The organism is Steroidobacter sp. (genome assembly GCF_036402275.1).
GTDB lineage: Bacteria > Pseudomonadota > Gammaproteobacteria > Steroidobacterales > Steroidobacteraceae > Steroidobacter.
Genome location: NZ_DASWTF010000030.1, coordinates 1 through 114723, shown reverse-complemented (window position 1 = coordinate 114723; position 114723 = coordinate 1). Strand labels below are relative to the sequence as shown.

The 114723-nt window shown below is 62.5% G+C and carries 110 protein-coding genes and 3 pseudogenes (1 of these 113 only partly in view); 22 read left to right on the top strand and 91 right to left on the bottom strand.

The window, feature by feature from the left end:
- From nagZ to VGD45_RS34115, 22 genes and pseudogenes are all read right to left on the bottom strand, one after another.
- On the bottom strand, positions 1-861 hold the 5' portion of the coding sequence (gene nagZ, locus VGD45_RS15160) for a beta-N-acetylhexosaminidase (RefSeq protein ID WP_414717582.1). The gene continues 183 nt to the left of window position 1, outside the view; the window shows 861 of its 1044 coding nt (coding positions 1-861); the start codon lies at positions 859-861; its stop codon lies off the left edge, out of view.
- Positions 862-879: 18 nt separating this feature from the next.
- Positions 880-2217, bottom strand: coding sequence for a 23S rRNA (uracil(1939)-C(5))-methyltransferase RlmD (gene rlmD, locus VGD45_RS15155; RefSeq protein ID WP_331156162.1), 1338 nt, complete (start codon positions 2215-2217; stop codon positions 880-882).
- The gene (locus VGD45_RS15150; protein WP_331156161.1) at positions 2199-2990 is read right to left on the bottom strand and encodes a 3'-5' exonuclease; all 792 of its coding nucleotides are present in this window, start codon (positions 2988-2990) and stop codon (positions 2199-2201) included. Before VGD45_RS15150 ends, rlmD begins: the two co-directional genes overlap by 19 nt.
- 10 nt (positions 2991-3000) lie before the next feature.
- Positions 3001-3387 carry a holo-ACP synthase gene (acpS, locus tag VGD45_RS15145; protein WP_331156160.1) on the bottom strand — a complete coding sequence of 129 codons (387 nt, stop codon included), beginning with the start codon at positions 3385-3387 and terminating at the stop codon, positions 3001-3003.
- Positions 3388-3412: 25 nt separating this feature from the next.
- Positions 3413-4141: a pyridoxine 5'-phosphate synthase gene (pdxJ, locus tag VGD45_RS15140; RefSeq protein ID WP_331156159.1), complete on the bottom strand. Its 729-nt coding sequence runs from the start codon at positions 4139-4141 to the stop codon at positions 3413-3415.
- 12 nt (positions 4142-4153) lie between these two features.
- Positions 4154-4885, bottom strand: coding sequence for a DNA repair protein RecO (gene recO, locus VGD45_RS15135; RefSeq protein WP_331156158.1), 732 nt, complete (start codon positions 4883-4885; stop codon positions 4154-4156).
- A 6-nt stretch (positions 4886-4891) separates the two neighbouring features.
- Positions 4892-5785, bottom strand: a complete 894-nt coding sequence (era, locus tag VGD45_RS15130) for a GTPase Era (protein WP_349263282.1) — start codon at positions 5783-5785, stop codon at positions 4892-4894.
- A 129-nt stretch (positions 5786-5914) separates the two neighbouring features.
- Positions 5915-6607: a ribonuclease III gene (gene rnc, locus VGD45_RS15125; RefSeq protein WP_331156156.1), complete on the bottom strand. Its 693-nt coding sequence runs from the start codon at positions 6605-6607 to the stop codon at positions 5915-5917.
- A gap of 6 nt (positions 6608-6613) precedes the next feature.
- Entirely contained in the window at positions 6614-6991 is a 378-nt protein-coding gene (locus VGD45_RS15120; RefSeq protein ID WP_331156155.1) for a DUF4845 domain-containing protein, read from the bottom strand.
- A 68-nt stretch (positions 6992-7059) separates the two neighbouring features.
- Positions 7060-7818: a signal peptidase I gene (lepB, locus tag VGD45_RS15115; RefSeq protein WP_331156154.1), complete on the bottom strand. Its 759-nt coding sequence runs from the start codon at positions 7816-7818 to the stop codon at positions 7060-7062.
- 50 nt (positions 7819-7868) lie between these two features.
- Positions 7869-9671 (bottom strand): translation elongation factor 4, encoded by a 1803-nt coding sequence (gene lepA / locus VGD45_RS15110; RefSeq protein WP_331156153.1) that lies wholly within the window; start codon positions 9669-9671, stop codon positions 7869-7871.
- Positions 9672-9794: 123 nt separating this feature from the next.
- Positions 9795-10040, bottom strand: a complete 246-nt coding sequence (locus tag VGD45_RS15105; RefSeq protein WP_331156152.1) for a glutaredoxin family protein — start codon at positions 10038-10040, stop codon at positions 9795-9797.
- A 25-nt stretch (positions 10041-10065) separates the two neighbouring features.
- Positions 10066-11094: a MucB/RseB C-terminal domain-containing protein gene (locus tag VGD45_RS15100; protein WP_331156151.1), complete on the bottom strand. Its 1029-nt coding sequence runs from the start codon at positions 11092-11094 to the stop codon at positions 10066-10068.
- Between the two features lie 35 nt (positions 11095-11129).
- Positions 11130-11828, bottom strand: coding sequence for a sigma-E factor negative regulatory protein (locus VGD45_RS15095; RefSeq protein ID WP_331156150.1), 699 nt, complete (start codon positions 11826-11828; stop codon positions 11130-11132).
- A 113-nt stretch (positions 11829-11941) separates the two neighbouring features.
- Complete coding sequence (rpoE, locus tag VGD45_RS15090; RefSeq protein WP_331156149.1) at positions 11942-12523, bottom strand: RNA polymerase sigma factor RpoE; 582 nt, start codon at positions 12521-12523, stop codon at positions 11942-11944.
- A gap of 152 nt (positions 12524-12675) precedes the next feature.
- Positions 12676-13098: a hypothetical protein gene (locus tag VGD45_RS15085; protein ID WP_331156148.1), complete on the bottom strand. Its 423-nt coding sequence runs from the start codon at positions 13096-13098 to the stop codon at positions 12676-12678.
- A gap of 34 nt (positions 13099-13132) precedes the next feature.
- Complete coding sequence (locus tag VGD45_RS15080) at positions 13133-13393, bottom strand: succinate dehydrogenase assembly factor 2 (RefSeq protein WP_331156147.1); 261 nt, start codon at positions 13391-13393, stop codon at positions 13133-13135.
- 28 nt (positions 13394-13421) lie between these two features.
- Positions 13422-14204, bottom strand: coding sequence for a succinate dehydrogenase iron-sulfur subunit (locus VGD45_RS15075; RefSeq protein ID WP_331156146.1), 783 nt, complete (start codon positions 14202-14204; stop codon positions 13422-13424).
- 2 nt (positions 14205-14206) lie between these two features.
- Positions 14207-15991, bottom strand: coding sequence for a succinate dehydrogenase flavoprotein subunit (gene sdhA / locus VGD45_RS15070; protein ID WP_331156145.1), 1785 nt, complete (start codon positions 15989-15991; stop codon positions 14207-14209).
- Positions 15988-16374 (bottom strand): succinate dehydrogenase, hydrophobic membrane anchor protein, encoded by a 387-nt coding sequence (gene sdhD, locus VGD45_RS15065; RefSeq protein ID WP_331156144.1) that lies wholly within the window; start codon positions 16372-16374, stop codon positions 15988-15990. Before sdhD ends, sdhA begins: the two co-directional genes overlap by 4 nt.
- A complete protein-coding gene (gene sdhC, locus VGD45_RS15060) occupies positions 16371-16766 on the bottom strand; it encodes a succinate dehydrogenase, cytochrome b556 subunit (RefSeq protein ID WP_331156143.1) in 396 nt (131 codons plus the stop codon). Before sdhC ends, sdhD begins: the two co-directional genes overlap by 4 nt.
- Positions 16767-16840: 74 nt before the next feature.
- Positions 16841-16921 (bottom strand): annotated as a pseudogene (locus VGD45_RS34115) (DUF1674 domain-containing protein); the annotation flags it as partial.
- Between the two features lie 253 nt (positions 16922-17174).
- Between VGD45_RS34115 and VGD45_RS15055 the strand changes: the two are divergent.
- Positions 17175-18098 (top strand): hypothetical protein, encoded by a 924-nt coding sequence (locus tag VGD45_RS15055; RefSeq protein WP_331156142.1) that lies wholly within the window; start codon positions 17175-17177, stop codon positions 18096-18098.
- 12 nt (positions 18099-18110) lie between these two features.
- On the opposite strand, the gene VGD45_RS15050 is transcribed toward VGD45_RS15055, so the two are convergent.
- From VGD45_RS15050 to VGD45_RS15005, 10 genes are all read right to left on the bottom strand, one after another.
- A complete protein-coding gene (locus tag VGD45_RS15050) occupies positions 18111-18542 on the bottom strand; it encodes a DUF4279 domain-containing protein (RefSeq protein ID WP_331156141.1) in 432 nt (143 codons plus the stop codon).
- A 615-nt stretch (positions 18543-19157) separates the two neighbouring features.
- The gene (locus tag VGD45_RS15045; RefSeq protein ID WP_331156140.1) at positions 19158-19703 is read right to left on the bottom strand and encodes a hypothetical protein; all 546 of its coding nucleotides are present in this window, start codon (positions 19701-19703) and stop codon (positions 19158-19160) included.
- Positions 19704-20944: 1241 nt separating this feature from the next.
- A complete protein-coding gene (locus VGD45_RS15040) occupies positions 20945-21409 on the bottom strand; it encodes a hypothetical protein (RefSeq protein ID WP_331156139.1) in 465 nt (154 codons plus the stop codon).
- Positions 21410-21484: 75 nt separating this feature from the next.
- Positions 21485-21970, bottom strand: a complete 486-nt coding sequence (locus tag VGD45_RS15035) for a hypothetical protein (protein ID WP_331156138.1) — start codon at positions 21968-21970, stop codon at positions 21485-21487.
- Positions 21971-22328: 358 nt separating this feature from the next.
- Positions 22329-22643 carry a hypothetical protein gene (locus VGD45_RS15030; protein WP_331156137.1) on the bottom strand — a complete coding sequence of 105 codons (315 nt, stop codon included), beginning with the start codon at positions 22641-22643 and terminating at the stop codon, positions 22329-22331.
- Between the two features lie 267 nt (positions 22644-22910).
- The gene (locus VGD45_RS15025; protein WP_331156136.1) at positions 22911-23252 is read right to left on the bottom strand and encodes a hypothetical protein; all 342 of its coding nucleotides are present in this window, start codon (positions 23250-23252) and stop codon (positions 22911-22913) included.
- A gap of 424 nt (positions 23253-23676) precedes the next feature.
- Positions 23677-25194: a lysine--tRNA ligase gene (lysS, locus tag VGD45_RS15020; RefSeq protein WP_331156135.1), complete on the bottom strand. Its 1518-nt coding sequence runs from the start codon at positions 25192-25194 to the stop codon at positions 23677-23679.
- 3 nt (positions 25195-25197) lie between these two features.
- Positions 25198-26293, bottom strand: a protein-coding gene (gene prfB, locus VGD45_RS15015; protein ID WP_333783775.1) for a peptide chain release factor 2 whose coding sequence is annotated in 2 segments (ribosomal slippage) — positions 25198-26229 and positions 26231-26293 — 1095 coding nt in all. Because the reading frame shifts where the segments join, the coding sequence is not laid out codon by codon here.
- A gap of 72 nt (positions 26294-26365) precedes the next feature.
- Positions 26366-28087 carry a single-stranded-DNA-specific exonuclease RecJ gene (gene recJ, locus VGD45_RS15010; protein ID WP_331156134.1) on the bottom strand — a complete coding sequence of 574 codons (1722 nt, stop codon included), beginning with the start codon at positions 28085-28087 and terminating at the stop codon, positions 26366-26368.
- Positions 28081-29067: a hypothetical protein gene (locus VGD45_RS15005; RefSeq protein ID WP_331156133.1), complete on the bottom strand. Its 987-nt coding sequence runs from the start codon at positions 29065-29067 to the stop codon at positions 28081-28083. Before VGD45_RS15005 ends, recJ begins: the two co-directional genes overlap by 7 nt.
- Before the next feature lie 39 nt (positions 29068-29106).
- Between VGD45_RS15005 and VGD45_RS15000 the strand changes: the two genes are divergently transcribed.
- Complete coding sequence (locus VGD45_RS15000; protein WP_331156132.1) at positions 29107-29487, top strand: Mth938-like domain-containing protein; 381 nt, start codon at positions 29107-29109, stop codon at positions 29485-29487.
- Positions 29488-29798: 311 nt separating this feature from the next.
- Here the strand turns inward: VGD45_RS15000 and VGD45_RS14995 are convergent, their stop codons facing one another.
- From VGD45_RS14995 to surE, 3 genes are read right to left on the bottom strand one after another with little or no spacing between them, the layout of a single operon-like run.
- On the bottom strand, positions 29799-30530 hold the full coding sequence (locus VGD45_RS14995; RefSeq protein ID WP_331156131.1) for a peptidoglycan DD-metalloendopeptidase family protein: 732 nt from the start codon (positions 30528-30530) through the stop codon (positions 29799-29801).
- A gap of 8 nt (positions 30531-30538) precedes the next feature.
- The gene (locus tag VGD45_RS14990) at positions 30539-31234 is read right to left on the bottom strand and encodes a protein-L-isoaspartate(D-aspartate) O-methyltransferase (RefSeq protein ID WP_349263279.1); all 696 of its coding nucleotides are present in this window, start codon (positions 31232-31234) and stop codon (positions 30539-30541) included.
- Positions 31231-31998 (bottom strand): 5'/3'-nucleotidase SurE, encoded by a 768-nt coding sequence (gene surE / locus VGD45_RS14985; protein WP_331156130.1) that lies wholly within the window; start codon positions 31996-31998, stop codon positions 31231-31233. Before surE ends, VGD45_RS14990 begins: the two co-directional genes overlap by 4 nt.
- Before the next feature lie 92 nt (positions 31999-32090).
- On the opposite strand from surE, the gene VGD45_RS14980 reads away from it, so the two are divergent.
- Entirely contained in the window at positions 32091-32627 is a 537-nt protein-coding gene (locus tag VGD45_RS14980; protein ID WP_331156129.1) for a Smr/MutS family protein, read from the top strand.
- Positions 32628-32631: 4 nt separating this feature from the next.
- Here VGD45_RS14980 and truD read toward each other — a convergent pair whose 3' ends face one another.
- From truD to VGD45_RS14935, 9 genes are all read right to left on the bottom strand, one after another.
- A complete protein-coding gene (gene truD / locus VGD45_RS14975; RefSeq protein ID WP_331156128.1) occupies positions 32632-33684 on the bottom strand; it encodes a tRNA pseudouridine(13) synthase TruD in 1053 nt (350 codons plus the stop codon).
- Positions 33681-34172 (bottom strand): 2-C-methyl-D-erythritol 2,4-cyclodiphosphate synthase, encoded by a 492-nt coding sequence (ispF, locus tag VGD45_RS14970; protein ID WP_331156127.1) that lies wholly within the window; start codon positions 34170-34172, stop codon positions 33681-33683. Before ispF ends, truD begins: the two co-directional genes overlap by 4 nt.
- Positions 34169-34870, bottom strand: coding sequence for a 2-C-methyl-D-erythritol 4-phosphate cytidylyltransferase (gene ispD / locus VGD45_RS14965; protein ID WP_331156126.1), 702 nt, complete (start codon positions 34868-34870; stop codon positions 34169-34171). The genes ispF and ispD overlap by 4 nt, the downstream gene beginning before the upstream one ends.
- Positions 34871-34911: 41 nt before the next feature.
- Positions 34912-35271, bottom strand: coding sequence for a cell division protein FtsB (ftsB, locus tag VGD45_RS14960; RefSeq protein WP_331156125.1), 360 nt, complete (start codon positions 35269-35271; stop codon positions 34912-34914).
- 10 nt (positions 35272-35281) lie between these two features.
- A complete protein-coding gene (gene eno / locus VGD45_RS14955) occupies positions 35282-36574 on the bottom strand; it encodes a phosphopyruvate hydratase (RefSeq protein WP_331156124.1) in 1293 nt (430 codons plus the stop codon).
- Entirely contained in the window at positions 36571-37404 is an 834-nt protein-coding gene (gene kdsA / locus VGD45_RS14950; RefSeq protein ID WP_331156123.1) for a 3-deoxy-8-phosphooctulonate synthase, read from the bottom strand. The genes eno and kdsA overlap by 4 nt, the downstream gene beginning before the upstream one ends.
- Positions 37405-37423: 19 nt before the next feature.
- Positions 37424-39085, bottom strand: coding sequence for a CTP synthase (locus tag VGD45_RS14945; protein WP_331156122.1), 1662 nt, complete (start codon positions 39083-39085; stop codon positions 37424-37426).
- 174 nt (positions 39086-39259) lie between these two features.
- On the bottom strand, positions 39260-40621 hold the full coding sequence (tilS, locus tag VGD45_RS14940) for a tRNA lysidine(34) synthetase TilS (protein WP_331156121.1): 1362 nt from the start codon (positions 40619-40621) through the stop codon (positions 39260-39262).
- A 14-nt stretch (positions 40622-40635) separates the two neighbouring features.
- Positions 40636-41595, bottom strand: a complete 960-nt coding sequence (locus VGD45_RS14935) for an acetyl-CoA carboxylase carboxyltransferase subunit alpha (protein ID WP_331156120.1) — start codon at positions 41593-41595, stop codon at positions 40636-40638.
- 522 nt (positions 41596-42117) lie between these two features.
- Between VGD45_RS14935 and VGD45_RS14930 the strand changes: the two genes are divergently transcribed.
- Positions 42118-42912 (top strand): hypothetical protein, encoded by a 795-nt coding sequence (locus VGD45_RS14930; RefSeq protein WP_331156119.1) that lies wholly within the window; start codon positions 42118-42120, stop codon positions 42910-42912.
- 4 nt (positions 42913-42916) lie between these two features.
- On the opposite strand, the gene VGD45_RS14925 is transcribed toward VGD45_RS14930, so the two are convergent.
- On the bottom strand, positions 42917-43906 hold the full coding sequence (locus tag VGD45_RS14925; protein ID WP_331156118.1) for a ParB N-terminal domain-containing protein: 990 nt from the start codon (positions 43904-43906) through the stop codon (positions 42917-42919).
- Between the two features lie 201 nt (positions 43907-44107).
- Here VGD45_RS14925 and VGD45_RS14920 point away from each other — a divergent pair, with 201 nt between their 5' ends.
- On the top strand, positions 44108-44419 hold the full coding sequence (locus tag VGD45_RS14920; protein WP_331156117.1) for a DUF883 family protein: 312 nt from the start codon (positions 44108-44110) through the stop codon (positions 44417-44419).
- Between the two features lie 10 nt (positions 44420-44429).
- On the top strand, positions 44430-44696 hold the full coding sequence (locus VGD45_RS14915) for a hypothetical protein (RefSeq protein ID WP_331156116.1): 267 nt from the start codon (positions 44430-44432) through the stop codon (positions 44694-44696).
- 15 nt (positions 44697-44711) lie between these two features.
- Here the strand turns inward: VGD45_RS14915 and VGD45_RS14910 are convergent, their stop codons facing one another.
- Genes VGD45_RS14910 through VGD45_RS14900 form a run of 3 tightly spaced genes read right to left on the bottom strand, consistent with a single transcriptional unit; the run spans position 44712 to position 46831 of the window.
- Positions 44712-45611: a fused MFS/spermidine synthase gene (locus tag VGD45_RS14910; RefSeq protein WP_331156115.1), complete on the bottom strand. Its 900-nt coding sequence runs from the start codon at positions 45609-45611 to the stop codon at positions 44712-44714.
- A complete protein-coding gene (locus VGD45_RS14905) occupies positions 45601-46203 on the bottom strand; it encodes a fused MFS/spermidine synthase (RefSeq protein WP_331156114.1) in 603 nt (200 codons plus the stop codon). Before VGD45_RS14905 ends, VGD45_RS14910 begins: the two co-directional genes overlap by 11 nt.
- Positions 46204-46222: 19 nt before the next feature.
- Positions 46223-46831, bottom strand: coding sequence for a hypothetical protein (locus VGD45_RS14900; RefSeq protein ID WP_331156113.1), 609 nt, complete (start codon positions 46829-46831; stop codon positions 46223-46225).
- Between the two features lie 70 nt (positions 46832-46901).
- Here VGD45_RS14900 and VGD45_RS14895 point away from each other — a divergent pair, with 70 nt between their 5' ends.
- From VGD45_RS14895 to VGD45_RS14880, 4 genes are all read left to right on the top strand, one after another.
- The gene (locus VGD45_RS14895; protein ID WP_331156112.1) at positions 46902-47189 is read left to right on the top strand and encodes a hypothetical protein; all 288 of its coding nucleotides are present in this window, start codon (positions 46902-46904) and stop codon (positions 47187-47189) included.
- A gap of 147 nt (positions 47190-47336) precedes the next feature.
- Entirely contained in the window at positions 47337-48632 is a 1296-nt protein-coding gene (locus VGD45_RS14890; RefSeq protein WP_349263278.1) for an MFS transporter, read from the top strand.
- Positions 48633-48634: 2 nt separating this feature from the next.
- Entirely contained in the window at positions 48635-49846 is a 1212-nt protein-coding gene (locus VGD45_RS14885; RefSeq protein ID WP_331156110.1) for a serine hydrolase domain-containing protein, read from the top strand.
- A 76-nt stretch (positions 49847-49922) separates the two neighbouring features.
- Complete coding sequence (locus VGD45_RS14880; protein WP_331156109.1) at positions 49923-51533, top strand: amidohydrolase family protein; 1611 nt, start codon at positions 49923-49925, stop codon at positions 51531-51533.
- Between the two features lies 1 nt (position 51534).
- Here the strand turns inward: VGD45_RS14880 and VGD45_RS14875 are convergent, their stop codons facing one another.
- On the bottom strand, positions 51535-51831 hold the full coding sequence (locus tag VGD45_RS14875; protein ID WP_331156108.1) for a putative quinol monooxygenase: 297 nt from the start codon (positions 51829-51831) through the stop codon (positions 51535-51537).
- Between the two features lie 144 nt (positions 51832-51975).
- On the opposite strand from VGD45_RS14875, the gene VGD45_RS14870 reads away from it, so the two are divergent.
- Together VGD45_RS14870 and VGD45_RS14865 are read left to right on the top strand one after the other, a co-directional pair.
- Entirely contained in the window at positions 51976-52353 is a 378-nt protein-coding gene (locus VGD45_RS14870; protein ID WP_331156107.1) for a translation initiation factor Sui1, read from the top strand.
- A 68-nt stretch (positions 52354-52421) separates the two neighbouring features.
- Positions 52422-53003, top strand: coding sequence for a YceI family protein (locus tag VGD45_RS14865; protein WP_331156106.1), 582 nt, complete (start codon positions 52422-52424; stop codon positions 53001-53003).
- A gap of 200 nt (positions 53004-53203) precedes the next feature.
- On the opposite strand, the gene VGD45_RS14860 is transcribed toward VGD45_RS14865, so the two are convergent.
- From VGD45_RS14860 to rpsB, 19 genes are all read right to left on the bottom strand, one after another.
- A complete protein-coding gene (locus VGD45_RS14860) occupies positions 53204-53704 on the bottom strand; it encodes a hypothetical protein (RefSeq protein WP_331156105.1) in 501 nt (166 codons plus the stop codon).
- 53 nt (positions 53705-53757) lie between these two features.
- Entirely contained in the window at positions 53758-54180 is a 423-nt protein-coding gene (locus tag VGD45_RS14855; RefSeq protein ID WP_331156104.1) for a GFA family protein, read from the bottom strand.
- A gap of 197 nt (positions 54181-54377) precedes the next feature.
- A complete protein-coding gene (locus VGD45_RS14850; RefSeq protein ID WP_331156103.1) occupies positions 54378-55541 on the bottom strand; it encodes an MFS transporter in 1164 nt (387 codons plus the stop codon).
- Between the two features lie 70 nt (positions 55542-55611).
- Positions 55612-59157: a DNA polymerase III subunit alpha gene (gene dnaE, locus VGD45_RS14845; protein WP_331156102.1), complete on the bottom strand. Its 3546-nt coding sequence runs from the start codon at positions 59155-59157 to the stop codon at positions 55612-55614.
- Between the two features lie 3 nt (positions 59158-59160).
- Entirely contained in the window at positions 59161-59787 is a 627-nt protein-coding gene (gene rnhB / locus VGD45_RS14840) for a ribonuclease HII (RefSeq protein WP_331156101.1), read from the bottom strand.
- Between the two features lie 65 nt (positions 59788-59852).
- Positions 59853-61049 carry a lipid-A-disaccharide synthase gene (gene lpxB / locus VGD45_RS14835; RefSeq protein WP_331156100.1) on the bottom strand — a complete coding sequence of 399 codons (1197 nt, stop codon included), beginning with the start codon at positions 61047-61049 and terminating at the stop codon, positions 59853-59855.
- Between the two features lie 72 nt (positions 61050-61121).
- The gene (gene lpxA / locus VGD45_RS14830; protein WP_331156099.1) at positions 61122-61910 is read right to left on the bottom strand and encodes an acyl-ACP--UDP-N-acetylglucosamine O-acyltransferase; all 789 of its coding nucleotides are present in this window, start codon (positions 61908-61910) and stop codon (positions 61122-61124) included.
- A gap of 16 nt (positions 61911-61926) precedes the next feature.
- Positions 61927-62367 carry a 3-hydroxyacyl-ACP dehydratase FabZ gene (fabZ, locus tag VGD45_RS14825; protein ID WP_331156166.1) on the bottom strand — a complete coding sequence of 147 codons (441 nt, stop codon included), beginning with the start codon at positions 62365-62367 and terminating at the stop codon, positions 61927-61929.
- 62 nt (positions 62368-62429) lie between these two features.
- Positions 62430-63494, bottom strand: coding sequence for a UDP-3-O-(3-hydroxymyristoyl)glucosamine N-acyltransferase (lpxD, locus tag VGD45_RS14820; RefSeq protein WP_331156098.1), 1065 nt, complete (start codon positions 63492-63494; stop codon positions 62430-62432).
- A gap of 49 nt (positions 63495-63543) precedes the next feature.
- Entirely contained in the window at positions 63544-64134 is a 591-nt protein-coding gene (locus VGD45_RS14815) for an OmpH family outer membrane protein (RefSeq protein WP_331156097.1), read from the bottom strand.
- 62 nt (positions 64135-64196) lie between these two features.
- Complete coding sequence (bamA, locus tag VGD45_RS14810) at positions 64197-66677, bottom strand: outer membrane protein assembly factor BamA (protein ID WP_331156096.1); 2481 nt, start codon at positions 66675-66677, stop codon at positions 64197-64199.
- A 39-nt stretch (positions 66678-66716) separates the two neighbouring features.
- Positions 66717-68114, bottom strand: coding sequence for an RIP metalloprotease RseP (gene rseP / locus VGD45_RS14805; RefSeq protein WP_331156095.1), 1398 nt, complete (start codon positions 68112-68114; stop codon positions 66717-66719).
- Positions 68111-69319 carry a 1-deoxy-D-xylulose-5-phosphate reductoisomerase gene (gene ispC, locus VGD45_RS14800; protein WP_331156094.1) on the bottom strand — a complete coding sequence of 403 codons (1209 nt, stop codon included), beginning with the start codon at positions 69317-69319 and terminating at the stop codon, positions 68111-68113. Before ispC ends, rseP begins: the two co-directional genes overlap by 4 nt.
- Positions 69316-70110, bottom strand: coding sequence for a phosphatidate cytidylyltransferase (locus VGD45_RS14795; protein ID WP_331156093.1), 795 nt, complete (start codon positions 70108-70110; stop codon positions 69316-69318). The genes ispC and VGD45_RS14795 overlap by 4 nt, the downstream gene beginning before the upstream one ends.
- The gene (uppS, locus tag VGD45_RS14790) at positions 70110-70862 is read right to left on the bottom strand and encodes a polyprenyl diphosphate synthase (protein WP_331156092.1); all 753 of its coding nucleotides are present in this window, start codon (positions 70860-70862) and stop codon (positions 70110-70112) included. Before uppS ends, VGD45_RS14795 begins: the two co-directional genes overlap by 1 nt.
- Positions 70863-70882: 20 nt before the next feature.
- Entirely contained in the window at positions 70883-71440 is a 558-nt protein-coding gene (gene frr, locus VGD45_RS14785) for a ribosome recycling factor (RefSeq protein ID WP_331156091.1), read from the bottom strand.
- A gap of 28 nt (positions 71441-71468) precedes the next feature.
- A complete protein-coding gene (gene pyrH, locus VGD45_RS14780) occupies positions 71469-72206 on the bottom strand; it encodes a UMP kinase (RefSeq protein WP_331156090.1) in 738 nt (245 codons plus the stop codon).
- Positions 72207-72296: 90 nt separating this feature from the next.
- Positions 72297-73196 (bottom strand): translation elongation factor Ts, encoded by a 900-nt coding sequence (tsf, locus tag VGD45_RS14775; protein ID WP_331156089.1) that lies wholly within the window; start codon positions 73194-73196, stop codon positions 72297-72299.
- A 7-nt stretch (positions 73197-73203) separates the two neighbouring features.
- Positions 73204-74205, bottom strand: a complete 1002-nt coding sequence (gene rpsB / locus VGD45_RS14770; protein WP_349263277.1) for a 30S ribosomal protein S2 — start codon at positions 74203-74205, stop codon at positions 73204-73206.
- 287 nt (positions 74206-74492) lie between these two features.
- On the opposite strand from rpsB, the gene map reads away from it, so the two are divergent.
- From map to dapD, 4 genes are read left to right on the top strand one after another with little or no spacing between them, the layout of a single operon-like run.
- Positions 74493-75260 (top strand): type I methionyl aminopeptidase, encoded by a 768-nt coding sequence (gene map, locus VGD45_RS14765; protein WP_349263281.1) that lies wholly within the window; start codon positions 74493-74495, stop codon positions 75258-75260.
- A 37-nt stretch (positions 75261-75297) separates the two neighbouring features.
- Positions 75298-78000, top strand: coding sequence for a [protein-PII] uridylyltransferase (gene glnD, locus VGD45_RS14760; protein WP_331156087.1), 2703 nt, complete (start codon positions 75298-75300; stop codon positions 77998-78000).
- Positions 77997-79193 carry a succinyldiaminopimelate transaminase gene (gene dapC / locus VGD45_RS14755; RefSeq protein WP_331156086.1) on the top strand — a complete coding sequence of 399 codons (1197 nt, stop codon included), beginning with the start codon at positions 77997-77999 and terminating at the stop codon, positions 79191-79193. The genes glnD and dapC overlap by 4 nt, the downstream gene beginning before the upstream one ends.
- 49 nt (positions 79194-79242) lie before the next feature.
- On the top strand, positions 79243-80061 hold the full coding sequence (gene dapD, locus VGD45_RS14750) for a 2,3,4,5-tetrahydropyridine-2,6-dicarboxylate N-succinyltransferase (protein ID WP_331156085.1): 819 nt from the start codon (positions 79243-79245) through the stop codon (positions 80059-80061).
- Between the two features lie 20 nt (positions 80062-80081).
- Here dapD and phoU (VGD45_RS14745) read toward each other — a convergent pair whose 3' ends face one another.
- The 5 genes from phoU (VGD45_RS14745) to VGD45_RS14725 form a co-directional block, all read right to left on the bottom strand.
- Positions 80082-80810, bottom strand: coding sequence for a phosphate signaling complex protein PhoU (gene phoU / locus VGD45_RS14745; protein ID WP_331156084.1), 729 nt, complete (start codon positions 80808-80810; stop codon positions 80082-80084).
- A 9-nt stretch (positions 80811-80819) separates the two neighbouring features.
- The gene (gene pstB, locus VGD45_RS14740; protein WP_331156083.1) at positions 80820-81734 is read right to left on the bottom strand and encodes a phosphate ABC transporter ATP-binding protein PstB; all 915 of its coding nucleotides are present in this window, start codon (positions 81732-81734) and stop codon (positions 80820-80822) included.
- A 5-nt stretch (positions 81735-81739) separates the two neighbouring features.
- Positions 81740-82690 carry a phosphate ABC transporter permease PstA gene (gene pstA / locus VGD45_RS14735; protein ID WP_331156082.1) on the bottom strand — a complete coding sequence of 317 codons (951 nt, stop codon included), beginning with the start codon at positions 82688-82690 and terminating at the stop codon, positions 81740-81742.
- Positions 82690-83613: a phosphate ABC transporter permease subunit PstC gene (gene pstC / locus VGD45_RS14730; RefSeq protein ID WP_331156081.1), complete on the bottom strand. Its 924-nt coding sequence runs from the start codon at positions 83611-83613 to the stop codon at positions 82690-82692. The genes pstA and pstC overlap by 1 nt, the downstream gene beginning before the upstream one ends.
- Before the next feature lie 104 nt (positions 83614-83717).
- Entirely contained in the window at positions 83718-84722 is a 1005-nt protein-coding gene (locus tag VGD45_RS14725) for a PstS family phosphate ABC transporter substrate-binding protein (protein WP_331156080.1), read from the bottom strand.
- Between the two features lie 270 nt (positions 84723-84992).
- Here VGD45_RS14725 and dapE point away from each other — a divergent pair, with 270 nt between their 5' ends.
- Complete coding sequence (dapE, locus tag VGD45_RS14720; RefSeq protein ID WP_331156079.1) at positions 84993-86138, top strand: succinyl-diaminopimelate desuccinylase; 1146 nt, start codon at positions 84993-84995, stop codon at positions 86136-86138.
- Here dapE and VGD45_RS14715 read toward each other — a convergent pair whose 3' ends face one another.
- From VGD45_RS14715 to VGD45_RS14680, 8 genes are all read right to left on the bottom strand, one after another.
- The gene (locus tag VGD45_RS14715; RefSeq protein WP_331156078.1) at positions 86139-86639 is read right to left on the bottom strand and encodes a disulfide bond formation protein B; all 501 of its coding nucleotides are present in this window, start codon (positions 86637-86639) and stop codon (positions 86139-86141) included.
- A gap of 3 nt (positions 86640-86642) precedes the next feature.
- The gene (gene phoU, locus VGD45_RS14710) at positions 86643-87392 is read right to left on the bottom strand and encodes a phosphate signaling complex protein PhoU (RefSeq protein WP_331156077.1); all 750 of its coding nucleotides are present in this window, start codon (positions 87390-87392) and stop codon (positions 86643-86645) included.
- Between the two features lie 110 nt (positions 87393-87502).
- Positions 87503-88864, bottom strand: a complete 1362-nt coding sequence (locus tag VGD45_RS14705; protein ID WP_331156076.1) for a putative porin — start codon at positions 88862-88864, stop codon at positions 87503-87505.
- Positions 88865-89087: 223 nt separating this feature from the next.
- Positions 89088-90422 (bottom strand): phosphate regulon sensor histidine kinase PhoR, encoded by a 1335-nt coding sequence (phoR, locus tag VGD45_RS14700; protein ID WP_331156075.1) that lies wholly within the window; start codon positions 90420-90422, stop codon positions 89088-89090.
- 3 nt (positions 90423-90425) lie between these two features.
- Complete coding sequence (gene phoB, locus VGD45_RS14695) at positions 90426-91121, bottom strand: phosphate regulon transcriptional regulator PhoB (RefSeq protein ID WP_331156074.1); 696 nt, start codon at positions 91119-91121, stop codon at positions 90426-90428.
- Positions 91122-91542: 421 nt separating this feature from the next.
- Positions 91543-92214, bottom strand: coding sequence for a tRNA (adenosine(37)-N6)-threonylcarbamoyltransferase complex dimerization subunit type 1 TsaB (tsaB, locus tag VGD45_RS14690; protein WP_331156073.1), 672 nt, complete (start codon positions 92212-92214; stop codon positions 91543-91545).
- 8 nt (positions 92215-92222) lie between these two features.
- Positions 92223-94229 (bottom strand): ATP-dependent DNA helicase, encoded by a 2007-nt coding sequence (locus tag VGD45_RS14685; protein WP_331156072.1) that lies wholly within the window; start codon positions 94227-94229, stop codon positions 92223-92225.
- Entirely contained in the window at positions 94229-94702 is a 474-nt protein-coding gene (locus tag VGD45_RS14680) for a hypothetical protein (RefSeq protein WP_331156071.1), read from the bottom strand. Before VGD45_RS14680 ends, VGD45_RS14685 begins: the two co-directional genes overlap by 1 nt.
- A 159-nt stretch (positions 94703-94861) precedes the next feature.
- On the opposite strand from VGD45_RS14680, the pseudogene VGD45_RS14675 reads away from it, so the two are divergent.
- A pseudogene (locus tag VGD45_RS14675) lies at positions 94862-96631 on the top strand (phosphoenolpyruvate carboxykinase (GTP)); the annotation flags it as partial.
- Between the two features lie 85 nt (positions 96632-96716).
- A complete protein-coding gene (locus VGD45_RS14670) occupies positions 96717-98249 on the top strand; it encodes a hypothetical protein (RefSeq protein WP_331156070.1) in 1533 nt (510 codons plus the stop codon).
- Between the two features lie 79 nt (positions 98250-98328).
- Here VGD45_RS14670 and VGD45_RS14665 read toward each other — a convergent pair whose 3' ends face one another.
- The 5 genes from VGD45_RS14665 to VGD45_RS14645 form a co-directional block, all read right to left on the bottom strand.
- A complete protein-coding gene (locus tag VGD45_RS14665; protein ID WP_331156069.1) occupies positions 98329-101001 on the bottom strand; it encodes a TonB-dependent receptor domain-containing protein in 2673 nt (890 codons plus the stop codon).
- Positions 101002-101093: 92 nt separating this feature from the next.
- A complete protein-coding gene (locus VGD45_RS14660) occupies positions 101094-102665 on the bottom strand; it encodes a hypothetical protein (protein WP_331156068.1) in 1572 nt (523 codons plus the stop codon).
- Between the two features lie 180 nt (positions 102666-102845).
- The gene (locus VGD45_RS14655) at positions 102846-103145 is read right to left on the bottom strand and encodes a hypothetical protein (protein WP_331156067.1); all 300 of its coding nucleotides are present in this window, start codon (positions 103143-103145) and stop codon (positions 102846-102848) included.
- Positions 103146-103225: 80 nt separating this feature from the next.
- The gene (locus tag VGD45_RS14650) at positions 103226-103990 is read right to left on the bottom strand and encodes a helix-turn-helix transcriptional regulator (protein WP_331156066.1); all 765 of its coding nucleotides are present in this window, start codon (positions 103988-103990) and stop codon (positions 103226-103228) included.
- Positions 103990-104904, bottom strand: a complete 915-nt coding sequence (locus tag VGD45_RS14645) for an adenylate/guanylate cyclase domain-containing protein (RefSeq protein WP_331156065.1) — start codon at positions 104902-104904, stop codon at positions 103990-103992. The genes VGD45_RS14650 and VGD45_RS14645 overlap by 1 nt, the downstream gene beginning before the upstream one ends.
- 175 nt (positions 104905-105079) lie before the next feature.
- On the opposite strand from VGD45_RS14645, the gene VGD45_RS14640 reads away from it, so the two are divergent.
- Entirely contained in the window at positions 105080-106555 is a 1476-nt protein-coding gene (locus tag VGD45_RS14640; protein WP_331156064.1) for a M20/M25/M40 family metallo-hydrolase, read from the top strand.
- Between the two features lie 69 nt (positions 106556-106624).
- Here VGD45_RS14640 and dusA read toward each other — a convergent pair whose 3' ends face one another.
- The 4 genes and pseudogenes from dusA to VGD45_RS14620 form a co-directional block, all read right to left on the bottom strand.
- The gene (gene dusA, locus VGD45_RS14635; RefSeq protein ID WP_331156063.1) at positions 106625-107626 is read right to left on the bottom strand and encodes a tRNA dihydrouridine(20/20a) synthase DusA; all 1002 of its coding nucleotides are present in this window, start codon (positions 107624-107626) and stop codon (positions 106625-106627) included.
- An 18-nt stretch (positions 107627-107644) separates the two neighbouring features.
- A complete protein-coding gene (locus VGD45_RS14630) occupies positions 107645-108064 on the bottom strand; it encodes a type II toxin-antitoxin system VapC family toxin (RefSeq protein ID WP_331156062.1) in 420 nt (139 codons plus the stop codon).
- Complete coding sequence (locus VGD45_RS14625) at positions 108061-108294, bottom strand: hypothetical protein (protein WP_331156061.1); 234 nt, start codon at positions 108292-108294, stop codon at positions 108061-108063. Before VGD45_RS14625 ends, VGD45_RS14630 begins: the two co-directional genes overlap by 4 nt.
- A gap of 1282 nt (positions 108295-109576) precedes the next feature.
- Positions 109577-110616, bottom strand: a pseudogene (locus VGD45_RS14620) (IS110 family transposase).
- A 395-nt stretch (positions 110617-111011) separates the two neighbouring features.
- Here VGD45_RS14620 and VGD45_RS14615 point away from each other — a divergent pair.
- Together VGD45_RS14615 and VGD45_RS14610 are read left to right on the top strand one after the other, a co-directional pair.
- Positions 111012-112472 (top strand): ATP-dependent nuclease, encoded by a 1461-nt coding sequence (locus tag VGD45_RS14615; protein ID WP_331156060.1) that lies wholly within the window; start codon positions 111012-111014, stop codon positions 112470-112472.
- Positions 112473-112758: 286 nt separating this feature from the next.
- Positions 112759-113565, top strand: coding sequence for a hypothetical protein (locus VGD45_RS14610; protein ID WP_331156059.1), 807 nt, complete (start codon positions 112759-112761; stop codon positions 113563-113565).
- A 421-nt stretch (positions 113566-113986) separates the two neighbouring features.
- Here the strand turns inward: VGD45_RS14610 and VGD45_RS34490 are convergent, their stop codons facing one another.
- Positions 113987-114232, bottom strand: coding sequence for a hypothetical protein (locus VGD45_RS34490; RefSeq protein WP_422664273.1), 246 nt, complete (start codon positions 114230-114232; stop codon positions 113987-113989).
- Between the last annotated feature and the right edge of the window lie 491 nt (positions 114233-114723).

The window sequence follows — 114723 nt, the reverse complement described above, 5'->3', positions numbered from 1 at the left end:
ACCTTGACGATCGTTACATAGCGAAAGCACGTCACAACCGGCCGCGAGGGCCGCTTTGGCCCGGGCCGGCATGTCGCCGATGACCTTGGCACCGGCCATGGAAAGATCGTCGGTGAAAATCGCCCCGTCGAAATTCAGCCGGCCGCGCAGCTCGTTTTGCAGCCAGCGGCGCGAGAAACCGGCCGGTTTGTCGTCCACGTCGGTGAACACGACATGGGCCGCCATGATGGAGGCCAGGCCGTTATCGATCAGCCGACGATACGGTGTCACGTCCTCGTCGATATCGGCCAGCGGCCGCCGGTCCACCGGCATGGCCACGTGCGAATCGGGCACCACGAATCCGTGCCCAGGATAATGTTTGGCGGTGGCGGCCATGCCGGCCTCCCGCATGCCGCCCATGAAGGCGATGGCCAGCTCCGAGACCACGCGCGGATCGCGGTGAAAAGCCCGATCGCCGATGACCGTGCTGGCGCCGTAGTCCAGGTCCACGCAGGGCGCGAAACTCATATCGATGCCCACGGCCCGCAGCTCGGCCGCCATCAGCCAGCCGCACTGGCGGGACAGCAGCTTGCCGGCCGCCGGATCGAGGTCATATTCGCGGCCGATCATCCGCATCGACGGCAGCACGGTGAATCCCTTGCGGAACCGCTGCACCCGGCCGCCTTCGTGATCCACCGTCACCAGCAATGGCGGCGAACGGACGGCGCGAATGTCGGCGACCAGCCGGGTCAGCTGCTCGACGCTCTCGAAATTGCGTGTGAACAGGATCACGGCGCCGACCAGCGGATGGGCCAGCAACTCCCGATCCTCCTGGGTCAGGGTCGTGCCCTGCACGTCGATCATCAGTGGCCCAAGGGTCATATCTGTTTGCTTGCCGGGTTATTTCTTGACGAACAATGCAGCCGATTCCACATGCGCGGTATGCGGGAACATATCCATCACCCCCGCGGCCTGCAGCTTATAACCATGCTCGTGCACGAGAATACCCGCGTCTCGCGCGAGGCTGCCGGGATGACATGAGATGTACAACACGGTGTCGGCACCAGACTTAGCGACCAGCGGTAGCACTTCTTTAGCGCCGGCGCGCGGCGGATCGAGCAAAACCTTGTCGAACTTGCCGGCCCATGAGGCCGACAAAATGCCCTCGTCGGCGAGATTGGCCGTATGAAACCGGGCGTTCGTGAGCCCGTTGCGAGCGGCATTCGCGCGGGCGCGCTCGACCAGAGCGGCCTCGCCTTCCACGCCGACCACCTGCCCCGCCCGGCGGGCCAGCGGCAGGGAAAAATTGCCGAGCCCACAGAACAGATCGAGCACGCGGTCCTCGGCCGTCGGCGCGAGCATCGCGATGGCCCGATCGATCATTTGCAGATTGAGCGGACCGTTCACCTGAACGAAGTCGGTGGGCAGGAACTGCAGCGTGAGATCGAACGACGGCAACCGATATTCCAGCGGCGCCACGTCGTCCATGGGCGCGACCGTCTCGTAGCCGCCGGGCTGCAGAAACATTTGCACCGAGTGCTCGCGACCGAACCTGCGCAGCAGCTCCGTGTCCGCCTCGGTCAACGGTTCGAGCACGCGCACGACCAGGGCAACCGCGTTGTCCGCCACCGCCACTTCGATCTGCGGCACGCGATTCCGGATGCTCAACGCAGTGACTAGTTCGGAGAGCGGAACCAGCAGTTGATCCATGGGCGCTTGCAACACTTCGCAGCGCTGCAGGTCCGTGATGTATGGAGTGCTGCGCTCACGAAAGCCAACGACCGTGCGATTCTTCTTCGGCACCCAACGCGCCGCCAGTCGCGCGCGCCGGCGATAATTCCAAGTGCCCGCTTGCAACGGCGGCAGTGTCTCCTCGGGAGTGACTTTGCCGATCCGGGTCAGCGAGTCCATCAACTGCTTTTGTTTGAATTGCAGCTGCTGATCGACGGACAGGTGTTGCAACACGCAGCCGCCACACATGCCGAAATGGATACAACGCGGCTCGACGCGATCCGGCGAGGGCTCGATCACCCGTAACAGCTGGCCTTCGTCGAAGTTGCGGCCGCGCTTGAGACGCCGCCATTCGACCAGCTCGCCCGGCAGCGCGTCGTCGATGAACACGGTCTTGCCGTCGACGTGCGCGACGCCGCGGCCTTCGTGCGATAAATCGGTGATCTTCGCCGTCTCGGGCTGAGCGGACGGACGACGCGCCCGCGCGTTCAACGCGGCGTCTCCCAAGATGTCATCTCCCAGGCCGACAGGAATTCCTGGAAGTGAGGCTTGCCCTGTGTCGCCAGTACCTCGCGCACTCGCGCAACTTCGGCGTGATATTCCTCTCGTGTGAGATGGCCGCGCATCATTTCGAAGCGCAGATAGATCAAGAAAGTATTCAGCACGTCGGTTTCACAGTAATTGCGGATGACGTCGAGCTTGCCATCCAGATATGCATCCCAGACTTTGTCGCCGCTCATGCCGAGCTTGCCCGGCAGGCCGACCAGCGTGGCCGCGGCTTGCAAGCTCACGCGGGCGCGTCCCTGATAGCTCGACAGCACGTCCATCAGATCGAGATGCCGGCAGTGATAGCGGTTCAGATAATTGTTCCAACGGAACGCCTGGTCCTCGTCGCCGTTCTCCCAATAACGGGGCGCGACGATGCCGTGACGAAGCGCGCGATAGTGCAGCACCGGCAGGTCGAAGCCGCCGCCGTTCCAGCTCACGAGATCGGGCGTGTATTTGTCGATGCCGTCGTAGAAACGTTGGATGATCTCGGCTTCCGACGCCGACGGATCGCCCAGCGACCACACCTTGAACGTATCGCGCGAACGCAGCGCCACCGAGATGGCGACCACGCGCTGCTGCTCATAGGAAAGAAACTCGCTGCCCGACTCTTCGCGGCGCTTGGCCTGCATGACGTAGCCGACCTTTTGATCGCTCAGGTCGCCGAGGTCGTAAATGCGCCGGCCCAACTCGACGTCGGGAATGGTTTCTATGTCGAATACGAAAACAGGCATGGGTTTCCAACTAACTCTGTCGACGCATCAGTATCGCCACCGCCACCACCAGCCCCGCCTCGTCGGTCAACGTGATGTGACCTTCGCCGATACCGAGCCGCTCTCGCATTTCCTGGCCGCGCTCGGACCAGATGATGTCGGGCCGGCCAAACTCGTTCGCGGCCACACCCACGTCGCGGATCCAGAGCCCGTGTCTGAAACCCGTGCCCATGGCTTTGACGATCGCTTCCTTGGCCGCGAAGCGCATGGCGAGAAACCGGGCGGGACGCGACTGCGCGCGATACGCGTCAGCCTCGGCGGGCATCAGCAGTCGTTCGACGAAACGCTCGCCAAATTTCTCATGCAGCCGCTGAATGCGCTCGATCTGCACGACATCGGTGCCAATGCCAAAGATCATTGCCGTAGCGACTCAAACGTCGCGATCAACGTCCCGCTCGAGCCTGCAGCATCAGGCGCTTCATCTCGGAAACGGCCGTCGCCAGGCCATGAATCACGGCGTGCGCCACGATGGCGTGTCCGATGTTCAATTCGACGATCTCTTGAATGCAGGCGATGGGCTGCACGTTGTGATAGTGCAGACCATGGCCGGCGTGCACCGTCAGCCCGAGCTGGGCCGCGTGACGGGCCGCAAGTTCGATACGCTTGAGCTCCTTGGCGCGATGCTGGCCGATGGCCTCGGCATAAGCGCCAGTGTGCAATTCGACGACCGGGGCGCCGACACGCACCGCTGCTTCCAGCTGCTCGGGCTCGGGATCGATGAACAACGAAACGCGGATCCCCGCCTCGCCGAGCCGCGCGCAGATCCGTTTCAACGAATCCTGCTGTCCGATCACGTCGAGGCCGCCCTCGGTGGTGACTTCGGTGCGCTTCTCCGGCACCAGACAAACATCCGGAGGCCGCACGTCGAGGGCGATGCGCACCATTTCGTCGGTGGCGGCCATTTCCAGGTTCAGCCGGGTCTGCAGCGCGTCCTTGCACATGCGCACGTCGCGGTCCTGAATATGCCGACGATCTTCGCGCAGATGAATGGTGATGCTGTCCGCGCCCGCCTGCTCGGCGATCAGCGCCGCGAACAGGGGATCAGGATAGGTAGTGCGCCGCGCCTGACGCAGCGTGGCCACGTGATCGACATTGACACCGAGGTGAAGCATTTGAGAATGCTGTCATTTTCCCTTTCGCAACGCCAGCATGACTTGCCGGCTGCGGAGCTCGCGGCCGTCCAGGCAGCGGTCCAGGGCGGCGCGCAGCAGGCGGCGGGCATCGGCGCACACCTCCGCGTCGGCCAACTCCTCGCGGCCCAACGACAGCAGTGTTGCGCCGGAATAAACCATGGTGCTTTCGGCAACCCCTTCGGCACGCACCGGACCCTGTTCCATCCGGTAGAAATACGAAGCGTCGGGATCGAGCTGCGCGCCGTCGTGCGCGTCGCGATCCAGCGCGAGGCCGTAGCCGATGGCTTCGAGCAAGCGTTTTTCGAACAATCGCAGGGGGCGAATCGCGTCCTGGCGCTTGAGGTCGTCGAGGGTCCGCGCATACAGCGCGAACACGTCGGGATGACTGTCGTGCCGGGCGAACAGCTTCAGTAACAGCTCGTTCAAATAGAAGCCGTGCACCAGCCGATCCGGCGGCAGCGGCGTCATCGCGCCGTCGAACTCGGCCCCGGTCAGCTGCCCTGCCTCACCGCGACCGCTCCAGGACACCAGCAGCCGGTTGAAGGGCTGCAAAATGGACAGCAACGAGGAGTTGGATTTACCGCCGCCGCGCGCGCCGCGTGCAAACACCGAGACGCGGCCGTGATCGCGCGTGAACAGCTCCAGAATCCGGCTCGTGTCCCGATACGGCCGGTGATGCAGCACGTACGCCGGTTGTAATTGAATGCGGCGAGCGTCGCTCACGCCACCTCACATCTCGTAGCCCAGCTGCTTCAGCGCCATTTCGTTGTCCGACCAGTTCTCCTTGACCTTCACCCACAGCTCCAGATGCACGGGCTGGCCGAACAGGTTGGACATTTCGATGCGCGCCGAGCGCCCCACTTCCTTCAGCTGCTCGCCGCCCTGGCCGATGACGATGGCCTTCTGCCCGGTGCGTTCGACCCAGATCACGGCGTTGACCAGCAGCCGGCCGTCTTCTTCCTTGAATTGCTCGATGGCCACGGTCAAGCCGTACGGCAGCTCTTGCCGCAGACGCAATGTGAGTTTCTCGCGCACGATCTCGGCGGCCTGGAATTCCGGGCTGCGATCGGTGACCTGATCCGCCGGGAAATGCGGCGGCGACAGCGGCAGATGGCGCGCGATGATCGACGGCAGCTGTTCGAGATTGCTGTTCTTCAGCGCCGACAGCGGCACGATTTCCACGAACTCGGCCTTCCGGCTCAGCTCCTGGATGAAAGGCAGCAGGCGCTCGCGCGGGGTGACCTTATCGACCTTGCTGAGCGCCACGATGATGGGCCGCTTCTGCTGTTTGAGCGTGTCGAGCACGCGCTGGTCTTCGTCCGTCCAGATCAAAGATTCGACCACGAAGACGTTCACATCCGCGTCCTGCAAGGACGCGAGCGCGGCGCGATTCATGTGACGGTTCATCGCGCGGCGGGCGCCGGAATGTATGCCCGGCGTGTCGACGAAAATGATCTGCTCTTCGGGCCGCGTGAGAATGCCGAGGATGCGATGACGCGTGGTCTGCGGCTTGGGACTGACGATGCTCACCTTGCGCCGGAGCATGGCGTTGAGCAGCGTCGACTTGCCGACGTTGGGCCGGCCGACGATGGCCGCGAAACCGCAGCGATACGTCTCGGGCACGCTGGCGTCGTGGCCTTCGGCGGTCGCTTCCGACTCGTCGGCGTCGAACTCGGGGGATTCTGGGGGCTGCTCGTTCACTCGTTTATCCGGGGCTCGAAAACAATCGCAAATTCATCAGCTGGCCTTTCATCAACTGGACAGTCCCTGGCTCTCGCGGAACGCATTCAGCAGCAGTTGGGCGGCCGCCTGCTCGGCCCGGCGGCGGCTCGCGCCGCTCGCCGAAACCTTCAGGCCCAGCGAGCTCACCGAACAGCGCACCTGGAAGACCTGATTGTGCGCCTCGCCGGAAATGGATTCGACTGCATATGATGGCAACGGCAATCCCCGCGCCTGAAGCGCCTCCTGGAGGCGCGTCTTGGGATCCTTGAGCTCGTCGGCGCTCGGCAACTGGTCCAGCCGCGGGGCCACCAGGCGTTCGATGACGCCGGCCGCGGCTTCGAAGCCGCCGTCCAGATACACCGCGCCGAACAGCGCTTCCAAGGCGTCGGCCAGAATGGATTTGCGTCGGAAACCGCCTGACTTCAACTCGCCCGAGCCCAGCCGCAGCTGGCTGCCAAGATCGATCTCGGCGGCGATCACCGCCAGGGCCTCGCCGCTCACCAGGCTGGCGCGGAAGCGTGACAGGTCGCCTTCGTTGGCGGTGGCGAATTCGTGAAAAACGAGCTTGGCGACCACGCAGTTGAGCACCGCGTCGCCCAGGAATTCCAGCCGCTCGTTATGCGAGCCGCCGGCGCTGCGATGCGTGAGCGCGGACTCGAGCAGAGCCGGGTCGCGGCACTCGTATCCAAGCTTGTCTCGCAGCCATTCGCGCGCGGTCTTCAATGCGGACTAGGTCCCCGATATGGTGCTGGCGCCGACCGGCACGCTCTTATCGAAGTCGGCCACCAGGGAAACGTTCGAAATAAAAGGCACCTCGGCTCGATACCAGGCGCGCATGACGAAGCCGTTGCCGGCCCGTGTGATCTCGATGTCCTTGGGCTCGATGCTCTTGATGTCCTCGATGGTCCAGCGGCGGATCAGCGACGTCCGCAGGGTCTGCTGGTTGGCGCCCGGGTTTTCCTTGGCGGTCTGCTCCATGGCGCGCACCACCGCCATGTATTCCAGGTACATGGGCACCAGGCGGATCACGCCGTAGAGGCCGAAGCCCAGGACGGCGACGATGGTCAACATGCCGAGGAACGTGGCGCCACGCTGACGGGAACGCATATTGGCAACTCCGCTAACGGCCCCGCTGGGCCCCAGTGTTGGAACAGTGCGCGCGAAAGATACTCCAATCACCGGATCGGATCGCCGATCCGGTCCCAGATTGGCGCCGAGGGCAGGTCCCAGTTGAGCCAGATCCGGACCGCCTTGCCCACCAGGTTGCGCTCCGGCACGAAGCCCACTTCGAAAAAGCGGCTGTCCCGGCTGTTGTCACGGTTGTCGCCCATGAAGAAGTAATGCCCCGCCGGAACGATTTCGTCGTAGTCGCGGGCCTCACCGGCGCGCGCCGGCAGGTACAGCACATGGTGATCGACGTTGCCGAGGTGTTCGGTGGCGAGCTGCGCGCCGTCATGGCCGTGCCCGCGATAGGTGCCGTCCATGTCGACTTTGACGCGCTCGCCGTTGATGTACAGGTTCTGGCCGCGCACCACGATGTGATCGCCCGGCAGCCCGACCAGCCGCTTGATGTAGTTGGTGGCCGGATCGCGCGGCAGACGGAACACGATCACGTCGCCCCGCTGCGGCTCGCCGATCGAGACGACCTTGGCGTTGAGCACCGGCAGTCGCAGGCCGTAGGAGAACTTGTTGACGAAAATGAAATCGCCGTCGAGCAAGGTCGGCATCATCGAATCGGACGGAATGCGGAACGGCTCGAACAGGAACGAGCGGATCAGCAGCACGATCAGGATCACCGGAAAAAACGAGCGGGCGTACTCCACGAGCAGCGGCTCGCGGATGTTGTCCGGCGCGACTCCCCTGGCGTTCGCGGCGGCGACCCGTTGCGGCTTGAAGGCCACCGAGTCGATACCCCAGATCAGGCCGGTCAGCAACGTCGCTGCGACCAGGATGAACGAGAAGTCGAAAATCATGCTGTTCCCACTTATTCTTTCTTGGCCTTGCCCACCTGCAGCACGGCCAGAAAGGCCTCCTGCGGGATTTCGACCGAGCCCACCTGCTTCATGCGCTTCTTGCCTTCCTTCTGCTTCTCCAGCAGTTTGCGCTTACGCGAGATGTCGCCACCGTAGCACTTGGCCAAGACATTCTTACGCAGCGCCTTCACGGTCGCGCGGGCGACCACGTGACTGCCGATGGCGGCTTGAATCGCGATCTCGAACTGCTGCCGGGGAATCAGCTCCTGCATCTTATCCACCAGCTCCCGACCGCGGTGGTACGCATTATCACGATGCACGATCAATGACAGCGCATCGACGCGATCGCTGTTGATCAGCACGTCCAGCTTCACCAGCGGCGCGGTCTCGAAGCGATTGAACTCGTAATCGAACGAAGCGTAGCCGCGGCTCACCGACTTCAGGCGGTCGAAGAAGTCGAGCACCACTTCGGCCATGGGCATTTCGTATTGCAGCGAAACCTGGTTGCCGACGTACAGCATCTTGGTCTGCTTGCCGCGCTTCTCGGTACACAGCGTGATCACCGCGCCGACGTACTCCGGCGGCAGCAGAATGTTTGCTGTGATGATGGGCTCGCGCAGGTCTTCGATCTCATTGCTCGGCGGCAGCTTCGAAGGATTGTCGACATTGATGGTCGTGCCGTCGGTTTTCAGAATCTCGTACACCACCGTGGGCGCGCTGGTGATCAGGTCCAGGTTGTATTCGCGCTCCAATCGCTCCTGCACGATGTCCATGTGCAACAGGCCCAGGAAGCCGATACGGAAGCCGAAGCCCAGCGCGGTCGAGACTTCCGGCTCGTAGTGCAGGGCCGAGTCATTGAGCTTGAGCTTGGCGAGCGCGTCTCTGAAGTTTTCGTAATCGTCGGACTGCACCGGGAACAGACCGGCGAACACGCGCGGCTGCACCTGCTTGAAGCCGGGCAACGGCTCGCTCGCGGGACGATTGTCGAGCGTGATGGTGTCGCCCACCGGCGCGCCGTTGATCTCTTTGATGCCGGCGATGACGAAGCCGACTTCGCCGGCCTCGAGCGTCTCGCTCGGTTTCGATTTCGGCGTGAAGCGGCCGAGCTTGTCGACCTGGTGCGCGCGGCCCGTCGACCACATGCGAATCTTCTGGCCCGTGCGCAGCGAGCCGTTCATCACGCGCACCAGCGACACGACGCCGACGTAATTGTCGAACCACGAATCGATGATCAACGCTTGCAGCGGCCCCTCCGGATCGCCCTTGGGAGGCGGGATGCGCGCGATCAGCTGTTCGAGCAGTTCGGGCACGTTCTCGCCGGTCTTGGCGCTGACGCGGACCGCGTCCTCGGCCTCGATGCCGATGATTTCCTCGATCTCCTTGATGACCCGGTCCGGCTCGGCCGAGGGCAGATCGATCTTGTTCAGCACCGGCACCACTTCCAGGCCCTGCTCGATGGCCGTGTAGCAGTTCGCGACGCTCTGCGCCTCGACGCCCTGCGCCGCGTCCACGACCAGCAGCGCGCCTTCGCAGGCGGCCAGCGACCGGGACACCTCGTAGGAAAAGTCCACGTGGCCCGGCGTGTCGATCATGTTGAGCTGATAGGTCTGCCCGTCGCGCGCCTTGTATCGGAGCGACACGCTCTGCGCCTTGATGGTGATGCCGCGCTCGCGCTCCAGATCCATGGAGTCGAGCACCTGCGCCTCCATCTCGCGCTGTTCCAGACCGCCGCACAACTGGATGAAGCGGTCGGCGAGCGTCGACTTGCCGTGATCGATATGGGCGATGATCGAAAAGTTGCGGATCAGCTTCATCAGAAGACTTGTATTTTCTGGCCGGGGAGACTGGGCTGGCCGGAGGTCTGACCGGCGGCGGCGGATTATAGCGGGGTTGAAGCCGCCCGGTGGGCGTATAGCACCGGGGCCCCCCGGCGGCGGTTACGCCCCTTGCGGCCGATGGAGCCGGACGCGCTCCCGATCCAGCCGGTAATCGCAAACGAATTCGCCGTCGGCCAGCAGCACCGGGATCCGGTGACCGTACTTGCGCGCCAGGTCCGGCTCCTGGTCGACATCGACCACCCTCACCTGCGCGGCCTCGGCCGGGCTCAGCTCCTCGGCCAGCTCGACCAGCAGCTGCTCGCAAAGGCTGCACTCGGAGCGGCCGAGCACGGTCCACTGAGTCATAAGCTGCTGGAATACTGCCGCGGAGTTACTGCTGAGGCGGTGGCGGGCCCGGCTGATGGGCCTGCGCCGGCGGCGGCACAGCCTTGGTGTCTTCCTTGGTGACGCCCGCAGCGATGGCTTCGAGAGTCACGGGCGGAACTTCGCCTACAGCGGTGACCTGGTGGTCATCGACCGCGCGCGAGAAAGCAAAGGCGGCGCCGACCTTGGCCAGCCCCTTGATGGGCTCGGCCTGAGGGTTGCGGGGTTCGATGAACACCGACACCGACGCCAGGCCATCCGAATACACCAGGTGCTGCACCGGGACGCTGGAGCCGGCGATCAACTGGATGCGCCACGCCGTCAGCCGGAACCCCGCGGGCAGGCGTATCACGCCCCACCCTCCGACCTGACCCGCGGCCAGCTGCGGCTGCGCGTCCTGACGGATCCAGCGAAAACCTTCGCCCGTGATCGAAGCCTTGAGACTGTCGGCGGGAATGCGATCCCGGAAATTCAGTTCCGCGAACAGGATCTGCTCGATGACCCTGCCTTCGCGATCGCACAGCTGCGACTTGAGCGGCATCGCCGTCTCGTCATCCAGCCAGAGGCGGTAGCCGTAGCGGAACTGGTCGCGCGGCGTCACATTGATCACTTGCGTGCGACGACCCAGCGCCTTGGTGAACGGGCCGCGCTCGATGTTGTAGTGAGCTTCGAGCTCTTCGTTGTAAGCCGGCACGGCGGCCAACAGCGTGCTGTCGTCGGTGCGCTTCTCCACCAGCACCGTGCGACGGTCCGGCAGATAGCAAATCACTTCGGTCTGATTGCGAACGATCTCGCGGCCGCTGCCGTCGAGCGATACGAGGCGCTCGGTCACCTTGCCCTTGTCGACACGGTGATAGATGCGCATCGCTTCGGAGCGGGAATCGCGCAGATGGAAAAAACGACCTTCGTAATTGCGGGTGGCCAGCGCCTCGGACATGCGCTCCAACCACTGGCGGGCTTCGCGATCTCCGGCGTGAGCCGTGGAGACCAGCATCGCTGCGAGAAGGCTGACGGGCCAACGGATGGCGCGTTTCATGAGGGCGGGCGGTTCAGTGGCGCGCAAGGATGCCATCAACGTACCGGAGCACCGTCGTCGCTGATGGAAATTTTGACTTCGGCTTCGCCGTCTTCCAGCGCCTGCGCCTCCGCCTCCTCGTCATCGGCCAGCACGCCGCTCCACACCGAGCGACGGCCCAGCGGCGAAGAATATTCGCCGTGCGCGACCACGTAATTGGTCAGACGCGTGGCCGGAATGAATGCGTTGTTGGAAGTCGAGGTCGGCACCACGTAGCTCGAGTCCTCCGTCGGCGCGACAGTGGGCTCGTTAGCGGCAGGCTGGTTGGCCGCGACCAGCGGCGTATTCAGAGTGCCCACATCCGGCTGACCGACGGGCTGCATGCTGAGCACGGCGACGGCGGCGACACCGGCGGCGATGGCCATGCCGGCGGCGGGCCGCAAGTAACGGATTGCCGCGGGAGAAATTCGGGGAGCGCGCACGGCGGGAGCCGGCGTCTGAACGCTCTTCGAGGGGTTGATCGATTGCTCCGGCGCCGGCTCGGCGGCCACCGCTGCCATGACTTTGCTCGCGAAGCCGCGGGATGCGATGGCGGGACGCTCGGCCCGCATCGCCTCGCCGATGAGCGAATAACGCCCGATGGCGGCGCGCAGCTCAGCCTCCCGCTCCACCCGCTTCAACAGCAGGTCGAGCTCCGCCGGCGGCAACTCGCCGTCCAGACAGGTAGAAAGCTGTTCGTTCAGAGCGTCCGTCATGCTGTCACCGTGATCATCGACAGGCTCACCACATCGGCCAACATTGCCAGTAATCCACAACTCGTTTCAACGCGCCCCCGTTTCCATTCAAAACGGGGCCGGTTCCGTGCAGCTCAATCCAGCAGCGGCTTGAGCTTCTTATCGATGGCCTCGCGCGCCCGGAATATCCGGGACCGCACCGTGCCCACCGGGCAATCCATAGCTTCGGCGATCTCCTCGTACGACAACCCTTCCAACTCGCGCAGCACGATGGCTGTGCGCAAGTCCTCGGGCAACTGTTCCATGGCTTCCTCGACCACCGCGCGGATCTCGTCCGTCAGCAGCACGCCCTCGGGCGTATCGGCTTCCTTCAGTTTCGCCTGCCGGTCGTACTGATCCGGATCCTGCAGATCCAGGTCGAAATCCACCGGCCGCCGCCGCTGCGACACCAGCGCGTTCTTGGCCGTATTGATCGCGATCCGATACAGCCATGTATAAAACGCGCTATCGCCGCGGAACGAGGCCAACGCCCGGTAAGCCTTGAGGAACGCCTCCTGGGCGACATCCTCGGCTTCGGCCGCGTCGTTCACGAAGCGGCCGACCAGCTTCAGCACCCGATGCTGATACTTCAGCACCAGCAGGTTGAACGCGGTCTGGTCCCCCGCCTGTACGCGCCGGACCAGTTCCTGGTCGGTGTCATCCGTTGTCGTGTTCAAACTCCCGCTCCCTGCCTGACAGGCGGAAGCGCACTCAACGGCAACTCCTCGACTGCTTCCATAGACTGACGGGCCGCGCGAAAGTTCGCCGCGACATAAGGTTCCCTGAACATTCGCTGAGCGAATGCGTGACGGCCGTCAACTTTCATCGTTCATGCACCGGCGAATCGCGCATCCGCCCCGCTCGGCTGAGGGGAAACGGATTCCAGGCGCAGGCGTACGCCGAGTCGGCGCAAATCGAGCGCGGGCAGATCGCCCTGGAGAATCAACATCGAGCGGTTCCGCGGGCCGCGAGCCGAGCCGTCGGTGTGCCACCGGAGCCACAGCCAACGACTACCAACGCGTGAGTCGGCGCTCAAGGTGGCGGGAATATTTTCGTGACGGCCGTCGCTCAGAAACCAGCGTCCGTCCGCCAGCCAGCGGAGGTTCGTGACGCGCCGGGCGCGGCCCAGCCATCCTTGCGACCAAAGGCCGGCGACCACGACCAAGCCGGTAAAGACGACAACGGAGATGGCGGCCACGGACGGCACGGGCAACAACGCGCCGACGGCCGGCAGCGACAGCAACGCGAGCACGCCAAGCCGACGCTCGGAGCGTCGACCCCGGACGTCAATCGTTAGAGCTCTGTTCAGCGTTGCGGAGTCGGTCAATGACATGCGCCCATTCCGGATCGTCCGGCACCTCGCGTTGCACTACATAGGCGAACAGCTGCGGGTCTGGCGCTTCCAGCAATGCTGCAAAGGCCTGTTGTTCGGCAGCCGGGGCGGAAGGATACCGTTCCTGGAGATACCGTTCGAGCAGCACGTCCAATTCGCGCATGCCCCGCCGGCAACGCCACTTCAATTGGCCGGCTGACGGCGGAGCATTCATTGCACGAAACCTCTTCAACGAGACCGGCTCAGTGCCGGCGCTCAGCCATCTTCTTCTTGATCTCGGCGATGGCCTTGGCCGGATTCAGGTCCTTCGGACACGCTTCCGTGCAGTTCATGATGGTGTGGCACCGATACAGCTTGAACGGATCTTCCAGCTCGTCCAGACGCTCGCCGGTCGCCTCGTCGCGGGTGTCGACGATCCAGCGATACGCGGCCAGCAGCGCCGCCGGGCCGAGATAACGATCGCCGTTCCACCAGTAGCTCGGGCACGAGGTCGAGCAACATGCGCACAGGATGCATGCCGCCGGACGGTCGATCTTCTCCTGATCTTCCTTCGACTGCAGCCGCTCGCGATCCGGCGGCGCCGGCGTGCGGGTCTGCAGCCACGGCTTCACCGAAGCGTACTGCGCGTAGAAATTGGTGAGATCCGGCACGAGGTCCTTGATCACCGGCATGTGCGGCAACGGGAAGATTTTCACCGTGCCCTTCACGTCCTCGGTGGCGCGCGTGCAGGCCAGCGTGTTCACGCCGTCGATGTTCATTGCGCACGAGCCGCAGATGCCCTCGCGGCAGGAACGACGGAAGGTCAGCGTCGGATCGATCTCGTTTTTGATCTTGATCAGCGCGTCCAGCACCATCGGACCGCACGTGGCCATGTCGACCTCGTACGTGTCGTAGCGCGGGTTCTGACCCGACTCCGGATCGAAGCGGTAGATGCGGAAGGACCGCACGTCCTTCGCGCCCGCCGGCGCCGGATAAGTCTTGCCGACGCCGACAACGGAGTTCTTGGGAAGACGGAATTGCGCCATGGTCAGTACACCCTCGCCTTGGGCGGAACGGGCTCTACGTCGTTGGTCAGTGTGTTCAAGTGCACGGGGCGATAATCCAGCGACACCGCGCCCTGCGGATCCACCCACGAGAGGGTGTGTTTCATCCAGTTCACGTCGTCGCGATTCGGGAAGTCCTCGTGGGCGTGCGCGCCACGGCTTTCCTTGCGATTCTCGGCGGACACGATGGTCGCGACGGCCTGGCTGCGCAGGTTGTCGAGCTCCAGCGTTTCGATCAGGTCGGTGTTCCACACCATGCCTCGATCGCTCACGTTCACCTGCTCGAACGACTGGAAGACTTCCTGCATCTTCACCACGCCTTCCTTGAGCGATTCGGAGGTGCGGAACACGGCGGCGTGGTTCTGCATCACGCGCTGCATGTTCAAACGGATCTCGGCGGTCTTCAGCTCGCCCTTGGCATGGCGGAACTTGTCGATGCGGCTGAGCGCGAAATCGCCCGCGTCCTTCGGCAGCGGCCGATGTTTGGTATTCGGCTTGACGATCTCGGCGGCGTGACGCGCGGCCTCACGGCCGAACACCACCAGATCGAGCAGCGAGTTCGAGCCCAGGCGATTCGCGCCGTGCACCGACACGCAGGCCGCCTCGCCCACCGCCATGAGGCCCGGCACCACCGCGTCGGGGTTGCCGTTCTTCAGCGTCACCACCTCGCCGTGATAGTTCGCCGGGACGCCACCCATGTTGTAGTGAACGGTCGGCAGCACCGGAATCGGCTGCTTGGTCACGTCGACGCCGGCGAAGATCTTCGCGGTCTCGGCGATGCCAGGCAGACGCTCGTGAATCACTTCCGCGCCGAGGTGCTCGAGGTGCAGATAGATGTGATCTTTATGAGGACCGACGCCGCGGCCTTCACGAATTTCCATGGTCATGGAACGGCTGACCACGTCGCGCGACGCGAGGTCTTTCGCATTCGGCGCGTAACGCTCCATGAAGCGCTCGCCTTGCGAGTTACGCAGGATGCCGCCTTCGCCGCGTACGCCTTCGGTGATCAAACATCCGGCGCCGTAGATGCCCGTGGGATGGAACTGCACGAACTCCATGTCCTGCATCGGCAGGCCGGCGCGCAATACCATGCCGCCGCCGTCGCCCGTGCACGTGTGAGCGGACGTACAAGAGAAGTACGCGCGGCCGTAGCCGCCGGTCGCGAGAATCGTTTGATGACCGAGGAAACGATGCACCGTGCCGTCGGCCATGTTGATGGCGACGACGCCGCGGCACTCGCCGTTTTCCATGATCAGGTCGACGGCGAAATATTCGATGAAGAACTGCGCTTCGTGGCGCAGCGCCTGCTGATACAACGTATGCAGCATCGCGTGACCCGTGCGGTCGGCGGCTGCGCAAGTACGCTGCGCGGTGCCCTTGCCGTAATGCGTGGTCATGCCGCCGAACGGACGCTGGTAGATGCGACCGTCATCGGTGCGCGAGAACGGCACACCGTAGTGTTCCAGTTCGATCACCGCACCGGGCGCTTCTTTGCACATGAACTCGATGGCGTCCTGATCGCCCAGCCAGTCCGAGCCTTTGACGGTGTCGTACATGTGCCAGCGCCAATCGTCCTCGCCCATGTTGCCGAGCGCAGCGCTGATGCCACCCTGCGCGGCCACTGTGTGACTGCGCGTCGGGAAGACTTTGGTCAAACACGCCACCGACAGACCGGAGTGCGCGAGGCCGAACGTCGCGCGCAGGCCAGCGCCGCCGGCGCCGACGACGACCACGTCGTACTGATGATCGATGAATTGATAGGCGCTCATGCGGCGCTCCCGAAGGCAATGCGCAGCACGGAGAAAATGCCGAGAGCGCCCAGAATGACATGGATGAACTGCAGCGCGAGCATGGTGACGATCTTGGCTCCGTGATCGCTCACGTAGTCTTCCACCACCTCCTGCACGCCGAGCAGCGAGTGGTAAATCGTCGTGCCCACCAGCAACGACAACATCACGGCGTTGAACGGTTCACGGATCCACGCGGTGACCGTCTCATAGCTGCGATCGGGCAGCGCGATCAGCGCGAACACAAACCAGAGGCCGAGCAGGACCAGCGCCACCGAAGTGACTCGCAGCGTCCACCAGTGAGCGACACCCTCGCCCGCCGAGCCCAATCCCAGGACTCGTCCGACCGGACTACGCAGACTCATACCGCACCTCCGCGCACCAGCAGAAACCAAAGGAACGCGGTGAGCACGATCGCGCCCAGGAACACCAGCCAGCCGCTGGCGCGCGCCTTGGACTTTTCGAAGCCATGACCCGTGTCCCACACCAGGTGCCGGACGCCGTTGAGCAGGTGATAGAAAAACGCGAACGAGAAACCGACCAGCAGAACGCGGGTCAGCGGATGCGCGAACACAGTTTGCGCTTCGGCGTATGCCTCGGGTCCGTTGGCGGCGGCGACCAGCCAGTAAACAAACAGCAGCAGCCCGACGGTGAGCGCACACCCCGTGATCCGGTGCAGGATCGACAGCGTGTTGGAGTACTGCCATCGATACATCATGAACGGCGATAGCGGCCGCTCGAACTTTGGGTTGCTCATGCGAGTAGTGCCTGGCGAGTCATGCCTGCGAAAGTGGCCTTCAAGGGTGCCAAGAGTGACAACGGTCGTGAGAATCAGAAATCGATGCAGCGGCCGGCTTTTTCCCAATCGCCGAAGCGCGTCGGCTCCGGGCCTTCGCGACCGCCGATTTCTTTCACGGCGTGGCTGTCACGGGCCGACGGGGAACCTGCGGCGCCGGCGTCGGTCCCTGTGGGGGTAGCGCTCGAAATATCGGCGGCCGGGCCGACGGCCTCGGGTCGAGAATCTGGCCGCGAATTTGTATCTGCCATTGAACCGGACGATGATGTCGGGTGACCGTTTCGAACGGCCGGTAGTGTGCCAGAAGCACCCCCACGCCGGAACGGTGCGCTTTTCGTTTGTGGCGAGGCTTGATTTCGGATTCCACGAATGTCTGCCCCTATCTTTGTCCCGGCCGGAGCCGGGGTCGATTCTCCCGGCGGAGACGTTGCGCCGCCGGTCCCCGCTGCGATTCAGCTGCCCCGGCTCGCCGCCATTATGGTGAGCGGCGCGGACGCCCGCGCGTATTTGCAAGGTCAGCTGACGGCCGATCTGGACACGCTCAGCTCGAATCGAGTGCAGCTGGCCTGCTGTAATTCCCCGCAGGGGCGCGTGCAGGCGGTCTTCTGGCTATTGGAGCGAAGCGATGGCATCGCCCTCGTCCTCCCCTCCTCGATGGTCGATGGCGCTGTGGTGCGCCTGAGGAAATACGTACTGCGCGCCAAAGCGAAGATCGAGCCGGCCAAACAACTGCAGCTCGGTGTTCTGCCCCGCTCTGCTCTGCCCGCCGATGTGACTTTGCCGGACGCTGGCTCGCATCGTGAGATCGCCGGTGTGAGTTACTTCACGTTGCCCGGTGTCGATGACGCGATGGTCCTCGGTTCTCTGTCCGGTGGTGCTGATGCTGCGCGCGAACATCAGTGGCATTTGTCACAAGTGCGCGCCGGCTTGCCCCAGGTTTATCCGGAAACCCACGAAGCGTTCGTCGCGCAGATGCTGAACATCGATCTGCTCGGCGGCATCAGCTTCGAGAAGGGCTGCTACACCGGCCAGGAAATCATCGCCCGCGCTCATTTCCGCGGCACGGTCAAACGGCGAATGTTTCTTTTTCACAGCACGGGTGCTGTTCCCGCGCCGGGCACTCGCGTGCTGGCTGGCGAGCAGCATGCCGGTGACGTCGTCGACGCCGTCGCCACGGAGGATGGTTGTGACATCCTCGCGGTCATCAGCCTCGCGCAGATCAATGCACCGCTGCACGTCGATGGTCAGACGGCGCTCCTTACTCGGGTGCCGATGCCCTACGCTGTGGAGTAAGCGGTTCGGCTGTCAGCCACTCTCCATCTGCTCTCCATCGCCGGAATAGATGTCGAGCCCGATCTCAATTCCTCGTTCCCCCAAGAGGAGCAGAGACCTCGGTGACATACTCAAGCCCTCGATTTCCTTGTCCATGAACAGGCCGCAAAAGAGGTCCACCTGGAACCGGGAGGCGATGTGCTTCCAGACGGTGAGATCGTCGGTCAGCTTCCCCAGAATGTGACTCACCTGGGCATCCAGATCGCCAGGTTCTGCATCGGGAGCACGCAGTCGCCACATTCCGAATCTGGCGATTCGCACAGTTCCTGTGTTTCGACCGACGATCTCATCGCCCTTTCTTTGAGCCTTGTCAGGCGGATGCCCCAGCAAAGCTGACACCTCTTCGGGGTCAAGCTCCTCACCCGAGATGCGTAGTGTCGCGACCGTCCTGCTAATCACTGCCATTTGGATACCTGACGACGCTAACGTTCAGAGGCGCGTTGCTTCGACGCGTCCTTTGCAGCGTTTTGTTGGGCGCCCGGAGCAATGCACCGCTGTGCTCGATAGGCACCTGATGTCCATCAACATCGCCTTGCGACTTGACGTTTGGTGATAGCTGCCGCCTATGTCATATGTGCATTCCGAACCGAGCACGACATCCGGCCTGAGCTTGCGAATACCATCCAGCAATACAGAGTCAGCAATCCTTTCCGTCCACGGATAAGCATGGCACGAATTCGGCAGGCACGTGCGCAAGCTCTCGCCTGAAGACAACATCCGCAAGTTCGGATGGTGTGCTGCGCGCACAACCGGAAGCAAAGTACATGGGCACCCCGATAGCAAGCATCAATGCTGCTATCAGAACGGCAAAGCCCCTCGGCGCTTCCATTGCTGACCTCTAACGCCGCGCATGAGTGACCTCGGTTAGCAGAACATCACGGCCAGATTACGGAGAAAGCGCGACATCGGCGCTCAAACCGGGTTGGGAGCGGTCGGGTCGCCCTCGGCGATCGCTCACCGAGAACACCCACGGATGCGGACGTGCAGATTTACCGCATCTGGCGCTTGCTGTTTGGGCCGTTACTCCCCGACCGGCCCCGGGTATGCAACATACTGTCGCAGGATCTCAGCCGACAGGAACGGTCGATAGCTCATTGGCGGCGGCTCGGGCCGTCGAAGGTTCTGGTAGCTCATTGCGTAGTCCGCGAAGTACGCGGCCTGCTTGAGCAATTCACGCGGTTCGGCCTCATCAGCTGCGCTTGGCGGATGGAGCATGGCGCGCAGTTCTTGGGCAGGCAGCGCCTTGACCTCCGCGACCCAGCGTGCAACATCCATATCATCGTCAGCGTCGGCATAATCGATGCGGAACGCCGCTGCCTCTGTGTGCCAGTTGTACTCGCTCAGTTGTTCGGCGGTCGCCTTCCCTGCCAGGAACTGCTCCGAGAGTTCGACACCCTTGCGGCTAGCCTCCTGCGGCAAGAGCGGCCAGATGCCGCGGCAGGATGCCAAATAGAATCGATGGAGCGAGCGTGTGAGTCCTTCGCCCGCACCGTTGTACGAGTTACGTCGCTGATGAAACAGGTATTCGAGCATCGCACCGGCATCGTCGCTGCTCAGCCATTCCACTTCGTTCATGCCTCTTGCCTACACCGCTACCACAGCCGAAAGGTTGGCATGAGAGGATGCAGAACGATGTATGCGACTGGCGCAATCAGCCCTGCCGCGAGCACGCAAAACGAGCGAGGTTGTGCTGCAAGCAATGCGACGCCCACCAGAACACATACCGAACTGATGGCGATGATGAAGCACCCTATAAGAAATTCCAGCATATCTGAGGGGCCGTACGGATCGCCTGGGTAAGGAATCCAGCTCGCCCAAACGATAGAACGAAAGGCTAGCGCAACGACTGTCGCTGCAAGCGCGGACCACGCTGCTACTGCTCCTACTCTCTGCAAAGTCTTTCGAGTATCCATTTCAAGCAACCCAACGTCCCGCGTGAGCCGCGAGCAAGGCGCCTCGCCTTTGCGAGTCGGGCGCGCAAGGCGCGCAAACTCGACGCGATCGTTAGAGCTCAGTTCCACAGTCCGTTCCTCCGATAAACAGACACACACGCGATCTCCAGGCCAGTGAATGCAGCCAACCCTAGAGCGTGCGCCAATACAGCCAAAAAGGGCGAATTGAAGACAAGCCAGGTGACCATGGGAACGGCAACGATCAATGGCAAGACCAAACACCAACAGGTCAGCTTGTAGCGAAGCGGAAGCACGGCATATCTATGCGCCTTCGCCGGATCCCGTGCGAACTCGCGCCTCTGCATCAATGCATGCACCGCCGCCGCGACCACATATACAACCAACGCCGGAAGCCACTCCATAGTGAGCCCTAATGCCTGCGCTCAGACGCGTGCGTTGCATCCGTCGCTTGTTCGAGAGGCCAAACCTCGACGACGCCATATGCCACAGCGCAGGGAACTTTCGACACCATCTTTATCGCCTCCTCCATGGTTGGCGCTCGATCGCAGCGTAAGCTCCCCAAATTTATTGGGCAGCACGCTCACGGCCCTGCCCTCCGACCAATGACCTGAGAAAACAACACAACAAAGCTGCTTTCTCCCAAAGTGCTCTCAATCCCGTGAGGCTCCTCGGTATCGATGCGAACCAGCAACCGGCCAGCCGAATCGCGAAACTCACCATTCAGACGACATGCGATGGCGCCCGTGCATGGATACTTAGGGTCTGTCCATAAGCTCTCATCCGTCACGACCGGCACTTTCTCTATAAACGTATGCAATGCGCCTGAAGCGTCGGTGAGCCGGCACTCCACGAAGCCGGGTTGGTGCTCGTCCACGAACCGCACGATCTCCACTTTCACTGCGGGCATGACGTTCGTAATGCCGCGGCCCGATGCGACCACCACAGCAACAGCGCATTCGCGAGCGGAATCGAGAGAAGAACGAGCGATGAGGGAACGATAGCCCAGTGTCTTCCTCCCCCGAGATACACGAGGATTCCCTGCGCAGCCATTATCGCCGCCGCGAGCACCAAAGCGCCATAGCCGAGTGCGAGCAACGCGTATCGGCGTCCAAGCAAGAAACGACTCATTGGAATCAGAAGAATAACTCCGCCCACCATCACCGGGAGGGATGATGTGAGGCGCGATGTCCATGCAGGCATCTGGTTCGAATAAGGAACAAATCCCATGATATCCATCAGCCCGCTGAGTACAGCGAACGAGCCCATGAGCCACGCCGCGAGCCGTACGAGAGTCTGTATCACAAACATCGCGCGCCCCGCCGAACGCCGGGCATCAGACGCGACCGCCAAGTATTTCATTCGCACCCCTGCATTGCGCCCAACGCCGCGAATGATCCGCGCGGCGAGTGGATGTTGGATGAAGCTCCGAGACTGTCACCGCGCCGCCTCCATAGTTTTGTCAGAGGCCGACGCATCCTCGACCAGTCGCGCAATTTTGAAAGCATAGAAATTACTGAGTGGCTCGCCGACATCGAAGCGCTTGGCTTCATCGACCTCTTCTGGAGGAACCAGCCTTGCCTCTCCTCCCAGCACAATTCGCTCCAGGCGTCGCAAATGGCCCTGCATCATTCCCGCTTCGCGAGAGGCGTCAAGCTCGATTCCGCCGTCTACCTCGCGCCACGTCCCTTCGGAGCGACCGTACTCGCCGAGACACCCGACCCACCGTGCGATGTACTTTCCATCCTTACCCAGATTCAACGAGACGTTGTAACCGAGACCGTCACCGCGCTCCCACACTTCTCCAGGGAGACGTTCGGGTGGCAGACCTTGATGAGTCTGCGCGGAAACGATGTACATGGGCACCCCGATCGCAAGCATCAATGCTGCTATCAGAACGGCGAAGTTTCTTGGCGCTTCCATTGCTGACCCCTAACGCCTTGCATGAGTTACCTCGGTTAGTGGAAACATCACGCCTAGATTATAGAACGGAGGAAGCGCGACTTCGGCGCTCGAGCCGGCGCCCCCTCCAGCTGGAGTGCGAACTGTTAAATTCCAGCGCTAGCAAGTAAAGGCGAGATGGGAACGTCACGTTTCTGCGGAAACGCCGAATGTAAAATTCCGTCGAGCCGACCTCTCGCCTACATCGCTACCACAGCCGAAAAGTCCGCATGAGAAGATGCAGGACGATGTTGCGACTGGGGCAATCAGCCCTGCCGCGAGCAAAAGCGCCTCGCTTTTGCGAGTCAGGCGCGCGCAGCGCGCGGACTCCATTCCCTTGTCAGACGCTACGACTGCCACGTATGGCGGATGGTTCTTGCACCGCCTTGGCGTGCTTGTCGCCCTGGGCCGCACCGAGTGCGATGCCGATGCCAGCGCCAATGGAGAGGCCGATGCCAATACCCCATGCTAAGTTGCCTAAGGCGGCCCCGAAACCGGCGCCAATAGCCAGGCCTAGTCCAGAGCCCAATGCCACCCCATTGCCAAGGGAGTGTTCACGGATCTCTCGTTGCTTATCTTCCATGTCGTGGTAGTTCATGCGCGCTCGCCATGCGGCGAGGAAGCGTTCACGGGTCTCAGTTTGATTGTCGCCCACATGCTTCTCCTTGATGCCTAACGTTCAGCTCCGCTTGACCGGGAGAATCTACAGATTCTGACCACCGGGCTATCCTGAACTTTACTTCGAACCCTTGCAATGATTGCAGGGGCTCTTTCCCGCACTATCGCGGCAAGGTCGCGTCGGCTCCATTGTTTGGTTTCGATGTCATTGGCCGGAGTCACTCACGTTTCCTCAGCGCATTTCGCTTGCACGAATACGAGAGATCCCCGCGCGTTGGCTCTTGAAACACGTTGTCAGAGCTCTTTACTTACTGGGAAGCTTTTCCCATTTATCCAGAATGGCCGCGAATCGTCTTTGCAGTTGCTCTTGCTCCGCATACAGTCGTTCTTGTCTATCAAGCAGATTTGCCGTGCGTTCCTGCTGCTGCGCGCTGCGTTCCAATTGCTCCTGGGCCTCTTTTACTTGCCTGTCATACGCATCCATTTGCTGTGTCATTCTGTCCCTCTCCTCGGATGAGGACGAACTGCCGCGATGGCGAGTCGAAAAGCTTGCGATAAAGATCAGGATCAAGCCCCAGACAAGCCCCGAGATCAGTGCAAATGCTATCGACTTGCCAACGAATACCAAGGCGCCTCTGCCGCTCATTGATTACCACACTCCCTTTCATGACTCATGTTGCTTGCTCTAGACAGCACGACTTTCCGCGAGCAACGCGCGCGAACTCCAGCCGGATGTTAGGCACTCGCCACCTGCGCGAGCAAGGCAAGACATCCGCCGGCGCCAAACGCTGGGGCGCATGGAACGCCGACAGCGCCCGCTAGTCTCTAAGCGGCGCAGCCGCGTTGACCCGAGGCCAGAAGAAGAGCACCCTCCAGCTGGAACGTAAGCTGTTAAATTGCAGCGGCTGGCAAAATGATGGGGTCGGGAACATGACGTTTCTGTGGAAACGCCGAATGTTAAATTCCGTCGAGCCGCAAGCTGAGGAGTTCGGCTCCGGACGGTCGGGTCGCCCTCGGCGGTCGTTGACCGAGGGCTCCCACGCTAAGCGCGGACTGGAACGGTCGCGCGCTTACGCCTCGGGCCGCATATAGGGGAACAACAGAACGTCGCGGATCGACGGTGAGTTGGTGAACAACATCACCAAGCGATCGATACCCACGCCCAACCCCGCAGTCGGCGGCAGGCCATACTCCAGAGCGCGGATGTAATCGGCGTCGTACTGCATAGCCTCTTCATCGCCCGCGGTCTTGCGCGCGAGCTGATCTTTGAATCGCTGTGCCTGGTCTTCGGGATCGTTCAACTCGGAGAAGCCGTTGGCGATTTCGCGGCCGCCGACGAAGAACTCGAAGCGATCGGTGATGAAGGGATCCGAGTCGTTGCGGCGGGACAGCGGCGACACTTCCGTGGGGTAGCCGTAAACGAACGTAGGCGCCAGCAAGCGATGCTCGGCGGTCTTCTCGAAGATCTCGATCTGCAGCTTGCCCGGCCCGTCGCCCTGCGAATACGGAACGCCCAACTTATCGCAGTGAGCCCGCAGGTATTCGATGTCACGCAGCTTGGAACGCTCGATGCCCGGATTGAAATGCACGACCAGATCCTCGACCGTGACACGACGGAACGGTTGACCGAAGTCGTACACCTCGTCCTGATACTTGATCTGTCGCGTGCCCAGAATGGTGTCGCACAACCCCTGGCACATCCGCTCCACCAGATTCATCAAATCCGTGTAGTCCGCGTACGCCTGATACAACTCCAGCATCGTGAACTCGGGATTGTGCCGCGTCGACACACCCTCGTTGCGGAAGTTGCGATTGATCTCGTACACGCGCTCGAATCCGCCGACCACCAGACGCTTCAGATAAAGCTCCGGCGCGATGCGCAGATATAAATCGATGTCGAGCTGGTTGTGATGCGTGACGAACGGCCGCGCCACCGCGCCGCCCGCGATTGCCTGCATCATCGGCGTCTCGACTTCCAAGAAATCGAGCGCGTCCAGAAAATCACGCAGGTACTTCACGATCCGCGTGCGCGTCCGGAACGTCTGCCGGCTCTCCGGGCTGACGATGAGATCGACGTAACGCTGGCGATAACGCGTTTCCTGATCCGACAGACCGTGCCACTTGTCCGGCAGCGGCCGCAGCGACTTGGTTAGCAGCCGCAGCTTCTCGACCTTGACTGACAGCTCGCCCGTCTTGGTGATGAACAGCGTGCCTTCGGCGCCGAGAACATCGCCCACGTCCCAGGTCTTGAAGTCGTCATACACCGGGCCGATTGCCGCGCTCTGCACGAACAGCTGAATCTCACCGGTGCGATCCGCGATCTTGGCAAAGCTCGCCTTGCCCATGACGCGCTTGACCATCATGCGGCCGCCGACCTTCACACGCACCGTGTTCTGATCGAACCACTCCGGCGCGCGATCGGCATAAGCCGTCAGCAACTGATCCGCCAGCGCATCGCGACGGAAATCGTTCGGGAACGCGACGCCGCCCCGCAGTTTCTCCAGCTTGGCGCGCCGCTCGGCGATCAGCTTGTTCTCATCGACCGCCTCGGTAGCCGGCGGAGTCGTGTTCTTCGATTGTTCGGACATGTTTTACAGTCCCTGCTTCAGGCTCGCTTCGAGGAACGGATCGAGATCGCCGTCGAGCACTTTGTCGGTCGCGCCGACTTCGACGTTGGTGCGCAGATCCTTGATGCGCGACTGGTCGAGGACGTAGGAACGGATCTGGTTGCCCCAGCTCACGTCGGACTTGGAGTCCTCGAGCACTTTGGCGGCAGCATTGCGCTTGTTGACTTCCAGCTCGTACAGCTTGGCCTTCAACATCTTCATCGCCTTGTCGCGATTTTTGTGCTGGCTGCGCTCGGCCTGGCAGGCCACCACGATGCCGGTGGGCATGTGCGTGATACGCACGGCGGATTCGGTTTTGTTGACGTGCTGACCGCCGGCGCCGCTCGATCGGTACACGTCCGTCTTCAGGTCAGCCGGGTTGATGGCGATCTGGATGTCGTCGTCGATTTCCGGCGAGACGAACACGGACGCGAACGACGTGTGCCGCCGCGCGTTCGAATCGAACGGCGACTTGCGGACCAGGCGATGCACGCCGGTCTCGGTGCGCAGCCAGCCGTAGGCATACTCGCCGCTGAAGTTGATGGTGCAGCTCTTGATGCCCGCGACTTCGCCGTCGCTGACTTCCTCGACCTCGGTCTTGAAGCCATGCTGGTCGCCCCAGCGCAGGTACATGCGCATGAGCATCTGCGCCCAGTCCTGAGCCTCGGTGCCGCCGGCGCCGGCCTGGATGTCGAGGAAGCAGCTGTGCGGATCCATCTCGCCCGGGAACATGCGCTGGAACTCCAGCTTCTTGAGTTGCGCGTCGATGGCGGCGAGATCGCGCTCCACATCGGCCACGGCCGACGGCTCGTTCTCGGCGGCGGCCATTTCGAGCAGCTCGGCGGCGTCCTTCAGGCCGTTGCCGACCTTATCGAGCGTGCCGACGATCTGATCCAGGCGCGCGCGCTCCTTACCGAGCTCCTGGGCGCGGTCGGGCGTGTTCCAGATTGCGGGATCTTCCAGCTCGCGGCTTACTTCCGCGAGGCGTTCGCTCTTGTTGTCGTAGTCAAAGAAACCTCCTCAGCGCCCCGCTGCGCTCGGTGAGGTCTTCGATGAAACGGCGGATGGGATTGATTTCCATGGAATGCGTGCGAATGGGCTGGAAAAAGCGGGACGGCGATGCTAGCACATGAAACGCTGCCCGCGAGGGGGCTCAGAGCACACGCAGATATTCAACGACCAGCTGCAGCCGTTCCGAGCCGTTGTACCGGTTCACGTCCAGCCGGTAGGCCAGCTCCACCCGGGACTCCGGCTCCACGTGCGGCGCGTCGTCGTGATCGAAATGCCGGAACGCGATAGCCTCGCAGCTCGGGCCTACCCCACTCCGGACTTCCAGCTTCAGGTGCCGCTCGCCGAGAATTCGCACGTTGCGGACTTCGAAGCAGCCGTCGAACAGCGGCTCGGGAAACGACTGACCCCACGGGCCGGCCTGCTGCAGCAGGCGTGCGACGTCCAGCGTCAGCTCGTCCTGTTGCAGGCTGCCGTCGGAATGAACCACGCCGATGGTGTCTTCCACGCTCATCCACCGCCGCACCTCGGCATCGAACTCGGCGCGGAATTGTTCCAAGGTTGCCGCGGGCAGCGTCAGCCCGGCCGCCATCGCGTGACCGCCGAACTTCTCGATCAACCCCGGATGGCGAGTCGCGACCGCGTCGAGCACGTCGCGAATATGCACGCCGGACACGGAACGCGCCGATCCTTTCAACATATTCGCATCGGCCCGAGCCAGCGCGATCACCGGCCGGTTGACGCGCTCTTTCACACGCGACGCCACGAGTCCGACGACACCCTGGTGCCACGACTCGTCGAACAAACATAGCCCGAGCGGCAGCTGCGGATCTTCGGCGCGCATGTCCGCGATGGCCATCAGCGCTTCCTGCTGCATCTGCAGCTCGAGCTCCTTGCGATCGCTGTTCAACTGCGTCAAGCGCGCGGCCAGCAAACGGGCTGAGTTCGGATCGTCCGTCAGCAAACATTGAATGCCGATGGACATGTCGTCGAGGCGGCCGGCCGCGTTCAAGCGCGGCCCGATCTGATACCCCAGATGCGCCGCGACCACTTGCGATGGAACGCAGTTCGCCGCTTCGAGCAAGGCATGAATGCCCGCGACACAGCGACCCGCGCGGATCCGACGCAGGCCCTGGTGAACCAGCACGCGATTGTTTCTATCCAGCGGCACCAGATCCGCGACCGTGCCGAGCGCCACCAGGTCGAGCAAATCCGCAACCGGCGGCGGATTGGCGCACAGCTCCCGCTCCTGCATGGTTCGCGTCAGCGCCGCCATCAAATAAAACGCCACTCCCACGCCCGCCAATGCCTTGCTCGGAAACGTGTCGCCCGGCGCATTCGGATTGACGATGGCGTTGGCAGCCGGCACCGACGCGGGCGCCAGATGATGATCGGTGATCAGCGTCTCGATGCCGAGCGCGGTGGCCATAGCGACGCCCGCGTGACTTGAGATGCCGTTGTCGACTGTAACGATCAGCCCAGGCTGCGCCTCCGCCGCGAGCTGCACGATCTCTGGCGTGAGGCCGTAGCCATACTGGAATCGATTGGGCACGAGGAAGTCGACTTGCTTGAAGCCGAGACGCTTCAGCTGACGGACCACTAGAGCCGTGCTGGTCGCGCCGTCGGCGTCGAAGTCGCCCACGACCACGATGCGACTGCCGCGACGGAAATGTTCGCAGAGCAAATTCACTGCCGCATCGACGCCACCCAGACGGCTGACCGGAATCAGTTTCGCCAGGCCGAGATCGAGATCGTCAGCTTCGTTGACGCCGCGATTAGCATACAAACGTCGCAGCAGCGGATGCAGATCGGTGGGCAGAGCGAGCGACCCACCTGCCTCGCGACGACGAATCGTGCGGTTCAACATGCGGCCCATTTCGCCGGCGGCAATTCGCGGCGCCACAGCTTGAACATGGCGGCGCGATCAGTCGTCACTTGCCATTCCTCGAGGATCAAAGTGAGTCGGGCGATGGCGCCGCTCAACAGCGCGCGGCTCAGCGGAGCGAGCCAATCGGATTCGAAAGTTTCAAGATCGGGCGCATCGATGACAGCAAGCACCGGTCCTGCGACCTGCTTCAGCAGCGCAGCGGCATCGACAGGTTTGTCGCTCACGGACTGATCATGCAGGCGATAGACACCTCGCAAATAAACATCGTCGCCGCACGCCGCCGGCAACGACCTCGCCTTCACGTCACTCAACATTCCTTCCCCATGCACCCATATCGCATTCAGCGCCGGCAAGCCTCGGGCCTGTCGCTGCACGTTGACCGGATGCTCGTGTAACAACATCTGCATCTCCGTCATCAAGCGCCGTAGCCCGCCGGCATCGCGACCGCGCGGCAAAATCTGCTCCATCGGATTCGCGGCAGCGAACTCCGGGCTGACGGTCTGAACTTGCAAGGGCTCGCTGCGCAGGAGCCATTCGCCCTCCGCGCCGTCGTGCAATTCGAAACCGGTGGCCTGCAGATGCTCGACGAAGATCGGCGACAGCGCTGCCCGTTCAGCCGCGCTCATGCGAGCGGCGCCTCGCAGCGGCACCGTCGTCAGCCGATCCAAACCCGCCGCGAAGTGTATCGGCTCGGCGCGCAGCCAGAAACCACCAGCGCGCTCGCCACTCATGGCGGTGCGGATCACTGGGGCGCTCGGAAACTTATCGGCAGCATCGCGCAGTTGAAGTGCGTCGAGCACGGCCGCATGCAGGGCGTCGTGGGCCGGATTGCTCGGTCGCTTGCTGACCGAGCCTCGCCCGGCGAGCCGTGCGAGTTGGGGCCAATGAGTGGCACCTTCCTCCTCCCCCGCGCGTAAGGGATTCAGGCCAGGAATGATCAACGTCAACGTGTTCAACATCTTCAGCGCGGCGGCGACAACCTGCGCTATGGTAGCCGAATGAAACTGACCGACGAGAAAATTGGCGGCATCAATCTGATCCGCTCTTATGCCCCCGGCGAGATTCGCATCGGCGAGACTGTCGTTCGCGGCAGCTGCCTGGTGACCGCGGACCAGATCGTCAGCGACTGGCGTCCGCAAACCGTCGCCGATCTGACGCTGGACGATCTGCAGCAGGTGATAGGAATGAAGCCCGAAGTCGTGGTGATCGGCTCAGGTCCGCGCCAGCAGTTCCCCGCGCCCGAGATCATCGGCGCAGTGTTATCGCGCGGAATAGGTTGCGAGGTGATGGATACGGGAGCGGCCTGCCGGACCTATAACATCCTGGCAAGCGAGGGACGCACCGTGGTCGCGGCGCTATTGGCAGGAGAGAGTCACTGACTGATTCAAGAATCTCTCCCGGTCACCCTGATGCCAGGATGACCGGGAGAAGACGCGAGGGACTGAAGATCGTTCGACCCAACTCGCCCGGCCGCTCCACTGGAGTCGTCGCCTGACGGAATATTCTTTTTCTTTTGCTATTTTTCTTCTTCGCGCTGTTTCCTCGAATCCCCCTCCGCCCCCGCGTCTTCTCCAAGTCACCCCAGACGGGTGTGTGTAAGAGCCGACATGTTGGGGGCGGATTTAGACACACGATCGCGCATAGCGCAACTGTTGTTCGCATCGCGAAAGTCCCAGGGGGCCATCGGCCGTCATGACCGTGGCGGGAGCAACGACAGCGGATTGCCCGGCGTGCCGTTGATCCGGATCTCGAAATACAGCAGCGGCGAGCCCTGCGGTCCGTTTCCCATGGTGGCGATGCGCTGCCCCGCCGACACCGCGTCGCCCTCTTTGATCAGGACTGACTGCAAATGACCGTACGCGCTCAGATAGCTTTCGTTGTGCTTAACGATGACTAATTGGCCATAACCCAGCAGGCCCGAACCGGTATACACCACGCGCCCGCTGCCGGCTGCGCGAATGTCTTCACCGAGCCGTCCGACGATCATCAGCCCATGCCCTCCATTGGGGCGAGATGTGAGCGTGGCCTTGCCATCGCTCACTGGCCACAGCCATTTCACGGGCGGGCCTGCGGGAATCGCTGGCTGCCGCGGTGCTGAAGATTTCGGTTTTGGCTTCGGTTTAGCGTTGGCTTTTGGGGGTGCGGCCGGTCTGCTCGCGGTCTTCGGTCCTGGAGTCGAGGCGCGCGCACTGCCGCCGGTCGGCGGATACAAACGCAGGGTCTGCCCCGCATGAATCACATAATCCCGGCCGATGCGATTCCAGCGCGCCAGGTCTTTGTAATCGAGCTTGTGACGAAACGCGATCGAATACAGCGTGTCGCCGCGCTTCACCAGATAAGTCGCAGGACGTTCGGGATTGGAAGCACAGCCGGCGAGCAACGCCAGACCGAGCAGCAGCGGCGCGAGCCATCTGCATCTCACGGCCGGCCTCAGTTCAGGCCCTTCAGCAACGGAACGAAGCTGACCAACCCCAGCGTCTCCTTGTGAAATTCGTCGCCACGACGAGTGATGCGCACCAGCTGCTGACGACCTTCGGGGCCCACGGGCGCGATCAGACGACCGCCCGGCGCCAGCTGCCCGAACAACACTTCGGGAATCGCCAGCGGCGCGGCCGCCATCAGGATTGCGTCATAAGGTGCGTGCCCGCTCCAGCCCTGGAAGCCGTCCCCGTGACGTAAATGGACATTGGAGATATTCAGTTCCCGCAACCGCTGGCGCGCGCGCTCCTGCAAGGCGCCGATGCGCTCGATGCTGTATATGAAACGCACCAGCGGCGACATCACCGCTGTTTGATAACCGCAGCCCGTGCCGATCTCCAGCACTTTGCCCGGCGTGCCCGCCTCGATCATCGCTTCGGTCATGCGCGCGACGACGAACGGTTGTGAGATGGTTTGACCGTGCCCGATCGGCAGCGCCGTGTCCTCGTATGCGCGAGTGGCGAGCGCTTCGTCGACAAACAAATGTCGCGGCACGTTACGAATCTGATCCAGCACCGCCGGATTCATGATGCCCTGATCGCGCAGACGCTGAACCAGACGTTCGCGCGTGCGAGCGGACGTCATGCCGATGCCTGCGCGATCGCCACCGCGACTGGGTGGTTTCTGGGGTGGTGCAGGCGGCTTCATTCAGGACGCCCCTGCAGCCAGTTGTGCATGTCCTCGAGCATCGAATGGCGAGTCAGATCGATCTGCAGCGGCGTGACCGACACATAGTTATTGGCCACGGCATGAAAATCAGTGCCCGGCCCCGCATCCTGACTGCCGCCTGCCGGACCGACCCAGTACACGGGCCGACCGCGCGGATCCGCCATGCGAACGATGGGCTCGGAGCGATGACGAAATCCCAGGCGCGTCGCCTGATAGCCCTGCAGCTGCTCGTAAGGAACATCGGGCACATTCACGTTCAGGATGGTGGCCTGATGCAGCGGCGTGCGCTGAATGCGCATCACCAGCTCGGCGGCAACGCGCGCGGCCGTTTCGAAGTGATTGCCGGAGTTCGGCTGAATGACCAGCGACACCGCCATGGCCGGCAAGCCGAGAAAGCGGCCTTCGATGGCCGCGGCGACGGTGCCGGAGTACAGCACATCGTCGCCGAGATTGGCGCCGTCGTTCACGCCCGAAACGACCATGTCGTGATCGGTCTCGCCCTCGAACAGGCCAGAGATCGCGAGATGCACGCAGTCGGTGGGCGTGCCGTTGACGACCAGGAATTTGCGCTCCTCGAACGGCAGGACCCGAAGCGGCACATCGAGCGTCAGTGAGTTACTGGCCCCACTGCGGTTGCGGTCTGGCGCGACCACGGTAATGTCCGCCAGAGGCGCGAGCGCATGGCCCAGGGCGCGCAAGCCCTCGGCGCGATAGCCGTCATCATTGCTGAGAAGGATCTTCACGAGTTGGCAGGGTCGATGGACGCTGGCGGCGCGGAACTATACTGGAAACCGAGCCTCAACTTCATGACGTGGCTCGATTTATGGAGTAATGGGTGAACGACGATCGGGATCACGACCGGCAGACCTTTCGTGAGGCGATGCGCGACGTGCGCCGCCTGCGGAATACCGACAAGCTTCCGCCTTCCGGGCCGAAGCCGGAGCCGCGTGCCCGCTTTACCAGGGCTGACCAGGCCGAAGTCCTGAAGGAAAGTCTGCTGCCGCCCACCGACGAAGCCGCGCTCGAGAGCGGCGACGAGCTGAGTTTTCGCCGGCCTCACATCCCGGAAGGTGTGCTGACCAAGCTGCGTCGTGGGCACTATACCGTCGATGCCGAAATCGACTTGCACGGCATGACCGGCGCCGAGGCCAAGGCGGCCTTGCGCGAATTCATCACGGAGGCCGTGGTTAGACGCATGAGCTGCGTCCGCATCGTTCACGGCAAGGGCCGTCGCTCCGGACCTCGCGGCCCGGTGCTCAAGAACGTGGTGAATCAGTGGCTGCAACGAATCGACGCCATCCAGGCCTTCGGCTCGGCCCGACAGGTCGACGGCGGCAGCGGCGCCGTGTACGTGCTGCTGCGTGTGAGATAACAGCTCAGACATCTGCTTCCGGCGTCTCCGCCTGAAAAGCGTTGCCGATCAGCTCGTGTAACACCGCGGTGGCGAACGAGCCCCGCTGCAAACGAAACTGCAGATGCAGATCGGCGCCGTCGATGCGCCACTGCAGCTCTCTCACCGGCACGCGCAGCGGTCGACGCTCCGGCTCCATGTTCGCTTTCGCCAGACCATCCGCGAGCACTGCGTAACGCCGGCCGATCTGTGTTTCCAACTCCGCGACCGCGCCCTTCGACAGCAATGAATCGCCGTGCCACATCGGCCCGGTGGGATGCACATCGAGTTGCTCGCATCGCTCACGCAAAGTGTCGTCGATGGCTTCGGGCTGAAAAATGCTGCCGCTGCCGTTGAGATTCACCACGTCGCCATCGAGCAGCTGATTCCAATTGCCCGCCGTCACGCGCTCCGCCAGCACTGCGTTGAAAATTACCGAGCGAGCGGCGGACAAGGCGAAGCCGCGATCGGCGCGCTCGGGCGCGGGACCACCTTCGAACCATGCGACAGCGGTTCCGATGTTGTTGCCGTTGTGACCGAAGCGCTGCGGCCCGAAATAATTCGGCACACCCGCGGATGCGAGCTTTTGCAGACGCTCTTCGAGCACCGCCGCGTCACCATCGAAGTCGCGTAGCACGACCTCGAAGTCGTTACCCTTCAACGCGCCCCGCTTCAGCTTGCGACGAGTGCGCTCGGCGCCGATCACTTCGAAGCCATCGCCAGTGAGCCCGAGCCAGTTCGGCACAGCGGATCGCGCCGGCACGGTGAACGATTGTTCGGCAACGGCATCGCGATCTTTCAAACCCGCGAAGCCCACATCGCGCGGATGGATCTTGCCCATCTTCGCCAGCTGCTTCGCGACCCACATCGTGTTCGCGCCGCGCTTGCGGACCTTCAGTAACAAATGATCGCCATCGCCATCCGCGTCGAAGCCGAGCCACTCGCGCACGACGAAATCTTCGGGCGTGACCCGCAAACGTGCATTACCTGCCGGTCCGCCGTGCGCGCACGGCAGATTCATGAGCTCGACGTAATTCATCCCGAAATGTGCTCGATCAGCGCAATGGCCTGACACGCCAGGCCTTCGGCGCGGCCGATGAAACCCATCTTCTCGCTGGTGGTGGCCTTGATATTGACGCGAGTGATGTTGATGCCGAGGTCCGCCGCGATGTTCGCTCGCATGGCTTCGCGATATTTGCCGAGCCGCGGCGCTTCGCAGATCACGGTCGAATCGACGTTGACGACGACGTAGTCGCGCTCCTTGAGCAGATCGCGAACGTGACGCACGAAGGCGCGACTGTCGGCGCCTTTCCAGCGCGGATCGGTGTCCGGGAAGTGCATGCCGATGTCACCGAGCCCGGCCGCGCCGAGCAGCGCATCGCAGATCGCATGCAGCAGCACGTCGCCGTCGGAGTGCGCGAGAATGCCGTGAGTGTGTGGAATCTTTTCACCGCCGAGCGTCACATGAGCGCCAGCGGTGAACGCGTGAACGTCATAGCCCTGGCCGATGCGCAAATGGGAAGTCATGCAGCGCTCCGTGATTTCAAGATGCGCTCGGCGCGCAGCAGGTCTTCGGGCAAAGTGATCTTGATGTTGTCGGCGTCGCCCGCGACCAGCTTGGGCTGCAATCCCAACGCTTCGACGGCTTGTGCCTCATCGGTGACAGCGACGCCTCGCGAGAGCGCGCCTTCGAGAGCCCGTTGCAGGATGTCACGTCGAAACATTTGTGGTGTCAGTGCACGCCAGAGCTTGTCTCTGGGCACCGTCTCCGCGACCCGGTCACCGCCGTCGGCCCTTTTGAGTGTGTCCACGACGGGCGCCGCGAGCAATCCGCCCACTGCGTCTTGACTCAGCTCGGTCAGCAAATGATTGAGATCTGCCGACGACAAGCAGGGCCTGGCAGCGTCGTGCACGAGCACCCAGTCATCAGCCGCCACACGATCCTGCAACGCTCTGAGGCCGGCGAGCACCGAGTCCATGCGTTCGGCCCCGCCGATAGTCGTCGCGATCCTCGCATCGCCTGCGAGCGCCGTTTGCGACCAACGTTGATCCTGATTCGCCAAGGCGACGACGATGCCAGCCGCGCGCTCATGCGCCAGGAACGGCCCGAGCGACCACTCGATCACGGTCCGGCCGGCCAGCGGCAGGTATTGCTTGGGCACCGCACCGCCCATACGACGGGCACTCCCCGCCGCGGGCACGACGACCCAGAACTTTCTCTCCACTCCCGGGATCCTCGAGCGCCTGAACCAGCCGGCGCTAGTCTTTAATTCGCGGCGCGCGCCTGCATGACGCGGGCCGGTTCGTCTTTGTCCGGCTCGCGTGGCGGGCTCGGCGCAGGCTGGACGGCTGCCTTGGGCTCGACCACCTGATAAAACGTCTCGCCTCTGCCGACCATGCCGAGATCGGTGCGCGCACGCTCTTCGATGGCGACGGTGCCCTTCTTCAGGTCCTGCACTTCCGCCGCCAGCGTGCGGTTACGTTCCTTCAGTCCGCTGTTCTGCTCGCGCTGAACTTCGATCTCGGCGCGCAGCCGATAAACCTCACGCATGCCGCCGTCGCCCAGCCACAGCCGGTACTGCAACAGTACAAGCAAGATGACCAGGGCGGCGGCGAGAAACTTCATGCGTAGTTTTCTAGCACGACATGCCGGGCAGCGGCACGGGCAACGCTTCGATGCCAGCGTACTTCGCCTCGCTGCCCAGCTCCTGCTCGATGCGCAGCAGCTGGTTGTACTTGGCGATGCGGTCCGAACGCGACATAGAGCCCGTCTTGATCTGCGTGGCGCGCGTAGCGACGGCGATATCGGCGATCGTCGCGTCCTCGGTCTCGCCCGAGCGATGCGACACCACCGCCGCGTAACCGGCGTCCGCGGCCATGTCGATGGCAGCCAGCGTCTCGGTCAGCGTGCCGATCTGATTCACCTTGATCAGGATGGCGTTGGCGATGTGCTTCTCGATGCCCTGCTTCAGGAACTTGGTGTTGGTGACGAACAGATCGTCGCCCACCAGCTGCACCTGCTTGCCAATACGATCGGTCAGCAGCTTCCAGCCGTCCCAGTCGTCCTCGCTCATGCCGTCTTCGATGGTGACGATGGGATAGCGGCCGACCAGACCCTGGAGATAGTCGGCGAACTGGGCCGAGTTGAACTTACGATTCTCGGATTCGAGGTGATACACGCCGTCCTTGAAGAACTCGGTGCTGGCCACGTCGAGACCGAGGAAGATCTGCTTGCCGGCCTTGTAACCGGCGCGATCGATGGCTTCCAGAATGGTCTCGAGCGCCGCTTCGTTCGACGGCAGGTCCGGCGCGAAGCCGCCCTCGTCGCCCACCGAAGTCGCGAGCTTGCGCTCGTGCAGGACTTTCTTGAGCGTGTGGAAGATTTCCGCGCCATAGCGCAGCGCTTCGGACAGCGAAGGCGCGCCGATGGGCAGGATCATGAATTCCTGGATGTCGACGCTGTTGTCGGCATGCGCGCCGCCGTTGATGATGTTCATCATCGGCACCGGCAGCGTCTTGGAGTTGCCGAGAAGGCGGAACAGCGATTGTTTGGTTTCCTTCGCCATCGCTTGCGCGTTGGCGAGCGACACCGCGAGCAACGCGTTCGCGCCGAGGCGCGACTTGGTCTCGGTGCCGTCGAGCTTGATCATGGCCTGATCGATCGCGGCCTGATCGCCGGCGTCGCGGCCCACCAGCAGCTTCTTGATCTCGCCGTTGACGTTGGCGACGGCCTTGAGCACACCCTTGCCGAGGTAACGAGCTTTATCGCCGTCGCGCAGCTCGATGGCTTCGCGAGCGCCGGTGGATGCGCCGGACGGGACCGCGGCTCGGCCCATGACGCCGGAATCCAGAAATACATCGGCCTCCACGGTCGGATTGCCGCGCGAATCGATGATCTCGCGGCCGCGGATGTCGACGATCTTGCTCATAACAGGCTTTCCTCATAGGGCCGTGACTTCACGGCTTGGTCCAGTTCCTTCAGCGTTGTCAGCAACGCTTCCATGCGCGCCAGCGGCCAGGCGTTCGGGCCGTCGGATAATGCTTTGTCCGGATCGGGGTGCGTCTCCATGAACACGCCGGAGACGCCAGCCGCCACCGCGGCGCGCGCCAGCACCGGCACGAACTCGCGCTGACCGCCGGACGCAGTCCCCTTCCCTCCGGGGAGCTGCACGGAATGCGTCGCGTCGAACACCACCGGCGCGCCGGTCTCGCGCATCACCGCCAGAGAGCGCATGTCCGAAACGAGATTGTTATAACCGAAGCTGAAGCCGCGCTCGCACGCCATGATCTGCTCGTTGCCGGTGGAACGCGCTTTGTCGATGACGTTCTTCATTTCCCAAGGCGATAGGAACTGCCCCTTCTTGATGTTCACCGGCCGCTTATGGGAGCAGACGTTGACGATGAAGTTGGTCTGGCGGCACAGGAACGCGGGCGTCTGCATAACGTCCACGACTTCGGCCACTTCGGCGAACGGCGTATCTTCATGCACGTCGGTGAGCACGGGCACGCCGATCTGACGCTTCACCTCGGACAGGATGCGCAGCCCCTCCTCCATGCCCGGGCCACGGAAGCTCTTGGCCGACGACCGGTTCGCCTTGTCGAACGACGACTTGAAAATGAACGGGATCTTGAGCCGCGCAGTCAGCTCCTTGAGCTTGCCGGCCGTGTCCAGGATCAATCCTTCGCTTTCGACGACACAGGGCCCGGCGATCAAAAACAGCGGCTTGTCCGGCCCGACGTCGAAATTCAGCAGTCGCATGGTGTTTCGCTGGTCCTAATCAGGCGCCGCCCACGGCGACGCGTTTCTCTTCAGGTTGCTGGCTCTGGTGATAAGCGCGCGCCGCCTTCACGAAGCCCGTGAACAACGGGTGCCCGTCGCGCGGCGTGGAGCGGAATTCCGGATGGAACTGGCTGGCCACGAAGAACGGATGTGTCGGCAGCTCGATCATTTCCACCAGGCCGTCGCGCGAGAAGCCCGAGAAGCGCAGACCCGCGTTCATCAGCTTCTGCAGATAACGGTTGTTGAACTCGTAACGATGACGATGGCGTTCCATCACCGTGTCCGAGCCATAGATCTGGTGCGCCTTCGAGCCGTGCGACAGGCGCGCTTCCTGAGCGCCGAGGCGCATGGTGCCGCCCATATCCGACTTCTCCGTGCGCTGCTCGACCTTGCCCTTCTCGTCCTGCCACTCGGTGATGAGCGCGACCACCGGATGCGGAGCCGCCCGGTTGAACTCGGTCGAATGCGCGCCTTGCAGGCCCGCGAGATTGCGTGCGAATTCGATGATCGCCAGCTGCATGCCCAGGCAGATGCCGAGGTAAGGAATCTGCCGCTCGCGAGCGAACTTGATTGCGGCGATCTTGCCTTCGATGCCGCGCTCGCCGAAGCCGCCCGGCACCAGGATGGCGTCGACGCCTTCGAGGCAGCCCGTGCCGTGCTTCTCCACGTCCGTCGCTTCGACGAACTGAATGTTGACGCGCGTCCGAGTCCGCAGGCCAGCATGCGTGAGTGCTTCGGACAGCGAGATGTAAGAGTCGCGCAGGTTGACGTACTTGCCGACCATCGCGATGGTGACCTTGGCGTCCGGATTCGCCTTGGCGTTCACCACCTGCTTCCACTCGCTCAAGTCGGCCGGCGGCACGTCGAGGCGCAGCTTGTCGACCACGATGTCGTCGAGGCCTTGCTCGTGCAGCAACTGCGGGATCTTGTAGAGGTCGTCAGCGTCCACGGCCGAGATGACAGCGCGCTCTTCCACGTTGGTGAACAATGCGATCTTGCGGCGATGCTCGGCCGGCAGCGCGTTCTGCGCGCGGCACACGAGGATGTCCGGCTGGATACCGATGGAGCGCAGCTCCTTCACCGAGTGCTGGGTCGGCTTGGTCTTGATCTCGCCCGAGCTCGGGATGTACGGAATCAAGGTCAGGTGCATGTAGAGCACGTTGTTACGGCCGAGCTCCACGCCCATCTGACGGATCGCCTCGAGGAACGGCAGCGACTCGATGTCGCCCACCGTGCCGCCGATCTCGACCATGCAGATGTCGGCGTCGCCCGCGCCCATGCGGATGCAGTGCTTGATCTCGTCGGTGATGTGCGGAATGACCTGCACCGTCGCGCCCAGGTAGTCGCCGCGACGCTCCTTGGCGATCACGCGCTCGTAGATGCGGCCGGTGGTGAAGTTCGAATTACGTGAAGTCGTGGTGCGCACGAAGCGCTCGTAGTGGCCGAGGTCGAGATCGCTCTCGTAGCCGTCGGTGGTCACGAACACTTCGCCGTGCTGGAACGGGCTCATGGTGCCCGGATCGACGTTGATGTACGGATCCAGCTTCACCATGCTGACCTTGAGCCCGCGCGATTCCAGAATGGCGCCCAGGGAAGCCGCGGCAATGCCTTTGCCCAGCGAGGAAACTACACCGCCGGTCACACAGATAAAACGCGTCATCGTAAAGCACCGTCGCAAAGAAGGAGGGGATCAGAGTCGGTGACCGCGGCCCGGTCCATATCAAGAATGGAAGCCGCATCACTAGGAATCACGACGGGAGCGCAGTGTATCTCAATGCGCGCTTCGGCGATAGACGAAGTCGTATAGAAATCGTCTATGTCGTTAGCAGGATTGCTAAGTGCGGGGTCGATCTCGGGCGACGATGGTCGGGCGCTCGTCCCACGCGACCGTCATGCCCGGCTCGCCGGGCTCGGTCACGAACTCCGCGGCAATCCACAAATCGCCGACAGCGACGAGCTGTTTGCCCGCGTAAATCAGCGGCAGTCGTTCGCGCCACCACGGCAGGATGTCCGCCGCTTGCAGGAGCTTCTTGAGCTTGTGGTGAAAAGCATGCCCGGCGGGCTGCAAGGTTTCGCCGCCCGCGCGAAAGCGCACTGTCAACTTCGCCGGCAGCTTGGCGGCGTCGAGGCGGCCCGATTCCGCCGGCGCGATGCGTAACGTACCTAGACTGGCCGGCAGGTTGAGAGGCGCATCGCTCGGCCAGTCGATCACCTGCTCCGCGTCGAGTGGCGGCAAATGCTGCTCGCAGTACAACCAACCACGATGGCGACGGATTTCCCATCCATCCCAAGCCACACAAGGCACGCGGTCCGCGCTCGCGGCGAGCATGTCGTGCTCGATGGCCGCCAATTTGCGCGTGGACGGCGGTCGAGCGCCGCGTCGACGGATCCAGTAGCGAAGCAGATTGCGACGACGCTCGGGGTTCAGCGCCCCCAGCCGGGCGACGTCGACGCACTCTTCAACGATGATGCCGTCGGCATCGAGCGCGGCCAGCTGATCCAATGTCCGCCAGGCTTCCTGTAAGTGTTGCGTGGAGCGTAGCGCCGTCTGCGCAGCAGCCGGCCATCGCTCACGAAGTGCGGCGACGATGCGATGGCGGACGAAATTGCGATCGAGCGCCAGATTGTCGTTGGAAGGATCGCTGAGCCAACGCAAGCCCTCTGCCCTCGCCCACGCTTCCAACTCGGCTCTGGTGAAATCCCACAGCGGTCGGACCAGCGCGCCGGCGGCGAACGGCTCGTAGACCTGCATGCCGCTCAGTCCCAGCACACCCGCGCCACGCATCAGCGCGAGCAGCAACGTTTCCAATTGATCATCGGCGTGATGGCCGACCAACAGATATTCGCCAGGACGCAGCTCGTTCGCGAACGCGTTGTAACGAGCGTCACGGGCCGCGGCTTCCAGACCGAGCTCATCGATACCTGTCACCGCGACACGCAAAGACGAAAACTCGACTTGCAGCGCTCGCGCCTCGCGTTCGCAGTGTTCGCGCCAGAGCGCGGAGTCGCTGTGGAGTCCGTGATCGATGTGCACGGCGCGCACTCGATAACAGCCGAGCCGAGCGAACGAATGCAACAACACCGTGGAATCGAGGCCGCCGCTGAACGCGATGCAGAGCGCGGCATCCGCCGGCAGCAGGGCTGTGCCACCGGCGCTTCTTTGCAGACGAGTTTGCAGCTCACGTGGCGAGAACATGAGCCACGGCACCTTTAGCTGACGCTATAAACTCCGTAGCCACGCAAGCGCTGCTCGCGGGCTTTCATCAATTGCTCGAGGGGCTTGGCCTGCAGCTCGTTGAGGTGACGCAGCACCGCGTCCTTCAACGTATCGGCCATGGCCTGCGGGTCGCGATGCGCGCCGCCGAGCGGTTCCTTGAGCACTTCATCCACCACGCCGAGCTTGGCGATGCGCTCGGCGCTCACGCCCATGGCCTCGGCCGCCAGATCTTTCTTATCCGCGCTACGCCACAGGATGCCGGCGCAGCCTTCCGGCGAAATCACGGAATAGATGCTGTATTGGAGCATCAGCAGGCGATCGCAGACGCCGATGGCGAGCGCGCCGCCGGAGCCGCCTTCACCGATGACCACGCTGATGATCGGGACCTGCAAGGTCGACATCTCGAACAGATTACGCGCGATGGCTTCGCTCTGACCGCGCTCCTCGGCGCCCACGCCGGGATAAGCGCCCGAGGTGTCGATGAAGGTGATCAACGGCATCTGGAAGCGCTCGGCCATGTGCATCAGGCGCAGCGCCTTGCGATAGCCCTCGGGCTTGGGCATGCCGTAGTTACGACGAACGCGTTCCTTGGTGTCGCGGCCCTTTTGCTGGCCGATCACCATCACCGGCCGGCCATCGAGACGGGCCACGCCGCCGACGATGGCGTGATCGTCCGCATACATGCGATCGCCATGCAGTTCCTGGAAATCGGTGAACACCGAGCTGATGTAGTCCAGCGTGTAGGGACGCTGCGGATGACGGGCCAGCTGTGCGATCTGCCACTGGCTGAGGTTGGAGAAAATGCTGGTCGTGAGCGCCCTGCTCTTGGCGCGCAGACGTGCGATCTCCTCGCCGATATTCACCTCGGCGTCGCTGGAGACGAACTTGAGCTCGTCGATCTTCGCCTCCAATTCGGCGATCGGCTGCTCGAAGTCCAGGAAATTCATTGCCATGCAAACAGTTGCCTCATCCTTCGGAGGCGCGAACATAGCGGGCGCGCCCGCCGAGGGCAAGCGCGCAGACCCTCAATTGAGAGGATCGACAGACCAGAGCGGTTCGGACGCCGCCGACGTGGGCACCGTACTGCCCAGAGCGCCTCGGTGGCTCGCACGCCGCCGAGGCGGGGGACCTCCTTCCGGCACCGTGCTCCCCCTTGCCCGCGCTATCGCGCGTGCCGCTGGGTCCCGTCCCTGGGCGCACTGTGACGAAAAGGTTCCCTCTTTTTCGACACTGCCGGAAGGAGGTCCCCCACCTCGCCGGCGTGCCGATGCGCTGGGTGGCAGATTCAAACTGAACAGCAGCGCGTCGATGCGTTCAGTGTGTCGTCGAACCGAAGGGCTCCCTCAGGGAGAAAAATAAAAAATTAAGTTCCCCCTCCCGTACACGGGAGGGGGTTAGGGGGTGGGTCTGCCGGCCTAACCCAAAACAACCGATGCACCCGTTTACAGCTGTCAGCCGCCTTGGATGGAGCTCATATGCGCCGTTTTTCGCTATTCATGGCCCTGCTCGCCGCCGCGCTGCCCTGGCAGGCGCATGCCGGGCGTGACTATGCCCCGCCCTATATGCACCGCTGGGCGAAGGTCGAAGTCTTCGATCGGACCGCTGGGCATGCCCTCCCCGTCTATGTGCATCGGGACCGGCTGTACGTGGCGGGCGAGCCGGGGCATCAATATGAGGTGCGGGTCAGTAATCGTTCCAACGAACGGTTGCTCGCCGTCACCAGCGTGGACGGGGTGAACGTCATCAGCGGCAAAACGGCGCATGAACAGCAGAGCGGCTACGTCCTCGATCCGTGGGATGGCGTGGACATCGAAGGTTGGCGCAAGAGCCTGGACGAAGTGGCGACGTTCTACTTCACTCGCTTGTCCAACTCGTACGCGGCCCGCACTGGCCGGCCGGAGAATGTCGGCGTCATCGGTGTCGCGGTGTTTCGCGAGCACCGGCCGTGTTGCCATCACCCTCGGTTCGAGGAGCGAACTACGGAAGCCGCGCCCGCTCCCTCCGCGCAAGCCGACGCGCGAAGCGAGGACAAATCGTTATCGAAACAGGAGCGCGAGCGACTCGGCACCGGCCATGGCCATCGAGAGGACTCACCTGCGCATTACGTCGACTTTCGTCGCGCCTCGACCATGCCGGAAGAAACCATCGTGATTTATTACGACTCACGAAAGAACTTGATGGCGCGGGGCGTGATCCGGGAGCCACGCCACTACGCGGATCAGTCTCGCCCGAACCCTTTCCCGGAGGGCAGCTTCGTACCCGATCCGTAAAACATCATTCGGTATCAGGCGCACCACCCGCCTTGGCGAGATCCTGCTGATTCACCTTGTCGACATTGAACTTCGCCAGCCGCTCTTTCATGGTCTTCAACACTTCCGGCAACGGCGGCGGCTCGTCCTTGATCCAGCGCAACGGATTGATCCGCGCGACCACGAAGGCTCGCAGATACGGACTCACCAGCCCGCGCTTCTTCAACTTGTCGATGACGTCCGCGACCTTCTCGTCCAACTCGAACAACTGATCCGCGTACTTCTGATGGACCTGCAGCGACTTCTGCAACGAGTCCGATGAAAACTCTTCGAGCCGACGCAGAATCGGGTGATACGCGCCGCCCGCAAAGTTGCCCTTGCGCTCGTAACACAAGCCGAGCGTCACCAGCGCCGCCTCTTCCAGATAGAACGAGAAATCGCTTTCCGGTCGCCGCGCATCTTCTTCAATGAGTCCCTTGTAGATACGAATCACCTCGAGCGCGCGCTCGCGCAAGTTGTGCGCCTTCTCGGTGTTGAGCGCGAGGATCTGCCAGGCGATCTCACGCTTGGGCACGACCAATGCGATGATGGATTTCGCGCCCAGCCTGCGCATCGCTTCGAGTCGATGACGGCCGTTGGGCGTCCAGAACCCTTCCTTCGGCGCGGTGATGGCGATCACCGGATCCAGAAACAAACCGGTCTTGTCGATGACGCCAGACAGCTTCTTGTAGTGGGCATCGGACAAATCGCGTTGAAACGGCGTCGGCTCCACCTGATCGATGGGCAGCGCCGCAAGCAACAACGGATTGCGGCCCAGCGGCTCGCAATAGCTGCCGATGACGAAACCGCCCTCCCGTTCGATACGCGAAGCCACATCGGCCGCCTCGGGCGGCAACTGCTCGATGCGACATTCGTTCGGCAGCACGCCACGCGTGCGCGGCGCTGCTTTTTTCGGGGTCTTCCGTCGGGCCGGAGCGCGTTTGCGCTTCGCCGTTGTTTTGCTTTTGGTGGCCATCACAACTCCGGTGAGCTCGGCGCATGCCGTGCAAAGTCTGCATACGGATCTGCCGCGAGCATCATATTGGCGCAGTTCTACTCGGGCAAATCCTATACATCCCAGGGGAACCTGCCCGCAATTCATGGCGTTGTTTTTGCGGACGGGGCGGACGTCTTGCCTGAAGTCCACCCCACGCAGAGAAGTTCCAGGAGGCTCCCCATGAGAAACGGCGCTTTTGATTCCCCTATCCGGCACCTGCGCAAGGATTTGCAGAGCGTTGCCCGGGATGCCGAGGAGTTGCTGCGAGCAACCGCCGATGTCACCAACGATCGTGTCCAGCAGGCCCGCGCGCGCACCGAGAAAACCGTGAAGCAGGCGTTCGATCACCTCTACGACCGCCGGATGCAACGCCGCGTCCGCAAATATGCCCGCGACGCGGATATGTATGTGCGCGATCACTCGTGGGGCATCATCGGCGCCGTGGCCGGCCTCGCGCTGGTGATCGGGCTGCTCGCGGGCCGCCGCGACTGAGGAAACATCCATGAGCCAGACACCCAGCACGCATGAAAGCAAGGTGTGCGACGTCATCAGCGATCCCACCAAAGCTTATGACCATCCCATGGACGTGGTGCGCGACGACCAGCTCGAAGCCGGCGAGAAACTGCGCATTCTCGAATCCTGGAAGAAGGACGCCGAGCTGTTGTCGCGCGCTCAGGATGAAAACATGGCCGGAGGCGAACGTCCGCAGCTGCAGGACGTCGTCCTCGCCATTCAGGAGCTGGAGCGCATCAGCGGCCGGATCAACTAGCTCGCGGGCGTGCGCTTACTTCTGCCCCAGATTGAGCAGGTTCGCCGGCGAATACTGATCGGTCAGGATGCGCGCGCCGCGCTCCCAATCCTGTTTGCGCGAAAACAGCGGCAACAGCTTGCGCGTACTGAAGCCGAAGGAATCGAACGCCTTCTCGAAGCGCTCGCTATTGGCGCGTAACTGCGCCTCGTTGGGCAGCGGCCCATTTGCGGCGATGATCACGCGGTTCTCGCGCTTCAAATTGAAGAACTCGGGAAACACCGACGCGTAGGTGGTCGATTCGTGGTCGTACAGGCGGCTCGATGAGAACGTGTTGGCGGCCAGCACGCCGCCGGGCGCGAGCAGCGCCTTCACTTCCTGCAGGAATTCCTGAGTCAGTAGATGCTCGGGGATGTACTCGTGATCGAAAGCATCCAGCATGATCAGGTCGTAGCGCTGCTGCTGACGAAGCGCCCGCTTCACCTGCACGCGGCCGTCCGCTTCGATCACGTTCACCGAGCTGCTGTCACCCAGATCGAAAAAGCGGCGCGCCACTTTGACGACCGCCGGATCGATCTCCACCACGTCGATGCGCGCCTGAGGTACGACTTCGCGCAACGCGCGTGGAATCGTGCCGCCGCCGAGCCCGACGATCAGCACGGACTTGGGCTCGGGCTTCACGAACAGCGCGCCGAGCATCATCTGCGGATAATTCATCACGATGCGATCGGGCTGCTTCACGTCCTGGCAGGTCTGCCGGCCGATGCGACAGAAGCGTGTAAAGCAGATACACCGCACGTCGCCCGCCTCGTACACCAGCACTTCGCGATACAGCGACCGCTCCGAATGCAATAACTTCATATCGTCCGCGGTCGCCCAGCCGTTTGCGAAAATACCAGCGGCGAACAATAGCAACGTTAACCCTCTATTGCGCATTCGCTTCTTCTCCGCGAGACAACACGGCGGCTGTGCCGAGGCAGCCTGAAATCGCCATCAGTGCGATCAGGATGTGATTCACTTCCAGGATCAGCACCAGATAAAACGACGTGAGCAACGTGCCGGCGGCGCTGCCGAACGTCGACACGAAATACAGCTGTCCGGCATGACGGCCCGAGCTCGAGCGATCCGGCACGATGAGGCGCACCGCGTACGGCGAGATCATCCCGGAGAACAGCGTGGGAATGAAGAACAGCGCGGTCGCGCCCACGAGCGAGCCCCAGCGCGGATCGGGAATGGCGGTGGCGATCACATCCAGCATGGGCACGGCGAACAGCAACAGCGGCAGCACCGTCAGCGCGGCCACCATCAGAATCGCACCAAGTTTGCGCACGCTCGGCTCGTTCATCGACAGACGCCCGCCGGCGAGATAGCCGATCGACAGCGCCAGCATGAACACGGTGATGATGGCGCCCCAGACATAGATGCTGCTGCCGAAGGTCGGCGCCAGCAGCCGGCCGCCGAGCAACTCCACCGCCATCACGAAAAATCCCGACCAGCCCGCAATCGAATAACTTAACACCAGCCGCATGCACCCGCCGTTTCTTGAGTTACCGATCGTTGTCCGCTTCGACCGACGGCGGCGGAATTTCACCCGACGCGGCCACCACCGCAAATGAGTCCTTGACCGTGCCGCGCACGGCAGGCGCCGCGCCTCGCATCCAGACCGAGCTGGAAAAATCGCGCGCCTGTCCGGGAGGAATGGCGAGCGAGATCCAGTGCCGATCCTGCCACAGCACCACGCAACCCGTGGGATCCAACGCGCCTTCGTAGCAGTCGCGACGCGTAACCAGCAGAGTGGTCGACTTCAGCAGCACGTTCGATTTGTTCTCGATGCGCCCGCGCAGTTCGAACGGCGCGCCGCCTCCCGTCATCTTCAAATCCTCGATGACGACCTGATCCGGCGCGATGACCTGCAGAATCGCCGCCGGCGACGTCGGTCGTCCGCGCTGCTGCACTTTGGTCGGCTCCACGTCGTCGTTCACACCCCGTAAGCGCTGTACCACCGCCCATGTCAGCATCGCACCGAGCAGCACGCAGCCGATGACGCCGACGGGACGGAGGCGCGGCACGGCGAGCGCCACGACGATGAAAATTGTAGCGAGTATCCAGTACACACTGAGAGCATACCTCGCCGGCCGCGCCGCTTGCTCAGACACGCGGCGGAACCTCGGTAGCAGGCGGGCGTTTTACCGGGCAGTGACGCTCGCGAATCGGAGGAGCTGACTCATGGGTACACCGCGTAACGAAGGCGAAGGCAACAAGACCGCCGATCGCAATTATCGCGAGGCGACGAAGGAGTTCGTCGAGTCCGAACGCGGCCAGCGCGAGATTCAGAACGCGGGCAACGTATCGCCCAGCGAGGAAAAGGACATTCGCCGCGCCGAAGAGCAAGCCAAGCAACGCGCCAAGGATCACGACCCCGCCGAAACGACTCGTGGCGAGAGCGGTCCGGAAGCCAGCGAGAGCAGGCCCGGCAAATCAGGTTCGTCTCGGGATTCACGATCTGCGCATTAAAGGTCCCGACGGATGGGTATGACTCCGTCGGCCTGACAGACGTGAATTTCGAAGCGGTGCGACGGCATGACTGCAAGCCGTCCACCGCTTCCTTTTATGGCCAGATTTCTTCACCATCCCCGCCGGGACCACTAACAACGCCATAATGTGAACGACAGCGCGGGGATCGCGGCTACTGCCACCACAGCCAGACAGCGATTGCGAGCCATCTTCGGCGGCTCGGTCGGCAACCTCATCGAATGGTATGACTGGTACACCTACGCCGCGTTCGCGATTTATTTCGCGCCGAGCTTCTTTCCCAAGAGCAACGACACCGTCCAGTTGCTGAACACCGCGGCGATTTTCGCCGTCGGCTTTCTGATGCGCCCGATCGGCGGCTGGGCCCTGGGCCGCTATGCAGACCGACATGGCCGCAAGGCTGCGCTCACCTTGTCGGTGACGCTCATGTGCCTGGGCTCGCTGATCATCGCGATCACGCCGACGTACGAGACCATCGGCATCGCCGCGCCTGCCCTGCTACTCCTCGCACGCCTGCTTCAGGGTTTCAGCGTCGGCGGTGAATACGGCACCAGCGCCACATACATGAGCGAAATCGCGACCAGTGGCAGCCGCGGTTTTTACTCCGGGATTCTGTACGTGACGCTGATCATGGGTCAGCTGCTGGCGCTCGCCGTGCTGATGGTGCTGCAGTTCTTCGTACTCGATGCCCAGCAACTCGAACAGTGGGGCTGGCGCATTCCGTTTGTCATCGGCGCGGTGGCGGCGCTCGCCGCGCTTTATCTGCGACGCAATCTGGTCGAGACCGACGCATTCAAGAATAAGAAAGACACGGCCGAAGCGGGTCAACTCACCCTGCTGCTGCGGCATCCGCGCGAAGTGCTGATCGTGATCGGGCTCACCATGGGCGGCACGCTGTTCTTCTACACGTTCACCACATACATGCAGAAGTTCCTGGTCAATACCGTCGGGCTCACCAAGGGCGAATCGACGCTGGTGTCGACCGCGAACCTGTTCATCTTCATGGTCATTCAGCCGTTGATGGGCGCGGTGTCCGATCGCGTCGGCCGGCGGCCCATGCTGATCGTGTTCGGCGTGCTGGCGCTGTTCGGCACGGTGCCGCTGCTGTCGGCCTTGTCACAGGCGCACGATGCCTGGACGGCATTCTTCCTGATATTCATCGCGCTCACGATTTCTTCGCTGTACAGTTCCATCAGCGCCGTGGTGAAGGCCGAATTGTTTCCAGTGGAGATCCGCGCGCTGGGCGTGGGCCTGCCCTATGCAATCACGGTCTCGCTGTTCGGCGGCTCGGCCGAAATGATCGCGCTGGCGTTCAAGAACGCCGGCCACGAATCGTTGTTCTACTGGTATGTGACCGGCTGCGTGTTCTGCTCGCTGCTCGTGTATATCTTCATGCGCGAGCCGCAGCGCGAGTCAAGGATCTAACAATGACGCCAGAAGCCGTGGGCCTTTCCAGCAGCCGCCTGCAACTGATCGACCGTCATCTGCAGCAGCGTTACATCGAGCCGGGGCGCTTGCCCGGCGCATTGACGCTGATCGAGCGTCGTGGCGAGCTCGCGCATCTGAGCCTGCAAGGGCACATGGACGTGGAGCGCCTGCGTCCGCTGCAGCAGGACACCCTCTTCCGGATTTATTCCATGACCAAGCCGATCACCAGCGTCGCGGTGATGATGCTGGTGGAAGAAGGTCTGATCGCGCTGGACGATCCGGTGCATCGTTATATTCCTCAGTGGCGCAACCTCGGCGTGTACGAAGCGGGCTTCATCGGCACGTTTCGTACGCGGCCCACTTCGACGCCCATGCGGATCGTCGATTTGCTTCGGCACACTTCGGGCCTGACCTACGGTTTGCAGCAGAGAACCAACGTCGATGCCGCCTATCGCAAGTTCGGCTTCGGCGATCCAGCCGGCAGCGGCACGCTGGAGGCGATGATCGAAGGCCTGGCGAAAATTCCGCTGGAAGCCTCGCCCGGCGATGTCTGGAATTATTCCGTCTCGACCGACGTGCTCGGCTATCTGGTGGGCAAGATCTCGGGGCTGCCGTTCGAGGAATTCCTGCGTCAACGTATCTTCGCGCCGCTCGGCATGGTCGATACGGATTTCCATGTGCCCGCCGCAAAAGCCGGTCGTTTCGCCGCTTGTTACATGCTCGGCCCCGATGGCCGCATGAAACTGCAGGACGATCCGCAGAGCAGCCCGTACTTGCGGCCACCGTCATTCGTCTCGGGCGGTGGCGGCCTAGTTTCCACCGCCGCGGACTATCTGCGCTTCTGCCGCATGCTATTGAACGGCGGCACGCTGGATGGCGCGCGTCTGCTCAGCCCCAAGACCGTCGAGCTGATGACCGCAAACCATTTGCCGGGCGGCAAGGAACTGCCCGAGATGTCGGTATCGCTGTTCAGCGAAGCGGGCTACTCGGGCGTCGGTTTCGGCCTGGGCTTCGCGGTCACCACCCATCCGGCGCGCACCCTGATTCCCGGCAGCGCCGGCGACTACTCGTGGGGCGGCATGGCGAGCACCTATTTCTGGGTCGATCCCCGCGAGCAGCTGATCGTCATCTTCATGACCCAGCTGATCCCCTCGACCATCTACAACTTGCGTCGCGAGTTGCGCACGCTGGTCTATTCCGCTTTCACCTGAACCGTTCAGAACGCGAAGATTTCCGGGCCCGCTTGCGGCATCATGCCGCCTTCGCGCCCCAGGAGACGAACCACGCATGCGATCCCGAGCGATGCCCTGGACCATGGGCCTGGCGACCCTTGCTTTGACTCTGACGCTGCAATCCGCGCTCAGCTTCGCGGCAGAAAGTGAGTTCCAGGTTCCGCCAGCGCCGGCCCGGAATACCGGCGAAGGTCCCTACTCCCAACTCATTCTGCGCAGCGCCACGGTCATCAACGGCACCGGCGCGCCCGCTTTCGGTCCCGCCGACATTGTCATCGAAGGCAACCGCATCGTCGAAGTGATGTCGGTGGGCGCACCCGGCGGCGTGAAGGAAGATCCGCGCCGGCCCAAGCTCAAGGCGGGTGGCCGTGAGATCGACATGCGCGGTCATTACGTCCTGCCCGGCCTCATCGACATGCACGGGCACATCGGCGGCAAGGAACAAGGCGTGTCGTCCGAGTACGTCTACAAGCTCTGGATGGGCCACGGCATCACGACCATTCGCGATCCGGGCTGCGGCAACGGTGTCGAATGGTGCGCGAGCGAGACGCGTCGAAGCGAACGCAACGAGATCGTCGCGCCCCGAATCTTTCCGTTTGCCTTCCTTCGACCAGACAAGCCGCTGACCACTCCAGAACAGGGCCGCCAGTGGGTGCGAGACATCAAGGCCAGAGGCGCCGTCGGCATGAAGTGCTTCGGTTATCGGCCCGACGTGCTGCAGGCCATGTTCGACGAACTGAAGAAACAAGGCATGCGCAGCGCTTGTCATCACTCGCAGCTCGACGTTCGCCGCGTGAATGTGCTGACCACCGCGCGTTGGGGCCTCACGACGATGGAACACTGGTATGGATTACCCGAAGCGTTGTTCGATGACCGAACGGTGCAGGACTATCCCCCGGCCTATAACTATAACAACGAGCAGGATCGGTTTGGCCAGGCCGGCCGGCTGTGGCGTCAGGCTGCGAAACCGGGGAGCGATAAATACGAGGCCGTGATCAAAGAGCTGCTCGCGCTGGATTTCACTCTCGATCCGACATTCACGATCTATCTCGCGTCACGCGACCTCATGCGCGCACGGCGCGCCGACTGGCATGAGCAGTACACGATGCCGCAGCTGTGGGATTTCTACACGCCGAATCGCGACAACCACGGCAGCTTCTTTTTCGATTGGGGCAGCGAGGACGAGATCGCCTGGCGCGAGAACTATCGCCTGTGGATGGCGTTCGTGAACGATTACAAAAATCGCGGCGGCCGCGTCACTGTCGGCTCCGATTCGGGCTTCATCTATCAGCTGTATGGTTTCGGCACGATCCAGGAGCTGGAGCTGTTGCGCGAAGCGGGCTTCCATCCGCTGGAAGTGATTCGCTCGGCGACTCTCAACGGCGCGCAGGCACTCGGTGCGGAAGATCGCCTCGGCTCCATCGAGCCGGGCAAGCTCGCTGACCTCGCGATCCTCGACGAGAACCCGGTGGCGAATTTCAAAGTGATGTATGGCACCGGGCACGTGCGCCTCGGTGAAGATGGACGCACGCATCGGGTGGGCGGCGTCAAGTACACCATCAAGGACGGAATTATCTATGACGCGAAACGTTTGTTGAACGACGTGCGTGACATGGTCGCCGAAGAGAAGCGCAAGCGCGGCGTCACGCAGCTCGCGCAACCCTGATTTATTTTGGCAGGCCGACACCGCCGATCGGTTCGGTGGTCACGCCATCGCTGAAGCCGGCGATCATGGGTCGCCCTTTGGCGATGGCCGCCTGCACCGCCGGCAGTTTCAGCGAGGCGGCGTGACTTTCCTTGCTGTCCCACACTTCAGTGATCCAGATCGCGTTTTCGTCTTTCACGTCGCGCGCTACGATATAACTCAGGCAGCCGGGCATGCCGCCGGTGCCTTCGAGGAGCACGGCGATCAAAGCTTCACGCTGGCCGGGAGCGGCCGTCATCTTGCCGATCAATCCAAACATGATTCTTTCCTCCGTGGCATAAGTCTTATGCGCGTGATGGCGGGCATCTTACACGCACGCGGCCACGCGCCGCAGTTGCGTCGGCTCACGAAAGCCGCAACACTTTCGCGCCATGAAAACCCAGCCGGAATCCGCCCGCTTCCCATGACGTCTCCCCGCAAGTCGCCGTCCGACGGCGGCGGCATCGTTTATTCCACCGACATCGGCGAGCGCTGCCCCAACTGCCTGCGCGCCGTGCGCGAATGTGTCTGCAAGAAAGGCACGCCCGGCAAGACCACCAGCGACGGCGTGGTGCGCGTCAGTCGCGAGACGCAGGGTCGCAAAGGCAAAGGCGTCACTGTGATCACCGGCCTCGGCCTGCCTGCCGACCAACTGGCGGCGCTCGCCACCGAGCTCAAGAAGAAATGCGGCTCGGGCGGCGCGGTCGACAACGGTCGCATTGAAATCCAGGGCGACCATCGCGACAAACTGGTCCAAGAGCTGACCCAGCGCGGCTTCAAAGCCAAGCGCGCGGGCGGCTAGCTTTTTTTGATACAACCTTTCTACTCAACCTTTCTGCCCTTGGGGGCAGCCCATCTGGAGACTCTTGCATGAAAGCTTCGTCCCTCCTGGTCATGGCGGCCGCTGCATTGACTGTCGGCGCGGTGAGCGCCGCTCCGGTCAAATACAACATCGATCCCAACCACACCTATCCGAGCTTCACCGCCGACCACATGGGCGGCCTGTCGAACTGGCGCGGCAAGATCAACAGCAGCTCCGGCACCGTGACCCTCGACGCCGCCGCGCAGACCGGCACGGTCGACGTGAAGATGGACATGGCGGCCATCGACTTCGGCCACGAGAAAATGAACGCCCACGCCAAGTCCAACGAAATCTTCGACGTGGAGAAGTTCCCCACCGCGACCTACACCGGCAAGCTGGTGAACTTCAAGAACGGCGCGCCCACCGAAGTGGACGGCACGCTGACCCTGCACGGCGTGACCAAGCCCGTGAAGCTCAAGATCAACAGCTTCCTGTGCAAGCCGAACCCCATGAACAAAAAAGAAACCTGCGGCGCCGACGTGGTCGGCAAGATCAACCGCGAGGAGTTCGGCGTGAGCTATGGCAAGCCGTACGGCTTCAAGCAGGAAGTCGAGCTGCAGATCCAGGTCGAGGCGGTGAAGGCGGACTGAGGTCGGCCTTCGTTCGCGTGCAGCGCCTCACCCGCGCTGCGCGCGAGCGACGCCAGTTACGAATTGTTGAGCGTCACGCACTCCAGCTGGAGTGCCGAATGTTAAATTCCCCACGCCGCCCGGCGCTCATCCTAACGACCCAACGAGCCAGGCGCCGGCCGCGAGAAAACTGAGAGCCAGCCACGCCGTGGTGGTCGGAACTATCTTTGCAGTCTCGGGGCTGCGGATTCGCGAGGCAGCGCTTTGACCATGTCGACCAACTCTACGCAGAGCGTACCGGAGTACTTGGCATGGGCGACCACGCGGCCTTTGTCGTCGATCGTGTGCAGGGAGCTGGCGTACTGGGCGGTATTCAGGCCGATGATTATCTCTTTGACTACAACTTTGCCGCCAGTCGTCTCAATGATCGTGGGATCGGCGAATGTTACTAGCAGATGGCGGCCGGAGACCGCCGCGCCGTATTCCAGGTTGGATGTTGCCTCGTCCCATTCCCAGCGGGGAGCCGCGGAATTGAAGTTGGACGACCGCAGGATCTCCAGGGCCTTGGCTTTGAGCTGTTGGGCATCGGCGGAACGCAGCGGCGCTGTGCCCGGATAGCGCAGAACGACCGCCGCTGAATGTTTCGGCAAAGCATCGGCGGCTGCGGCGGAGCCGATGAGCACCACGACAAGTGCAATCAGAGAAAAATTGACCGAGCGCATATGCGATCTCCTTCCGCGTTCTCACGGGCGCACTCCAGCTGGAGTGCCAACTGTTAAATTCCAAACCCTCGATGATCTGGCGCGCCTTGCGTGTTCTCACGCGAGAAGTGATCTAACGCCATGTCGACCGGCACCCACCCCACCCGCTCGGACATCCAGATCTCTCGTGTGGGCCGGACCAGACCGGGTTCATCGAGCGACAGCGTGGTGACTTCGATCTCCTGGGGCGAGTCAGTGTGATGATACGTGAGCTGCGTACCGCACCGGGCGCAAAAGCCGCGCTTCACGGGCGGTGACGATGCAAACAGGGTGGGCTGACCTTTCAGCCAGCGAAACTGAGTGAGCGGCAACACGAACCAACTGACCGTCGGCGCGCCGCTGGCCAGCCGGCAGCTGCGGCAATGGCAGATGCTCACCGAAACAAACGGCTCGTGAGCTTCATATCGAATCGCACCACAAAGACAACCACCGAGCATGGGGAGCGCCTCCTTCTCCCGTCTATGGGGGCGGCGTTCTGGACAACACAGTGCCATAGCCAATGATGTGTGGACCTTCGCGCACCGTAAAGGTTGCGCCTGGCGTCACGTCCTCATAAAGGACATTCGGCTCATGGTAGTACATGAGCCCCATCGTGACCTCCCCCCTGCCCCGGCTCGAAGGCCAGATCGACAGCTCAAGCAGACGCCCCCGCCTCCTTCTGCGCGGCGCGTTCGCCGAGGACGGAGCACGTGAGGGCGCCCAGGACGAAGACGAAGCCGACCCAGCTCATGAAGCGTGGCGGCACCAGTGTCCAGGCGGTCGCGCCGATGCTCGCGCCCACCGCGATGCCCAGGTAGGTCACGGATGAGTTCAGAGCGATGGTGGCGGCGGCCAGCATGGGTGCGACGGCGACGAGCCGAGCTTGTTGAACGGCGGGAAAGCCGGAGCTGCCGAGGCTCCACAGGAACTGGGCCACATAGATGGTGGCCACCCAGAGCGAGAACAGCGGCCAAAGCAGCAGCATGACCGCGGAAGAAATATTGCAGCGATACGCGACGACGGTCGCGCCATAGATCCGCACCATGCGCACGCTGAGCAGATTGCCGAGCAGCGAACCGACACCTGCGACGAAAAGCAATAACGCCAGCGCGGCCCCGGAAATACCTTGCACAGAGCCCACAATGGGCGCGATGTAACTCATCATGACGACACTGCCCACGTTGCTGAGCATCGTAGCGGCAGTGAGATAACGCAGCGCCGGCGAGCGCAGCACTTGAAACCAGCGGTGCCAGTTGAGGGGCGGCACCATCACGTTGGCCGGCAGCGAGCGCCAGATGAAGAACGCGATGACGGCGCTGGAAATGCCGATGAATGCAAACGACATCCGCCACGATGAGACGGATGCGATCAGCACCGACAAGGGATTGCCGAGCACCGCCCCCACGGACCAGCCGACCATCAATTTAGCCAGGGTCGGCGCCCGCTCCTTCTCCGGCATCAGCATGCTAAGCGTGGCAGCCACCTGCGGCGTGTAGACCGCGGAAGTCACAGCCGCGAGCACGCGGGCCAGCAACAAATGTTCGTAACTCTGGCTCAGCGCCGCGAGCAGGTTCGCGATTGCGCACACAGCCATGGAGCCCGTAAGTAACTTGCGGCGATCGATGCGAGACCCGAGAGTAGCCAACGTCGGAGCGCAAACGGCGGCGGCGATGCCGAAGGCGGCGATCAGCAGACCGGCCTGTTCGATGGGCACCTGCAGCGACGCAGAAATATCGCTGAGCAGACCGCCGACGCTCAGAAAGCTGGTGGCGACGAAAAAGTTACCGGCGATGAGGACGAATAGTCGCTGCGGGGGCACGGCAATGGGCGATCATGCATGTTTGACTACGCATCATCTCCGACTCCCGTCGAAGCCGCCAACAAGAATTCTAGTGGCTGCTCGTTGGCGTGCCGTAAATCAGCTTGAACCCGTCATGCCCGCACAGCTGCGACAGCCGTTCCGTGAGCTCGCGGGTCGGTTTGACTTGCCATTCCTGGGATAGCACCAGCTCGGCCCGCGCAGCGGAACCGGTGTAGTAAACCGCGACTGCACAGCGGCCGCCTCGGAACGGTCGCAAGGTTTGCTCGAGCTGTTTGAGAAAGCCACGCTGGCCTTGCGCATCCAGTCCCGGCGGCCAACGGATCGCCAGTCGTTTGGCGTGCAGCTCGCGGGCCTGGTCGATGTCGATGACCTTCTTGGCGTTGAGACGCCAGCCCTCGATGTACTCATCGAAGCGCAGCTGACCTTCGACGATCACGATCGCGCTCTTGGCGATCACCGTGCGGTACTGCTGCCACACATCTTCGAACATGGACGCTTCCATGCGGCCGCTGCGGTCGTCGAGCGTGAAGATCACGCGCTGGCCGCGCTTGCCCACGTCGAACACCATGCCGCCGACGGTCACCGGCTTGCCCTTGAACTGCTGGAAGCCGCCCTCTCCGCCGCTGGGCGCCGGACGATCGCTCGTCAGATCGACGATGCGGCCGCTGGTGATGGGCTTCACCTCGGCTTCGAATTCCTCGAACGGATGGCCGGTGAGATACAGGCCGAGCGTGTCACGCTCGCCATCGAGCCGCACGCGCCGGCTCCAATCCGGCAACACCTCTGTCACCAACGCCGGCGGCGCGGCGGCACTGGTGTCCATCAAGCCGAACATATCGTCCTGGCCCACCGCCCGTGCCCGAATCGTTTGATCGGCCAACTGCATCGCCGAGGGCAGCGAATGCATCAACGTCGCACGATTGGCGCCGAGCGAGTCGACCGCGCCAGAGCGAATCAACGCTTCCAGCACGCGACGGTTCATTCGATTCGCGTCACTGCGCCGGCACATGTCCGCCAGATCGCGATAGGGCTCGCTCTTGCGCGCTTCGACCAGCATCTCCACGACGTTCTGTCCGACGCCCTTGATGGCGCCGAGCCCGTAACGAATCGTCCGCTCATCGGACACGGTGAACATGAACTGCGACGAGTTCACATCCGGCGGCTCGACCTTCAGCTTCATGCGCCGCGCCTCGTCGATGAGGGTCACGACCTTGTCGGTCTTGTCCATATCGGACGACAGCACCGCGGACATGAACGCCGCCGGATAGTGCGCCTTCAACCACGCCGTTTGATACGTCAGCAGCGCGTAAGCGGCCGAGTGCGACTTGTTGAAGCCGTAACCCGCGAACTTTTCCATCAGGTCGAAAATGTGCTCGGCCTGATGCTGATCCACGCCGCGCGCGGTCGCGCCCGTCACGAAAATGGTCCGTTGCTTGGCCATTTCCTCGGGCTTCTTCTTACCCATCGCGCGACGGAGCAAGTCGGCGCCGCCTAGCGAATAGCCGGCGAGCACCTGCGCGATCTGCATCACCTGCTCTTGATACAAGATGACGCCGTACGTCGGCGCGAGCACTGGCTGCAGATCGGGGTGCAGATAATCGATGGGACCGGTCGTGGTGCCGCGCTTGCGCGCGATGAAGTCGTCCACCATGCCCGACTCCAGCGGGCCGGGACGGAACAGCGCCACGAGCGCGACGATGTCTTCGAAGCAGTCCGGCTGCAGGCGGCGGATCAGGTCCTTCATGCCGCGAGATTCCAGCTGGAACACGGCGGTGGTCTCGTAGCGCTTCAGCAGGTCGAACGTCGCCTGGTCATCCATGGGCAGCGCGTTGATATCCAGCGGCGGCTCGCCCTTTTCCGCGCGTTGCGCATTGATGACCTTCAGAGCCCAATCAATGATGGTGAGGGTGCGCAACCCCAGGAAGTCGAACTTCACCAGGCCCGCTTGCTCGACGTCGTCCTTGTCGAACTGCGTTACCACGCTCTGTCCGTTCTCGTCGCAGAACAGCGGCGAGAAATCGGTGAGCACGGACGGCGAGATAACGACGCCACCCGCGTGCATGCCCGCGTTACGCACCAGGCCTTCGAGCGACATCGCCATGTCGAGGATGGCGCGTGTTTCTTCTTCGGTCTGATAGCGACGCCGCAGCTCTTCTTCCTTGGCGAGCGCGTCCTTCAGCGTGATGCCGAGCTCGAACGGAATCAGCTTGGCGATGGAGTCGGCGAAGCCATAGCTCTGACCGAACACGCGCGCCACGTCGCGCACCACGGCCTTCGCCGCCATGGTGCCGTAAGTGATGATTTGCGAAACACGCTCGCGACCGTAGTGACGCGCGACATAATCGATCACGCGGTCGCGGCCGTCCATGCAGAAGTCGACGTCGAAGTCGGGCATGGAGACGCGTTCGGGATTCAAGAAACGTTCGAACAGCAGGTCGTAGCGCAGCGGATCGATATCGGTGATGCCGAGACAGAACGCCACCAGCGAGCCCGCGCCGGAACCGCGGCCCGGCCCGACCGGTACGCCGTTCGCCTTGGCCCACTTGATGAAGTCCGCGACGATCAGGAAGTAGCCGGGAAAGCCCATCTGGATGATGACGCCCAGCTCGATTTCCAGACGTTGCCTGTATTCCTCATCGGCAATGACGCGCCCCTGCACCGGCGTCGCCTTGAGCTGCACCAGACGTTCTTCCAGCCCCTTGCGCGACTGCTCACGCAGGTAGTCGTCGACCGGCATGTCGTTCGGCGTCGGGAACTTGGGCAGCACGCTCTTGCCGAGCTTCAGCTCCAGACTGCAACGACGCGCGATCTCGATCGTGTTCTCGATGGCCTCGGGCACATCCTTGAACAGGTCGGCCATTTCCTTGGGCGACTTGAGATATTGCTGTTCGCTGTAGCGACGCCGGCGCTTCGGATCTGCAAGCAAGGCGCCGTCGTGAATACAAACGCGCGCCTCGTGGGATTCGAAATCCTCACGACGAATGAAGCGCACGTCGTTGGTCGCGACCACCGGAATGCCGCGCTCGATGGCGAGATCCAACGCACCCTGCACGTGACGCTCGTCGCCCTCACGGCCGGTGCGTTGCAGCTCCAGATAGAAACGATCGCCGAACAAGCTGAGCCAGAAATCGAGCGCGCTGCGCGCTTCGTCATCGCGACCATTCAGAATGGCGCGACCGATATCGCCTTCACGCGCGCCGGACAGCGCGATCAACCCTTTCAGGTCCTCGGGATTGAGCCAGCTGCGATCGACGGTCGCGACGCCCTTCTTCTGGCCTTCCAGATACGACTTGCTGACCAGCTTGGACAGATTGTTGTAACCGACGGCGTTCTGACACAGCAGCACCAGCGCCGACGGCTCGACGCGGTCGCCGACTTCGTGGATGCGAAGATCGACGCCGATGATGGGCTTTACGCCGGCGGACTGCGCCGCCTTGTAGAACTTCACCATCGCGAACAGATTGCTCTGATCGGTGAGCGCGACCGACGGCATCTTGGCGGCCGCGACCGAATCCATCAGGCCGGGGATGCCCTCGCCTTCGCTGGTGATGCGCACCACGCTGTCGACCAGCGAATACTCGGTGTGCAGGTGTAGATGGACGAACGAGGACACCGGCTACAGCCCGACGACCATCGATAACTGCCGCTCGCAGGCGAGCCGCACCGGCTCGAAGCTGCGCCGATGAATGGGCGTGGGACCGAGCCGCTCCAGCGCTTCGTAGTGCTGGGGCGTGCTGTAGCCCTTGTGAGTGGCGAAGCCGTAGCCGGGGTAGATCGCATCCAGCTCGACCATCATGCGATCGCGCGTCACCTTGGCGAGAATCGACGCGGCGCCGATGCAGGTCTTGAGCGCGTCGCCGTCGATGATGGCTTCGTAGCTGCACTTCATCGGCAGCCCGAGGAACGACGGGCACAGATTGCCGTCGACCTGAACGTGGCCCGGATGAATATGCAGGCCGATCAGCGCCCGACGCATGGCCAGGTGAGTGGCCTGCAGGATGTTGTGGCAATCGATCTCTTCGACATCGGCCCAGGCGACCGACCACGCCAGCGCCGCGCCGCGGATCTTGATCGACAGCGCCTCGCGCTCCTCGGCCTCGAGCTGCTTGGAATCTTTGATGCCGCGAATCCGGCGACGCGGATCGAGGATGACCGCCGCCGCGACGACCGGACCGGCCAGCGGCCCGCGTCCCGCCTCGTCGACGCCCGCGACCAGGCCGGGCGCCTGCAACGGCAAAGCCATTGTCCGCTGAGATGCTCCCATCGCGTTTCTTCTATCGCCCTCTTATGCGCACGCCAGATAAGCGCCTATGGCGCTATGCTCGACAAACGCCGCTTCACCAACAGGTCCACGATCGCGTCCGCCGCGCGCGCGCTGGCGTCGCGCCGGAGGGTTTCGTGGATGGAGGCGAAAGTTTGCACGAGCTGATCGCGATCGGCACGCTCCAGTTGCCGAAGCACTGCAGGACCAAGCACTTCGGCGCGCACCTCGGCATTGAAGTACTCCGGCACCAGCTGCCGGCCCGCCAGCAGGTTGGGCTGGGCGAAGAACGGCGCCTTGAAGAGTTTCAAATGCTTGAGCAGAAAACTTGTCAGCCACCCTAAGCGATAGGCCACCACCATGGGCCGCTTCACCAGCGTCGCTTCGAGCGTTGCGGTGCCCGAGGCGAGCAGCACCGTGTCGCTGGCGGCCATCACCGCCTGCGCTAGACCGTTGACCAAGGTGACGCGCTCGCGCAGCGCCGGCTGTTCAGCAGCGACACGATCGAGCGCGGCTTCGAAAATCTTTCGGGTCGAGTCGCTGGCCAGCGCCGCGAGGAAGCGCAACTGCGGTCGCTCCTTCAGCAACCAGCCCATGGTCGCGGCGAAATCCGGACTGAGCCGCGACACCTCGCCGTGCCGGCTGCCTGGCAACACGGCGACGTATTGGCCGTCCGCCGGAACACCCAACTGCGCACGCGCGTCAGCGGCGTTCATCTGCATGGGCACTTGATCGGCCAGCGGATGGCCGACGAACTCGGCATGCACCGAGTGCGCGTCGTAGAACGGTTTTTCGAACGGCAACAGACACAGAATCAGATCCACTGCCCTGCCGATGGTGTTCACGCGCCCCTGCCGCCAAGCCCACACCTGCGGACTGACGTATTGCACGGTTGGAATGCCCGCCTCTTTGAAACGCGGCGCGATGCGCAGATTGAATTCTTTGGCGTCGACGCCGACGTACACGGCCGGACGTTCGGCGAGCACGCGCTCGATGAGGTTACGACGGATGCGCAGCAGGCGCGGCAGATGAGGAATGATCTCGAACAGCCCCATCACCGAGAGACTTTCGGCGCGCTCCCAGGGTTCGCAGCCGGCAGCCGCCATGCGCGGCCCGGCGATGCCGGCAAAACGTGCTTGCGGGATGCGCTGGCGGAGCGCGGTAATGAGTTGAGCACCGAGGTTGTCGCCGGAAGTTTCTCCGGCAACTAACACTATGAGCGGTGCTACCTCTGAATGGGCCACGTCGTGTCCAACTCTTCAAAGGGTGGGAGTCGCGGTGGTGCGACTGTAGTACACGCCGAAGGCACTTACTCGTTACCTAACAATACCCACGCGCTCACGCCGCGGCGTGGAGTCGTTGAGGAAGTCGAGCAGCGGCTGCAGTTCGGGCTGGTTCTTCGCGCGCTGTTCGATCTGCTCGGTGGCTTCGATGAGCTTCAGCTGCGAGCGGTACAGGATGCGATACGCATCGCGAATGTTCCGGATCTGCTCGGCCGAGTAGCCGCGACGCTTCAACCCTTCCGAGTTCACGCTGTGCGGTTCGGCGGGACGGCCCACCGCCATCACGAACGGCGGCACATCGCGAGTCACGGCCGTGTTGTTGGCGATGAACGCATGCGCGCCGACCTGGCAGAACTGATGAATGCCGGCGAAGCCGCCCATGTGCACCCAGTCGCCAATGATCACGTGTCCGCCGAGGGTTGCGTAGTTCGCCAGCACGCAATGCGAGCCGATCACGCAATCGTGGCCGACGTGCGAGCCGGTCATGAACAGGTTGTCGCTGCCGATTTTCGTGACCAGCTGATCCTTGGTGGTGCCGCGATTGATCGTGGTGTTCTCCCGGAACGTATTCCGGTCGCCCACTTCGAGCCGCGTCGGCTCGTTGTTGTATTTCAAATCCTGGGGCGCGGCGCCGATCGAGGCGAACTGAAAAATCTTGTTCTCGCGGCCGATGGTGGTCGGCCCGTCGACGACCACGTGCGGGCCGATCCAGGTGCCGGCGCCGATGACGACGTTCGCGCCGATGACCGTATAGGCGCCTACCTCCACATCGGGAGCAAGCTGCGCGCTGGGGTCGATCAGAGCTGTTGGATGTATTGCCATCGTGGCGATTTCCGCATCACTTCCTGGTTTCGCCCGGAGCCACCATCATCTCGGCGCTGCAGGCTTCCTCGCCATCGACTTCGGCCACGGTGGAAAACTTCCAGATGCCGCGGATCGAACGCTCCAGCGTCGCTTTCAAAATCAGCTGATCGCCCGGCTCCACCGGACGACGGAAGCGCGCCTTGTCGATGCCGACGAAATACAGCTGACGGTGCTCGTCCGGGTACACGCCGGCGGTGACGAACGCCAGGATGCCGGCGGTCTGCGCCAGCGCTTCCAGAATGATCACGCCGGGGAACACCGGCCGATGCGGAAAGTGACCGGGGAAGAACGGCTCGTTGATGGTGACGTTCTTGAGGGCGCGGATGGTCTTGCCGGAGGTGCACTCGAGCACGCGATCGACCAGCAGGAACGGATAGCGATGCGGCAGACGGCGCATCACTTCGTGAATATCCATGGTCAGCGAGGTGGGCGCGTCGCTGCCTTTGGTGTCGGTGCTCTCGGTCATCGGAAGCCTTGTTATTCCTCATTCGGGTCTTCGGCAGGCGCGTCGTCCCTTTCAGGACCGGCGCCCCGCTCGCGGCGGACCTCGCGAACGAACTCGTCCAGCCGCTGGAAGCGGGCGGCATTCTTGCGGAAACGCGTCGTTTCGTCGACCGGTATGCCGCTCGAATAGTAACCGGGCTTGCGGATGCTGCTGCTCACGAAAGATTTACCGGTGACCACCACGTCGTCGCAGATGGTCAGGTGGCCGGCCACGCCGACCATGCCGCCGATCATGCAACGCTTACCGATCACGGCGCTGCCGGAGATCCCGGCGCAGCCAGCGATGGCCGTATGGTCGCCGATGCGCACGTTGTGGCCGATCTGAATCTGGTTATCCAGCTTCACGCCGTCGCCGATGACGGTGTCGTCGATGGCGCCGCGGTCGATGGTCGTGCTCGCGCCGATCTCGACATCGTCGCCGACGCGCACCGTGCCGACCTGCGGCACCTTCAGCCATTCGCCCTGATCGGGCGCGAGGCCGAACCCGTCGGCGCCGATGACGACGCTGGGGTGCATGAGACAGCGGCTGCCGATGACGACGCCCTGGCACAGAGTCACATTCGCGGTGAGTCGCGAGTCATCGCCGACCGTCACCTCGTCCATCACCACGCAGCCTGGACCGATGACAGTACGAGCGCCGATGGTGACGCGCGCACCGATGACGGCGTGCGGACCGATTGACGCGCTCGGATCGATCTTCGCAGAAGGATCGACCACCGCAGTCGCGTGCCGCCCTGGAGGCGCAGCCGGCGGCGGATATAACAAAGCCGCGATGCGCGCGTAGGTTGCGTAAGGATTCTTGGCCAGCAGCGCGTTCACCGGGCAGGCATCGGCCAGCTTCGGATCGAGCACCACCACGCCCGCCTTGGTCTGCTGCAAATAACGGCGATAGCGGGGATTCGCGAGAAACGTGACGGACGCGGCGTCCGCGCTTTCCAGCGCGGACACCCGCGTCACGCGGTGATCGGGATCGCCTTTGAGAACAGAGCCAAAGCGGACGGCGAGCTCGCCCAGGCTGAGGCCGGGCTGCGCGGACATCGCCGTCGCCCGGCTCAGACGCGCAACCGTCGGTTGCGGATATTCATGATTACTGCTTCGCCGGCGGAGTGGCGGGCTTGGCGGGCGGAGTGGCCGGCTTCGGGCCGCCACCGCTCTTGGCGCGCGCCTGCAGGGCGCTCAGCACCTGCGGCGTGATGTCGAGCGACTCGTTGACGAACAGCACGCCGTCGCCGACCACCAGGTCGAAGCCGGAAGTCCGCGCGTAGGCCTGCACTTCCTGCAACAGCGAGCGCTGCAGCTTGCCCAGCTCCTCGTTACGACGCACGTTCAGATCTTCGACGTACTCGTTCTGCTTGCGCGCCAGGTCGCGCTGACCTTCGCGCAGGTCCTTCTCGGCGTTGCGCCGCTCGTTCTCGGCCATCACGGCGCCGTCACGCTGCAGCTTCTCTTCCTTGGCCTTCAGGTCTTTTTGCTGAGCGGCCATTTCGCGCTGACGCGGCGAGAACTCGTCTTGCAGGGCCTGCATGGCCGACTTGGCCTGGGGCGCCTCCTCGAGCAATCGGGGAACGTTGACCACGGCGATCTTCAATTGCGTCTGCGCGCCGGCAGCGGGCGCGAGCAGCGCCATCGACAGCGCCAGCGGAGCCAGCAGGAAAGCGGAAATGCTCAAACGTGCCATGTAGCCAACCTCGGAATATGTCCCATTATCTTTAGGATCGAATCGTTGCCCGGAAAGCGCTCTCAAAACGCTTGGCCGATCGAGAACTGGAAGCCCTCGGTCTCGTCGCCGTAATGGTCGACGGTGTCGCCACTGACTTCCTTGAGCGGCACCGCGTAGCTGAACCGGAACACACCCAGCGGCGCCAGCCATTGCACGGCGAGACCGGCCGAGTGTCGGAGCTCATCATAACTGAAGTTGTAGTCCACCGGCTTCGGCGCCACGTTCGGATCGATCTGCGGCCCGAAAAAGTCGATGTTCTGATTCGAGAACACGTTGCCGATGTCGTAGAACAGGCTGAAACGCGCGCTGTTACGCCATTTTTCCGGCATCGGCAGCAGGATTTCGGTCTGCGCGATGGTCTTGATGTTGCCGCCGTAAGGACGGCCGAAATTGTCCTTCGGGCCCAGGCGGCTTTCTCGGAAGCCGCGCACCGAGTCGGGACCGCCGCCGAAATATTGACGGTAGGGCGGCAGCGCCGTCGTGTCGCCGAGCGCTTCACCATAAGCCAGCTCGACGTTGAACATGAGCGTGAAGCTGCGCCAGATCGGGATGAACTGCAGGAAATCGTACGACGCGGTCCAGAATTCCACGTCACTGCCCGGCACTGTGTAACCGATATTGAAACGATGACGCGCGCCGCGATCCGCGAAGATCGCACGATTGCGCGAGTCGTAACGCCAGCCGAGGTTGAGCTCGAGCGTGTCGAACTCGCTGCTGTACAGGAAGTACTCGCCCAATGACGTGTCGCACACGCCATTGTTATTGATGTAATCCACGCAGCGCGTGCGGGCATTGCCGTTCGAACGCACCCAATCGGTCGCCTGCTCGGCGCTGCCGCCCTGGCTGGTGACCAACTCGGCGCGCTGCGCCGTGAGGCCCACGCCGAGATATTGATATTCGGTGATGGGCCAGTCGTAGTTGATGCCGAGCGTGATCGTCTCGGTGTCGAAATCCGACGTCGCCGAAGTGAACTGAGTCACGTCGCGATAGCCCGCCGAGATCGTTCGCTGCACTTCGTCGATCGTGGTGTAACGATCGGTATGCGAGAACGTGAAGGCCTTGGCGTAACGGCCGGAGTTGATTTCCATGGCCACGCGATTGCCCGTGCCCATGAAATTCGAGTGCACGAAGTTGCCGTTCAAGATCACCGACTGCGACTCGGAGTAACCGACGCCGCCGCCGAACTGGCCCGGCAGGCCCTCCTCGATCTCGAAATCCACGTCCACCAGGTCGGCCGCGCCCGGCACCTGGTTGGTTTCCACTTCGACTTTCTGGATGAACGGCAGACGCTGGATACGCTGCTTGGAGCGCTCCACCGCCGAGTTCGACAGATACGAGCCTTCGAACTGGCGCATTTCGCGACGGAACACTTCGTCGTTGACACCGGAAGTGCCGTTGAAATTCACGCGACGCACGTACACGCGATTCTTCGGATCGACCACGAACGTCAGCGAGATTTCCTTGGTCTCGGCGTTCGGCGTCGGCACCGGATCGACCGTGGCGAACGCATAACCGTCGACGCCGAGTCGCAGCTTCATCGCCTCCTGCGTCGCGGTGATCTGCCGCAGCGAGTAGGTGTCGCCGGGCTTGAAGAAAATCAGCCGTCGCAGCTCCGACTCGGGCACGACCATGTTGCCGGCCATTTTGATCTCGGAGATTTTGAAAACATCGCCTTCCTGGACGTTGACCGTGACGAAGATGTCGTCCTTCTCCGGCGCGATCGCCACCTGCGTGGAAGTCACGGCGAAGTTGGCGTAGCCGCGGTCCATGTAGTACGAGCGCAGCTTTTCCAGATCGCCCGATAACGATTCGCGCGAGTAACGGTCGTCCTGTTTGTACCAGGACAGCCAGTTCGGCGTGTTCAGCTCGAACTCTTCGCGCAGCTCTTCGTCGGTGAACGCGGTGTTGCCGGCGACGTTGATCTGGCGGATGCGCGCGCGCTTGCCTTCGTTCACGTCGATGGTCAGCTTGACCTTGTTGCCCGGCACTTCCTCGACCTTGGTGTCGACGCGCACCGCGTACTTGCCGCGCGAGAAATACTGGTCGGTGAGGTATTGCTTGACCTCGTCCAGCACCGACTGGTCGAAGGTCTTGCCGGTGGCGAGACCGACGTTGCGCAGGGACTTCTGCAGGTCCTCGGTCTTGATGTCCTTGTTGCCCTTGATCTCGAAGCTCTCGATCGAAGGCCGCTCCAGCACCGCGATCACCAGCGTGCCGCCTTCGCGACGGATCTCCACGTCGCGGAAAAAGCCGGTGTTGTACATGGCGCGCAGCGCTTCCTGGATACGGCGCTGATCGATCTGGTCGCCGATGTTCACGGGCAGGTAGTTGTACACCGTGCCTTCGGAAATACGCTGCAGGCCTTCGATACGGATATCGCCGACCGTGAAGCGGGACTCCGACGCGGCGACTTGCGCCACGGCCACGCCCTGCCAAACGCCTGGCAACGCGCCTGCCGCTGCGACCGCGAGCGTCGCGTGGATGATGGACTTCAACCGCATCAGCCCTATGCCCCTATGTTCTCGTTGGAAGTGCGCGAATTACTGCAGATGCCGCGCGATGTCGTTGTAGAAGGCCAGCGTCATCATCAGGATCAACATCGCGATGCCGATCTGCTGTCCGAGCAGCTGTGCTCGTTCTGAGACCGGCCGGCCCTTCACCAGTTCCGCCAGCTGATACACGATCTGCCCGCCGTCCAGAATCGGAATGGGCATCAGATTGAGCACGCCCAGGCTGATGCTGATCAGCGCCAGGGTGCTCAGGAAGATGCGCCAGCCCTGCCGGACCGCGAAACCGGTGGTCTCCGCGATGCTGATCGGTCCGGAAATCGCCTTCAGCGACACGTTACCGGTGACGATGCGGCCGACGATTCGCAAGGTGAACAACGAGGTGTCCCAGGTCTTGGTGGCGGCCTCGCCGACGGCGGCGAACACGCCGTATTTCTGCAGCGTGAACAGATCTTCGGTGGTCCGGCCGGTTGCGATCGGCTCGTTCACCGGCACTACGCCGATCATGCCGGTACGCCGGCCGCCCGTCGTGCTCTCTCCAATCGTGATCGGCAAGGTCATCACCTGCCCGTCGCGGCGAATCTCGATGAGCACGTTCTGGCCGGGCCTGGGTCCGACCTGCGCTTTCAACTCGCTGAAGTCCACGATGGCCTTGCCGTCGACTTTGAGAATCTCATCGCCCGTTTTGACGCCAGCGCGGAGCGCGGCAGAGTCGTCCATCACTTTGGCGACCTTGGCGGGCACCTTCGGCTGCCAGATATCGAAGCCCAGTCCCGGGAACAGCGCTTCGGGCTGCGTCAGCTCGCGGGTGCGGTCGCCGGCCACCAGCGCCAGGTCGCGCTCGCCGCCATCCACGCCGCGCACTCGCATCTGAATCGTGCCGTCGTCGGTCACGTCCTCGATGATGCCGAGCGTCGCCGCTTCCAGTGTCTCGGTGGGCTTGCCGGCGACGGCGATGATTTGATCCTCGTATCGCAGACCGGCGCGCGCGGCGATCGAATCCGGCGTCACTTCGCCGATCAGCGGGCGCAGCGCCGGCACGCCGGCGGTGAACAGGATCCAATACAAAAACACCGCGAAAATCAGGTTGAACAGCGGTCCGGCGAGCAGCACGGCGATGCGCTTCCACACCGGCTGACGATTGAAGGCGCGCGGCAGCTCCTCGGCGGGCACGTCGCCCTCGCGCTCATCGAGCAATTTCACATAGCCGCCCAGCGGAATGGCGGCGATCGCGTATTCGACGTTGTCCTTGCCGCCCGTGTGCTGCCACAGCGGCTTGCCGAAGCCGATGGAAAAACGCAGCACCTTGATGCCGAGCCGGCGCGCGACCCAGTAGTGCCCGAACTCGTGCACCGCCACCAGCACGCCGATGGCCACGATGAACGCCAGCGCCGAGATCAACCATTCCAGAGGACTGCTCGGAGAAATCATGCACACACTCCCGCGGCTGCCCGAAGGGCCGCATGCGCCTCGCGGCGCGCCCAGTCATCCGCGCTCAATACGTCATCGAGCGAGCTGGCCGGCAGCGTCGAGTGACGCGCCAGGACGCGCTCGATCACTTCCGGAATCTCTAGGAAAGACAACCGGCGCTGTAAAAATGCTTCAACAGCGACTTCGTTCGCGGCGTTCAGCACCGCGGGCATCGTGCCACCGGCCTCCGAGGCGGCCCGCGCCAGCCCCAGACACGGGAACCGGGCCGCATCCGGCGCTTCGAAATCCAGCCGCGCGGTCCGGACGATATCGAGCGATTCTACACCGGAGGCGATACGCTCCGGCCAGCCGAGCGCGTGCGCGATCGGCGTGCGCATGTCGGGATTGCCCAGTTGCGCGAGCATCGAGCCGTCGATGTATTCAACCAGCGAGTGCACGATGCTCTGGGGATGCACGACCACTTCCACCTGCGCCGGCGGCAACGCGAACAACAGACAAGCTTCGATCTGCTCCAGTCCCTTGTTCATCAGCGTGGCGGAATCCACCGAGATTTTTCGCCCCATGACCCAACGCGGATGCGCGCAGGCTTGTTCGGGCGTCACCGCCCGGAGCGCACTGGCCGGCGTGCGCAGGAAAGGACCGCCCGAGGCGGTCAGCAACACCCGCCGCACATCGGCGCGTGTGACGCCGGCCTGGGTCGCCCCCGGCCCACTCATACACTGAAAAACCGCGTTGTGCTCACTGTCGACGGGCAGCAACGTCGCCCCGCCCTCGCGCACGGCCTGCATGAACAAGGGACCGGACATCACCAGCGCTTCCTTGTTCGCAAGCATGATCCGCTTGCCCGCCCGGGCGGCGGCCAGGCTGGACCGCAGACCGGCGGCGCCGACGATGGCGGCCATTACCGCATCGACCTGCTCGTGGGCGGCGACCTCGCTCAACGCGGCCTCGCCCGTGAGAACGCGGGTTTTGCAGCCGGCGGCATGCAGGTCGGCGCTGAGCTTGGCGCCCGCCGATGCATCGACCACGACTGCGAATTGCGGACAGTGGGCAAGGCATTGCTCACGCAGCTTGGCCACATTGTTGTTGGCCGTGAGCGCGAACACTTCGAAACGATCGGGGTGACGGGCCAGCACGTCGAGCGTGCTCAGGCCGATGCTGCCGGTCGAACCCAGCACTGCGACACGAATACGGGCACTCGTCATCGCAACAACCCCAGCCGCTCCAGGCCGATCAGGAACACCGGCGCCGCGGCGGTCACGCTATCGACCCGGTCGAGCACGCCGCCGTGTCCCGGCAGCAGGCTGCCGCTGTCCTTCAGTCCCGCGTGACGCTTGAACAGACTCTCGGTCAGGTCGCCGACCACCGAGGCGATCGCCACGACCACGCACAACACCATGAACGGCACAGTGTCCATGCTGAACCACCATACGCCGACGGCGGCCATCAGCGCGGCCGCCAGTAAGCCGCCGCCCACGCCTTCCCAGGTTTTACCCGGGCTGACCCGGGGCGCGAGCTTGTGCTTGCCGAACGCCCGGCCGGCGAAATATGCGCCAATGTCCGCCGCCACCACCAGCATCAGCAGAAACAACAGCAGTTGCGGCCCTTGGGCGTGCAGGCGCACCAGCGCGAGCCACACGGGAACCAGCACGAACAGACCGGCGATCGCGGCGGTGGCGCGATTCACGTTGCCGGGAGCGAACGCAATCCACAGCAGCGCCAGCAACCACCACACCAACGAGGCGTACAGCAGCAGGTTCGATTCGACGCTATCGACGCCGATGTACCAGGCGGTGACCACACCGGCAGCGATGAATGCCACGTAGCCCAGTCGGGTCGACGCCTGCGTGAAGCCCGGAAAGGCCGACCATTCCCAGGCGCCGGCGGCCACCAGCAGCGCCAGCACCGAGGCGGTGACCAGATGGGGAACCCAGAGGATGACCAGAAAAACGAAGGGAGCCAGCACCAGCGCCGTGATCACCCGCTGGCGTAGCATCAGCGCGCCCCTGCCTGGCCCGGCGTCAGGCCGAAGCGTCGCTGCCGGCGCGAGAAGTGCTCGATGGCGGCGTCGAGCTCGCGCTCGCCGAAATCCGGCCAGAGCGTGTCGCAGAAGTACAGCTCGGTATAAGCGAGATTCCAGAGCAGGAAGTTGCTGATGCGCTGTTCCCCGCCGGTGCGGATGAGCAGATCGGGATCCGCCAGTCCCTCGGGAACATGGCGGGCCAACTCGAGCTGTGCGCCGAGTGCGGTCTCATCGATTGCGTCGCTCTGCATCTCGCCAGCAACACAGCGGCGCGCGAGCTCCCGAGCCGCGGCCGCGATGTCCCAACGGCCGCCGTACGCCACCGCGATCACCAGGCTCATGCCTGTGTTGTTCGCGGTGAGTTTCATGGCCGTTTCCATGCGCTCGCGCAGCGGTGTCGACAGCTGCGGCAGATTGCCGATGAAGCGCACCCGCAGGCCGTTCTTGTGCAGACCTTCGATCTCGTCGTCGAGCGCCTCGAGGAACCGGTTCATCAGCATCGAGACTTCTTCGCGCGGCCGCTGCCAGTTCTCGCTGGAGAACGCGAACAGGGTCAGCGCTTCGATGCCGCGATTGACGCACATCTCCACGACCTGCTTCACGGTGCGCACGCCCATGCCGTGGCCGGCCGAGCGCGGCAACGCGCGGTTCGCGGCCCATCGGCCGTTGCCATCCATGATCACCGCGATGTGGCGCGGGATGCCGCCGGAGCTTGGATTCTTCACGAGCTGCTGATGCCTTGACTTCAGATCTGCATCAGCTCTTTTTCTTTTTCCGCCAGCACCTGCTCGATATCGGCAATGTGCTTGTCGGTGAGCTTCTGCACTTCTTCGCCGGCGCGACGCTCGTCGTCCTGGGACAGCAGTTTTTCCTTGAGCATGTCCTTGATCTCGTTATTCACGTCGCGACGCACGTTGCGAACCGCGACGCGCGCGTTCTCCGCTTCGTGACGCACGACCTTGGTGAGATCCCTGCGGCGCTCTTCGGTGAGCGGCGGCATCGGCACGCGAATCACGGTGCCCGCGGTGTTCGGCATCAAGCCCAGGTCGGACTTCATGATGGCCTTCTCGATCACCCCCACCATGGTCTTTTCCCACGGGGTGACCGTGATGGTCCGTGCATCTTCCAATGCGATATTCGCGACCTGGTTCAACGGCACTTCGTTGCCGTAGTACTCGACGCGGATGTGCTCGAGCAGGCTCGGATGCGCGCGGCCGGTGCGCAGGCGCTTGAGCTCGTTGCGGAACGCGACAACGCATTTCTGCATGCGGTCGATGGCGTCCTTTTTTACGTCTTCCAGCATGGTCGTTCTCCAGGCTCGAGCTCGAAGCTCAGCCGTTTGTTACCAGCGTACCCACATCTTCGCCACGCACGATGCGCAGCAGCTCGCCGGGGGTGTTCAAATCGAATACGCGCAGCGGCAGGTTGTTGTCGCGGCACATGACGATGGCGGTGGCGTCCATCACGTTGAGGCGGTCCATCAGCACCTTGTCGAAGGTGAGGCGCGCATAGCGCGTGGCGTTCGGGTTCTTCATCGGATCGTCCGAATAGATGCCGTTGACCTTGGTGGCCTTGAGCAGCAGGTCGGCTTCGATCTCGATGGCGCGCAGCGAGGCCGCCGTGTCGGTGGTGAAGAACGGGTTACCGGTGCCGGCGGCGAGAATGCACACGCGGCCCTTTTCGAGGTGCCGCACGGCGCGCCGGCGGATGTATTCCTCACAGACTTCGTTGATGCGGATAGCGGACATCACCCGAGCGTGCAGGCCGAGCGCTTCGACCGCGTCCTGCATGGCGAGCGAGTTCATCACGGTGGCCAGCATGCCCATGTGATCGCCGGTGACGCGGTCCATGCCGGCGCGCGCCAGGCCGGCGCCACGGAAAATGTTGCCGCCGCCGATCACCACCGCCACCTGCATCCCTAAGCTCATCACCTCGCGGATCTCCATCGCCACCCGCTTGAGCATCTTCGGATCGATGCCGTAGTCCTCATCGCCCATCAGCGCTTCGCCGGAGAGCTTGAGCAGGATGCGGCGCAGGCCGTTGCCGGATGAGGAACTGCTAGCTGCCATAAAACCCTTCGTTCAGATAAAACTGCCGGCCATTATAAAGAACCCCGCCGGAGCGGGGTTCACTAAGTAACGTCTGATTCAGCCGACGGGTCACGCCTTCTTGGCGCTCTCCACCTGCTTGCGGACTTCCTCGGCGAAATCTTCCTGCTTCTTCTCGATGCCGGCGCCGACCTCGTAACGCACGATGGCCAGCACTTCGCCGCCCGCCTTCTTCAGGTACTGCTCGACCGTCTGCTTGTCGTCCTTGACGAACGGCTGGCCCAGCAGCGTGATCTCGTTCAGCCACTTGCGGACCTTGCCTTCGACGATCTTTTCCAGCAGATCGCGCGGCTTGCCGGCGTTCTTCGGATCCTGCGCCGCCTGCTCGACGAACACGCCCTTTTCCTTGGCGACCTGATCGGCCGGCACTTCGGCCGACGTGACGTGCGCCGGGTTGATGGCGGCGACGTGCATGGCGATGTCCTTGGCGACCGCGTCATCACCCGACTTCATCGCCACCAGGGCGCCGATGCGGGTGCCGTGCAGGTAGGCGCCGACCACGGCCGGGGCTTCCACCAGGGTGAAACGACGCACGCTGATGTTCTCGCCGATCTTGGCGATCAGGGCGCGGCGGGTCTCTTCGATGGACTGACCGCCCGGAATGGCCTGCTCGCCGAGAGCAGCCACGTCCGCCGGACGCTTCTCGAGCGCGACCTTGGCGACCGCGCTGGCGAAGTTCTGGAAGTCCTTCTCGCGCGCGACGAAGTCCGTCTCGCAGTTCACTTCGACGATGGCGGCGCGCTTGCCGTCGGCCGAGCGCTCCAGAACGATCACGCCTTCGGCGGCGACGCGCGAGGCCTTCTTGTCGGCCTTGGCCAGACCGGCCTTACGCATCGCTTCCGCGGCGGCGTCCAGGTCGCCATTGGCTTCGACCAGCGCCTTCTTACATTCCATCATGCCTGCGCCAGTTCTCTCGCGCAGGATCTTCACTGCTTCAGCTGTAACGGCCATGGATCAATTACTCCGTCGCCGTGCCAGTGGCCGGGGGCGTGCCCGTGCCAGTGGTCGGCTTGCGCTTGGCCAGCGCCGCCTGGCGGCGGGCCATGAACTCTTCGGGGGACACGTCGCCTTCGACGTCATCGACCTCGGCGGCGACCACTTCCTCGACCTGCCCTTCAGGCAGCTTCTCCGGAGCGCGACGGCGAGTCGGAGCTTTCTTCTTGACCGCGGCGGGCTTGCGCTCGCGGCGAGCGGGCGGCGCGCCGGCAGACTTCGGCTTCGGCTTGCCTTCCTCGTCCAGCTCCACGAACTCGTCCTCGCCCGCCGGCACTTCCGGCTGCGCCGAACGGCCGTCGAGCACGGCGTCGGCGACGCCTTCGACGTACAACTGGATGGCGCGCATGGCGTCGTCGTTGCCCGGCACGACGTAGTCCACGTCATCCGGGGTGCAATTGGTGTCGACGATGGCGACCACCGGGATACCCAGCTTCTTCGCCTCGTGAATGGCGATCTTCTCGTGGCCGACGTCGATCACGAACAGCACGTCCGGCAGCGACTCCATTTCCTTGATGCCGCCCAGGCTGCGCTCCAGCTTCTCGCGCTCGCGACGCAGGCCCTGGGCCTCGCGCTTGCTGTGCTGCTCGAGCGTGCCGTTGGTGGCCATCTCGTCGAGATTGCTCAGACGCTTGATGGACTGACGCACGGTCTTGAAATTGGTGAGCATGCCACCCAGCCAACGGTGGCTGACGTAAGGCATGCCGGCGCGTGACGCGGCCTGTTTCACTGCCTCGCGGGCCGAACGCTTGGTGCCGACGAACAGCACGCGGCCGCCGTCCGCCACGACCTGGCGGATGAAGCCCGCCGCCTCTTGATACATGGGCAGCGTCTTTTCGAGGTTGATGATGTGGATTCGGTTACGCTCGCCGAAGATAAAGGGAGCCATCTTCGGGTTCCAGAAGCGGGTTTGGTGTCCGAAATGAACGCCCGCTTCCAGCATCTGTCGCATGGACACGCTGGTCATCGCAAAACTCCTAAGGGGTTGAGCCTCCACCTGCCCCAGGCGACGACCCGTAAGTTCATTACAGGCACCCCGTCGACTGTGTCGGTCAGGTGTGAGAATTCAGTTAAAGAGAGAGATTCGTTGCCAAAAAAACGCGCGCTTTATACCATAAACTCCATGATCGTTCACAATTTTTTCCGGCGAGCCGCAACCCCATGATGCGTGGGCTGTTGCAATCCCTACACCGGCGCACCACCGGTGCTGAAACCGAGCCCGGCTCCGCCGCCCTGACCTCAGCCCCACATGCCATGCAGGTGACGATCAAAACCCCCGCCGAACAGGAACAGATGCGCGTCGCTGGCCGTCTGGCCGCGGACGTGCTGGACATGATCGGCCCGTACGTGGTGCCCGGCGTGACCACCGAGGAGCTCAATGCCCGCTGCCATGACTACATCGTCAATGTGCAGAACGCGATCCCGGCGCCGCTGAACTACCGCGGCTTCCCGAAGTCGATCTGCACCTCGGTGAACCATGTGGTCTGTCACGGCATCCCGAGCCCGGACAAGCGCCTCAAACAGGGCGACATCATCAATATCGACGTGACCGTCATCAAGGATGGCTGGCACGGCGACACCAGCCGCATGTATCCCGTGGGCAAGATCGCCCCGGCCGCGCAGCGGCTCATCGACATCACCCACGAGGCCATGTGGACCGGCATCCGCCAGATCCGTCCGGGCGCCCGCCTCGGCGACCTCGGCGCCGCCATCCAGGCGTTCGTCGAGCCCCAGCACCTGTCGATCGTGCGCGAGTATTGCGGACACGGTATCGGCCGGATCTTCCACGAAGATCCGCAGGTGCTGCATTATGGCGAGCGAGGCCGCGGCGTCGAGCTGGTCCCCGGCATGACCTTCACGGTCGAGCCGATGGTGAACGTGGGCAAGCGCCACGTGCGGCTGCTGCCCGACGGCTGGACCGTCATCACCAAGGATCACTCCTTGTCGGCCCAGTGGGAACACACGGTCTTGGTGACTGACACCGGCTACGAAGTGCTCACGCTCGGCGCGGCCCAGCGCTGAGTATCATTGCGGCCTTCTTTCGTTTGTAGTCGGTGCCATGCCCGTCGTCACGCCGGATGACCTGGAAGAACTCGCCTCCGCGCAGGCGGCGAGCGATCCCTCCTGGGACTATCTCAGCACGCTGCAATCGTCGCTGACCGCCCACCCCAAAGACGTCACTACCTTTCGCAACGCCCTGACCGAGGGCGACAACCGGCTCAAGCAACGCTTTCTGGATGACGAGCCGGTCGAGCGCCTGGTGCGCGACCGCGCACGCCTCGTCGACGCATTGTTGAAAACAGCGTGGTCGATGCACGTCGGCGAGCATGTCCGCGACGTGGCATTGATCGCCGTCGGCGGCTACGGCCGCGGCGAGCTCAACCTCTGCTCCGACATCGACGTCATGATCCTGCTGCCGAAGAGCGAAGCCGCTCCGTGGCAGGGCTCGCTGGAAAAGTTTCTCACCTTCATGTGGGACATCGGCCTGGAAGTGGGCCACAGCGTGCGCACCATCGACGACTGCCAGCGCGAGAGCGCCGCGGATGTGAGCGTCGCGACGACCATGATCGAAGCGCGCCTGCTGCAAGGTCCCGATCAACTGTTCGAAGCCATGCGTCGTGCGCTCGCCCCCGAGCGTGTGTGGCCGACTCGCGATTTCTTCGAGGCGAAGGTCAACGAGCAGACCGCGCGCCATCACCGTTATTACGACACCGCCTACAACCTCGAACCGAATGTGAAGTCGAGCCCGGGCGGACTGCGCGATATTCAGACGATCGGCTGGGTCGCCAAGCGTCACTTCGGCGCCGAGTCGCTGGATCAACTGGTCGAGCACGGCTTCCTCACCCGCAGCGAGCTGCGCAAGCTGAAAACCGCGCAGGCGTTTTTGTGGAAGGTCCGTTTCGCCCTGCACGTGCTGACTGCGCGGCGCGAGGACCGGCTGCTGTTCGATCACCAGATCCGGCTCGCGAAAATGTTCGGCTACGAGGACGCGACCTATACCCTCGCGGTCGAGCAGTTCATGCAGCGGTACTACCGCACGGCCATGGACGTGAGCCTGCTGAATGAAATGCTGTTGCAGCTGTTCCGCGAGGCCATTCTCACGGATCCGAATGTGCCGCCGGTGCCGGTGAACGCGCGTTTCCAGATCAGGAACGATTTCCTCGAAGTCACCAACGAGGACGTGTTCGATCGCTATCCCTCGGCCATGCTGGAGCTGTTCGTCATCATCGAGCAGAACTCCGAAAAGATCCGCGGTGTGCGCGCCGCCACCATCCGCCAGCTCACGCGGCATCTGTGGCTGATCGACGAAGAGTTTCGTCAGCATCCGCGCAACCATCGTTTGTTCTTCGAGATCCTGAGCGCGCCGGTCGGCGTGACGCACGAGCTGCGTCGCATGAACCTGTATGGCGTGCTCGGCCGCTACATTCCGGCGTTCGGCCGCATCGTCGGCCGCATGCAATACGATTTGTTTCATGCGTACACGGTGGATGCGCACACGCTGTTCGTCGTCAGCAATCTGCGTCGCTTCGCGATGCCGAAGTACGACCACGAGTTCCCGGCGTTGTCGCGCATCATGCAGTCGCTGCCCAAGCCGGAGCTCGCTTATCTCGCGGCCATCTTCCACGACATCGCCAAGGGCCGCGGCGGCGATCATTCCGAGCTGGGCTCGGTCGACGCCGAAGCGTTCTGTCTCGAACAGGGCTTGTCGCGTTACGACGCGCGCCTGGTCGCGTGGCTGGTGCGCAATCACCTGGTGCTGTCGGTCACGGCGCAGAAAAAAGATATTTCCGATCCGAAGGTCATCAACGAATTCGCCAAGCACGTCGGCGATCAGACGCACCTCGATTATCTGTACGTGCTGACGGTCGCGGACGTTCGCGGCACCAATCCGAAGCTCTGGAACAACTGGAAGTCGTCGCTGTTCGCCGAGTTCTACGAGCGCACGCGCCAGGCTTTGCGTCGCGGTCTGGAAAGCCCGCTCGACAAAGACGAACTGATCGCCGAGACGCAAGCGCGGGGCAAAGATCTCACGATGCGCGCCGGTGTCGGCGACGTGCTGCGGCAGTCGGTGTGGCAGCGATTCACCGTCGATTACTTCCTGCGCCACACGCCGGAAGAAATCGCGTGGCATACGAAGATGCTGGCGGAGCGAGACAACGACGATCAAACCTCGCTCGTGTCCGTGCAACAGCTCTCTGGACGCGGCGGCACCGGCATCTCGACATACACGCCGCAGACTCAGCACAGCTTCGCGCGCACCACTGCCCTGCTCGATCAGCTCGGCTTGAACATCGTCGACGCACGCATCACTCCGACCGCCGACGGCTTCAGCCTCGACGTGTATCACGTGCTAGAAGACACCGGCGCGGAGATCACCGATCCCGCGCGCATTCGTGACATCGAACAACAGCTCTCGCATGCGCTTTCGAAGCCCGACAACGTGGCCGTCACTGTGACCCGGCGCGCGCCTCGTCAGGTGCGGATGTTCACGACCGCCACGCAGGTGACGTTCAGCGAAGATCCAGTCAACGGTCGCACCATCGTCGAGATCATCGCCGGCGACCGGCCGGGCCTGCTGTCGCAAGTCGCCAAAGTGTTCATGGCCGAACAGGTGAAGATCTACACCTCCAAGATCATGACCGTCGGCGAGCGCGCCGAGGACGTGTTCTATATCACCGACGATGCCGGCGGCCCGCTGAACGAGCAGGCGAAACAGCAGCTGGCGCAAAGAATCACTGAAACACTCGACCGCCGCGTATGAATCCCGCTTTGAACAAGCTGCAGCCGTATCCCTTCGAACGGCTGCGGGCGCTGCTGGCCGGCGCACAGCCGCCCGCGCATCTGTCGCACATCGCGATGTACATCGGCGAGCCTCGTCATCCATCGCCGCCGCTGGTGGTCGACGCCCTGACGAAAAACATGGAAGGGCTCGGCAGCTATCCCCTCACCGCCGGCATTCCTCAACTGCGTGAGGCCATCGCGAACTGGCTGACGCATCGTTTCAAGTTGCCGGCCGGCTCGGTGTCGCCGGAGACCATGGTGTTGCCGGTCAACGGCACGCGCGAAGCGCTGTTCGCTTTCGTGCAGGCCGTGACGGATCCGAGCAAGCAGCCGCTGCTGGTCATGCCGAATCCGTTCTATCAGATCTACGAAGGCGCGGCGTTGCTCGCCGGCGCCGAGCCGTACTTCATGCCGAACGAGGCCGAGGATTCGGCGCTGCCCGATCTGGAGAGCGTGCCCGCCGACGTGTGGAAGCGTTGCCAAATCCTGTTCCTGTGCTCGCCCAGCAATCCGACTGGCGCGGTCGCGAGCATCGAATATCTGCAGCGCGCGCTGGAACTGGCCGAGCGATATGACTTCGTCATCGCATCCGACGAGTGTTACAGCGAAATCTATTTCGACGAAGCGAACCCGCCTGCCGGCCTGCTGCAAGCCGCGGCCGCCGCGGGCAATACGTCGTACGAGCGCTGCATCGTGTTTCACAGCCTCTCGAAGCGCTCCAGCGTGCCGGGACTGCGCTCGGGTTTCGTGGCCGGCGATGCGAAGTTGCTGAAGCCGTTCCTGCTCTATCGCACCTATCACGGCTCGGCCATGCCGCCGCCGGCGCAATTCGCGAGCATCGCTGCGTGGAACGATGAAGCGCACGTGCTGGAGAACCGCAATTTGTATCGGCAGAAGTTCGCCGCGGCGCTGCCCATTCTTCGCGAAGTCATGCCGGTCGAGATGCCCGAGGCGTCGTTCTATTTGTGGCCTAGAGTCGACAACGACGAACGCTTCACTCGCGAGCTCTTCGAGCAGCAGAACATCAAAGTGTTGCCGGGCAGCTACATTGCGCGACCGACCCCGAGCGGCAATCCCGGCAGCGACCGCGTGCGCATCTCACTGGTCGCCAATGTGCCGGAGTGCATCGAGGCGGCATCACGCATTCGCGAGTTCGTGAAGAACCGAAAGTGACCACTGACTTTAGTCAGTGTCATTTGTCTATTTCAGCTACACTTCGGCCATGACTGAGCTAGCTAACATCATCAACGACGCCTTCGAGCGTCGCGCCGAATTCAATCCCAAGAACGCGCCCACCGAAATCCGCGGAGCGGTCGAGCAGGCCCTGACGATGCTCGACACGGGCAAAGCGCGCGTCGCCGAAAAGCGCGACGGCAAGTGGGTCGTGAATCAGTGGCTGAAAAAAGCCGTGCTGCTCTCCTTCCGGCTTTATGACAACCGGCCGATGGAAGCGGGCTTCACTCAGTTCTTCGACAAGGTGCCGCTGAAGTACTCCGATTACGACGAAGCGCGCTTCCGCGCCGAAGGTGTGCGCGTCGTGCCGCATGCCATCGTTCGTCGCGGCGCTTTCGTGTCGCCGAATTCGATTCTGATGCCCTCCTATGTCAACGTCGGCGCATTCGTCGGCGAAGGCACCATGGTGGACACGTGGGCCACGGTCGGCTCGTGCGCGCAGATCGGCAAGAACGTGCACCTGTCCGGCGGCGCCGGCATCGGCGGCGTGCTCGAGCCGCTGCAGGCCAACCCGACCATCATCGAAGACAACTGCTTCATCGGCGCGCGCTCCGAGATCGTCGAAGGCGTGATCGTCGAGGAAGGCGCGGTGATTTCGATGGGCGTGTTCATCGGCGCCAGCACCAAGATCTACGATCGCGAGCGGGATGAAGTGACTTACGGCCGCGTGCCCGCGGGCGCCGTCGTCGTCGCCGGCTCGCTGCCCTCCGCCACCGGCAAATGCGGCCTGTATTGCGCCGTGATCGTGAAGCGCGTCGATGCGCAGACGCGCGCCAAGGTCAGTCTGAACGAGTTGCTGCGCGACTGAGAGTCAACGCGCGTACTTCGTCATTTTTCCGGAGTGCCTGCTTCGGCGTGTTTTTTCTTGTGGCGCACGTCTTCGCCGCTGGACACGAACTCGACCTGCTCGGCGATGTTCTTGGCGTGGTCGCCGATGCGTTCCAGGCCTTTCAGGGCGAACACGGTGTCGATGGTGGCGCCGAGGAAGCGGGCGTCCTGCATGGCGAGGGTCATGATCTGGCGCAAGGCGGCGGCGAATTCGTCGTCGAGCTCGGAATCGCGGGCGCGCACGGCGCGCGCCATGTCGGCGTTGGATTCGTCGAGCGAGCGCACGGCGTCTCGAAGCATACCCGTGGTCAGCTCGGCCATGTGGCGCAGGAAGCGTGCGACCGCAAGCACTGGGCCCTGAGGCTCGCCGGTAGCGACGCGAGCGGCGAACTTAGCGATCTTCTTCGCTTCGTCGCCAGCGCGCTCCAGTTCGATGGTGATGCGCGACGCTGCCTTGGCCATGCGCAGGTCGCTGGCCATCGGTTGATGAAGCGCGATCAGCTGGAAGGCTTCGCGATCCACGAAGCGCTCCAGCTCATTGACGGTCTCTTCGCGGGACAACACCAGATCCGCGATGGAAGCATCGCCGTCCAGCAAGGCTCGAACAGCCAAGGACACCTGATCGATCACCAGCCCGCCCATGCCGACGATCTGAAGCCGCAGATCGGAGAGCGCGGCGTCGAAGGCCTTCGCGGTGTGACCTTCGACCGGATCGGGCAGCTCCGTCATCGCATCATCTCAGCCGTAACGGCCCGTGATGTAATCTTCGGTCGCCTTCTTGCTCGGATTGGTGAAGATCTTGGCGGCCTCGTCGAACTCGATGAGCTCGCCGAGATACATGAAGGCGGTGTAGTCGGACACGCGCGCGGCCTGCTGCATGTTGTGAGTCACGATCAGCACCGTCACCTGGTCGCGCAGCGTCGAGATCAACTCCTCGATCTTGGCCGTGGCGATGGGATCGAGCGCCGAAGTCGGCTCGTCGAACAACAGGATCTCCGGCGTGGTCGCCAACGCGCGGGCGATACAAAGACGCTGCATCTGACCGCCGGACAACGCCAGCGCCGAATCCATCAAACGATCTTTCACTTCGTCCCACAGCGCGGCTCCGCGCAGCGCCTTCTCCACTTCTTCGGCGAGCGTCGCACGATTGCGAACCCCACGCAGACGCAGGCCGTACGCGACGTTCTCGAAAATGGTCTTCGGGAACGGGTTGGGCTTCTGGAACACCATGCCGATGCGCATGCGCACTTCGATCGGATCGATGCCCGGACCGACCAGATTGATGTTGTCCGGATGCAGCGTGATGCTGCCTTCGTAACGGGTGTCCGGCTGCAGATCGTGCATGCGGTTGAAGCAACGCAGGAACGTGCTCTTGCCGCAGCCCGACGGGCCGATCAACGCCGTGACCTGCTTGTCCGCGATGGGAATCGACAGGTTCTTCAGCGCGCGATTCTGGCCGTAGTAGAAGTTCAGGTTATCGACCTGCGCCTTCACGCTGGTGATGGCGCGCGCCTGACGAGTGTCGTCCACCGCGATCGATACCCGAGGCGTCGCCGCCCCCGCCGGAGGTTGACTCGAGCGCGCGGGTTCTTCGTTACGCAAGACAGTCTCCTGGACGATATCGCCGGTGCCCGGTTTGGTCGTGGTTGCCATACGGATCACCAATTAATCTTTTTACGGAAGCGGTAGCGGATCCAGATGGCGACCGCATTCATGATCAAGGTCATGCCGAGCAGGATCGCGCCGGCCGCGGCGGCATTGGCCTGGAAGGCCTGGTCGGGCCGCGACACCCAGTTGAACATCTGGATGGGCATGGCGGTGAACGGATCGTTCAGCCACTGGAACGAAATGAACGGGAAGTCGCTGGTGAACGGCGACGACGGCAGGAACGCGATGAAGCTCAGCGCGCCGATGGTGATGATGGGCGCCGTCTCGCCGATGGCGCGCGACAGGCCCAGGATCATGCCGGTGAGAATGCCGCCGGTCGAATACGGCAGCACGTGATCCTTGGTGACTTCCCAGCGCGTCGCGCCCAAACCGTACGCCGCCTCGCGGATCGACTTCGGCACAGCGCGAATCGACTCACGCGTGGCGACGATCACGATGGGCAGGATCAGCAGCGCCAGCGTGAGACCCGCCGCCGCGATGCTCTGCCCCAATCCAAACTGATACACGAACAGGCCCAGCGCCAGCAGGCCGTAAACGATGGACGGCACGCCCGCCAGGTTGGTCACGTTGATCTCGATGATCGCCGTGAACCAGTTCTTCGGCGCGTACTCTTCGAGATAGATCGCCGCGGCCACGCCGACCGGCACCGCGCAGAACGCCGTCACCAGCATGATCAGCGACGTGCCCACCCACGCGCCCAGGATGCCGGCGCGCTCGGCGCGACGGGACGGGAAGTTGGTGAAGAAGTCCCAGCCGAAACGCTGCGAACCGTCGATCACCAGATCGAGGAACAGCACGGCGAGAATGCCCAGACAGGCCAGCATCAGAATCAGGCCGACGACCACGAACACCTGATCCAGCATTTTCCGGCGCGACAGACCCTGCCGGATCAATTCCGGATTCAGGTACGCCGGCACATTGCCGTGAGGAATGCTAGCCATCAGTACGCCTCGCGGAACTTGCGGGTGAGCGAGAAGCCGATCACGTTGAACACCAGCGTGATCAACATCAGCACCAGGCCGGCGGCAAAGATACTTTGATAACCGATGCTGCCGTGGGGCAGATCGCCGAGGCTCACCTGCACGATGTACGCCGTGATCGTGGCGGCCTGCTCTCGCGGATCGAACGTGAAATTCGGCTGCATGCCGGCGGCGATGGCGACCACCATCGTCTCGCCGACGGCGCGCGAGATGCCGAGAATGAAAGCGGCGGCGAGACCGGAGAACGCGCCCGGCACGACGACGCGCAACGCCGTCTGTAACCGTGTCGCGCCCATGGCATAGGAACCTTCACGCATGTAGCGCGGCACCGCGCGCATCGCGTCTTCGCTCACCGAAGCGACATAAGGAACGATCATCAGACCGATGACCAGGCCGGCGCTCAACATATTGAAGCCCGGCAGCTCGGGGAAAATCTTTTGCAACAGTGGCGTCACGGCCATCAGCGCGAAGTAGCCGTACACGACGGTCGGCACCGCGCCCAGCAATTCCAGAATGGGTTTCACTGTTTCGCGCAGGCGATGTGACGCGAACTCGCTCAAGTAAATCGCGATGGCCGTGCCCACCGGGACCGCCACGCACAGCGCCACCATGGTCGTGGTGAGAGTGCCCGCGACCAGCGGCAGGATGCCGTAGTGCGCGTCCGCGAACAGCGGCGTCCACATCGTGTCCGTGAGGAAGTCTTTCAGCGAGACGTGCTCGAAGAACGCCGCCGACTCGATCAACAGAATGGCGACGATGGCCAGCGTGGTGAACACCGCGACCAGCCCCGACGCGAGCAGCAACGACTCGATGATGCGGTCACGGACCTTGCGATAACGCAAGCCGCTGCGCGAAATCAAGTCTTCGGATTTTGTACCCGCCATAATTACCGCTAATTCCGCGCCCGCGAAAAGGGCGCCATTGTAGTGGCATGGCGCCCCGTAGCCCAGACTTGGGCCCCATTTGGGGCCCATACCCGATTGATTTTTTAGAGCTTGCCTTCGCGCGCCAGCAGGGCGTCGATGGTCACGCCCACTTCCGGCACGCCGCCGAACACCGTGCCCATCTTGCGCTCGGTGAAGTGTTTCAACGCCACCTTGTAAGCCTCGGCCGGCAGCGGGACATAACCCACTTCCTTGGCCAGGTCGGCGCCCTCGGTCAGATAGAACTGGATGAACTCCTTGATCTCGGCGCGGGCAGCGGCCGTGTCACGCACGTAGATGAAGAGCGGGCGGGACAGCGGCTCGTAGGAGCCGTCGTTCACGGCCTCGATGCTCGGTAACACTTCCTTGCCCTTGCCATTCACGATCGGCACCGCGCGCATCTTGTCCTTGTGCGCGATGTAGTACGCGTAACCGAAGTAACCGATAGCGTTCTTGTTGTTCTCCACACCCTGCACCAGCACGTTGTCGTCTTCGCTGGCGGTATAGTCGCCCCGGCTGGCCTTGGCCTTGCCGTTCACGGCTTCGGTGAAGTAGTCGAACGTGCCCGAGTCGGCGCCGGGGCCGAACAGCATCAGCTGCTGCGCCGGATAATCCGAGCGCACCTGATTCCACTTGGTCACGCGCTGCTGGGCCGACGGCTCCCACATCTTCTTCAGATCCGCGGGCGTCAACGATTTGACCCAGGTGTTCTGCGGGTTCACCACGACGGTGAGCGCGTCAAACGCGACCGGCAGCTCGATGTACTTGATGCCAGCGGCGGCGCAGGCAGCCATTTCTTCCTTCAGGATGGGGCGCGAGGCGTTGGAGATGTCCGTCTCGCCACGGCAGAAGCGCTTGAAGCCGCCGCCCGTGCCGGCGATGCCGACGGTGACGCGGACCTTGCCCTTCTTGGAGATCTGGAATTCCTCGGCGACCGCCTCGGCGATCGGGAACACGGTGCTCGAGCCGTCGATCTTGATGACGCTCTGAGCGTGCGCGAACTGCGGCGCGGCCACCGCCGCGAAGCCCGTCAGGAACACTGACGCGCCCAACTTGTGCCACAACTTCATGGACTTGAACCTCGTTAAAGGAAACAGGACTAACACTGCAATTGCTGGTTGCCGCGCAGTGTGAAGACCTTCCATGACAGTCGTATTACAGCCAGCAACATTCCGACCGGAAGCCGTCATGAAGACGTAACACACGCTTCCGGGCGGTCGTAAATTGCTGACACCGTAATGACTTAGCGGACGCACTTGCGAGCCGGGGCAACCCTGGATATAAGACCGCGCCCGCCTTAGCCCTTGTGCTGTTGCCTCTCTGCCCTGGAGTTCACGCCCTTGCCGACGCCCGCCGACGACCCGACGCTGCTCCTGACCCAAGACCTGATCCGTCGTCCCTCCGTCAGCCCCGAAGACCAGGGTTGCCTGCAGCTGATCGCGCAGCGGCTCGAGGCCGTCGGCTTCCGCATCGAGCGCATGCCGTTCGGGCCGGTGGAGAATCTGTGGGCGCGACATGGCAACGAGCGTCCCCTGCTCTGCTTCGCCGGCCACACCGACGTGGTCCCGACCGGCCCTCGCGAAGAGTGGGCGACCGATCCGTTCGAGCCGGTCATCCGCGACGGCATCATGTACGGGCGCGGCGCGGCCGACATGAAGAGCGGCCTCGCCGCGATGATCACGGCCACCGAGCGCTTCGTCACCAAGCACCCCGACCACAAAGGCACCCTTGCCTTTCTGCTGACCAGCGACGAAGAAGGCCCGTCGGTCGACGGCACCCGCCGCGTCATGGAAGTGCTGGAAGCGCGCAATGAAAAAATCGATTACTGCGTGGTCGGCGAGCCCAGCAGCACCGAGCGGCTCGGCGATGTCATCAAGATCGGCCGCCGCGGCTCACTCTCCGGCAAGCTGACGGTTCACGGCGTCCAAGGTCACGTCGCCTACCCGCACCTCGCTGACAACCCGGTGCACGCCGTCGCTCCTGCGCTCGCGGAGCTTGCCGCGCGCACTTGGGATAAAGGCAACGAGTTCTTCCAGCCGACGACCTTCCAGATTTCGAACATCAGCGCCGGCACCGGCGCGCCGAACGTGATTCCCGGCGAGCTCAAGGCTCGCTTCAACATCCGCTTCTCCACCGAGCAGACCGTGGAGAAGCTGCAGTCGACCATCACCGAGATCTTCAACCGGCACAAGGTCAACTACACGCTGGAGTGGTTCGTGTCGGGCCTACCCTTCTTCACCGCACCGGGCGCATTGTCCAAGGCGGTGGTGCAGGCGATTCAGGAGAAGGTCAATCGCACGCCGGAGCTGTCGACCACCGGCGGCACGTCGGACGGTCGCTTTATCGCGCCGACCGGCGCGCAAGTCGTCGAGCTGGGCGTGCTCAACGCGAGCATTCACAAGGTCAATGAGAACGTTCGCGTCGATGATGTCGTCACGCTCTCCGGAATGTATGAGCGTGTGATGGAGCTGATGCTAGCGAAGTGATTATTTCGGCCGGGCGGCGATATTCACGATCGCCGCCGAGGTGCCGAGCACCACCAGCGAGATCAGCACCCACCAGGGCATGGACAGACCGAGCAAAGTCCAATCGACCTTGCCGCACTCGCCCGAGCCGGTGAGCACTTTGTTGATCACTTCGGTGACCGGCAGGATTTCCAGCAGATAATCCAGGTCCGCGCCGCAGGCAGCGACAGAACCCGGCGGCTGCGCCTGGATCCAGATGTGACGGGCGGAAATAGCGATGCCGACCAGCGCCGCCAGGTCGATCAGCACGCCGTACGCGATCGATCCTTTCCCTGACGACGGATTGTGAATCGCGGCGATCAGGAACAACACGCCCACCGCCATCACAGCGACGCGCTGGAAAATACACAACGGACACGGCGCCAGACCGAGCACGTGCTGCGCGTACAGCGCGTAGCCCATGAGAGCCACGCAAGCGAGGAAGCCCAGCGCGTTCGCCGCGCGACGATTGATGGTCAGCATGGATCAGCGGGCGGGCGGTGCGTCTTGGGGCCGCTGCGAACGCGACTGCAAGTGCTTCTCCACGTCTTCCATGGACAGATGGCGAATGTCCTTGCCGTGAACCATGTAGACCACATATTCGCAAACGTTCTTGGCGTGGTCGCCAATGCGCTCCAGCGCGCGCGCCACCCACAGCACGTCCAGCGCTCGGCGGATGGTGCGCGGATCTTCCATCATGAATGTGATGCACTGGCGCTGGATGGCTTCGTACTCCTCGTCGATGAGGCGATCTTTTTTCGCGATGGCCACGGCGCCATTCGGATCGAGCCTGGCGAAGGCGTCGAGCGATTCATGCAGCATGTCGCCGACCAGGCGGCCAAGATGTTTGATTTCGCGATAACGGTCCGCCGGACGCTCCACCGCCGCGAGGCGCGAGCCGATGTAGCCGATTTTTTCCGCCTCGTCGCCGATGCGCTCGAGGTCGGTGATGGTCTTGATGACGGCCACGATCAGGCGCAGGTCGGAGGCCGCCGGGCTGCGTGTCGCCAGGATGCGGCTGCAGTCGTCGTCGATGGCCACTTCCATGGCGTTCACTTTCTGATCGCCGCGCGCCACCTGCTCGCCCAGGCGGCTGTCGCCCTGGACCAGCGCCGCGACCGCCTGCTTGAGCTGCTCCTCGACGAAGCCGCCCATTTGCAGCACGTTGGTGCGCACGCGCTCGAGGTCGTCGTTGTAGCGACTCAGAATGTGGTGCGAAAGATCGGACTTTTCCATGCGGGTCTTGACCGAAATTCAGGCTCGTTTGAGGGCCCTGGCTGTATACCCGTCGCGGCAGCCGGCCGCAAGTTCGCCCGACTGCCGCTCGAGGTGGAGGAATACGCGGTTCAGAACTTCACGTTGAAATCGACCTGCAGACGGTCGTAGTCGATATCCAGCTGGCCCGCGCTCGTCGGTGCGTCGATGTTCCGCTTGTTGAGGAAATACGTCGCATTGATGAGCCAGTTACGCACGGGCGCATAGCCGGCGCGCACCACCCAACCTTCGGAGTCCGACACGCCGTTGGCGAAGTCGGAGTCGATCAGCTGCGCGAACAACGCGTCTTTCTCGATGACCTGATAGAAGGCGCCAAGTTCCCAGGTCCGATAATTGGACGCCTTGCCTAACAGCACGCCGGCCGACCAGGCGGTGTCCAGATCGTCCGCATCCTGGTTCTGCGCTACGTCCGCCCAGACCTGGAACGGCGTCTGGCCGAACATGGTGTTGAACTCGGCGCTGAGATTGACGACTTCGTAGTCATAGCGCAGCACCGCCGTCGACGTGCCGTTGAGCACGACGGTGTCCGTCGTGTTGCCGTTCGAGCCGTTGTAGAACGGCGCGCGCCCCTGCCCGGCGCTCAGATCGTAGTAATGAGCGGCGAGCATCAGACTGTTCTGGCCGATGGGCAGTCGCGTGCCGATCTGCAGACCGTGCAGCATGGTGTCCGCGGTGAGGTTGGTCTCCGGGCCGGAGGTTTCGGTGAGCCAGTAGTTATAGGCGGTGCCGAAGAACATGCCGCCCTGGAAATTCACCGCCAGACCTTCGGGATTGATGTCGTTGTCCCAGAACAGGCTCTGGCCGGGCTTCAGGAACGGCTGCTTCATCTTGCCGCCGATCAGGTTGCCCCAGGTCGCGAACTTCCAATCGAAATACGCGAGATCCAGATCGAGGCTCTTGCGTGAGAACACGCTGGTGAGCGACTGGTTCGACGAACGCGGATCGTTGCCTTCGGCAGTCGCGAAGCCGATGCCGACCGTGATGTCGTCCGTCGCCTTGACGGTCGCATTCAAGCGCGCACGGATGCGATCGCGATAGCGGTCGGCGGTCTGCACGCCGCTGCTGCTCAAGGTTTCGTCGCTGATCATTTCGTAGCGGTAACGCATGTCGCCGGTGATGGCGACCTTGCCGGCCCAGTCGGCGCCTTTGACCTTGCCAACTTCCACCGCCTGCTGCGCGGCTTCTTTCCGCAAGCCTCGTGCTTCCGACTTCAGGTAATCGTCGTTGGCCTGCAATTTCTCGTCGGCCGCCTTCAGGTTTTCATTCTCGGTCTTGAGCTCGGTGTTCTCCTTCTCGAGCTTGTCGACCCGCTGCATGAGCGCTTCGAGCTGCTCGCGAATCTGCGCCAGCTCGTTGGGGCTGGCCGCATGGGCGCCCATGGAGGCCATGGAAAGTGCAGTCGCGACGGCGGCTGCGACGACAAGGTTCTTCACGAGTGCTCTCTCCGTTCGTTGCTAGGGAAAAGGACCCTGCGGATAGGCAGGGATACCCCAGATGAGTTGTTCACGGGGGAGCGTTATACGGAGGAGTTATTACAGTTATGTTTCAGTCGGTGCTTTGCGACGACGAAAATGACAACTCGGTTACCGTGATATTGCAGCCGGAGGTTGGGCGAGCCGCAGGCGCGGCTGCCCGCTCATAAACGAAATTGAGTTTTTAGGCGGTGGCGAGAACGCCGGCGCTGCGTGGAATCACGCGTGAGCGCGGGAAATGACAGGTGAACGTACTGCCCACGCCTTCCTTGCTCTGGATCTGCAGCGTGGCGTCGTGCCGCTGCAAGGCGTGCTTGACGATGGCGAGGCCCAGCCCGGAGCCGCCCATGCTGCGCGCCCGGCCCGGATCGACGCGATAAAAACGTTCAGTCAAGCGCGGAATATGCTCTTCGGCGATGCCGACGCCGGTATCGCGGACCGACAGATGCGCGCCCGCCTCGTCCGTCCACCAGCGCAATTCGATCTCGCCCTCCGGTGGCGTGTATTTGACCGCGTTGGTGATGAGATTCGATGCGACCGAATGCAGCTCCGATTCCACGCCTTTCAGCAGCGCCTCGCTGTCCAGCTGCAACCGAACATTGCGTGGATGCTGATCGAGCGCCATCACTTCCTTGCGCAACAAGGCCAGCATGCCGGCCATGTCCACCGGGTGCTCTTCCTGCGCGTGCTCGCCCGATTCGAGCTTCGACAGCTCGAGCAGATCCTTGATGATGGTCCGCATGCGCTCGGCCTGACGACGCATCTCCAGCACCGGCGTGTTCCAGGTGGGATCGAGATGGTCGTCGTCCGCCAGCGCATCGAGGTAGCCGCTGATGACCGTGAGCGGCGAACGCAGCTCGTGCGAGGCATTGGCGACGAAGTCCTTGCGCATGGACTGCAACTGCTGCTCCTGACTCACGTCGCGAATCATCAGCAGCTGGCGCTCGGCGGTGCCGGTGCGCACGACGTTGAACGCGAGCCAGCGATCGGTTTCCAGATCCTGCACCAGGGCGCCGTCGCTGGGATGACCGGTCTTCAAGTACTCGACGAACACCGGATGCCGCACCAGGTTCTCGATGCGAATGCCCACATCGCGTTTCTTCCGCAGCCGCAGCCAGTCGGCCGCGCGACCGTTGAACCAGAGGATTTCATGATCCGGGCCCAGCAGCACCGCACCCTCGGGCATCGCAGTCGTCAGGCGGCGGAACTCACGCAGCAGCCCGGTCACCCGCGCGCGGTGAAACTGCTTGCGTCGATAAATGCGGCTGATGATGGTCACCACTTCTCCCCACACCCCGCTGATGTCGGGCGGCGATTCGACCCGGCGGTGGCGCAGCCAGAACTCCAGGCGCAGCACGTTCCACAGCTGCACCATCGAATAAATGCCGAAGGTGATCGCCAGCGCCAGGGCGACGCGGCCGGCCATGAGGCCGATCAGAAAGGCGACCGCCAGCGCGATGCCGAGCCGGGTGATCGATTGCCAGCCCGACGGCGAAAAGGCGCTGAGTTCCTTCTTCAACGGCTACTCCGCGCGCGTTGAGAACCTGTACCCCGAGCCTCGCACGGTCTGAATGAAACGGTCGTAGTTAAAAGCTTCGAGCGCCTTGCGCAAGCGACGGATGTGCACATCGACCGTTCGTTCTTCCACATAAACATTGCCGCCCCACACGCGATCGAGGAGCTGAGCGCGACTGTACACCCGCTCAGCATGCGTCATGAAGAAGGACAGCAACCTATATTCCGTCGGGCCCAGTTGCACCGTGCGCTCGCCCACCGTGACGCGATGGCCGGCGGCGTCCAGCACCAGCCCTTCGGCTTCGATGATCTCCTCGCCCGTACCGTTGGTCGACCGGCGCAATACGGCGTTGATGCGAGCCAGCAGCTCACGCGGCGAGAAGGGTTTGGTCACGTAATCGTCCGCGCCGCTGTCGAGGCCCATCACCTTGTCCTGCTCCTCGGCGCGCGCGGTGAGCATGATCACCGGGACTTCCTGAGTCTCCTTGTCCCGCTTCAGTGCACGCGTCAGCTCGAGGCCGCTCATGTCGGGCAACATCCAATCGATGAGCACCAGATCCGGCCGCTGGTCGGCGATGCTGGCGCGGGCCGCGCCTACGTCGGCAGCTTCGCGGACCTCGAAACCACTGCGTCGCAATCCGAACGCAATCATTTCGCGGATCGGCCGCTCATCCTCGACGATCAGAATCTGCTTGTTAGCCATGTAAATTAAGCAAAAATGACGACGGTCCCTGCAGATCCACGCCACAAATTCAAGGACATGGATGAACGGGGCACATTACAGCAACGAAGTATTACAGTCCCATGACGCGCTGGGCGAAAAATGCTCCGGACATGACAGAGCTGCGAACCAAGACCCCCCAGAAGGGGTTTGTTGCGAAGTCTTTACAGTGGCGCCGCCGCTGATTCGGCATGCCGGAAGACCCACCCCCTACCCCCTCCCGCGTACGGGAGGGAGAAATTATTTTTATTTTCTTCTTGAGGCGAGGAAGCGCCACCGCCCCAATAGCGTTCGAGCCCGGTCCCCTCTTTGAGAAAAAAATGAAAAACTATCTTCCCCCTCCCGGACACGGGAGGGGGTTAGGGGGTGGGTCTTCAGGCATGTCAAATCAACGGCGCGCCATTCAAGGGCTTTTGACGTGAGCGACCTGGTCGCGAACATAAACCGGCTCGGCTTCCGCCGCCGGCTTGCCGCGCCCGGCTCGGAACTCTGACTCCGCCAGCAAAGCGATGTCACTCGCCAGGGGTAAGGTCGCTTCATGAACGACACGCCCGGCCGTCGCCAACCGTGATTGCAACCGGCCATAAGCTTTGAAGCCCGTGCCCGCCAGCGTCGTGTAATCCCCTTCCGGTACTGTGTCGGGCGCATCGACCCGCTCCGGCGCGAGCGGCGTGACCAGCTCACTGCCCGCCTCACGAACGAAGCTCGACCAGTACACCTGCTCCATCCGCGCATCCATGCAAACGAGCACTCGATCGCCAGGTCGTGCGACCTGTTGCGCGACTGCCGCCAGATTGGAGATCCCAACAGTCTTCAGCCCCACTCCGAACGCGAGCCCCTGAACGACGCCGACCGCGATTCGCACGCCAGTGAAAGCCCCGGGTCCGCGCCCGTAGGCAATGCCATCCAACTCGCCCAGCTTCACACCACCTTCATTCAACACCGATTCCACCATCGGCAGAACGAGATCGGCATGCCCGCGCGGCTGCTCGCTGACGCGCTCGATGACCCGGCCGTCGAGGCGCAGAGCGACGGAGCAGCGTTCGGTGGCGGTATCGATCGCAAGGAGACGCATTTAGTGAATTACCAATCGATCACGGCGGAAGGATTCATAGCATCCGGATCGGGCGCCAGCCCGATGGCGCTCAGCCTCTCATATAAGAACTGCTGAACATCGACGAGGTTCTCGGTGCGCGGCATGGAAGGCAGGCTGTCGAGGAAGATCCGCCCATAGCCCTTGGTCCGCACGCGTTCGTCGCACAGCATGATCACGCCGAAATCGTTCGGATCGCGCATCAAGCGGCCGACGCCTTGTTTCAACGTGATCACCGCGTGTGGAATCTGCTCTTCGAAAAATGCGTTGCCGCCGCGACGCTCGATGGCTTCGAGACGCGCCTTGAGCACTGGATCGTCGGGCGCGGCAAACGGCAGTTTGTCTATGATGACCACCGACAGCGCGGCGCCTTTCACATCGACGCCTTCCCAGAAGCTGCTGGTGCCGAGTAGAACCGCATTGCCCCGCTCTCTGAACTTGGTCAACAAAACTTCCCGAGGCGCGTCGCCTTGAACCAGCACGGGAAACGGCAACGCCGGCCCCAGCCGCGCGAGTAACAAATCCGCGGCTTCGCGTAGCGCGCGATGACTGGTGAACAACATGAACGCGCGCCCGCCACTCGCTTTCAATACGGGGATCGCGGCGTCCACCACGCTGACGGTATGCCGCGGCGATGACGGTGGCGGCAGTCCCTTCGGCAGATACATGAGCGTTTGCGACTCATAATCGAACGGGCTGCCGAAACGCGCGGTGCGCGCATCCCGCATGCCGACACGCTGCATGAAATGATCGAAGCTCTCGCCGATCGCAAGCGTCGCGGACGTGCACACCCAGGCTGCCGAATTCGCCTGCACCAGATTCCCGAGTTGCTCGGCCACATCGAGCGGCACGAGATGAAACGACACGCCCTGCCCCGTCCCTCGGCCGGTACTTTGCGCCCAACGCACGCTCGGCACTTTGCTCTCGGCGTCGGCTTCGATCATCGAGCTGAGGCGGTTCGCCAGCTCGATACTGCGACGGCGTAGATTCGTGAGGCCAGTGCTGTCCTTGGCGGCCTCCGTGAGCGATTGAGTCAGATCGTCCAGCGTCTGACGCAAGTTGGCGAGCGCATCGAATGTGAGCGACGGCCAGTCCTTGAATTCGCAGCGCTCGCGCTTGGCGCCGAGCGAGTCCTGCAAATCGATGAGTTGCCTGTCGATGGTCTGCGAGAACGCCGCGGACACCGACTGCTGCGGCCCGCTCAACAGCAACTCGCTAGCGAGATCCTTCGCGAGCGATTGCAACTGGCGACTGGAAACGGTGAAACCGAGAAAGTTCGCCGCCACTTCCGGCAGCTGATGCGCTTCGTCGATGATGATGGCGTCCGCGCCGGGCAGCAGATCGCCGAACCCTTCTTCCTTCAGCACCAGGTCGGCCATCAACAGATGATGATTCACCACGACGATATCGGAGCCCTGCGCTTTACGACGCGCATTGACCACGTGGCAACGATCGAACACCGGGCAATCGGGACCCAGACAGTTGTCGCGCGTGGAAGTAACCCATGGCCACACCGGGTCGGACTCGCTGAGTTGCGCCAGCTCCGAGATGTCACCTTCTTTTGTGACATGCGCCCAAGCTCTGACACGGCCCAGCGCCGTCGCCACTTCCCGCCGCAGGCCGCGGTCGGCGGCTTGGTGTTCAGCGAGATCGAGCCGATGCAGGCAAAGGTAATTCGCGCGTCCCTTTAATAAGGCGACTTGTGCCGGCCGCCCGATCGCGGCGGACACCGTCGGCAGGTCGCGATGGAACAATTGATCCTGCAGGTTGCGCGTGCCGGTCGAAACGATCACTCGTCGCCCCGACAACAGCGCGGGCACCAGATAAGCAAAGGTCTTGCCCGTGCCGGTGCCGGCCTCGACGATCAAGCGACCGTTCGAACGCAGCGCCTGCCACACCTGCTCGGCCATCGCGATCTGCTCGTCGCGCGTCGCGAAGCCCGGGATCGCCGTCGCCAGCGGTCCGTCCGAGCCGAAAATTTCTTCGAAGTCCTGCATCAGTTGAAGGTAGCGCGAAAGCGAGCGAGGGCAGTGGCTCCCGGCGCGAGCGGGTTTCGCAGTCGCCATCGGATATGGGTGTAGCGCGCTGGCGGTGCTCGCGTGACGCCATCGGAGAGTTTCAGGTCCTCGGGCCGCGCGAAAGTCTGGCCGCCATCGATGGAGAACTCCACGTCCGCGCCCGGCCCGGCGGCCGACCCGACCAGGTAAGTCGTATTCGCAGGAATCAGCTGACTCACCTGGACCTTATTGGCAAACACCGGCGTTGGGTTGGTGATTCGCACCGTGTAGTAGATGACCTGGCCCTGCGCCAGCTTCGTCGCCGGGACCATGCGAAACGTCGGACGCTCCGCCGTCCCGCCCGTTTCGCGGACCTCCGCGACCAGCTGAGTGCGCAACTCGACCGCTTCGGTGGCGTCCACCACGGTGGCGACCGCTGTCATCAGACAAGTGACTAGAACTAGGAATTTCATTCAGTTACGAGCGATTCCGACACTCATTTCGCAGCCAGACATTGCGTTGCGTCGGCGACTGGCGTCAACCAAATCGACAAGCCATGCAGCGCGAAACGCGCTGGGTATAATCACTACCACTAATACATCTATGAGTTTTCATGAACCCGCGAGGTTGCCGCTGTAATGACCACGTCTAATGCATCGCTCAAACGCTGGGTCGACGAAGTCGCCCGCCTGACCCAGCCTGCATCGATTCACTGGTGCAACGGGTCGGATGCCGAGAACACCGCCCTGATCGATGCGATGCTCAAGAGCGGCGATCTTATCAAGCTCAACCAGGACACCCATCCCAATTGCTATCTGCACCGGTCGAACCCGTCGGATGTGGCCCGCGTCGAGCACCTGACCTTCGTCTGCACGCGCAATAAGGAAGACGCGGGTCCGAACAATCACTGGATGGATCCCACCGAGGCGCACCGGAAGATCGACGATCTGTTCGCCGGGGCCATGAAGGGCCGGACCATGTATGTGATCCCGTACTGCATGGGCCCGATCGATTCGCCGTTCGCCCGTTGCGGCGTCGAAATCACCGATAGCCCCTATGTAGTCGTGAACATGCGCCTGATGACGCGCATGGGCGACGCGGCGCTGAAGCGCATCGAGCGCGAAGACAAATTCGTGAAGGGCCTGCATTCCATCGGCGACCTGGATCCGGACCGGCGTTTCATCATGCACTTCCCCGAAGAGCTCACCATCAAGAGCGTCGGCTCGGGCTACGGCGGCAACGCCCTGCTCGGCAAGAAGTGTCATGCGCTGCGCATCGCCAGCTGGCAGGCGCGCGAAGAAGGCTGGCTCGCCGAGCACATGCTGCTCATGGGCCTGCAGAGCCCCGAAGGCAAGACTCATTACGTAGCCGCCGCCTTCCCGTCCGCGTGCGGCAAGACCAATCTCGCGATGCTGGTGCCGCCCGCCTCCATGCCGGGCTGGAAGATCTGGACGCTTGGCGATGACATCAGCTGGCTGCATGTCGATGCCGAAGGTCAGTTGCGCGCCATCAATCCCGAGTCTGGTTACTTCGGCGTCGTGCCGGGCACGAACCGCAAGACCAACTGCAACGCTTACGACATGATCCAGCGCGACACCATTTTCACCAATGTCGCGGTGACAGCTGACAATCAGCCGTGGTGGGAAGGCCTCGAGAGCGGCACGCCTGCCCTCGATTGGCAAGGCAAGCCGTATAAGCCCGGCAATGGTCCCGCCGCTCATCCGAACTCACGCTTCACGGTCTCCGCGAAGCAGAACCCGATTTACTCGACGCTCGCGGATGCTCCGGAAGGCGTCCCGATCTCCGCCATCCTGTTCGGTGGTCGTCGTCGCGAAGTCGCTCCGCTCGTTTATGAAGCGCGCAACTGGGCGCACGGCGTGCTCGTCGGCGCCGGCATGGCTTCCGAGACTACTGCAGCAGCCGTTGGTCAGATGGGCGTCGTGCGTCGTGACTCCATGGCGATGAAGCCGTTCGCCGGCTACAACTTCGCCGATTACTGGAGCCACTGGCTCAAGCTCGGCAGCGGCAAGAATGCCAGCAAGCTGCCGAAGATTTTCCACGTCAACTGGTTCCGCCAGGACCGCAACGGCAAGTTCATGTGGCCGGGCTTCGGCGAAAACCTTCGCGTGCTGCGCTGGATCACCGATCGCTGCGAAGGCAAGGTCAACGCGATCGAAACGCCGATCGGCTTCTTGCCACGCAAGCAGGACCTCGACGTCTCCGGCCTCGACATGGATCCCTCCACGCTCGAGACCCTGCTGTCCATCGACGCCGGCTCGTGGCGCCAGGAAGTCGACGCCATCGGCAAGTACCTGGACGAGTACGGCAGCCGCGTGCCGAGTGAGCTGCGGGAAGAGCTGAAGGGCGTGGCGAAGAGATTGGAGGCGGCGAACGCGGCGTAACACAGCTTCGTTGCCGACCTAAAGGCGGCGATGCGCAGGTGTCGCCGCCGCTCGATCAACATCGATGACGCCCGCGCATCTCGACTTGGACCCAAGTGTCCTGGAGCGCTACGCATTCCGCGATTTCGAGCGCCCTGCCATCGTGTGGACAGTGCCGAGGCAGCCGCCGACCGGCTCGATGCTCCAGCCTCAAACATCTGCCGAGTCCGCCGCCGGCGTGGCGCCAGTCAATGAATGGCTGCCTGAGGGACACGTCGAGCGTTATCTCACATGGATCGACGCTTCGACGGATTTCACGACAGCGTTTCACAAGGTGGCTGCCGTCGCGAGGCAAAAGCCCGGACTGACGATTCGCTTCACCTCGGGACGCGCATATGCCACCACCGCAATCGGCGGTGCGACGTTGTTCGATTTGCAGGGCGCCCGTGGCATCACCGTCATAGGCAACGGTGCGCGGATCTCTGCGGGGAACGTGAGCTCCGGCATTCTGGACGTGTTCGATCTGAACGGCGCGCAAGATATCCACATCACGGGGCTGCGCTACTCGCAAACGTATCAGAAGCTGGACCCGGCCAATGGTGCGCGGTTTTTCCACATCCGTAACGGTTCCTCGCGAATTCGCATCGAGGACTGCGAACAACTGGGCGGATACTCCGGAATCACGGCGATTGGCGACGTGAGCACCGGCGGCTCGCGCTCCGATCGGATCACGGCGATCAACAATCGTTTCGAGAATGTCTATTACCCTCAGAGTTTCCAGGCTTCGGGAGACTGGTATTTCGCCCGCGGCATCCAGACGATCAACTGCGGCCGCGGGTACTTTCCATGGAACGTGCACGACCACGATGTCGAAATGGTGTCCAGGCAGGGCGGGCCCTTCGACGACGTGCTGCTGAAGGTGTATGCAGATTCGAGATCTGCGTACAACCGCTTGGAAAACATCAGGCTCAAATATTGGTCGGACGGCAAACACCCGAACGGCGTCGACACCAGGAGCAGCGCGATCGTCACGTTCGATGCGAGCCAGAACACGCCCACATCGACGCCGGCACAGTTCGCCAACATCGACGTTCAGATCGTTTTCGACGCAACCCGGGCGCCGGTGGCGCGCAAGTTGCTGCAGTTCAAAAGGTTCACCTCAACGGGAGCCGTCGACCGGGCCGTTCGCGGCCACTCGTTCGCCAACATCTCCATTTCGGGTTTTGTGCGGGGATGGGACAACGCATCCAACGTTTGTCTCGATTTTTTTGGCACTGCCGACGGCTATGCATGGAACGGCGATTCCGCGCACGACATCAAAGTGAAGAACTTCATCGCCATCGGCGACGCCGACGACGTGGCTATCAGCATCAACGCTCAGCCGTTCACGGGCACGGGCGCTATCTCCTTCGAAAATGTGGTGACGGACATGCAATTCGCGTGGTCCAACTGGCCGAAGCGGAAGTCGCTCGATGCAATTCGGAAGATGGAGCGTGCAGCGACGCCAGTCTGGGCGATGGATAGGCCGCTGCGCTGGATACACGGCGAGTCCCCCACTCGAACCATGCCCCTGATGTTGCTCGTCGAGGACCTCGTCGAGCAAAGCCGCATCGGCGGAATCTCGACGATCACCAACTAAACCTTCTGCAAAACAAAAAAGCGGCGATGCCCGATCGAGCATCGCCGCCTGTTTGTGTGCCCCAGACGCTTCGTAGTCGTCAGAAGCTCATCGTCAGCGACGCGGAGAACGTCGTGCCTACGTCGTACTTGTTGTAGAACACGGTGTTGGGGCCACGCTGCTGGAACTCCTTGTAGTCGCGGCCGAAGATGTTGCGAATCTCCAGCTTGGCTTCCAGATCCGTGTTGAACAGGTTCAGCGCCTCGCGCGCCACGAAGTCCACCCGCATGCCGGGCGACTCGTAGATATCCGGCAGACCCGTCGCGCCGCGGCTCGTTACACGATCGCTCGCGTAGGAGAGCAGGATCGTCTGCTGCGACAGCCGGTTCGGGTTTTCCAGGCCGAACTGCAGATTGACCAGGTGGTCCGACTGGCCCGTGAGCTGACTCCCATCGCGGAAGATATTGCTCGCTGCCTGCTCCGCGGCGCCGAACACACGCACCATATCTCCATCCTCGACGTTGATCTTCGAGTCGGTGAAGGTGTAGTTGCCGATCACCACCGCGCGGCGTGAGCCGAGGAATTCGTTTGCGAACAAATCACCCAGCGGGAAGTACTTCTGCACTTCGAGCTCCACGCCGTACAGCTCCGCCTCGGGCGCATTGGCGAAGCTCGTCTCCGGAGTGTTGTCGGTGAAGCCGGTGAAGGCCTCGATCGGGTCGTCGATGGTCTTGTAGAACCCGGCGGCGGAGAAGCGCTGCTCCGGAGCGTAGTACCACTCGTAGCGCACTTCGCCATTGAAGAATTCGCTGTCGGTCAGCAGCGGGTTGCCTCGATAGTAGCGGCTGTACTCAGGATCGAAGTACAGCTGGAACATCAGCTCGCGGAACTGCGGGCGCGCGATCGTCTTCGATGCGTTGAAACGAAGCTGCATGTCGTCGTGGAACTTGTATGTGAGCGTTGCTCCCGGGAGCACATAGTCGTTCTCGATGTTCGTCCCAGCGATAGATCGCGTGACAGTGTCGAACACCTGCAGTGGACGAACCTCCTGCTCGCCCTTCTCATAGCGTGCGCCGGCGCTGAGTTCCAGCCCATCCATCAGTTCCGCCTGGAACTGCGCGTACGCTGCCTCTGTGCGCAAACTTGCGGTGAAGGCAGGATCCGTCTCGGTCGTCTCGATCAATCCGATGCCGTATTCCTCGATGACCGCTCGGCTCAGCAGGTAATCGGGCCGAAGCATCGCCACATAGTTCGGCAACGTCGAGGGAGCGACGATCTGAAACTCACGCCGCGTGGAATCGCGTTGTGTGTCCGTGATGTCGACGCCGCCTGACAGCACCAGGCGCGGCAGAACCTGCGCGGTCAGGTCCACGCCGGCCGACCACAGATCCTCATCCAGATCCGAGAAGGCGATGTCGGCGTAGCCGGTGTTACCGTTGTCCAGGCGGTTGATGAAATATTCTCCATACGGGCTCGTCGCCTGGTTCGTGCGCACGTAGCCGATGCCCAGTTCGTAAGGCGCTTCGCGCTTCGACGTCGAATAGGAGGCTCGCGTGCTGACTGTCAACGGCTCTAGATTGAACCCGCCGGTCAGCTGCGTGCTCATCAACTCACGCTCATACAAAGCAGTGCTCTGGTCGCTGAAGTCCGCTCCGGGCCGCGTGTTGTTTTGCCTGCCTTCGGCGAGACTGGTGCGCTTCAGCGTGTCGTGGATGTACACGTTGGTCCAGCGCAGACTATTGCCCTCGCCGAATTCGTAACCGACGCCCAGCAAGGCGTTGGCGACAGCGCGGTTCTCGGTTGCGACCTGACGGAAATCCCTGTCGATCACGGACAGGTCGGCGCTAGCCGGTGTCTGCTGGATGTTGTCGCGAGTGCGCCAGCCGTTATTGAATCCAGCAGTGGCGATGACGCCGAGCTCGGAATCTCCCAGCTGCCAGGTGTTGCCGCCAGTGAGGGTTCCGGAGAAGTTCGGCGCAACGTCCCCGACCTTCTGCACAAGACCGTTGCTGCGAGTGACGAGTTGGCTGGCGATCTCGCCCGTGTCCACTGCGCCGGTGCTGATGCGCTGACCACTGGCGAAGAAAGCCGCGAGCGCGGGCGGCGTGTCACGATTGCCGTAGCCCGTCCAGTCATATTTGTTGCCATAGTAATCGTAGCCGAGCTGGCCGGTGGTCTCGGTGTCGCCGCTGACGCCGAGATTCACATCGAAGAACGGCTGTCTGGGAATCGCCAGCGTCGTCAGGTTGATCACGCCGCCGCCGAACTCGCCAGGGAAGTTGGGCGAATAGGTTTTTTGCACCAACGAGGAAGCCACCACGTCGGTAGGGAACAAATCGAGAGGCACCGCGCGGCGCATGGGCTCCGGGCTAGGCAGCGGCGAGCCGTTGAGCAACGCGAGAGAATAGCGATCGCCCAGACCGCGAACGTAAACAAATCCACTGCCCACGACGCTCAAACCCGTCACACGTCCGAGCGCGCCCGCGATATTGCCTTCGCCCGTTCTGGCGATGTCTTCGCTCGACAGCACGGTGATGACCTGCGTCGTTTCGCGCTGCACTTCGCGTTCACGGCGGCCCACAACCGTCACGGTGGGAATGCCGCCGGGCATGGCGACATCGACCGATTCTTGAGTGGAAGACGGCGGAGTCGCTGCAGAGTCGGTCGCTTCTGCCGGCTGCGAAGCGTCAACTTCGACCGGCGCCTGAGCAAAGGCCTGAGTGGAGAACGCGGTTGCGGCCAGCAACATGCCCCACGTGCGCGGTTTGGCCATATATGTACCTAACTATTTTCAATGTATCGAAAACTTGAATGCGGCGGATCGCGACTCGTCATCGCAACCCGCCGCACGCCGATGGCTGCTACTTACTCGACGAGCGACGGCAGCGTGGTGCACGCCGTGCTGGTATCGCCGAAGCTCGCGGTCGCCGAGTTGCAGGTCCAACCCGCATACCACGTGTCATTGGCGTCCCTGACCGCGCCGACATAGGTGGTGGTATCGAACAAGGCATCCTCGGACTTCGGATCCGTCGCCGTCATCGCCGCCTCGTTCGCGCCGTTGACGAACACGCCGGTCAACGTCGAGGACAGGGTGGTGTTGTTGTTGGTGCCCGGCGAGGTGAACAGAGCCGCCGCTTGCGCAGCCGGCACGCCGGAACCGTCAACCGTAACAGCGGTGCCACAGGTCAAGCCGACGGAGTGGAATTCCGGCGGGCCGAGCTTGTCGATGGTCGGATCGGTGGCGAGGATGTTCGCGCCATTCAAGCGCAAACACGCCATCGGGGTCGTCATCACGCCGTTCACCAGCGTTGCATCTGCGCCGCCACGCAGCAGCCAGGCAGCCGTGTTCGCGGTCGCCGGATTGCGATGGACAAACGTGAAGTTCGCGATCTTCGCGTGAGTGCGCGGCACCTGAGTCTCGTTCGAATTCGTCGAGTCGAGCTCGATGATCGAGTCCGGGCTGCCAGAGGCCTTCTGAACCGCGATCACATATTGGATCGTGCCCTTGTAGCCGAAATCCAGGTCGATGCTGTCGTCATCGGCGCCGGTGATCACGAGGTGACGCATGCTCGGCGTGCCGCCGAAATTTTCGAAGCCGTCGTCCGAGCTGTTGTGCATCTGGATGTGATCGATCTGCGTGGCGCTGCCCACGCCTTCGAGCGTCAGCGACTGCAACTCGGTGTTGGCCGCGAGTGCATAGCCGGAATAGCGGATCTGCACGTAGCTCATGCGGCCGCTGTTGTCGTTCGCGGTCACGCCGCCGTACAGCGCCGGCTGTGCGGCACCCTCTGTCTGGCGGTCACAGCTGACGGAGCCTGGCAGGCCCGTTCTGCAATCCGTGATCGGGGCACGGCCCATCAGCACGACGCCGCCCCACTGGCCTTGTGAGTCATCGGTCGCGAGGCCCAGGACGTTGTCACGGCTCGTGAATACAATCGGCTGCGTCGCCGTACCCACTGCCTGAATCTTGTTACCGCGGTTCACACCGAGCCACGCGGTGCCGGCTTTCGCGAAGATCACGACACCCGGTTGAATGGTCAGGGTGACGGACGCCTCGCCGGTCGTGAACGTGGGACCGAGATCGGTGCCGACGTCCACACGATCAGGCAGGGCGTAAAGCAGGCCGGGGATGCGAGGCAGGGTCGTGCTCGCGTTGATCACCGGCGGCAAATCGCAAACGCGATATTCGCCCGTCGGTCCCTCGATGGTCCCGGCGTCGTTCAACGGAGTCGAAGCAGCAATCGTGGGGCAGCCAGCGGCCGGGGTCACCAGCACCGGATCTGGATCGGGATCCGGACCCGGATCGGGGTTCTGTGCCGGCGGCGGATTATTAATCGTAATATTGCCGCCCGCGCCGGCCGAGGAAATCTCGTCCGCGCCGCAGCCGGCGAGCGCCATCGCCACCGCGCTCGCAATGATCCACTGATAAGTTCTCATCAAGTCGCTCCCAGAAAGACGACACCGCTGAAGGAATTGGCGCGCAGTCTGGGCAGCGAATGTTTCAGTTACACTACAGTCACATTGCGATTTGGCTTTCTTACAGCGCTGTTACAGGTTTGACATATGTACACAGCACGCAGCCGAAGGGCTTCCCTGCCCGCCTTTCTTGCTGGCCGGTTACGGCTTGACGCCCGCCCAGGCGCGAACCTCGACGCTTGCGTCGTAACGAATGGCTGGATGGCTGCGAGCGATCTGCGTTGCCTGTTCGAAGTCCCGAGCTTCCAGAAACAGTAACGCCGTGACCGGCGCGTCCGCCCCACTCCACTGGCTGGCGGGCTCCAAGATGCGCGGATCGAGTTTGTGACCGGCAGTGTTGAGGGGAGCCGCCCAAATTCGGGTTTGCTCCGAACGTTGTTTCAGGTCGGCTTCGGTGAACTCTCTGGGCGCTTGTCGAAAAATAATGACGAATTGTTTCATGAGTCGAGTGTGCCTACGCGTCGTTGAACGGCGTCACTGTAGCGGCGACACTCACTCGGCTACTTGTAAAAATTCGGCGTTCAGCGACTGAAGTACGATCCGGGCGCCACACCGGTGAAACGTTTGAAGTCGTTGATGAAGTGCGACAGGTCGGTATAACCCGAAGCGTGCGCGACCGTCGTCAGATCCATGCCGCTGTCGACGAGCCGCGAAACGTGCTGGAGACGCACGAGCGAGCTGAACTTCCGGGGTGAAGTTCCTACGACCGCACGAAAGCGCCGCTCCAATGCGCTTTGGCTCAGACCGATCTTCCGCGCGAGATCGCCGATGCGCAGCGTGGCGTGTGTGCTCTCGATCATATCGACCGCTGCCGCGACGAGTGCATCCGGCCTTGCATTACCGACGCGTCCGATGAGGAACTCTTCGACGAGGTTCACGCGCTGTGTGGCACTGTCAGCTTCCTGCATCTGTTCGTGCAACCTTCGCACACCGGCGCGCCCGCTCAGCGCATCGTGAAGGTCGACCGTCGCGTTGGAAAATTCGTGCAGCGGCTGAGGCAGAAATGCCGCCGCGCCGACGGCGGTGAATGAAACGATGAGGACCGCGTGCTCGGCACTATGTTTATGTGTGCGCAACGCCTCCGTTAGTCCGGCGATGGACGCTGGAGGCGCGGGTGCGTCGTGATTCAGGAGACATTGGCCACGCAACTGAAACGCTGCCACCAACCCGGTCTCGGGAAGATGCGTGTCGTCCTGTGCAGCGGTCGCCTCCACCACTAGGAACCGCTTCACGAAAGGCTGCAGCAGTTTGGAAGGCGCTCGCACGAGCACCTGCGCCGGGCGCATTACTCTTCGCAGACGTAGCGAACGGTCAACGACGAATTGTTCTCCGGGACGCGACCGAATCCGATCAGCCCCTCGCCTTTCAACTGCATGGTGTCGCGACGGACGAACGCTTCCTCGCCTTCACGCGTGGTGACGAACGTGCCGTTGGTGCTCTGGTCCACGAGTTGAAATTTGTTACGGACCAGCTCGATCTTCGCGTGCAGACGTGAGATCAGATTGCCCTTGACCACGATGTCGTTTTCTTCGGCGCGGCCGATGGCGATATTGGCGCGGCTCTCGTCGACAACGATCTCTTGCCCTTGGAAGCGCAGACGCAAGCGACGCGCGCGTTGCTTGTCGCGATTCGCGGCCGAAGCTCCGAGGGCGATGGCGGGCAACATGCTGGTGGCGTCTTCCTTCTGCCACAACACTTCGAACAGCTCGTCCTCGCTGGTCTTGCCCTTGAGCGTGGCCACGTCGATCTGACGTACGGCGGACTGCCACTCGGGCGCGAGCCGCTCGACCATGGCGCTGGTGATCATGATCTGCCCGGCCTTGGCCTGGCTGGTCATGCGGTTCGCGGTGTGGACCGCCGCGCCGAAGATATCGCGATTCTCGAGCACCACCGGTCCGAAGTGACCGCCGATGCGAATGGCGATGGGCTGGCCCTCGACCTTCAGCTCGGCATGGCTACGGATGTCGTGCTGCATGCGGCTGCCGGCGTTGATGGCGTCGTTCGCGGTGGGAAACGTGGCCATGATCTCGTCGCCGATGGTCTTGATGACCGTGCCATGGTTCTGCTCGGTGGCGGCCCGCATGATCTCCACGCAGGTCAGGACCATGTCCCGGGCGCGCAGGTCACCCATGACTTCGTAAATTCGCGTGCTGCCGACCACGTCGGCAAACAGGATGGCTAGTTCGATGTCCTTTCCCATGACCTCTTGGCGCTCATCGTCGTCTCCCCGCCTCGTCGCCGCCTCATTGGTATCCTTGCTGTCCGCTTGAGGGTCCGGCCTGCCCCCGAATTCCCGGGGGCGGGCCGCAGTATATACGACAACGCTACATAACCCCGCTGGATACCTTAACCGCTGGGTGCAACAAGGAGTTCGGATGCTCGAAATGGTTCCCCCGACCGCCCCTTCCCGGCGGCGCGACGCCGTCTTTTGCGTCATTTTTTTGGCGGTTTTGACGATCCTGGCGGTCCAGACTCGCCCCGCCTCGGCCCAGTCCGGACCGGTCGCCGACTGGACCGACGCGGACCTCGCCGCGGCCGGGGCCCTGCGCGACCGCGCCCTCAAAGGGACCTCCGCTTATGACCACGTGAGCTCGCTCGTGACCGAGGTCGGTCCGCGACTGGCCGGGTCCGCCGGCGACGAAGCTGCCGTGCGTTGGGCCATGAACCGGCTCGGCAAACTGGGCTTTACGGGCGTACGCACCCAGGACGTGCTGGTGCCGCGCTGGATTCGTGGCAGCACGGAGGTCACCCTGCTCGGCCCCGCGGCTCAGCCCCTCGTTGCGGCCTCATTGGGTGGGAGTATCGGCACGCCCGAAGAAGGCATCGAGGCGCAGGTGGTCGAGTTCGCCTCACTGGATGCATTGGCCGCCGCGCAGGCCGGCGACGTGAAGAACAAGATCGTCTTCATCAACGAGCGCATGGAGCGCACGCGGGATGGGTCGGGCTACGGCAAGATTGTAAAGAATCGTGTGCAAGGCGCGAGCGTCGCCGCGAACCTTGGCGCCGTCGCGGTGGTGATCCGCTCCGTCGGTACGTCGGATGAGCGCTTCGCTCACACCGGCCGGATGCAATACGAAATGAATGCCCCGCGCATCCCCGCTTTCTCGCTGTCCAACCCCGACGCCGAGACGCTCTCGCGTCAGCTCAAAGCAAACAAGCAGGTTCGACTGCGGCTGAAATCCACCGCGCGCGAAATGCCGCCCGCGTGGTCCGCGAATGTGATCGGGGAAATCCCTGGCACCGATCGCGCCAACGAGATCGTGCTGTTGGGCGCGCATCTTGATTCGTGGGACCTGGGCCAGGGAGCGCTGGACGACGGCGCTGGCGTGGCCATCGTCGTCGAGGCCGCTCGCCTGATTTCGCGATTGGACCGCAAGCCCTCACGCACGATTCGCGTGGTGCTGTTCGCTAACGAGGAATTCGGCCTGTCCGGCGCGAAGGAATATGCGCGACTGATCGGCGACGAGCACAACAAGCACGTGCTGGCGATGGAAGCCGACACGGGCATCGGCCCCGTGATCCGCCTGGACACCCAGGTGGGCCCGGAGTCGCTCGGCGCCATCGAGAAAATGCGCAAGACCATGGAGCCGCTCGTCATCGAAGGCGGCATCAACACCGCCTCCGGCGGCGCCGACCTCGGCCCCCTCCGCTCCCTCGGCGTCCCCGTCCTGGACCCCGTCCTCGACGCCACGCTTTATTTCGACTTCCACCACACGATGAACGACACCCTCGCCAAGGTCGACGCGAAGGTGCTCGATCAAAGCGTGGCTGCTTATGCGGTCGCCGCCTATTTGGCAGCGACCAAGCAAGGCAACTTCGGCCGGCTCGCGCCGGTGCCGTTCAACCGTTGATATGGATCAGCCGGAAGACCCGCTCATGGGTCTTCCGGCGGAATCTGCAATGGATGTGCGCTGCCTGCGTCAGGCCGCCTGCACGATGCGCAAAGCGTCCGTTAGCAAGGTGGCTCCCGCATCGGGCCGGCCGGCGCCTTCGGAGATGAAGCGACGCCAGGAACGCACTCTGGGCATGCCGGCGTACAGTCCCTGCACATGCTTGACCATGCTGCGCAATCGATGGCCCTCGGCCAGTCTTGTACGAACGTAGTCCGCGTACTGCTCGATCACCTGCTCACGCGCCGGCAGGCTCCAGTTCGGATCGAACACCACCTGCTGAAGCTGCGCCAGCAGGTAAGGATTCTGATAAGCCTCGCGACCGATCATCACGCCGTCGAATGTTTGTAAATGCGTCTGCACTTCTTCGACCGTGCGAATGCCGCCGTTGAGCACGAACGTGAGATTCGGAAACTCAGCACGCAACGCGGCCACTACGTTGTACTTCAGCGGCGGAATCTCGCGGTTCTCTTTCGGGCTCAATCCTTTCAGGATGGCCTTGCGTGCATGCACGACGAACACGTCACATCCAGCCGCCGCCACCGTCGCAATGAACTCGCGCAGAAACTCGAACTCATCAGCAGCCTGCGGCATCGGCTCGATCCCGATGCGACACTTCACCGTCACTGGCACACTCACCACCGCACGCATGGCACTTACACATTCCGCCACCAGCGCCGGCTCGCCCATCAAACAAGCGCCAAACCGCCCACTCTGCACCCGATCGCTCGGGCAGCCGCAGTTCAGGTTCACCTCGTCATAGCCCGCCTGCTCCCCCATGCGAGCGGCGATCGCCAGTTCCTTCGGATCGCTGCCGCCGAGTTGCAGGGCTACCGGGTGCTCGGCGCTGTCATACGTAAGGAGTCTGGCTCCGTCGCCACGGACTAAGGCGGCCGAGGTCAGCATCTCTGTATATAAGAGAGTGTCGGGGCTCAGCAGGCGCAGGAAATACCGACAGTGTCTGTCGGTGTAATCCATCATAGGCGCCGTCGATATCTTCCTTGAAATGGCCAGCGTTTCTCTATCGACCATCTTGATCGCCTTCAGTCATCAATCCCAGTCCTTCACGTGCATGATCCGGCCTTTGCCCTGGGCCGCACGCATGTAGCGCTCATCTGCCGTCACCAGCACCGTGTCTGCATTCTCCAGGGCAACGGCATGATAGAACGTATCGAACAAGTGTTGCTTGAGCTCAATAGCAAGCTCCGTTCCACGCCTTACGATCAATGGATCGTCTGTCGTGGGGAGTTCGAGCGCGGCGAGCAATGTCACATCGTCTGCCGCAGTCTCCGGACTCACTCGCGCCAAAACCGCTCCGACTTCCAGGATCCAGTGTGTCGGCTGAATTGATGACAGCTCGCCACTGGTAACCTGTTCCATAAGACGAGTCGCCTTTTCGGTGTCCGCCTCGCGCTCAGGATCCTGCAGCAACCACTTGATCACGACGCTCGCGTCGACGACAGCGATCACGGACGTCCCATGGCGCGCGCTGCCCTCGCTTGTTCACCGGACAATGAAGGCCGCTGCGAGCGGCGCTGCGTCAGTTTGCGAAAGATATCTTCCCGCTGCTTGCGCCGACTCGCGTCCGCCACCGCTTTGCGCATCAGATCAGCGATGATTGCACTCTTGTTCTGATCTCCGAACGCCCGGTCGAACGCGACCTTGACGTCGTCGGGAACGCTGAAGTTAACGGTCGCCATGGGGTCAGCTCTCGATTGTTGAAGATTTCAACAAACGGATAATAGGGGCATTCGGCGTAGCGTCAAGCCGGCAGCTGCCGACGATGCACTAACAAAGCCTAATCACCTGATTTTATTGATTATTCCTAGGCCCTCCCACAGCGCGATACTGGCCGGGGGCCCTCGAGGTCGCCTTGCCGACTGATGTAATTGAATGGGCGCTGACTCTGCGGCATGTACTGCCCCACTCCCGCTCGATACTTTGACCATCACCTCGGGTGTACGTTTGACCGTGCGGCGAATCTGCTCGACCTGAGCACGCGATAGCCGCCGGCCTACTCCGCCCCGGCCGTAGCTGGCGGTGTCCAATCACGGCTCGTCGCGCTCAAGGCGAATCGCTGGTGCCATCTCCCGTCCTCCATGAGCGGGCATTCGCCTTCATAAGATCCTTCGTGTGCTCAGGCAGCGCCTCACACGCCTTCAATATCGCGTGCAGATCACTACGGCTGGGGCAGGCCCATCCCCTGATGCGCCAGCCTCGTCAGCTAGTTGAGGTTGCGTCCAATCGCACTCAACTCGGCGACCGACTGCTTGAGTGCCATCAACTCGTCTTTCGGCAGCGGAGATAGGTTTCGCAGATGGGCTCGCACAAGAACAGATATATATATGTCGCTACCGCCATCTGCCGAGATGCCGCCCGCTCACGCAGCAACAGCTTGTCGGCGGGTTGCAGCCGAACCGATGTACGCGCCCCTCTTAGCCGCCGCCCTGACGACTTCACAACTTCGGCATCACCCGCGCCAGCACCACGCATAGCCAAAGCGACTAGCCGTTTCAGCAACGCCGACTCCGACATCTGCTGGTGTTCCGCGAAGCTGCGGAACCGTTCCTTCGTCTCCGCGAGACGCATGCGGCGATGAGATGCTGCCCATGGGCCACATTCTTAAAGCAAGGCGGCCGGGGCATATCCTGCGTATATGGGTTTTTTCGGCGAATCTACCCCTTGACAGACTATTTGTTTCTCTTCGTCCGTTCTTCGATCGTCACTTTCTCGTCGTGGCGGTGCACATCACTGCTCATCAAGGCTGCCGAATCGGTTGCAGTCGTATATCCGGCCTGTTGTTCGAGAACGACATTTTGTCTCTCCTGGCCATTATGAAATCCGCGCGCAGTGAGCCATTCGTTTCGAGGGCTTCCATCGTTTAGGAGCCGTGCAGGATATCGGCTTGCCACTGCGCCGGTTCCGACCGGCTTGCCATGAACAGTTAAACTTTACGCACGACCAGGAACGGTCTTGTGATCATCAGGCTGCTACCAAGCGCGGCGGCCGAGACTCGAAGTCTCGTTGGTACCGCCAGGTGGCCCATAGAATGCGGGCCAGTTTGTTCGCGACGGCCACCGCCGCCTTCTTGACACCACACTTGTCTCGGACGCGTAGGCCCCATGCTCGCAATGGATCCAGCGGCCGCCCGGCACGAACCGCTGCTGCACCGGAATACAGAACGGCACGCGCGCCATGCACGAGCAGCATCCGGAGATATCTGTCGCCACGTTTACTGATTGGCGAATGTTGCCGGAGGAATATTCTCGCGGCGTCAGCCCCAGCCAAGAGGCGAAATGTCGGGCGCTACGGAAGGCGGCGATATCGCCGACGGCGCCGGTGAAGGCCGTTGAGACAATCAATCCGACGCCCGGGATCGTCTGTAGCCGCTGGCAGGTCGTCGAGTGCTTGGCGATCTCGGCCAGCTGAGCCTCAACTTCCAGCAGCCGCTCCTCGAGCTCGTCGATCTCACCCAGCACTCTCTGCAGCGTGAATCTCAGGTACTCCGGGATCCCAACATCATCCTCCGCCAGACGACGACGCAGTTCCGCCACGCCACGGCTGTGCAGCGGCGCGATGACCCCGAGCTCTTTGCACAAGCCGCGCAGCGTGTTGATCCTGGCCGTGCAGGTGGCTCGCCAGCACGATCGAAGTCGATGCAGCCCCTGCAAGCCTTGCTGCTCGACCGACTTCATCCGGACGGGAACGATATCGCTAGCCCGAGCCGCCTCAAGCAGTGCCGTGGCGTCGGCACTATCGGTTTTGTTCCGTCTCACATAGGCCCGAACGTAATGCGGCGGCAGCAGTGACACGCGCATGCCCTGTGCTTCGAAACGCCTTCCCCAGTAATGCGCCGAGCCGCACGCCTCCATGACGACGTGAACGCATTCCCGGTTCTCAAAGTAGCGCTCAAACTAGGCACGATTGAGCCGTCGACGCTCGACTATCTTGCCCGCGCCGTCTGCTGCGGCGAGTTCAAACACCGTCTTGGCAAGATCAACGGCAATGGTCGCGATGGGCATGGCCTCTCCTCTTGTTCAAGTTCTTGTCGAATGACAGGAGCCGATACCGGATGCACCCCCTTACGGCGGCGGCATCCCCAAAAACCCATCTCATCGTTTCGCTCTTTTTTCGGCGATTTCACCACTCGCTGACGGCTAGCGGAGGTGAGAGAATATGCGCGCCCCACCACCTTCATTCATGCGTCCCACGCAGCGCAGGGGGGCCAGAGTTCTTCTTCCTTCGCGGAGGTCGGAGCCCTAATATTAGGTCAAACTAACAACGATGACTCTGCGGGACGCCCTAGCGATATCGTTCTATGCAAATGTCGGGGGATCGCCACAACGGATTAACTGGACTTGTCGCCCCCATCTGCAACAATGCATAGGTCCATACAATCAAAACAGCTGGATGGCATATGGATGTCACAGAGATAAATAGAATCCGCGATCAATACCAGGGCGGCCTTTGGCCTCAGTTTTTGGAACGCGTAGAGATTAGCGGCTTGCGGGGCTGGGGCGGCGAATCAGTCGTCTTCAAGTTTCCAGTCGTCGCCGTCGTAGGCGAGAACGGCGCCGGCAAGAGCACTGTGCTTAAGGTAGCGGCGACGGCATATGATCCCAAGCACACTGCATACTTTCCGTCCGACTTCTTTCTCGACACCCATTGGGACAAACTGCAAGGTATCGAACTCGGTTATCAAATAAGACTGGGCGATGAGAATCAAACGTTCAAGATCAGAAAACCGACCGAACGGTGGAGCTTCCCTGACAAACGCTACAAAAGGTCCGTATATTGGTTTGACGTGGCGCGAACCCTTCCACTAGACGCGACTGCCGGATACGCCAAGGTAGCCCGGCTAGCGGCTGGCGAGATTTCGACAGAAGACGTATCAGTCGAATATCGGACGAAGCTTTCCTACATCTTGGGCCGTGAATACAGCAACGCGCGCTTTGTTAAGCCAGATGTGAACGCCAACAGGCCGGTGGGATTGCTGCAGAGGGAATTCGGCGAGATTTCGCAATTTCATCAAGGCGCCGGAGAAGATACGACTCTGGATTTAATCCGAGCCATTCAGCACGTTCCATCACATGCCCTGGTGGTCATAGATGAAGTTGAAGCGTCACTTCATCCGCGAGCGCAGCGACGCCTTATTCGTTTCCTTCTAGAGTTCAGCAGGCTCAGGCGAGTACAGATCATCCTCTCTACGCACAGTCCGTACATCCTTGAAGAACTACCACCTGAAGCGCGCATCTTGATCGTGCCAACAACAACCGGACCGACCATCGTGTATGGAGCGAGCCCAGAATTCGCTCTCACCAAACTTGACGACCATGTGCATCCGGAAGCATATGTTTACGTTGAGGACCGAACAGCAGAAGTGTTTACGAGAGAAATAATAGCGAGACACCCCCAGGGCGGCGAGATTCTGTCGAGAATAAGGATATCGTCCGTAGGACCTGCCAATGTTGTGAAGATGCTGGCACAACTCGCGGCCCAGAATAAACTCGCGCACCCCGGATTGGGCGTGCTTGACGGCGATCAGCAACTAGCACCCGGCTGCACTGCTCTACCAGGAACGGCCGCGCCGGAGGTGGTCGTTTTTCAGGGCTTGCGAGCCATAAACTGGGGAAATTTGCATGAGAGATTCGGCATCGGCGCAGGCGACCTGCATACTTATCTGGAAGACACCGTCCTAACGCCCGACCATCATCGCTGGCCCTCTTTGGTCGGAGACAGGATTATTAAAAGCGCTTCCAGTGTGTGGGAAACCATGGTCACCGAGTGGTGCAAGCTATGCCTAACTCCGGCACAACGCGATCCCTTGGTCGCAGAAATTGCCGCAAGATTACCGGGCGGCATCCAACTGCACCCCTGACATCCACGAAAGGTGGGGGATCCGACGCTGCTGGCCCGGTAGCGTCGCGCCCGAATGGCAATGTATTCAGAGGCGCCAAAAATCGTGATTCTTGTCGCGGCGCTAGACCTCCATGGAACATCGGCCCGGACGGCAGACCGGCCATGGAACTCGCTCAGCGCTGCCGCCCTGAAGGATTCAGGCAACCCGCGGTACCCAACGAATGCATTGAAGGTAACCGCTGAGGTACCGACAACTGAGCGCCGGACCGCTACGCTGCGACGTGTCTCAACCCTAGCCACACATCATGAGTTCACATCCATCGACCAATCCGCAAACGATCTGTGAAGACATCCTCACCTCGGAGAAGCGCTACAACATCGAGCACAACATCCTGCCCAGCGAGAACATCGTCATAGACCGATTTCTCGCCCGCGGCTCGGAGTTAAAAGACGCCTACGAGGAGTTGTATCGGAAGCTTCACTGGCATCCGCCCGCCCTGCAGGTGTTTCTTCAACTAATCCTTAGCACCGCTGCGTTCTGGAACCCGAACAGAATTTCGGAGGCGCGAGCCGCACGCGACAAGCTGGAAGGCGTCAATCAGGAGATCGCCAGGAAGGCCGCTGAGTTGACGAGCCTGCTTGAGCAACGCTCTGACCTGCATAACACTTCGGGATTCGCTGGCAACACGCACTATCATGTTTGCGAAGTTCTCGAAAAGGCAGCCGAGAATAACCACCGATTTGAACTGTATGTCAGGAAGCCACTTCGAGATCTTCGCTTCCAATTCGACCTGAAATATTGGCCGTCTCTCAGCGACTTCATGCGGGTCCTAGCTAGGGATGCTGACTGCGCCCGCCTGGAAGCCACGGACTCGTTGACAGCAGCCGCCACGAAAGCAATGCGCCCATCACTCGCGGACTACTTCAAGGCACTGTTTACCGCTATCGACGAGAATAGCGCCGAGAACTACGGTCAACTACCGAAAGGCTTAAAGCTCACGGACAACACACTCGCCTCGTTGGCGAATTGTGCATTGGGTCTGGATCCCGACGATTTAGTCGATGGCCCGTATGTAAAGCGCTTGCGCCAACGTGAGCGCAGCCAAACATAGCAACCTTGACTTCCGTGAGCCCATCGCCTGCGTTCATTACCAGACCCGACATACCGATTAACACGCTATAAGCACGACACTAAACGAATGTGCCGCACCAATCGAGTCACCAATTTGACCCGCGGCCACGCCTCTCCGCAGTCGGCGAGCCAGTTTCGCCGGTGTTTCTGCGGCCACGGTTAAAGCCACGTCTTCTCCGCTCGTAAGGCGCGGACAGAAGCGCGGTCTGGCCATTATACTTGCGGTCAATCGTATGTCAGAATTTGACTGCCCGCGTCAATTCAAGAGGAGTCTGCGGCGCACAGAAATTCGAATCACGGCGACCCCATGAGCGCGGTGTGGCCCGGCGCATAGGAGTAGCGGAAGCCGCTACTCCTGCGAAATGAAGAATTGTTCGTGTTGCCAGAGATACTCGGCACCTTCACATTGATCCGTACAGCGGCACCCACCGAGGTCGCGCTTTCTCGTGGGGTTCGGCATCGAGAGGAACGTGATTGTTCCAGGCTAGCGCTTGCGCTCGCAAAAATGCGCAGACGATGTAGGTACTGTCATCAGCGTTAAAGCAGAGCTTCACTCGGCGCGGCTTGCCGTTCTCCATTATCTCCACTGTGAGTTCCATCTCCCGATAGCCGGCAGCGTTCCCAATCGTGATTACCTTAGCTTGCATGTGAGATCCCTCTCGTTCGGCTGGCCCGAAGTTGATCGATATTCATAGCTAGTCCTCCGACTCGCTCAGCACTCACCGCGAGCGCTGTCTGCCGGCTGACCACGCATCGAGCGCAGCCGTGTCAAGGGCGGCCGTCTTCGGCCGTTCACTTGCCCTTGACACGCCGAGCACGGTGCTACGCTCATCAGCAGACAGAGAACGCCCCTCCTCTTCAGGAGCATGGGCATCTACGCCCTCCGTCGATCAAAGAGGCGGCACACACCTGGCAGAATGTGAAATCAGGTATGGGAAAGCGCGCGGGAAGTCGAGGGGAGGTTTCGCCGAAAATTCGGCGAAACCTCGGAACGTCGGTAAGCGGGTGACCTGGGCCGCATTGACGCGCGCGGACAACACGGCACAGAACAAAATTGCTATCGCCGTTGATGCCTAGACGGTCATCTCGTTAATGACGCGATTTTCCACGACAGCTTGCACAACGGCGGCGTCCAGCC

Excerpts from the sequence above, each read along its gene's own strand:
- dusA (WP_331156063.1), bottom strand. The coding sequence starts at position 107,626 with ATGGTCGATAGAGAAACGCTGGCCATTTCAAGGAAGATATCGACGGCG.
- VGD45_RS14610 (WP_331156059.1), top strand. The coding sequence starts at position 112,759 with ATGAGTTCACATCCATCGACCAATCCGCAAACGATCTGTGAAGACATC.
- VGD45_RS14895 (WP_331156112.1), top strand. The coding sequence starts at position 46,902 with ATGGGTACACCGCGTAACGAAGGCGAAGGCAACAAGACCGCCGATCGC.
- pdxJ (WP_331156159.1), bottom strand. The coding sequence starts at position 4,141 with ATGCTTCACCTCGGTGTCAATGTCGATCACGTGGCCACGCTGCGTCAG.
- phoB (WP_331156074.1), bottom strand. The coding sequence starts at position 91,121 with ATGGCTAACAAGCAGATTCTGATCGTCGAGGATGAGCGGCCGATCCGC.
- lpxA (WP_331156099.1), bottom strand. The coding sequence starts at position 61,910 with ATGGCAATACATCCAACAGCTCTGATCGACCCCAGCGCGCAGCTTGCT.
- VGD45_RS14930 (WP_331156119.1), top strand. The coding sequence starts at position 42,118 with ATGCGCCGTTTTTCGCTATTCATGGCCCTGCTCGCCGCCGCGCTGCCC.
- VGD45_RS14885 (WP_331156110.1), top strand. The coding sequence starts at position 48,635 with ATGACGCCAGAAGCCGTGGGCCTTTCCAGCAGCCGCCTGCAACTGATC.
- sdhC (WP_331156143.1), bottom strand. The coding sequence starts at position 16,766 with ATGAGCAACCCAAAGTTCGAGCGGCCGCTATCGCCGTTCATGATGTAT.
- pstA (WP_331156082.1), bottom strand. The coding sequence starts at position 82,690 with ATGGCTAGCATTCCTCACGGCAATGTGCCGGCGTACCTGAATCCGGAA.
- VGD45_RS14615 (WP_331156060.1), top strand. The coding sequence starts at position 111,012 with ATGGATGTCACAGAGATAAATAGAATCCGCGATCAATACCAGGGCGGC.
- fabZ (WP_331156166.1), bottom strand. The coding sequence starts at position 62,367 with ATGGATATTCACGAAGTGATGCGCCGTCTGCCGCATCGCTATCCGTTC.
- kdsA (WP_331156123.1), bottom strand. The coding sequence starts at position 37,404 with ATGCGACTGCTGAATTTCGACGTCGGGCCGGACAAGCCGCTGTTTTTG.
- VGD45_RS15100 (WP_331156151.1), bottom strand. The coding sequence starts at position 11,094 with ATGAAACGCGCCATCCGTTGGCCCGTCAGCCTTCTCGCAGCGATGCTG.
- dapC (WP_331156086.1), top strand. The coding sequence starts at position 77,997 with ATGAATCCCGCTTTGAACAAGCTGCAGCCGTATCCCTTCGAACGGCTG.
- VGD45_RS14795 (WP_331156093.1), bottom strand. The coding sequence starts at position 70,110 with ATGCTACGCCAGCGGGTGATCACGGCGCTGGTGCTGGCTCCCTTCGTT.
- VGD45_RS14685 (WP_331156072.1), bottom strand. The coding sequence starts at position 94,229 with ATGCAGGACTTCGAAGAAATTTTCGGCTCGGACGGACCGCTGGCGACG.
- rseP (WP_331156095.1), bottom strand. The coding sequence starts at position 68,114 with ATGATTTCTCCGAGCAGTCCTCTGGAATGGTTGATCTCGGCGCTGGCG.
- VGD45_RS14915 (WP_331156116.1), top strand. The coding sequence starts at position 44,430 with ATGAGCCAGACACCCAGCACGCATGAAAGCAAGGTGTGCGACGTCATC.
- glnD (WP_331156087.1), top strand. The coding sequence starts at position 75,298 with ATGCCCGTCGTCACGCCGGATGACCTGGAAGAACTCGCCTCCGCGCAG.
- phoU (WP_331156077.1), bottom strand. The coding sequence starts at position 87,392 with ATGGAAAAGTCCGATCTTTCGCACCACATTCTGAGTCGCTACAACGAC.
- dapD (WP_331156085.1), top strand. The coding sequence starts at position 79,243 with ATGACTGAGCTAGCTAACATCATCAACGACGCCTTCGAGCGTCGCGCC.
- VGD45_RS15080 (WP_331156147.1), bottom strand. The coding sequence starts at position 13,393 with ATGAATGCTCCGCCGTCAGCCGGCCAATTGAAGTGGCGTTGCCGGCGG.
- lysS (WP_331156135.1), bottom strand. The coding sequence starts at position 25,194 with ATGTCCGAACAATCGAAGAACACGACTCCGCCGGCTACCGAGGCGGTC.
- VGD45_RS15150 (WP_331156161.1), bottom strand. The coding sequence starts at position 2,990 with ATGCCTGTTTTCGTATTCGACATAGAAACCATTCCCGACGTCGAGTTG.
- VGD45_RS14860 (WP_331156105.1), bottom strand. The coding sequence starts at position 53,704 with ATGCGCTCGGTCAATTTTTCTCTGATTGCACTTGTCGTGGTGCTCATC.
- bamA (WP_331156096.1), bottom strand. The coding sequence starts at position 66,677 with ATGCGGTTGAAGTCCATCATCCACGCGACGCTCGCGGTCGCAGCGGCA.
- VGD45_RS14910 (WP_331156115.1), bottom strand. The coding sequence starts at position 45,611 with ATGCGCAATAGAGGGTTAACGTTGCTATTGTTCGCCGCTGGTATTTTC.
- VGD45_RS14880 (WP_331156109.1), top strand. The coding sequence starts at position 49,923 with ATGCGATCCCGAGCGATGCCCTGGACCATGGGCCTGGCGACCCTTGCT.
- lpxD (WP_331156098.1), bottom strand. The coding sequence starts at position 63,494 with ATGTCCGCGCAGCCCGGCCTCAGCCTGGGCGAGCTCGCCGTCCGCTTT.
- VGD45_RS15095 (WP_331156150.1), bottom strand. The coding sequence starts at position 11,828 with ATGACGGACGCTCTGAACGAACAGCTTTCTACCTGTCTGGACGGCGAG.
- VGD45_RS14815 (WP_331156097.1), bottom strand. The coding sequence starts at position 64,134 with ATGGCACGTTTGAGCATTTCCGCTTTCCTGCTGGCTCCGCTGGCGCTG.
- VGD45_RS15075 (WP_331156146.1), bottom strand. The coding sequence starts at position 14,204 with ATGGCGCAATTCCGTCTTCCCAAGAACTCCGTTGTCGGCGTCGGCAAG.
- VGD45_RS14665 (WP_331156069.1), bottom strand. The coding sequence starts at position 101,001 with ATGGCCAAACCGCGCACGTGGGGCATGTTGCTGGCCGCAACCGCGTTC.
- VGD45_RS14875 (WP_331156108.1), bottom strand. The coding sequence starts at position 51,831 with ATGTTTGGATTGATCGGCAAGATGACGGCCGCTCCCGGCCAGCGTGAA.
- acpS (WP_331156160.1), bottom strand. The coding sequence starts at position 3,387 with ATGATCTTTGGCATTGGCACCGATGTCGTGCAGATCGAGCGCATTCAG.
- VGD45_RS14655 (WP_331156067.1), bottom strand. The coding sequence starts at position 103,145 with ATGAAACAATTCGTCATTATTTTTCGACAAGCGCCCAGAGAGTTCACC.
- VGD45_RS14870 (WP_331156107.1), top strand. The coding sequence starts at position 51,976 with ATGACGTCTCCCCGCAAGTCGCCGTCCGACGGCGGCGGCATCGTTTAT.
- VGD45_RS15050 (WP_331156141.1), bottom strand. The coding sequence starts at position 18,542 with ATGGCAGTGATTAGCAGGACGGTCGCGACACTACGCATCTCGGGTGAG.
- VGD45_RS15040 (WP_331156139.1), bottom strand. The coding sequence starts at position 21,409 with ATGAAATACTTGGCGGTCGCGTCTGATGCCCGGCGTTCGGCGGGGCGC.
- pstC (WP_331156081.1), bottom strand. The coding sequence starts at position 83,613 with ATGGCGGGTACAAAATCCGAAGACTTGATTTCGCGCAGCGGCTTGCGT.
- VGD45_RS34490 (WP_422664273.1), bottom strand. The coding sequence starts at position 114,232 with ATGCAAGCTAAGGTAATCACGATTGGGAACGCTGCCGGCTATCGGGAG.
- sdhA (WP_331156145.1), bottom strand. The coding sequence starts at position 15,991 with ATGAGCGCCTATCAATTCATCGATCATCAGTACGACGTGGTCGTCGTC.
- VGD45_RS15000 (WP_331156132.1), top strand. The coding sequence starts at position 29,107 with ATGAAACTGACCGACGAGAAAATTGGCGGCATCAATCTGATCCGCTCT.
- rpsB (WP_349263277.1), bottom strand. The coding sequence starts at position 74,205 with ATGACCAGCGTGTCCATGCGACAGATGCTGGAAGCGGGCGTTCATTTC.
- truD (WP_331156128.1), bottom strand. The coding sequence starts at position 33,684 with ATGAATTACGTCGAGCTCATGAATCTGCCGTGCGCGCACGGCGGACCG.
- VGD45_RS15035 (WP_331156138.1), bottom strand. The coding sequence starts at position 21,970 with ATGGAAGCGCCAAGAAACTTCGCCGTTCTGATAGCAGCATTGATGCTT.
- VGD45_RS14925 (WP_331156118.1), bottom strand. The coding sequence starts at position 43,906 with ATGGCCACCAAAAGCAAAACAACGGCGAAGCGCAAACGCGCTCCGGCC.
- VGD45_RS14625 (WP_331156061.1), bottom strand. The coding sequence starts at position 108,294 with ATGGCGACCGTTAACTTCAGCGTTCCCGACGACGTCAAGGTCGCGTTC.
- VGD45_RS14935 (WP_331156120.1), bottom strand. The coding sequence starts at position 41,595 with ATGGCAATGAATTTCCTGGACTTCGAGCAGCCGATCGCCGAATTGGAG.
- recJ (WP_331156134.1), bottom strand. The coding sequence starts at position 28,087 with ATGTTGAACCGCACGATTCGTCGTCGCGAGGCAGGTGGGTCGCTCGCT.
- ispF (WP_331156127.1), bottom strand. The coding sequence starts at position 34,172 with ATGACTTCCCATTTGCGCATCGGCCAGGGCTATGACGTTCACGCGTTC.
- ispC (WP_331156094.1), bottom strand. The coding sequence starts at position 69,319 with ATGACGAGTGCCCGTATTCGTGTCGCAGTGCTGGGTTCGACCGGCAGC.
- phoU (WP_331156084.1), bottom strand. The coding sequence starts at position 80,810 with ATGACGGAGCTGCCCGATCCGGTCGAAGGTCACACCGCGAAGGCCTTC.
- ftsB (WP_331156125.1), bottom strand. The coding sequence starts at position 35,271 with ATGAAGTTTCTCGCCGCCGCCCTGGTCATCTTGCTTGTACTGTTGCAG.
- VGD45_RS14680 (WP_331156071.1), bottom strand. The coding sequence starts at position 94,702 with ATGAAATTCCTAGTTCTAGTCACTTGTCTGATGACAGCGGTCGCCACC.
- VGD45_RS15120 (WP_331156155.1), bottom strand. The coding sequence starts at position 6,991 with ATGCGTTCCCGTCAGCGTGGCGCCACGTTCCTCGGCATGTTGACCATC.
- VGD45_RS14865 (WP_331156106.1), top strand. The coding sequence starts at position 52,422 with ATGAAAGCTTCGTCCCTCCTGGTCATGGCGGCCGCTGCATTGACTGTC.
- pstB (WP_331156083.1), bottom strand. The coding sequence starts at position 81,734 with ATGGCAACCACGACCAAACCGGGCACCGGCGATATCGTCCAGGAGACT.
- VGD45_RS14990 (WP_349263279.1), bottom strand. The coding sequence starts at position 31,234 with ATGAAGCCGCCTGCACCACCCCAGAAACCACCCAGTCGCGGTGGCGAT.
- VGD45_RS14650 (WP_331156066.1), bottom strand. The coding sequence starts at position 103,990 with ATGCGCCCGGCGCAGGTGCTCGTGCGAGCGCCTTCCAAACTGCTGCAG.
- VGD45_RS14660 (WP_331156068.1), bottom strand. The coding sequence starts at position 102,665 with ATGAGAACTTATCAGTGGATCATTGCGAGCGCGGTGGCGATGGCGCTC.
- VGD45_RS14905 (WP_331156114.1), bottom strand. The coding sequence starts at position 46,203 with ATGCGGCTGGTGTTAAGTTATTCGATTGCGGGCTGGTCGGGATTTTTC.
- VGD45_RS14920 (WP_331156117.1), top strand. The coding sequence starts at position 44,108 with ATGAGAAACGGCGCTTTTGATTCCCCTATCCGGCACCTGCGCAAGGAT.
- VGD45_RS14645 (WP_331156065.1), bottom strand. The coding sequence starts at position 104,904 with ATGGGAAAGGACATCGAACTAGCCATCCTGTTTGCCGACGTGGTCGGC.
- VGD45_RS14640 (WP_331156064.1), top strand. The coding sequence starts at position 105,080 with ATGCTCGAAATGGTTCCCCCGACCGCCCCTTCCCGGCGGCGCGACGCC.
- tsf (WP_331156089.1), bottom strand. The coding sequence starts at position 73,196 with ATGGCCGTTACAGCTGAAGCAGTGAAGATCCTGCGCGAGAGAACTGGC.
- tsaB (WP_331156073.1), bottom strand. The coding sequence starts at position 92,214 with ATGCGTCTCCTTGCGATCGATACCGCCACCGAACGCTGCTCCGTCGCT.
- rnhB (WP_331156101.1), bottom strand. The coding sequence starts at position 59,787 with ATGGCTTTGCCGTTGCAGGCGCCCGGCCTGGTCGCGGGCGTCGACGAG.
- VGD45_RS15105 (WP_331156152.1), bottom strand. The coding sequence starts at position 10,040 with ATGACTCAGTGGACCGTGCTCGGCCGCTCCGAGTGCAGCCTTTGCGAG.
- lepA (WP_331156153.1), bottom strand. The coding sequence starts at position 9,671 with ATGAAGCTGATCCGCAACTTTTCGATCATCGCCCATATCGATCACGGC.
- VGD45_RS14855 (WP_331156104.1), bottom strand. The coding sequence starts at position 54,180 with ATGCTCGGTGGTTGTCTTTGTGGTGCGATTCGATATGAAGCTCACGAG.
- sdhD (WP_331156144.1), bottom strand. The coding sequence starts at position 16,374 with ATGAGTCTGCGTAGTCCGGTCGGACGAGTCCTGGGATTGGGCTCGGCG.
- tilS (WP_331156121.1), bottom strand. The coding sequence starts at position 40,621 with ATGTTCTCGCCACGTGAGCTGCAAACTCGTCTGCAAAGAAGCGCCGGT.
- VGD45_RS14715 (WP_331156078.1), bottom strand. The coding sequence starts at position 86,639 with ATGCTGACCATCAATCGTCGCGCGGCGAACGCGCTGGGCTTCCTCGCT.
- frr (WP_331156091.1), bottom strand. The coding sequence starts at position 71,440 with ATGCTGGAAGACGTAAAAAAGGACGCCATCGACCGCATGCAGAAATGC.
- map (WP_349263281.1), top strand. The coding sequence starts at position 74,493 with ATGCAGGTGACGATCAAAACCCCCGCCGAACAGGAACAGATGCGCGTC.
- VGD45_RS14945 (WP_331156122.1), bottom strand. The coding sequence starts at position 39,085 with ATGACGCGTTTTATCTGTGTGACCGGCGGTGTAGTTTCCTCGCTGGGC.
- VGD45_RS14725 (WP_331156080.1), bottom strand. The coding sequence starts at position 84,722 with ATGAAGTTGTGGCACAAGTTGGGCGCGTCAGTGTTCCTGACGGGCTTC.
- VGD45_RS15005 (WP_331156133.1), bottom strand. The coding sequence starts at position 29,067 with ATGTTGAACACGTTGACGTTGATCATTCCTGGCCTGAATCCCTTACGC.
- VGD45_RS15055 (WP_331156142.1), top strand. The coding sequence starts at position 17,175 with ATGTCTGCCCCTATCTTTGTCCCGGCCGGAGCCGGGGTCGATTCTCCC.
- pyrH (WP_331156090.1), bottom strand. The coding sequence starts at position 72,206 with ATGGCAGCTAGCAGTTCCTCATCCGGCAACGGCCTGCGCCGCATCCTG.
- VGD45_RS15025 (WP_331156136.1), bottom strand. The coding sequence starts at position 23,252 with ATGAGCGGCAGAGGCGCCTTGGTATTCGTTGGCAAGTCGATAGCATTT.
- eno (WP_331156124.1), bottom strand. The coding sequence starts at position 36,574 with ATGAGCAAGATCGTCGACATCCGCGGCCGCGAGATCATCGATTCGCGC.